The sequence below is a fragment of the Pseudomonas asplenii genome (assembly GCF_001293465.1).
In the GTDB taxonomy this organism is placed as follows: domain Bacteria; phylum Pseudomonadota; class Gammaproteobacteria; order Pseudomonadales; family Pseudomonadaceae; genus Aquipseudomonas; species Aquipseudomonas fuscovaginae_B.
The window spans coordinates 531,225-644,045 of sequence record NZ_JSYZ01000009.1 but is presented as its reverse complement, the minus strand read 5'-3'; the positions used below and the strand labels follow the sequence as shown (position 1 = coordinate 644,045).

Genomic DNA, 112,821 nt, shown 5'->3' with positions numbered 1-112,821 from the left:
TGGGTACCCTGGGGCGTGTAGTAGAAGGTCTGGCGATCGGCCGGGCTCCACTGTTCCAGGTAATGCACCTGCTCGGCCGGTATGTATGCCGGCAATTTCGGATTGGCGATGTAGTACAAGATCACCGCGAGGCCTAGGCCAATCAGCAGTATCAGAGCCAGTAACACACGGTAAAAAATGCGCAAGATAACGATCCTTGTCGAGGTGTGATGCTCTTATGCCTCAGCTGCTGCCTGGCATCAAGTGGCCGTGATGGCCGCCCGTACTGGCTCCCGCTGGCGGAGCGGCTGTTTCGTTGGACGTAAGCAGAATGTCAGCACTGTGTAAAATGCTTTGCGGACCTGAACTTATCGACTGTTTTCGGCTCTGATCCCGGTAGCCATTGGTCGCGGCCGCCTGATAAGCTCGCGACTTTATTCGAATGCCCCCTAGGCGCATGAACAAGGAAATAGCATGAAACAGCATCGGTTGGCGGCGGCGGTGGCCCTGGTTAGCCTGGTACTCGCGGGCTGCGATTCGCACTCCAGCGTAGAGCTGAAAACCCCGGCGCAAAAAGCCTCCTACGGTATTGGCCTGAACATGGGCAAGAGCCTGGCCCAGGAAGGCATGGATGATCTGGATTCCAAGGCCGTGGCCCAGGGCATCGAGGATGCCATCGGCAAGAAAGAGCAGAAGCTCAAGGACGAAGAACTGGTCGAGGCGTTCGCCGCGCTGCAGAAGCGTGCCGAAGAGCGCATGGCCAAGCTGAGCGAAGAGTCGGCAGCCGCCGGCAAGAAATTCCTCGAGGAAAACGGCAAGAAGCCTGGCATCGTGACCACCGCTTCCGGCCTGCAGTATGAAGTCGTCAAGAAAGCCGACGGTCCTCAGCCCAAGCCGACCGACGTCGTCACCGTCCACTACACCGGCAAGCTGATCAATGGCACCACCTTCGACAGTTCCGTGGATCGCGGCAGCCCGATCGACCTGCCGGTCAGCGGCGTGATTCCTGGTTGGGTCGAAGGCCTGCAACTGATGCACGTCGGCGAGAAGTACAAGCTGTACATTCCGGCTGATCTGGCTTACGGCGCGCAGAGCCCGAGCCCGGCGATTCCGGCCAACTCGGTTCTGGTGTTCGACCTGGAACTGCTGGCGATCAAGGATCCGACCAAGGCTGACGATGCGGAAGCTCCTGCCGCCAAGCCTGCCGGTAAGGCCGCCGAGAAAGCTGCGAAGTAATCCTCCGGTTTGCCCCGCGAAAACGCCCCGTTCTACGGGGCGTTTTCGTTTGTGCGGCATGATGGGTTGCAATAAACCGAACATATACTGCCGACAGCAGTCTTAACATTGAGCTAATTGGCGTAGTCGTAGACTGTCGCCAAGTCAATGAAATATTGGGGTTTTTTTAGTGAGTAAAAAACGCCCGATCTGACTCGGACCCTTGTGCGACGGGGCTTTCAGCCATGAAATGCCGCTCTGTTCACAAGGTTATCCACAATTTGTGTGGATAACCTTGTGCGCCTGATCGCTGGAGTGATGATGAAAACACCGTGGAATTTCGCTCGCTTCCTGCCCCTGGCCCAACGCCTCCTGGCGCGTGGACGCCTGCCCACTTTACTGTTCGCAGTGGCGAGCAAGAGTGCCCGGGAAGGCGGGCGGCTGGGCAAGCTCAAGGAGGACCTGAAGCTGTTGCAGGTCTTGTGCCTGGCCTACTGGCGCGGTGAATATCGCGCGGTCAGTGCCAAGTCGATGGTCATCGTGGTGGCGGGCCTGATGTATTTTCTCAGCCCGATCGACGCGATTCCGGATTTCATCCCGTTATTCGGCATGCTCGACGATATCGCGGTGCTGGCCTGGGTGATGAATGCCCTGGACCAGGAGTTGAATGCCTTCCGGGCCTGGCGCGAGCGCCAGGTGCCGGAACACCTGGTGGCGGTCGAACGCCTGCCGGAGACCCCGAAGCAGTTGCAGCTCGAACGCAACGACAAAAATTGACCTGAATCCCCTCGTTTGAAGATCACACACACGAGCGACTCTGGTGGCTGTTAATATTAAGCTACTAGGAAAGCGCTGACTCGCTATGTGTAATCGTCCTACGGGGTGTAGTAATGGATCTTCAAATAATTACACGTGACGGTGAACCGGAATATGCGGTTCTCCCCTGGGCTCAGTACCAAAGTTTGCTCAAGGCTGCCGGCTTGCGCAGCCAACAACCCCCTCCGACCTCTTCTGACACGCCTGTGGCGCCGGCCGCCGCCATGCCGGCGTTCGACCAGTTGCGCACCCTGCGCGAAGCCAAGGGGCTGGCGATCGAGGTGCTGGCACGGACCGTGGGCATCAGCCCATCATACCTGGGGTTGATCGAGAGTGGTGAGCGGGAGCCGGATGCCGCGATTCGCCGCAGCCTGGCCTGGGAATTGGGTGTCGCCGGATGGAGGGATGCATCGTGAGCGTGCGAATCAGTCGTCAGCATTGGGAGGGCCTGCTGGGGGAACTCGATCAGGCCCGTCGGCAGCGGCATCTGTTGACCTATCGGGCATTGCTCGAGCGTCTGCAACTGCCCAGCCCTGCCATGCAGACCCTGACGGCGGCGCTGGAGCACCTGGCAGCCCTGGATGCCAGGGCCGAGCAGCCGTTGCGCAGTTCATTGGTGATCAGCCAGGGCGCGAGCCGTCTGCCGCGTACCGGTTTTTTCGAATGCGTGGAGCGCCTGGGGCGCTTTTCCGGTCCGTCGGACGGCGTGGCGGCGGCTTCCTGGCACGCATCGGAAGTGGTGCGGGTGTTCGAGTACGACTATCCCGAGTCGGCCGAAGCCTGATCTCGTGGGGCCTGTTCGCGGACTTGCAGCTCAGGCGCTGTCTTCGAGCGAAGTGATCTCGGTGCTGTCGATGACGTGGATGCTGTGGCCCGGCACGTTCTTGGCGTGGTGCTTGGCCTGTGAGGCCAGCTCGGCCAACTGGCTGGCATCGAGCAGCCCGCAGGACTGCGGCTTCAGGTGCACCGCACCGATGGACAGGGACAGCAGGGCAAACTCCTGGCGCAGGCCCTGGCGGTTCGACGCGATGAAACAGCCGGCCTCCAGATGCTCGGCACGGTAGAAGCGCCGGCACTGGTTCTGGAAGTCATCGACCAGGTGATCCAGGCGTTTCTGCCAATCATCCGAACCCAGCACCAGCAGGAAATCATCACCGCCGATGTGGCCGACGAAGTCGCGGCTCGGGTCGACCCGCTCGTTCAGGCACTGCGCCAGGCATAGCAATACTTCGTCACCCCGGCCGTAGCCGTAGATATCGTTGAAGGGCTTGAAGCTGTCGATGTCGACATAGCAGATCAACGCTTCGCGTTGCTGTTGCAACAGACGGGCCAGGCACTGCTGGATCGGCACGTTGCCGGGCAGCAGGGTCAGCGGGTTGGCGTAGCGGGCCTGCTGGATCTTCAGTTCGGTGATCAGTTTCAGTACGTCGATCACCCGTCCAAGGCCCAGGTAGCGGCCATTGAGGGTGATGATGAAATCTTCCTCGATACGTTGCCGGGCACGGCTGGTCAGCAGTCGGCTGACCTGTTGCAGCGACTGGCTCGATTCCACGGCGAGGAAGTCATCGCTCATCAGCCGGCTGATGGGCTTGCGGGCGAACAGGTCGGTGGCGAACGGCTTGAGCAGCGCATCCGACAGCGAATGCCGATGGACGATGCCGCAGGGCCGGTGCTGTTCGTCCAGCACCGCCAGCGAATTGAGATTGGCCTGGCGCCGAAAGGCCTCCAGCACCGTCGCCGTGGCGGTGTCCTGGGTCACTGCCGGTTGTTCGATGAGCAGGGCGCTGAGGTCGCTGCCGTCCTCGCTCAGGACGATGGAGGTGTTTTCCACCTTGGGCAGCAGGGCGTGGGCATCCTGTGGCGGGTTTTCCTGGGGACGGCAGAGCAGGTAGCCCTGCACCAGGTCGACGCCCATTTCGGTCAGTACCGCCAGTTCTTCCGGCAATTCGATGCCTTCGGCGATCACCCGGGCCCGCGAGGCCTTGGCGATCTGCAGGATGGAGCCGACGAACTCGCGCTTGAGGCCGTCCTGGTGGATACCATCGATGAAGTGTCGGTCGATCTTGACGTAGTCCGGGCGCAATTCCGACCACAGGCGCAGGCTGGAATAGCCGGCCCCCAGATCATCCAGGGCGATCGAGAAACCCATGTCGCGGTAGTGGTGCAGCGCGTTCTGCAGCAGTTGGAAATCGTCGGTGGGGGTTTGCTCGGTCAGTTCGATGACCACGTTGCTGGGGTCGATGCCGAAGTCCTGCAGCCATTGCAGGGTTCGTCCCGGTGGGTGGCTTGGCTCCAGCAGGGATTCGGGGGATACGTTGAGAAACAGCTTGCCGGGCAGTTTCTGTTCGCTGAAACGGCGGCAGGCACTGAGCCGGCAGGCCATTTCCAGTTCGCTCAGGCGTCCGGCCTGACGGGCCACGGCGAACAGGCTGACGGGTGAGTGCAGCGGGCTGTTGGAGGGCCCGCGACTGAGCGCCTCATAGCCGACGATACGTCTCTCGGACAGTGAAATGATCGGTTGGAACAGGCTGTGCAGACCACTCTGAGCCAGGATTGAACTCAAGGCGTTCAGCTGTTCGGTCATGGTCATGGCAGTCTCTGTCGAAAGAAAAGGACCGGAGGCGGCTCCCGGCTCGGGAGACGTGTCCAGTCCTTTATTTCACGACAGAATGATGACTGTTTGATGACGCTCCGAAGAGCAATCACACTAAATTGCTATCACTCGTCAGTGCTTGGCCACCGCGGTATTCAGACGCAGGTAATCGAGCAGGATACGCCCGGTCTCGCTCAGGTAGGCGTCGTCTTCCGGCTTGGTTTTCTTGTCCGGGTCAGGCGGCAGGGCGTCGTCGTCCTCTTTCTTGAGTTCCTTGAGCGCGTCCTCGCCCTTGGCCTTGCGGCGGGCGTTTTCCATGGCCAGTTGCTTGGCATCGATATCGGCACGCTGGGCGCGACGCTCGGCCTCGTTCAGGCTCACGGTCTTTTCCTTCAGCAGCTTCTCGGCCAGGGCCAGCTTGTCGCGGATGAAGATGAACTCGGCATCCTTCGCCGCACGGGCCTCGTGGTCGGCCTTGAGCTGGGCCAGGAACGGCTTGAACGGGTCCACCGCCGGCTTGATCGAAGGACGGATGGTGTCCCACGGCATGGCTTCCGGCAGCGCGCTTTCGCCGATTTCCTTGGTGTCGATGATCGACGGGAAGTCCACGTCCGGCAGTACGCCCTGATGCTGGGTGCTCTGCCCGGAAACCCGGTAGAACTTGGCCAGGGTCAGTTTCAGTTCGCCATGGTTGAGCGGCTGGATGGTCTGCACGGTGCCCTTGCCGAAGGTCTGGCCACCGATGATCAGCGCGCGATGGTAGTCCTGCATGGCGCCGGCGAAGATCTCCGAGGCCGAGGCCGACAGGCGGTTGACCAGCAGCGCCATCGGACCCTTGTAGAACGCACCGGGGTTTTCGTCCTCGAGCACGTCGACCTTGCCGTCGGCGTTGCGCACCAGCACGGTCGGGCCCTTGTCGATGAACAGGCTGGTCAGCTCGGTGGCTTCCTGCAGGGAGCCGCCGCCGTTGTTGCGCAGGTCGATGACCACGCCGTCGACGCCTTCCTTCTGCAGCTCGCCCAGCAGTTTCTTCACGTCGCGGGTGGTGCTCTTGTAGTTCGGATCGCCAGCACGGAAGGCCTTGAAGTCCAGGTAGAAGGCCGGGATGTCGATCACCCCGAGCTTGTAGTCCTTGCCATCCTGCTTGAGGTGCAGGATCGACTTGCTTGCCGCCTGGTCTTCCAGTTTCACCGCCTCGCGGGTGATGGAGACGATCTTGCTGGTCTGGTCGTTCGGCGCGTTGCTTGCCGGAATGATTTCCAGGCGGACCACCGAGCCCTTCGGACCACGGATCAGCTTGACCACTTCGTCCAGGCGCCAGCCGACCACGTCGACCATTTCCTTGTCGCCCTGGGCGACACCGATGATCTTGTCGGACGGCGCGACCTGCTTGGTCTTGTCGGCCGGGCCAGACGGCACCAGGCGCACGACCTTGACCTGGTCGTTGTCGCTTTGCAGCACGGCGCCGATGCCCTCGAGGGACAGGCTCATGTTGATGTCGAAGTTTTCCGCGCTATCAGGAGACAGATAGTTGGTGTGCGGGTCGTAGGACATCGCGAAGGTGTTGATATAGGCCTGGAAGATATCCTCGGCCCGGGTCTGGTCCAGGCGGGCCAGCTGGTTCTTGTAGCGCTTGACCAGCAGTTCCTGGATCGCCTTGGGATCCTTGCCGGCGATCTTCAGGCGCAGCACCTCGTCCTTGACGCGCTTGCGCCACAGGTCGTCGAGTTCGGCGGTGCTCTTGAGCCACGGCGCGTCCTTGCGATCGATCAGCAGGGTCTCGTGGGTGGTGAAGTCGATCTTGTCGACGCCCTTGTTCAGCTCGGCGAGGGCGAAGTCCAGGCGGCCCTTGACCCGATCCAGGTAGCGCTTGTAGATGGTGAAGCCGGCATTGAGGTCGCCGCTCTTGAGGAAGTCGCCGAACTGGGTCTTCCACTTGTCGAATTCGGCGATGTCGCTGGCCAGGAAATAGCTGCGCGACGGGTCGAGCAACTTGATGTAGCTGTCGTAGATGATCACAGAGCGCGCGCTGTCCAGCGGCGGCTTGCTGTAGTGGTGGCGCTTGAGCAACTCGACGACGTTCAGGCTGGCGATCACCTCGTCACGGTCGGGCTGAAGATTGTCCCAGCTGTTGGCTGCGAACGTGTTGCCCGAGAACGCCGAAACGCCAAGGCCGATGAAAAGGGCAAGTGCAGTGCCGGGGAACAAATGCTTCATGCTGAGTCGACGCGGGGACAATTGATCACGCATATTAGGCCGTCTTTAAAGTCGCCGGTTCCGTGGGACTGAGTGCCAAAACCGCCATTGAGGGTTTCGCACGAGTCGCGGACCGGTCGCATAATGCAAGAAAGCCCGGTGCTACAGCTCCGGGCTCAGTCCAGACTCACTATGGAGGCACTGTGAAGGCATTGCAAGGCGTTGAAGGTCAAGTGGAGTGGCTGGAAGAGCCGAATCCGGGTTGTGATGTGGGGCAAGTGCGCATTCGCGTCGCTGCTGCGGGGCTCAACCGGGCCGATCTGTTGCAGAAGGCCGGGCTCTATCCGCCACCGCCGGGAGCCAGCCAGGCGCTGGGGCTGGAGTGCTCCGGAGTGATCGTCGAAGTGGGAGCCGGTTCCGCCTGGCAGGTCGGTGATCGGGTCTGTGCGCTGCTCGCCGGCGGCGGCATGGCCGAGGAAGTGGTGGTCGATGGCCGCCATGTGCTGCCGGTGCCGGAAGGCCTGAGCCTGGTCGAAGCGGCCGCGCTGCCTGAGGTCTACGCCACGGCATGGCTGAATCTGTTCCAGTTGGCGGGCCTCAAGCCCGGTGAAAAGGTGCTGTTGCATGCCGGTGCCAGTGGCGTCGGTTCGGCGGCGATCCAACTGTGCAAGGCCTTCGGCAACCCCTGCTGGGTCAGTGTCGGTTCGGCGGATCGACTGGCCTATTGCGAGTCGCTGGGTGCCCAGGGCGGGGCGATTCGTGGTGACGATATCGAAAGTCTGAACGACTTCGCCCCCTTCGACGTGATCCTCGACCCGGTGGGCGCGAACTACGCGGCGCTCAACGTGAAACTTTTGTCAGCTGACGGGCGGTGGGTGCTGATCGGCCTGATGGGCGGGCGGGAAACCCAGTTGGACCTGGCGAAGATCCTCGCCAAGCGTATCCAGTTGCTGGGTTCGACCCTGCGCAGTCGCGATGCGCAATTCAAGGCCGATCTGCTCGCGGACTTGAACCAGCACGTCTGGCCGCTGTTTGCCGACAAGCGCCTGAGCCCGCAACTGGCCAGGACGTTCCCGATCCGTGATGCCGAACTGGCGTTTGCCGAGCTGGCCGGCAACCAGGTGGCGGGCAAGCTGGTGCTGGTGATTGATGAAGCCCTGGTCTGATTGATTCTTCCGTGGGGGCGCAGCCTCTTCGCGGGCTTGGCCGCGAAGAGGCCGTCGCTGCGTGTCTCAGTGCCAGGCGTGAATCGGCCAGCCGGCCTTTTCCGCCTGTTCGCGCAACACCGGGTCCGGGTTCACCACGTGAGGGTGGTCGACCTTGAGTAGCAGCGGCAGGTCGTTGCGCGAATCGGAATAGAAACTCGCGCCTTCGAGGTTTTCCCCTTCGGCGTCGAGCCATTCCAGCAGGCGGGTGATCTTGCCCTCGCGATAGGTCAGGATGCCGGTGGTCTGGCCGCTGTAGACCCCATGCAACACTTCCAGCTCGATGCCCAGCACCTCGTCGATGCCCAGGCGTTCGGCGATCGGCCTGACCAGGTGGGTGCCCGAGGCGGAGATCACCAGGATCCGGTCACCGGCCGCACGGTGCTCGGCAATCGCCTTGCACGCATCGCTGTAGATCAGCGGCTCGATCACCTCCTCGACCCACGGTTCGACCAGGTGTTCGATTTCCTCCGGGGTCCGCCCGGCCATGGGCTCCAGGCTGAACAGCATGAACTCCTCCATGGCCAGTTCGCCCCGGCTGTAGGCGTCCATCAGTTCGTTGTTGCGGCGCATGAAGGACTCCGGGTCGACCCAGCCCAGGCGTCCCATCTGCTCGCTCCAGAGCGTCGCGCAGTCGCCGTGAATCAGGGTTTCATCCAGATCAAAAATTGCCAGGGCCATCAGTGCAGCTCTCTCTTCGGAAGGACATGCTTGAAACAGGACATCAGGCTACCTCACAAAGGGCCGCCGGATCGATGGACAGGGCCAGGCGTCGTCCATCGGGGTGCAGGTCGGCGGCCGAGCGGTTGAGCACGTCCACCAGCAGTTCGACACCGCGGGCCTCGACCCGGTAGCGGATGACGTTGCCCAGCAGACTGTGGCCACGGACCAGGGCATCCGGTTCGCCTTCGGTGTGCAGCTCGATGGCTTCCGGGCGGATCGCGATGCGGCTGCTGACCGGCCGTTGCAGCAGGCGGCTGGCGGCCTCGGCGTCGAGCAGGTTGTAGTTGCCGATGAAGCCGGCGGCGAACACGTCCACCGGCGCGGTGTAGAGCGATTCGGCGTCGCCGCTCTGGACGATGCGGCCCTGGTTCATCAGGAAGATACGGTCACTCATGGTCAGGGCTTCTTCCTGGTCGTGGGTGACGAAAATGGTGGTCAGGCCCAATTCGCGCTGGATCGCCCGGATCTGTTCGCGCAGGTGCTTGCGAATGCGCGCATCGAGGGCCGACAGCGGCTCGTCGAGCAGCAGCAGGCGCGGGCGTGTCACCAGCGAACGGGCCAGGGCCACGCGCTGGCACTGGCCGCCGGACAACTGGTGCGGGTAGCGGGTGGCGAAATCGTGCAGCTCGACCAGCTTGAGGGCTTCCATGACCCGCTTGTGGCTGTCGTCGGCGTTGACCTTCTGCATCTTCAGGCCGAAGGCGACGTTCTGCTCCACGGTCATGTTGGGAAACAGCGCGTAGCTCTGGAACACCATGCCGATCGCGCGTTTCTGCGGGCTCAGCGGGACGATGTCCTGGCCGTCGAGCAGGATCCTGCCGCTGTCCACCGGCGTCAGGCCGGCGATGCAGCGCAGCAGGGTGGACTTGCCGCAGCCGGAGGGACCGAGCAGGGTGATGAACTCGCCCTTGGCGATTTCGCAGTTGATATCGCTGAACACCGTGGTGCCGGCGTAGGTCTTTTTCAGGTTCTGGACGCTGATGAAGCTCATTGGCTCTTGTCCTTATTGAGGCGATTGGCAACCCACGTGAGTACCAAGACGAAGAGGAAATAGGAGATCACCAGCGCACTGGTGAAGTGACCGCTGCTGTTGCGCATGTTGTTCAGGTACACCTGCAGGGTCTCGTAGCGGGTGCCGACCAGGATGTTGGCGAACACGAACTCGCCGAACAGGAACGAGAACGACAGCAGCAACGCCACCATCAGGCCCTTGCGCAGGTTCGGCAGCACCACCAGGAATGCTGCCTGCCAGGTGCTGGCGCCGAGCAGATGGGCGGCGTCCATCAGGTCGCGCAGGTTGATCGCCTGCAGGTTGTTGGTGATCGCCCGGTACATGAATGGCAGGGCCACGGTGAAGTAGCAGCCGATCAGGATCCACGGCGTGCCGACCATGGCGAACGGCCCGGAGCCGTAAAGTTGCAGCAGACCCACCGAGGACACCACCGGCGGCACCGCGAAGGGCAGCAGGATCAGGATGTTCATCAGCGCGTCGAGGCGCGGGAAGTGGTAGTGCACCACGAACAGCAGCGGCAGGATCAGCACCACCGACAGCAGCAGTGCGCCGACGCAGACGATCAGCGATTGGCCGAACGCGCCGAGAAAGCGCGGGTCGCTCCACAACTGCAGGTACCACTTGAAGGTGAAACCGCTGGGCAGCACGGTCGCCGACCAACTGCTGGCGATGGAGTAGACGAAGGTGCCGGCCAGCGGCAGCAGCAGGATCAGGAACAGCAGGTAGACCACCACGCGGTGGTAGAGGCTGGCGGAGCCGGGTTCAACGCGCGACATGGTGGCTCCTTTTCAACAGCCATTGATGGATGACGGTGACGAAGGTCATCAGGCCGACCAGGATCACCGCCAGCGCGCTGGCCATGTTCGGGTCGAGGCTGATGTCGCCGGAGACCATCGCGGCGATACGGATCGGCAGCACGTTGAAGTTGCCGGTGGTCAGGGCGTAGACCGTGGCGTAGGCGCCCAGGGCGTTGGCCAGCAGGATCACGAAGGTGCCCAGCAGCGCCGGAGTCAGCACCGGCAGGCCGATGTGCCGCCAGAACTGCCAGCCCTCGGCGCCGAGCAGCGCGGCGGACTCGCGCCAGTCTTCGCGCAGGGCGTCGAAGGCCGGGTAGAGCAGCAGCACGCCCAGGGGGATCTGGAAGTAGGTGTAGAGGATGATCAGGCCGGTCTTGGAGTACAGGTTGAAGTCCTGGATGATCCCGGCCTGTTTCAGCAGGAGGGTGAGGGTGCCGTTGAAGCCCAGCAGGATGATGAAGGCGAAGGCCAGCGGCACGCCGGCGAAGTTGCTGGTCATGTTGGCGAAGGCGTTGACGAAGTCGCGCAGGCGCGAGTCGACACGGCGCAGCGAATAGGCGCCGAGCAGGGCGATGAGCATGCCGAACACGCTCGACCAGAAACTGATCTCCAGGCTGTACTGGATGGCCTGCAGGTAGAACTTCGAACCGAAGATCTTGTTGAAGTTGGCCAGCCCCCAGCCGTCGTCTTCCGATTGCAGGCTGTTGATCAGCACCCAGGCCAGCGGGGCGATCTCGAAGACGATGAAGAACAGGGCGAAAGGCGCCAGGCAGAGCAGGGCGAGCCATTTGCCACGGGTGATTGAATTCACTTCAACAGCTCCCGGCATACAGGTTTGTCGTGGTGCACGCCCAGCAGTGTGCAGATCGTGCCGCAGAGCTCGGTCTGCCGGGGTGCGGCATCGGGATTGAAACTGAAGGCGTCGCCGAGGACGAACAGCGGTACCTCGCGCTCTTCGGCCAGCAGGCCGTTGTGCGAGCGGTCGTTGTTCATGCCGTGGTCGGCGGTCACCAGCACCTGATAGCCGGCGTCGAGCCAGCCTTGCAGGTAGTCGGCCAGGATGATGTCGGCCGAGCGTGCGCTATTGCGGTACTGGGCGCTGTCCAGGCCATGCTTGTGGCCGGCATCGTCGATATTCATCGGATGCACCAGCAGGAAGTTCGGCGCGTGTTGCAGGCGCAGGCTTTCGGCGTCGGCGAACAGGTGCGAGTCGGGGTAGTGATCCATCCAGTAGAAATGCCCGTGCTGGATCGGCAGGCTTTCGTTGTGGGTGTGGCGATCGCGGGCGGCGACGAAGGGCGAGCGGTTGTACAGCTCGCTGACCCAGTGATAGGCCGCTGCCGCAGTGCGCAGGCCACCGTCGCGGGCGTAGTGGAACACGCTGCGCTGGTTGGACAGGCGCGTGACCTGGTTGTGCACGATGCCGCTTTCGATCGGGGCGACACCGGTGAGAATGCATTCGTAGAGCGGTCTGGAGAGCGACGGCAACTCGCATTCCAGTTTGTACAGCGCCGCGCGTCCTGCGCCTGCGTAAGCCTGGAGATGGCCCATGGCGTGCCGGGCGACCTCATGGTTCAGGCCATCGAGCACGACCAGGATGACGTTGTGCTGCATGAGTCGGGCCTCTAGTTTCAAGGAATCTGCAAACTTGTAGGAGCCTGGCTTGCCAGCGAAGGGGGCCTTGAGGGCGATAAAAGCTTCGCGGGCAAGCCCTGCTCCTACGCAGTTCAGTGGTGCTTGCTCGACAGTCAGCTATCGAGCCTTACTGCATGTTGATGATGACTTCTTCCTGCCACTTCTGCGGCAGTGCCTTGGACGTCTTCTCCCAGGCGTCGGCATCCTTGATCGGGGTGACGTGCTTGTACTGCTCGTTGGGCAGCAGCTTGGCCTTCACGTCTTCCGGCAGGGTCAGGTGCTCGGCGCGGATCGGCCGGGCATTGCCGCGGGCCAGGTTGGTCTGGCCGGCATCGCTGAAGATGTACTCACGCGCCAGCTTGGCGGCGTTCGGGTGCTTGGCGTACTTGTTGATGATGGTGGTGTAGCCGGAAATCACCGAACCATCGGAGGGGATCAGCACGATGTAGTCATCGGGGTTGGCCATCTTGGCCTTGTAGCTCAGGCCGTTGAAGTCCCAGACCACGCCGACTTCCACTTCGCCCTTCTCCATGGTGGCGATGGTCGGGTTGGCCAGCGACAGGCGACCCTGCTTGGCGATCTCGGCAAACATCAGCAGCGCCGGCTGGATGTTCTTCTCGTCGCCGCCGTTGGCCAGTGCCGCAGCGAGGACGCCGTTGGCGGCCTGGGCGGCGGTGCTCACGTCACCGATGGAGACCTTGTACTTGCCGGTCTTCAGGTCAGCCCAGCTCTTGGGGACTTCGGAGCCGTGCAGCAGCTTCTTGTTGACGATGAAGGCGATGGTACCGGTGTAGGCCAGCGCCCAGTTGCCGTCCTTGTCCTTGGCCCAGGCCGGAACCTGTTCCCAGGTGCTCGGCTTGTACGGCTGGGTCACGCCCTGCTTGGTCGCGATCGGACCGAAAGCCGCGCCGACGTCGCCGATATCGGCGCTGGCGTTGTCTTTCTCGGCGGCGAACTTGGCGATTTCCTGGGCCGAGCTCATGTCTGTGTCGATGTGCTTGAGGCCGTACTTGTCGCTCAGGTCCTTCCAGGTACCGGCCCAGTTGGCCCAGTCATCGGGCATGCCGACGCTGTTGACGGCGCCTTCTTTCTTGGCCGCGGCCTCCAGGGCCTGCAAATCGGTATCAGCGGCCATGGCGCTGGTGCACAGGGCGATGGTCGAACCTAACAGTGATGCCAGGAAAAGCTGTTTCATCCGAAGCTCCTTTGGGCGTTTTTCAACGCGAAGATCTTGATCGACAGTTTTTATATGCGTAGTGCGGCGGTTGGACGTTTGGTCTAGGTCAGCAATACCTGAGCCAATTTAAGCCTGCTGCATGACACTTTAATGTCGGCATCAGTCCTGCAAGGATTTTTCCTCGTAGCACCCGTGACCGCCGAGTTAAGCGTAGACTATTGATAAACTACTGATATTAAAGGGAATTTGTGTTGTGGGACGGTCGTTCCGCTGCACCGTTTCGTCGCTTTGTCACATATCAGTCATGTGCATTGCCTAGGCTGGGTGCTGCAACCGGAGACCGCGATGCCGCGCGGTTTTGCCCTGAAATAGTGCTGGACTAGTCCAAATAGGTAACGTTGATGCGCGAAGAGGCACCAAAGGCGGTGACAGCTATCGGTCTGGCGCTGCACGAGCAGATCGAGCATGGGCTGCTGCCCGGCGGAAGCAAACTGCCGGCCGAGCGCAAGCTCAGCGAGTTGTTCAGCACCACCCGGATCACCGTGCGCGAGGCCTTGTTGCAACTGGAAGCCCAGGGGCTGATCTACCGCGAGGAGCGTCGGGGCTGGTTCGTCTCGCCGCCGCGGCTGGCCTACAACCTGATGCAGCGCAGCCACTTCCATGCAATGGTCAGTGCCCAGGGGCGGGTACCTTCCACCCAGGTGCTGTCGGCACGGCTGCAGCCGGCTTCGGCGTCGGTATGCGAGTGGTTGCAATTGCCGGCGCTGTCGAGCGTGATCCAGATCTGCCGGGTGCGACGGATCGACGAGCGGCAGGTGCTGTATGTCGAGCACTACCTCAACCCGCAGTACTTCCCGGGCATTCTCGAGTTCGACCTGAACCAGTCGATCACCGAACTCTATGCCCGGCACTACGACCTGCACTACGGGCGGGTGCGCTTCGAGATCGTGCCGACCTCATTGCCGCTGGAGGCTGCCGCGGCATTGCGGGTGTCGTCCGGCAGCCCGGGGCTGCGGATTGCGCGGGTCAACTATGACCAGCACCAGCGCCTGATCGACTGCGACCTGGAGTTCTGGCGGCACGATGCGATCCACGTCGGGGTGGATGTGTTGTAGGAGCCGGGCTTGCCCGCGAATGCGTCCGAAATATCGCTAAAAGCTTCGCGGGCAAGCCCGGCTCCTACAGGGGGGAGAGGCAGGACGGTGGTGCTCAGGACTTGACTGGTTGCTCGGTTTGCACACCGCCACCGGCCGTCACCACCTGCACGCTCAGGCGTGGAGTCGCCAGGTCCAGGCCGGATTCGTCCATGGTCCGTTTCAGCGCCAGGTTGAACGCCCGCGAAACCTCCCATTGCTTGATCGGTGCGGTCTTGAAGCGGGCCCGCAGGACCGCGCTGCCGGACTCGAAGCTCTCTACGCCCTGGATCTCCAGCGGTGACCAGATGTTGCGCCGCTGCAACGGATCCGTGCGCATCTTCTGGCCGACATCGCGCATCAGCTTGATCGCATCGTCGATCGCCATGTTGTAGGGGATCGCCACGCGGAAGATCGCGTAGCCGAACTCCCGTGAGTAGTTCTTGATGCTCTTGATCTCGCTGAACGGAATGGTGTGGACGATGCCGTCGATGTCCCGCAGGCGCACCGTGCGGATGGTCAGGCCCTCGACGGTGCCGAGGTGACCGCCGACGTCGACGTAGTCGTCGATGGCCAGGGAGTCCTCGATGATGATGAACAGGCCGGTGATCAGGTCCGCCACCAGCGACTGCGCACCGAAACCGATGGCCAGACCGATCACACCGGCACCGGCCAGCAGGGGCGTGACGTTCATGCCCATGTTCGCCAGGGCGACGATCAGCGCGATGATGAAGATCGCCACGAACAGCACGTTGCGGATCAGCGGCATCATGGTCTGCGCCCGGGCGTTGGCCAGGCCCTTGCGCGAGCGGGTGAGGGCGTGGTGCACGGCGGTATCGGCGAGAATCCACACCAGCCAGGCGAAGATCAGCGTGCCGCCGAGGCCGAACAGCCGAACACTGACCTCGCGGCCCTCGCCCTCGGTGAAGCGGATCAGCGACATGCCCCAGACCCGCAGGCCGAGTTCGATGAAGAACAGCCAGACCGCCAGGTGCACCAGGGTGTAGCAGAAGCTCTTCAACCGTTCGGAGTACAGCGTATGGCGCCGGTGCCCGCGCTGGGGCTTGAGGGCATGGCGGCGCACCAGGCCGTTGATCACCATGCACAGCACCACCAGCACGGTACAGATCAGCGACTGGCGCAGGGCGGTACTGGTGTCGCCAGCGGAGAAGAAGGTCGCGAACAGCGAGATCGCCACCAGGATCAGCGCGGGAACGAACCAGAAGCTGCCGAGGATATCGATGGTGTCGCTCAGGGCGCGGCGGGTCAGCCGGCGGGACAGCGGCTGGTTGCGGATCAGGTGCGCGATGGGGCGACGGAAGCGCAGGATGAACAGGCCGGTGGAGAGCGCGGCCATCACGTTGACGAAGGTCGCGGCGGTATGGGCCAGGTGGCTGCCGAGGCTGGCGATCAGGCGCGGGTCGCTCAGGGCTTCGCCGAATGCGGCGAAACTGCCGATCAGCCACAGCGGCCGGAAAGCCCGGCGGCGCAGGATATGCAGGGCCTGATGGCGATGCGGGCCGTCGAGCAGGGAGAAGGCGATCACGCAGATCGCCGAGAAACAGGTACCGACCACCAGTGCATAGGCCAGCGCCATCGCCAGATCCTTGCCCAGGGACGAGGGCAGGGCGTAGGTCAGGTAGACGGTGATCAGCAGCGCGATCATCCACGGCCCGAGCTTGCGCAGGGCAAAGCGCAGCAGGTCGACGGTGCGTGGGTGCTGGGGCAGTTCCTCGGTGAGGCCGAAGCGCAGGCGCACCCGATGGCCGAGCCAGATCATCGCCCAGGCCAGGCAACTCCAGAGCAGCAGGATCAGGGCAAAGGCGGAGATGATCGGCAGCCATTCGCTGGCCGGAAGCATCAGCGCCATCATCTCCTGCCTGGCCTGGTCGAACTCCAGCGACCAGCGAGTGAGCGGGCTGTCATTGCCGGTGAACTGCTTTTCGAAGTCGGCCAGGGTGCTGCCGATCAGCCCCAGTACCCCCACTTCGGCGGCCGGCTGGGCCTTTTTCGTGCTGTCCCGGAGCTTTTTCAGGTCGCTCAGCAGCTTGCTGCGCTGCTGGTCGTTCTCCAGGTTCCTGATGACTTCGTCGAGCGACTGGGCCAGGGGCTCGGTCGGTTGTGGCTGGGTTTTCTCGGCGCTGCCCAGCAGGCTCGGCAGGCCGACAGCCTGGGCGGGAACCAGGGGCAGTAACGCCAGCAGGCAGATGAACAGTAAGGTGGGCAGAGCGGAAAGGCGGGCGAACACTAGGCAGTCAACCATACAGGTGCGGATCGACCGAGTGTACGCCAGCCTCGGGCGCCGCGCATTTATTCAGCCAGTTTGGCGAGGATCTTGTAGACCACGGTCCCGAGGATCAACAGCATGCCAAGCCACATCAGCACCGGGCCGGCCCGGTTTTCACGAAAGTTGAAGCCCACGGCCAGCAACAGCATGCCTCCCAGGATCGGGATGAGCATCGAGTGGAACTCGAACGGTGTGATCATGACGACGGCCTTGTCGAAGGGATACACCTTTAGTTTAGGTCGCTTTGGTGGAGATGCCTTGATGTGTATCAGGGGCGATCAGGTCAGGTGATGGTGCCTGATCCGGTAGGGACGGTGGGCATTGTCGGAGCCAACTGTCTTCAGCGTACTGCCGATAAGCGGCAGAACAGGCTTGCGCATGTGGGGCGCTGTTCATCGGGCTGGCGTGCGCCGGGAGCGGGCTTGTCAGCCAAGCCGGTCTGGCGTGCGCCAGAAGCTTCGCGGACAAGCCCTCCCACAGCCAGGTGTGTTCCCGCTGCTGCTCTTTCCTGCGAGAGCACAGGGCTCAGGGCAGTTCGGGGCTGGCGTAGAACGCGCTCAGGACCTTCACCAGGTGGGCCAGGTCATGGCTGCCCGCCAGTTCGCGGATCGAGTGCATGGCGAAGGTCGGCAGGCCGATATCCACGGTACGCACGCCCAGGTGGCTGGCGGTGATCGGGCCGATGGTCGAGCCGCAGCCCATGTCGCTGCGCACCACGAAGCTTTGTACCGGGACTTCCTCGGACATGCACAGGTGGCGGAAGAAACCGGCGGTTTCGCTGTTGGTGGCGTAGCGCTGGTTGTTGTTGACCTTGATCACCGGCCCGGCGTTAAGTTTCGGGCCATGGTTGGCGTCGTGCTTCTCGGCATAGTTGGGGTGTACGCCATGGGCGTTGTCCGCCGAGACCAGCAGCGATTTCTGGATCGTGCGCACATAGTCCTCGCCATCCGGCAGGAGGCGGCGCAGGGTCTGTTCGAGCATCGGGCCGTCGGCACCGCAGGCGGAGCAGGAGCCGACTTCCTCGTGGTCGTTGCAGACCAGGATGCAGGTTTCATCACTGTCGGCGCTGAGCAGCGCCTGCAAGCCAGCGTAGCAGGACAGCAGATTGTCCAGGCGGGCGCCGGCGATGAAGTCGCCGTTGAGACCGATCACGGCTGCGCTCTGGGTGTCGTAGAAGCTCAGCTCGTAATCGAGCACCACGTCGGCGCTGAGGTCGTGTTCACGGGCCAACTGGTCGGTGAGCACGGCGCGGAAGTCCACGCGCTCGTCGCCGGCGAACTGGGCCAGGATCGGAGGCAGCTCGTTCTGCGGGTTGATCGCCCAGCCCTGGTTGGCCTCACGGTTGAGGTGAATGGCCAGGTTGGGAATGGTCGCGATCGGCGCCTTGAAGTCGATCAGTTGGCTTTCGACCTTGCCGTCACGACGGAAGGTGACACGACCGGCCAGGGACAGGTCGCGGTCGAACCACGGCGCTAGCAGGGCGCCGCCGTAGACTTCGACACCCAGTTGCCAGAAGCCCTGGCGCTGCAGTTCGGGTTGCGGCTTGACCCGCAGGCACGGGCTGTCGGTATGGGCACCGACCATGCGGATACCCGATTGCAGCGGCGCGTTTTCGCCGAGCTTGATGGCGATGATGGAAGAGTCGTTGCGGGTGACGTAATAGCGACCACCGGCCGCGGTGTGCCAGGTTTCACGCTCATCGAGACGCTGATAACCCGCTGCCTCCAGGCGCTTGACCAGGCTGGCGGTGGCATGAAAGGGGGTGGGGGAGGCCTTGAGGAAGTCGATCAGGCCTTGGTTCAACTCTTCGCGCATAAGTGGCTCCAGACAGCAGTGTCGGGAGTTTACCGTATCTTTGTAGGAGCGTGGCTTGCCCGCGAAGCCTTTGGCGGCCTCAAGGACGCATTCGCCGGCAAGCCGGGCTCCTACAAGAGCGAGCTACACTCAGGAATCGATGTCGAGCGCAGGAGCCTTGCACGACGCGATTCAGAACGGCGCCGGGCACTCGAAGCGCAGGCGCTCGCCGCTTTGCGGGTGGGTGAAGCTCAGCATGCTGGCATGCAGGCACAGCCGTGGCCAGGCCGCCAGGGCCTGCGGGTGGGCATACAGGCCGTCACCGAGCAGCGGATGACCGATGGACAGCATGTGTACCCGCAACTGATGCGAGCGCCCGGTGATCGGCGTCAGTTCCACCCGGCACCAGTCGGCATGGCGCTCCAGCACTTTCCAGAAGGTCAGGGCATGCTTGCCAAACTCGTGATCGACCACATGCCGGGGCTTGGTCGGCGGGTCGTAGCGCAACGGCAGGTCGATGCTGCCGCTGTCCAGTTCCGGCTGGCCCCAGCAGAGCGCGGTGTAGGCTTTCTCGGTTTCCCGGTCATGGAACTGGCGCGACAGTTCGCGATGGGTATCGGGGTCGCGGGCCAGCAGGATGATGCCCGAGGTTTCCCAGTCCAGCCGGTGAACGATCAGGGCTTCCGGATAACCGTTTTCCTGCAGGCGGGTGATCAGGCAATCCTTGTTGTCATCGGCGCGGCCCGGGACGGAGAGCAGCAGGGTCGGCTTGTCCACCACCAGCACGGCGGCGTCCTGATGGATGATGCGGATATTCGACAGCGGCATTGAAACAGTCTCGTAACAAACGCCAACGGCGGCCCGATGCTGCTCACACCGCGCGCCTTGCAGGAGCCGGCTCCCACAACAGCGTTATGTGTGAACATCACCGGGCCGCCGTGGCGCCGGCCGGATCGATCAGCGATCAGGCAGGGTGATATTGAGTTCCAGGATCGAGCAACTGCCCTGGTTCTCCAGGGCGACGTGCACGTCATCGGACCCGATATTGACGTACTTGCGGATCACTTCGACCAGCTCCTGCTGCAGGGCGGGCAAGTAGTCCGGGGTGCTGCGTTGGCCGCGTTCGTGCGCCACAATGATCTGCAGACGCTCTTTCGCGACCGACGCGGTGCTTACTTTTTTGCTGGCACGAAAGAAGTCAAAAAGGTTCATTGCTTAGTTGCCTCCAAACAGGCGCTCGAAGAATCCCTTCTTCTGTGCATCGAGGAAACGATGCTCGACGGTCTTGCCCAGCAGGCGGTCAACCGCATCGCTGTAGGCCTGGCCAGCATCGCTCTGGTCGTCGAGGATGACCGGTACGCCCTGGTTGGATGCCTTGAGCACCGCCTGGGATTCGGGGATGACGCCCAGCAGGGTCACGGCCAGGATTTCCTTGACGTCCTCGACGCCAAGCATTTCGCCCTTGCTCACGCGCTCCGGGTTGTAGCGGGTCAGCAGCAGGTGTTCCTTGATCGGCTCGCCGCCCTGTTCGGCACGACGCGACTTGCTGGCCAGCAGGCCGAGCATGCGGTCGGAGTCACGGACCGAGGAGACTTCCGGGTTGGTCACGACGATCGCCTCGTCGGCGAAGTACATGGCCAGGTGGGCGCCGGTCTCGATGCCGGCCGGGGAGTCGCAGACCACGAACTCGAAGCTTTCCTTGAGTTCCATCAGGACCTTTTCCACGCCTTCCTTGGTCAGCGCATCCTTGTCACGGGTCTGGCTGGCTGCCAGCACGTACAGGTTTTCCAGGCGCTTGTCCTTGATCAGGGCCTGCTGCAGGTTGGCTTCGCCGTTCACGACGTTGACGAAGTCGTACACCACGCGGCGCTCGCAGCCCATGATCAGGTCGAGGTTACGCAGGCCGACGTCGAAGTCGACGATCACTGTCTTGTGGCCGCGCAGCGCGAGGCCGGTACCGATGGCGGCGCTGGTGGTGGTCTTACCCACACCACCCTTGCCGGATGTAACCACGAGAATCTTGGCCAAGGTGTTTCACCCCTAAGGAAAAAGGACTCTGTTTTAGCCCCTGAAGAACGTCGCTGAAAAACAACTGTAGTCGTATGGCTTGAGCCGGGAAGCGGCGAAATGTTTAAAGTACCGGCGGTAATTTTTACATTTCGTGTTTTCCTAAGCCCTTTAAGCCATTTTCGCTACGAAGAAGGCGACATTTCGGAAATGGCGGCAAGTATCCGTTAAAGACGGATGATGTTCAACACATCGCCGGACAAGCTGATCTGAACGCCCGACCCCCACAGCGGATCACGACGCAGATCCTCGGAAACCTTGTAGTGGCCGGCAATCGACACCAGTTCGGCGCTCAGTTGCTGGCAGAAAATTCGTGCCTTGGTGTCGCCCTTGACACCCGCCATTGCACGACCACGCATAGGTCCGTAAACATGGATGTTGCCATCGGCCATAAGTTCCGCGCCGGGGCTGACGGAAGAAACCACCACCAGGTCGCCGCCCTTGGCGTAGACCTGCTGGCCACCGCGCACCGGGGTGGTGATGATCCGGGTTGGCTGGATGGTCGGCTCCGGTGGTTTTTCCGGTACTTTCTTCACTTCGCCTTCGGTCGGATCGACCGGCCGCTCGCGGGCACCGGACGGCGGCAGCACGGGCAGGTCAATGGCGATCGCGGCGGCGATGTCTTCGATCCGGTTGGCGCGGATTGCCAGGGTCCGCAGGCCGTGCTGGCGGCAGACGCGCATCAGCCCGGGCAGGTCGATGGCACCCTGGTCGGCGGGAAGTTTGTCCAGGGCCAGCACCAGCGGGGTATTGCTGAAGAAGTTCGGCGCCTGGACGACCTTGGCTGCCAGTTGGCGGTCGAGGGCTTCGAGGTTGTTCTGCGCCAGTTCCAGCACCGTAATGGCGAGCATGCTGCCCTTCAGCTGGAACACGGGATCCTGGTCTAGCGGTTCGGTTTGGCTCATGGTCGGCATAACGTGGCTTGTCGCTAAAAGTGCCGAGACTTATAACGAGAACGCCCGCGCCCCGCAAGCCGCGCCGAACCGTTGTAGAATGCGCGACCCTGTGTCTGCCCGGAATCATTAATGGATCGCCCGCGTTTTCAAGCCGCTTTTCTTCATCCACGCTACTGGCTGCTCTGGTTGGGGCTGGGGCTGCTCTGGCTGATCGTCCAATTGCCCTACTGTGTCCTGTTGCGCATCGGCCGTGTGCTGGGGCTGGCCATGTACCGGGTGGCCGGCGAGCGCCGGCGCATCGCCGCGCGCAACCTGGAGCTGTGTTTCCCGGAAAAGGGCGCCGCCGAGCGCACCCGTCTGCTCAAGGAAAACTTCGCGTCCACCGGCATCGCCTTCTTTGAAATGGCCATGAGCTGGTGGTGGGCCAAGCCGCGCCTGGCGCGCCTGGCCCATGTCGAGGGCCTCGAGCATCTGCTGCAGGCCCAGCGCGAAGGCAAGGGCGTGATCCTCATGGCGCTGCATTTCACCACCCTGGAAATCGGTGCGGCTCTGCTCGGCCAGCAGCACACCATCGATGGCATGTATCGCGAGCACGGCAATGCGCTGTTCGACTTCATCCAGCGACGTGGGCGCGAGCGGCACAACCTCGATTCCCTGGCTGTGGAACGTGACGACGTGCGCGGCATGCTCAAGCTGCTGCGTTCCGGTCGGGCGATCTGGTACGCCCCCGACCAGGACTACGGGATCAAGCAGAGCATCTTCGTGCCGCTGTTCGGCATTCAGGCGGCGACCGTCACCGCGACCAGCAAATTCGCCCGCCTGGGCAAGGCGCTGGTGGTGCCGTTCACCCAGGAGCGCCTGGCCGACGGCAGCGGTTACCGGCTGGTGATCCATCCGCCGCTGGAGGATTTCCCGGCTGAGTCCGAGGAGGCCGATTGCCTGCGGATCAACCGCTGGGTCGAGGTTTCGCTGCGGGCCTGCCCCGAGCAGTACCTGTGGACGCACCGCCGGTTCAAGAGCCGGCCGGCGGGAGAACCACGACTCTACGACAAAAAGCGACGATAAACCGGAGCAGCCCCTTGCTGTCGGGGAAGGGCCTGGTGTATCAGGTAGCTAGCTGACTGACGGAGTGTCGCGATGAGTCCAACTGAACCGGTTACCGGCCTTATTCTCTCGGGAGGGGGCGCACGAGCCGCGTATCAGGTGGGGGTATTGGCGGCCATTGCCGAACTGCTGCCGCCGGGGGCGAGCAACCCGTTTCCGGTAATCGTCGGTACTTCGGCCGGAGCGATCAATGCGGTCAGTCTCGCCAGTGGGGCGATGAACTTCACCGCGGCCATCGAGCGTCTCAGCGCGTTCTGGCAGAACTTTCGCAGCCATCGGGTACTGCGCAGCGACTGGCCGGGTGTTATTCACCAGGCTGCGCGGTTTTTCGGTCACAGCCTGCTTGGCCTGGGCTCACAGGTGCCGGTGGCCCTGCTCAACAGTTCGCCGCTGCGCGATCTGCTCAACGAGAAAATCCATCTGCCGGGTATCGAGCAGGCCATCGAGCATCACCAATTGCGTGCGGTGGCGGTGACGGCCTTCGGCTACGAGTCGGGGCAGGCAGTGACCTTCTACCAGGGCAAGGGCGCCATCGATTCCTGGCTGCGTCACCGGCGCATCGGCGTGCCGACCGAGTTGACGGTCGATCATCTGCTGGCCAGCTCGGCCATTCCCTTGCTGTTCGCCCCGGTCAAGCTGGACCACGAGTATTTCGGCGACGGTGCGGTGCGCCAGTCGGCGCCGATCAGTCCGGCGCTGCACCTGGGCGCCAGCCGGGTACTGGTAGTCGGGGTCAGCGGCAATTCCCGTGGTCTCGACACCCGGGCCGCGGTGGAGCGTACCTACACCGGCCAGCAGCCGAGCCTGGCGCAGATCAGTGGGCACATGCTCAACAGCACCTTCATCGACAGCCTGGAAAGCGACATCGAGCTGTTGCAGCGCCTGAACCAGTTCAGCCGGATGCTGCCGCCTCACCAGCCGCGCAGCCTGGGGTTGGCACCGGTGGATGTGCTGGTGATCGCGCCCAGCCGGCCTCTGGACGAGATCGCCGCCCGTCACCGACATGAACTGCCACCGGCGCTGCGCACCTTCCTGCGTGGCCCGGGCGCGACCCGCACCAGTGGCGCCGGAGTGCTCAGCTATCTGTTGTTCGAGGCGGGTTACTGCAGCGAGCTGATCGAACTGGGCCGCCGTGACGCGTTGGCCAAGCGCGATGAGTTGTGCCATTTCCTCGGTTTGCCCCATGCGGTGATGTTGCAGACAGCCTCGGCCAGTTGACCCGATCGATGGCGGTTGATCTTCTGTCGTCGGCTCAGCCCAGCAGGTTGATCGCCAGGTAGCGGGCCACCGCCTCCTCGGTGCAGGCACCGATGGTTTCGTGTCCGGGCAGCGCCTCTGTCACCTTGTGGTGCGCCGTGCCCATGACCAGGCCCTTGCCGGCGATCGTGAGCATTTCCACGTCGTTCATGCCGTCACCGAAGGCGATGCAGCGGCTCAGGGGGATGTCCAGGAACTCGGCGAGTCGTTTCAGTGCATTGCCCTTGGACACCGTGCTGGCCATGAACTCCAGGCAGAAGGGTGATGAAAAGGTGCTGTGCACGGTGTTGCCGAGCAGGGTCTTGAGTCGCGTGTCGAGCGCCACCAGGGCCTCGTGGTCACGCCCCGGGTGGATAAAGAAGAGCTTCTCGACACCCTGCAATGGAAATTCCCTGGCCGCGAGAATGGTCGGCGCAAAATTATCCTGCAGGGTGAAGGTGGCGAGCAGTGCGCGATCGGCGTTGGTGATCCAGCGGGAGTCGCAGTAGGCGTTGATCATCAGGCCCGCGGTTCCCTGCGTGGCGTCGAGCAGGCTGCGCACCACGTCTTCGTCCAGGTACTCGCAGGCGACCAGGCTTTTGCAGGCGCTGGTGATGCAGGCACCGTTGGAGGTGATCAGGTGCACCGGCAGCGGGTAATCGTGCAGGATCGCTTCGACCTCGGGGCGGCTGCGCCCGGTGGCAATCACCACATGGCGACCGGACTCGACCAGTCGGTCGAGCACCGAGCGGGAATACTCACCGATCCGGTCGTTCGGAAGCAGCAGGGTACCGTCGAGGTCGGAGGCGATCAGGCTGTACATCTCTCAATCCTTATGGTTTGCGCTGCTTTTTGTGGGGGCCGGCTCCCCCACCATCCCCCATGGGTTCCCGGCCTACTCGGCGATCTGCAGCTTGCGTGCCTCGGTATAGACGTAGCGTACCTTCTCGTACTCGAACGGCGAGTTCAACTGGCCATAGCGGAAGCTGGTGGTATAGCGCTTGTCGATGGCGCGCAGGGCGTAGATCTCCGGATGGTTCTCGCTGGTCTCGGAGACGTTGAGGAAGTTGATCTGCGATTCCGCCGCGAAATCGAACACCAGGCCGCCGGTGTCACGCAGGTTCGAGGGACCGAAGAACGGCAGTACCAGGTAGGCACCGCCCGGCACTCCGTAGAAGCCCAGTGTCTGGCCGAAGTCCTCGGTCTGGCGCGGCAGGCCCATTTTGGTCGCCGGGTCCCACAGGCCGGCGATGCCGATGGTGGTGTTGAGCAGCAGGCGCCCGGTGGTTTCCAGCGAGCGCTTGCCCTTGAGCTGGAGCAGGCTGTTGAGCAGGTTGGGCACGTCTCCCAGGTTGCTGAAGAAGTTGCTCACGCCACTGCGTACGAAGCCCGGGGTGATGTAGCGGTAGCCGTCGACCACCGGCAGGAACACCCACTGGTCGAAGCGGTAGTTGAAGTGATAGACGCGACGGTTCCACGACTCCAGCGGGTCGTAGACGTTCAGCGCGTTGAGCGTCGAACGTTCGAATTCACGCTGGTCCAGCCCCGGGTTGAACTTGAGTTTTTTCAGCGGCTCGGTGAAACCGTCCGCATCGGGTACGACCGGGTCGTGGGCCTTGCTGTTGTCGGCCTGGGCGTAGCCGGCGCAGAGCAGGGCGGCGATAAGCATCAGATGTTTAGCCACGGAAGAACTCCAGCATGGCGTCGGCGTTGACGCGGTAATTGAGGTTGCCGCAGTGGCCGCCATGGGGATAGACGGTCAGGCGATTGCCGAAGGTGCTGCGCAGGAAGCCCAGGTCGCCAGGGCCGAGGATGACGTCGTCGGCGTTGTGCATCACGGCGATTTTCGGGCTGTCGTGCAGGTAATCCTTGAGGGCGTAGAGGCTGACCTGGTCGATCAGTTGCAGCAGGCTGCCGCCGTCGGTACGGGCGCGCCACATCGGAATCACCTGGTCGGTCAGGTAGCAGTCGAAGTCGCACTGCAGGGCGCGCTTGAGCATCGGCGTCAGGCTGGTGCCCTCGGTGATCGGGTACTTGGGCGGCGTGATCAGTCCGCGGCGGTTGATCAGGTCGGAGGTGAAGGCGATATCGGCCGCCGAGAAGCGGAAGGAGGTACCGATCAGCATCGCCATCTGCTCGTTGGTCAGGTGCTGTTTGGACTGCTGGAAGTCGTAGAGCAGGGCGTCGTTGAGGTCGATGTAGCCCTTCTGCTGGAAGTAGCGGGTCAGCTTGGCCAGCACCAGTTCATAGAAGGTGGTGCTGTTGTTGATGCCCTTGACCTCGGTCTGCACCAGCTTGTCGAGGTTGGTGATGGAGGTATAGAGGTTGACCGGTGGATTGAGCAGCAGCACCTTCTTGAAGTTGAAGCTGCGCCGGGTTTCATCCAGCTTGCTGACGAACGCCGCATCCAGCGCCCCCAGGCTGTAGCCGCTGAGGTAGTAGTCGGTGACCGGCAGTTTCGGGTTCTGCGCACGCACGGCCTGCATCACCCGGTACATGTCCTCGGCATCTTCCTTGGTGATGCCCGGGGTGGCGAAGCGCGAGGCGGCGCTCATGAAGTCGAAGCTGGTGGGCGACGACAGTTGCACCACGTGGTAGCCGGCCTTGTAGTAGAGCTTCTTCAGGTATTCGTTGAGGCTGCTGTCATAACGTGCGCCGGTGCCGGCGATCAGGAAGATCAGCGGTGCCGCGTGGTCCTGGCGGGCGACTCGATAGGTGAGCTTCTTCACCGCCCAGAAGTTGTCCGGGAGGATGAACTCGCGTTCCGGGCGCAGTTGCACGCTGTAGTCGGACTGGTCGATGTCATCGTCGTCGGGCAGCTCCGGGCGCAGGTCCGGCGGGGTGGTGGCGATGGTCGCTTCGAACGGGTTGGTCAACGGGTAGCCATAGCTGGCGGCGTCGACATCGACCGCCAGCGCGGACGCACTCAGAATGAGACCGCCGACAAAAGTGGCGAGACGCAGGGAGCGGAGCATGACTACATCCTTTAAAAGGCGATGCTGAATGGGAGTCGCAGGCTATGACCACTGGGGTACTGCCGAAGTGCCATGTCCGACGACGAAATAATGCAGTCGTGCGGCATTCATCCAGACAATAGCCCACAGACGATACACTTTGCCGCAGTTCGCTGACCAGTTAACCGTTGTTAAAGCTTGCAAGCAGCGCCTCGACGATTATGCTGGGCGCCGTTTTCGCCTATCGGAGCCGTTCATGTCCCGTCGTTTGCCGCTGATTCTGCTGCTTCTCGTTCTGCCGCTGTGGCTGGCTGCCAGTTATGGCGTGCGTTACGGGTTGATGGAGGATGGCCAGTGGGTCGGCATCTGTGTCGATGAGGCGCTGCGCTGGGAATGCCAGGCGCGATCGAACCTGGGTTGGCTGATTCACTTCAAGGTACTGGGCTGGACTGCCCTGGGGGCGGCGGCGCTGGCATTCGTGCTGCCGCGCCGGGTCGGTTGGGGGCTGGCGGTGCTGGCGCTGCTGGTCGGGTTTCCGGCGCTGGCGCTGTACAACACCAGCCTGGCGGTGTTTGCGGTGGTGATCGCTGGCCTGAGGCTGGTGCGGGCGGCCTAGGGGCTGGCTGCAACGGGGAGCCCGCAAGCCGGCTCCCACCGCTCAGCAGCGACTCATATGAAAGTCAGCGGCGAACACCCAGGCTGCGCCACAGCGCGGCGACCATCAGCACGCTGACCAGCGCCCAGCCCCAGGCCTGCGGGTTTTGCAGGCCTTCGCGATACAGCTGCGGCACGATACCGGCACCGATGATGAAGGCCAGCAGGGCGGTTTCTCCCCGGGGCGCGCGGACCGGGCGCATCAGGAACGCCAGTGCCGGTAGCAGCAGTGCCGCGCTCGGGAAGCTGCGATAGCGCGGGTCCAGCGCCAATTCCAGCATCATCACCGCCCCGGCGAAGCCGGTGCCGACCAGCAGCCAGCCGGCACGACGCTCCAACCAGGCGAAGACGCCCTGGCGCCAGCCCGCGCGCTCGCCCAGGGCCAAGGCCGCGTGGGCCAGTACCAGCAGGTTCAGGCCCACCAACAGGCCGGCCCAGAGCCATTCGCCAGTATCGCGGCTGGTCACTCGCGCCAGTTCGCCCCAGGCGCCGATGGAGCAGGCGGCCAGCGCTCCAAGCAGAGGCAGGAGCAGGGCATCACGACGACTGCGTACTCGCCCGCCGATCAGCAGGGTGGCGACGAACACCGCGGCACCGAATGCCAGCCATTGTGGCCAGTACGGCAGGTTCGACACCGGCCCTGCGAGTATGCCCTTGTCCTGGCGGTCGGCGTCGAACAGGCCCCAGTAGCCACCGACCGCGCCTTCGCTGCCGCGTTTCCACGGTTGGTCGAAGGCTTCGATCAGGTTGTAGTGCCAGCCGTTCTGTTCGGCCAGGTTGACGAAGCCGCGAATGAAGCGGGCTTCGTTGACCCGGCTCGGCAGGGCGGTCTCCCGCTGGCGGCCTTCACTCGGCCAGCCGGTTTCGCCGATCAGGATGTCCTTGGGCGCGAAACGGTTGCCGAAGGTCCGGCGGATCTGCGCCACATGGTCGATGGCCGCCTCGATCCCCGCCGGATCGTCCTCCCAGTACGGCAGCAGGTGGATGGTCAGGAAGTCCACCGCCGGTGCGACATCCGGATGGCTGAGCCAGAACTCCCAGACATCGGCATAGGTCACCGGCTGCTTCACATGGGCCTTGACCTTGTGGATCAGCCTCACCAGTTGCGCCGCGGTCACTTCCTTGCGCAGCAGGGTCTCGTTGCCGACGATCACCGCCGTGACCACGTCGGCATTGGCGTTGGCCGAGGCGATCAGCGCGTCGACTTCCTTCTCGGTGTCCACCGGGTTGCTGTTGACCCAGGCACCGATCATCATTTTCAGGCCATGCTTGCGCGCCAGTTCCGGCAGGGCTTCGAGGCCGGTCATGGAATAGGTGCGGATGCATTCGAAGCGGGTCGACAGCAGGGCCAGGTCGGCATCCATGCGCGCAAGGCGCGGCTTGAACGGCTGGTCGAACGGCGATTGGTCCTTGTCGAACGGCGTGTAGGACGCGCATTGCAGCTTGTGCGTCGGCGTCGCGGCATCCGGCAGGATCACCGGTTGGCCAAGGCCATACCAGAATCCGCAGAGGGCCAGGAGGCCCAGCAGGCAGGCAAACAGATAGGGCAATAGCGGAAAGCGGGCGGTGGCGGGCATGGTCGGGCTGTCTGGGGGCAAAGCCGCGCATATTACCCGGAAATACTCTGGCCTTGGGCTCGCGCAGTATTTTGTCATGCAAAGTCCGCAGCAACTGGATGAGGTGTATTCCCAACTGGGTGATTACTGGCTTTCTGATGTCGCTTCTCGCTGCCTTGAGGTCGCTGTCGGATCAGGTTGGTCGCCTGAGTGGGTTGATGATCGGAGTATCAGTACTCCGCTGATGATCGGATGGGTTTGGCCGTGAGGCGTGAAGGGGGCGCCGTGCACCATAACTACACGTTGATGCCGCCCGGCATCCGTCGGGCGCAGCACTTTCGGGGAAGTAACGATGAAAATGCGACGACTCTTAGGCGCAGGTGCCGCTCTGGTACTTGCCATCAGCTCCAACCTGGCCAGTGCCGAAACCAAGACCGTGACCATCGGTTACGTCGACGGCTGGTCCGATAGTGTTGCCACCACCAACGTGGCTGCCGAGGTGATCAAGCAGAAGCTGGGTTACGACGTGAAGCTGCAGGCTGTCGCCACCGGGATCATGTGGCAGGGGGTTGCCACCGGCAAGCTCGATGCGATGCTTTCCGCCTGGCTGCCGGTGACCCACGGTGAATACTGGGCCAAGAACAAGGACAAGGTGGTCGACTACGGTCCCAACTTCAAGGATGCCAAGATCGGTCTGATCGTGCCGGAGTACGTCAAGGCCAAGACCATCGGCGACCTGAAGACCGACGAGAGCTTCAAGAAGAAGATCGTCGGTATCGATGCCGGTTCCGGTGTGATGCTCAAGACCGAGCAGGCCATCAAGGACTACGCGCTCGATGGCTACAAGCTGCAGGCCAGTTCGGGTGCGGCGATGATTGCCGAACTGACCCGTGCCGAAGAGAAGAACGAATCGATTGCCGTCACTGGCTGGGTGCCGCACTGGATGTTCGCCAAGTGGAAACTGCGCTTCCTCGAAGACCCCAAGGGCGTGTATGGCGCGGCGGAGACCGTCAACAGCATCGGCAGCAAGGAACTGGAAAAGAAGGCGCCGGAAGTGGCGGCGTTCCTGAAGAACTTCCAGTGGGCCTCCAAGGACGAGATCGGCGAAGTCATGCTGGCGATCCAGGATGGCGCCAAGCCTGAAGCGGCGGCCAAGGATTGGGTGGCCAAGCACCCGGATCGCGTCAGCGAGTGGACCAAGTAATTCCCCGAAGGCTCTAAATCGCAGTATCCGAGGCCGCCTGGCGTTTTCGCCCGGCGGCCTTCGCGTTTCCGCTCGTTGAACATTTGCCGCGCACAGGCTGAAACCGCGCAACTGAACTAATGTCGTTCTAATACTAAGGTCGTCTGGTTTCGGCTCCAGAGCCGCCTAAAGTGAAAAATGTTTCATCTCATCTGTGCTGCGAGGATAAAAACAATGAACGACAGCATTTACCTCTCGATCCAGAACAGCCCGCGCTTCAAGGAGCTGGTCAGGAAAAGGGAGCGGTTCGCCTGGATTCTCTCGGCGATCATGCTTGGCCTGTATTCGGCTTTCATTCTTCTGATTGCGTATGGACCTCAGGTTCTGGGCGCCAAGCTCAGTCCGACGTCGTCGATCACCTGGGGCATACCCCTGGGTATCGGCCTGATCGTCTCGGCTTTCGTCCTGACCGCCATCTACGTGCGTCGCGCCAACGGCGAATTCGACGACCTGAACAATGAAGTCCTCAAGGAGGCCCAGCAATGATCCGGCGTCTATCCGCGGCCCTGGGCCTGATGGCCTTCGCCCCCGCCCTCTGGGCAGCCGATGCGCTGACGGGCGAAGTGCACAAGCAACCCCTCAATATCCCGGCGATCGTGATGTTCATCGCATTCGTCGGTGCCACCCTGTGTATCACCTACTGGGCGTCCAAGCGCAACAAGTCGGCGGCCGACTACTACGCGGCCGGCGGCAAGATCACCGGTTTCCAGAACGGCCTGGCGATCGCCGGCGACTACATGTCGGCAGCCTCGTTCCTGGGGATTTCCGCGCTGGTGTTCACCTCCGGCTACGATGGCCTGATCTACTCGATCGGCTTCCTGGTGGGCTGGCCGATCATTTTGTTCCTGATCGCCGAGCGTCTGCGCAACCTGGGCAAGTACACCTTTGCCGACGTGGCGTCCTACCGTCTCGGGCAAACCCAGATCCGCTCGCTGTCGGCCTGCGGTTCGCTGGTGGTGGTGGCGTTCTACCTGATCGCCCAGATGGTGGGTGCCGGCAAGCTGATCCAGCTCCTGTTCGGCCTGGACTACCATGTGGCGGTGATCCTGGTGGGCATCCTGATGTGCCTGTATGTGCTGTTCGGCGGCATGCTGGCGACCACCTGGGTACAGATCATCAAGGCCGTGCTGTTGCTGTCGGGCGCCTCGTTCATGGCGCTGATGGTGATGAAGCATGTCAATTTCGACTTCAACACGCTGTTCTCCGAGGCGGTCAAGGTTCACCCCAAGGGTGAGGCGATCATGAGCCCGGGCGGCCTGGTGAAAGACCCGATCTCGGCGTTCTCCCTGGGCCTGGCGCTGATGTTCGGTACCGCCGGCCTACCGCACATCCTGATGCGCTTCTTCACCGTGAGCGATGCCAAGGAAGCGCGCAAGAGCGTGCTGTACGCCACCGGCTTCATCGGCTATTTCTACATCCTGACCTTCATCATCGGTTTTGGCGCGATCCTGCTGGTCAGCACCAATCCGGCGTTCAAGGATGCGGCAGGGGCCTTGCTGGGCGGCAACAACATGGCGGCGGTGCACCTGGCCAACGCCGTGGGAGGCAGCGTGTTCCTCGGCTTCATCTCGGCGGTGGCCTTCGCGACGATTCTCGCGGTGGTGGCTGGCCTGACCCTGGCTGGCGCCTCGGCGGTGTCCCATGACCTGTACGCCAGCGTTTTCCGCAAGGGCAAGGCCAACGAGAAGGACGAGATCCGCGTCTCGAAGATCACCACTGTCGCGCTTGGCGTGCTGGCGATCGGCCTGGGCATCCTGTTCGAGAATCAGAACATCGCGTTCATGGTCGGCCTGGCGTTCTCCATTGCCGCCAGTTGCAACTTCCCGGTGCTGCTGCTTTCGATGTACTGGAAGAAGCTGACCACCCGCGGGGCGATGATCGGTGGCTGGATGGGGCTGATCAGTGCGGTCGGGCTGATGGTTCTTGGCCCAACCATCTGGGTGCAGATCCTGCATCATGAAAAGGCGATTTTCCCCTACGAGTATCCGGCGCTGTTCTCGATGATCATTGCCTTCATCGGGATCTGGTTCTTCTCCATCACCGACAAGTCGACCGCGGCTGAAAACGAGCGGGCGTTGTTCCTCCCGCAGTTCGTGCGTTCGCAGACCGGCCTGGGAGCGAGCGGGGCGGTTTCCCACTGAGGGGTTGTATAGGCTTCTATATATAAGTAGCGAACAAGCCAGTGCCCCGGTCGAGAGACCGGGGCATTTTTATTTTATTGGAGAGGGGCCGGGGAGGGCGCATTCGCGGGCAAGCCCTGCTCCTACAGGTTTCAGTCGTCCATGGATACTCGGATCGACACGATCCTTGTAGGAGCGGGGCTTGCCCGCGAAGAGGCTCGTCCAGGCAATACAGGCCAACCAGAGACGGCACAAATGAAAACGGCCTCTATCAAGAGGCCGTTTCCGGTGCAGCAAAAGGCGTTACGCGAGGCAAACCTTACTTGCGGTCTTCCAGTTTGGTGATGTCACGCGACTCGTAGCCGGTGTACAGCTGGCGTGGACGGCCGATCTTGTAAGGGCTGGAGAGCATTTCCTTCCAGTGGGAGATCCAGCCGACGGTCCGCGCCAGGGCGAAGATCACGGTGAACATGCTGGTTGGAATGCCGATCGCCTTGAGGATGATTCCCGAGTAGAAGTCGACGTTCGGATACAGCGAGCGCTCGATGAAGTACGGATCGGTCAGGGCGATCTCTTCCAGGCGCATGGCCAGTTCCAGCTGCGGATCGTTGGTGATGCCCAGTTCCTTCAACACTTCGTCGCAGGTCTGCTTCATCACGGTGGCGCGCGGGTCGCGGTTCTTGTAGACGCGGTGACCGAAGCCCATCAGCTTGAACGGGTCGTTCTTGTCCTTGGCCTTGGCGATGAACTTGTCGATGTTCGAGACATCGCCGATTTCATCGAGCATGGTCAGTACTGCTTCGTTCGCACCGCCGTGGGCAGGGCCCCACAGTGCGGCGATACCGGCGGCGATACAGGCGAACGGGTTGGCGCCCGAGGAACCGGCCAGGCGCACGGTGGAGGTCGAGGCGTTCTGCTCGTGGTCGGCGTGGAGGATGAAAATCCGGTCCATGGCCTTGGCGAGTACCGGGCTGATCGGTTTGATCTCGCACGGGGTGTTGAACATCATGTGCAGGAAGTTTTCCGCGTACGACAGGTCGTTGCGCGGGTACATCATGGGTTGGCCCATGGAGTACTTGTAGACCATCGCTGCCAGGGTCGGCATCTTGGCCACCAGGCGGACCGCCGAGATCTCGCGGTGCTGGGGGTTATTGATGTCCAGGGAGTCGTGGTAGAAGGCCGACAGGGCGCCGACCACGCCGCACATGACGGCCATCGGGTGGGCGTCGCGACGGAAGCCGTTGAAGAAGCTCTTCAACTGCTCGTGAACCATGGTGTGGTTCTTCACATTGCTGACGAACTTGGCTTTCTGCTCCGCGGTCGGCAGTTCGCCGTTGAGCAGCAGATAGCAGGTTTCCAGGTAGTCGGATTTCTCGGCCAGTTGCTCGATCGGGTAGCCACGATGCAACAAAATGCCGTTATCGCCGTCGATATAGGTGATCTTCGACTCGCAGGACGCGGTCGACATGAAGCCAGGGTCGAATGTGAACCGGCCCGTGGCCGTCAGGCCCCGCACGTCGATTACATCGGGACCAACGGTGCCGGTTAAAATGGGCAGCTCGACGGGGGCTGCGCCCTCGATGATCAACTGCGCTTTTTTGTCAGCCATGTGGCCTCCTATTTATGCTTGAAATCATCTGACAGGCCCCCCACGCAGGGCCCGCACCACTATAGTGAGATAAATTCGAAAGTCAATTTGCCAAAAGTCTTACGGCATAGGGCTTTGAACGGCGCTTTTCCTCGAAATTGACGGCTATTTACGCCTTTTATCCGGTTAACGCAATGCACCCTTAGGGGTAGTCCTTTGCGTTGTCATTAGTAGCCTAACTGTCTATACTCGGCGTCCGACCGCCATGGGCTTTTGGGCCCGATTTATTGGGGGTCGTCACTCCCTGGGTGGTGGGTACCTGACCAGTGCACTTGCCCAACAACTTTGCCCTGATTGTTAGGGGCTCTTCAGTGTGAAAAAAGCCGTGAAAAGCCAACGACCTGTAAACCTAGACCTAAGGACCATCAAACTCCCAGTCACTGCTTACACGTCCATCCTTCACCGTATCTCCGGTGTCATCCTCTTTGTCAGCCTGGCCATCATGCTCTACGCATTGGACAAGTCGCTGAGCTCCGAGGAAGGCTTCGGTCAGGTGAAAGCGTGTCTGACCAGTCCGCTAGCCAAGCTAGTGATTTGGGGCATCCTGTCCGCCTTGCTGTATCACCTGGTCGCCGGTGTGCGCCATCTGATCATGGACATGGGCATCGGTGAGACGCTGGAAGGCGGCAAGCTGGGCTCGAAAATCGTTATCGCCGTTTCCGTGGTGGTAATCGTTCTGGCAGGAGTTTGGATATGGTAACCAACGTCACGAACCTCTCGCGTTCGGGCCTCTATGACTGGATGGCACAGCGTGTGTCTGCGGTCGTTCTCGCGGCTTATTTTCTGTTTCTGATCGGATACATCGTCGTCAACCCAGGCCTGGGCTACGCCCAATGGCATGAGCTGTTCTCTCACGGCTGGATGCGCATCTTCAGCTTGCTGGCCCTGGTGGCCCTGGGCGCTCACGCCTGGGTCGGCATGTGGACCATCGCGACCGACTACCTGACGCCGATGGCGTTCGGCAAGTCCGCGACTGTAGTGCGTTTCCTTTTCCAGGTGGTATGCGGCGTGGCAATGTTCGCGTACTTCGTCTGGGGTGTGCAGATTCTCTGGGGTATCTGATTCATGGCTAACATTCCAACGATTTCTTTCGACGCCATCATCATCGGCGGCGGCGGCGCAGGCATGCGTGCCGCGCTGCAGCTGGCTCAGGGCGGTCACAAGACGGCCGTGATCACCAAGGTGTTCCCGACCCGTTCGCACACCGTATCCGCCCAGGGCGGTATCACTTGCGCCATCGCTTCGGCCGACCCGAACGACGACTGGCGCTGGCACATGTACGATACCGTCAAGGGTTCCGACTACATCGGTGACCAGGACGCTATCGAGTACATGTGTCAGGAAGGCCCGGCTGCGGTATTCGAGCTGGACCACATGGGCCTGCCGTTCTCGCGTACCGAGTCCGGCCGCATCTACCAGCGTCCGTTCGGTGGCCAGTCCAAGGACTTCGGCAAGGGCGGCCAGGCGGCACGTACCTGCGCGGCCTCCGACCGTACCGGTCACGCCCTGCTGCACACCCTGTACCAGGGTAACCTGAAAGCCGGTACCACCTTCCTGAACGAGTATTATGCCGTTGACCTGGTGAAGAACCAGGACGGCGCGTTCGTCGGTGTGATCGCCATCTGCATCGAGACCGGCGAAACCAGCTACATCCGTTCCAAGGCCACCGTTCTGGCCACCGGCGGTGCCGGTCGTATCTACGCCTCCACCACCAACGCCCTGATCAACACCGGTGACGGTGTCGGCATGGCCCTGCGTGCTGGCGTACCGGTGCAGGACATCGAAATGTGGCAGTTCCACCCGACCGGCATCGCCGGCGCCGGTGTGCTGGTCACCGAAGGTTGCCGCGGTGAAGGTGGTTACCTGATCAACAAGCACGGCGAGCGCTTCATGGAGCGTTATGCGCCGAACGCGAAGGACCTGGCTGGTCGCGACGTGGTTGCCCGCTCGATGGTGAAGGAAATTATCGCCGGCAACGGTTGCGGTCCGAACGGCGACCACGTGATGCTCAAGCTCGACCACCTCGGCGAGGAAGTGCTGCACAGCCGCCTGCCAGGCATCTGCGAGCTGTCCAAGACCTTCGCCCACGTCGACCCGGTCGTTGCCCCGGTGCCGGTCGTTCCAACCTGCCACTACATGATGGGCGGCGTTGCCACCAACATCCACGGTCAGGCCATCACCCAGAACGCCGACGGCGAAGACACCATCATCCCTGGCCTGTTCGCAGTGGGTGAAGTGGCTTGCGTATCGGTTCACGGTGCCAACCGCCTGGGCGGCAACTCGCTGCTCGACCTGGTGGTCTTCGGTCGCGCGGCTGGCCTGCACCTGGAGAAGGCGCTGACCGACGGCATCGAATACGACGACGCCACCGAAGCCGACATCAACGCGGCTCTGGCCCGTCTGTCCGCGCTGAACGCGCGTACCGAAGGCGAGGACGTGGCAACCCTGCGTCGCGAGCTGCAAAGCTGCATGCAGAACTACTTCGGTGTATTCCGTACCGGTGAATACATGCAGAAGGGTATCGCCCAGCTGGCCCAACTGCGCGAGCGTATCGCCAACGTCAAGATCAACGACAAGTCGCAGGCGTTCAACACCGCCCGTATCGAGGCGCTGGAACTGCAGAACCTGCTGGAAGTGGCCGAAGCCACCGCCATCGCTGCCGAAGTGCGCAAGGAGTCCCGCGGTGCCCACGCCCGTGAAGACTTCGAAGATCGCGATGACGAAAACTGGCTGTGCCACACCCTGTACTTCCCGGGTGAGAAACGCGTTGCCAAACGTGCTGTTAACTTCTCGCCAAAAACCGTACCGGCTTTCGAGCCTAAAGTCCGGACTTACTAAGGGTGGCCGCCATGTTGCAAGTCGAAGTTTATCGTTACAACCCTGACACCGACTCGGCTCCGAAAACCCAGGTATTCCAGGTCGATACCGGTGGCAAGGACCTGATGGTGCTGGACGTGCTGGCGCTGATCAAGGAACAGGACGAGGGCTTCTCCTACCGTCGTTCCTGCCGTGAAGGCGTTTGCGGTTCCGATGGCATGAACATCAACGGCAAGAATGGCCTGGCATGCATCACGCCGCTGTCTTCCGTGGTGAAGGGTAACAAGCTGGTCATTCGTCCACTGCCAGGTTTGCCGGTTATCCGTGACCTGGTGGTCGATATGAGCATCTTCTACAAGCAATACGAGAAGGTGAAGCCATTCCTGCAGAACGATACGCCGGCTCCGGCCATCGAGCGTCTGCAGTCGCCGGAAGAGCGTGACAAGCTGGACGGTCTGTACGAGTGCATCCTGTGCGCCTGCTGCTCGACCTCCTGCCCATCCTTCTGGTGGAACCCGGACAAGTTCCTGGGCCCGGCCGCCCTGCTGCAAGCCTACCGCTTCCTGGCAGACAGCCGCGACACCAAGACTTCCGAGCGTCTGGCTTCGCTCGATGATCCGTTCAGCGTATTCCGCTGCCGCGGCATCATGAACTGCGTCAACGTATGTCCCAAGGGCCTGAACCCGACTAAGGCCATTGGTCACATCCGTAACATGCTGCTGCAAAGCGGCGTGTGACTCAGCTGTTGTAACCGTAGGACCGCAACACCCGTAGAGGCTGTGGCGCAGGCTTGAACCGGCGCCGCAGTTTAACCAGAGCAACGGCTTACAAGGCTGTTGCTCTTATTTTGAAGAAATGAAGACCAGCAGGGGCATCCGGGCTGGTACCCGGACTATCAGCGTGATTCTGAGTGGCTTGTTTTGGTCGCTGTATTCCGACTGCTTCAAGCTTGCTTGGTGTATTCGCCGGTGGTGTCCCCTAACCGAGGGTGACCAAGCATGCAAGAAAGCGTGATGCAGCGCATGTGGGAAAGCGGCTATCTTTCAGGTGGTAACGCAGCCTATGTGGAAGAGCTTTATGAGCTCTACCTGCACGACCCTAACGCTGTGCCAGAAGAATGGCGCACCAAATTTCAGACGTTGCCTTCCGACGGCAACTCTGCCACTGATGTATCGCACTCGACGATCCGCGATCATTTCGTGCTGCTGGCGAAGAACCAGCGCCGCGCTCAACCGGTTTCCGCCGGCAGCGTGAGCAGTGAGCACGAGAAGAAGCAGGTTGAAGTGCTGCGATTGATCCAGGCATTCCGGATGCGTGGCCACCAGGCGTCCCAGCTCGATCCGCTGGGACTCTGGCAGCGTCCTGCACCTGCTGACCTGTCGATCAATCATTACGGCTTGACCAATGCCGATCTTGATACGACCTTCCGTGCCGGCGACCTGTTCATCGGCAAAGAGGAAGCGAGCCTACGCGAAATTCACGAAGCTTTGCAGCAGACATATTGCCGCACCATAGGCGCCGAGTTCACGCACATCGTCGACTCCGAGCAGCGCCAGTGGTTCCAGCAGCGTCTGGAAAGCGTTCGTGGCCGTCCGACCATCTCCCCCGACGTCAAGAGCCACCTGCTCGAGCGCGTCACCGCGGCTGAGGGTCTGGAGAAATACCTGGGCACCAAATACCCGGGCACCAAGCGTTTCGGTCTGGAAGGTGGCGAAAGCCTGATCCCGATGCTGGACGAGATGATCCAGCGTTCCGGTTCCTACGGCGCCAAGGAAATCGTCATCGGCATGGCCCACCGTGGCCGTCTGAACGTACTGGTCAACACCTTCGGCAAGAACCCGCGCGAGCTGTTCGACGAGTTCGAAGGCAAGAAGAAGGTCGAGCTGGGCTCCGGTGACGTGAAGTACCACCAGGGCTTCTCCTCCAACGTGATGACCACCGGCGGCGAAGTCCACTTGGCCATGGCGTTCAACCCGTCCCACCTGGAAATCGTTTCCCCGGTGGTCGAAGGGTCGGTTCGCGCCCGCCAGGACCGTCGCAACGACGCCAGCGGTGACAAGGTACTGCCGATTTCCATCCACGGTGACGCGGCGTTCGCCGGTCAGGGCGTGGTCATGGAAACCTTCCAGATGTCGCAGACCCGTGGCTTCAAGACGGGCGGCACGATCCATATCGTGATCAACAACCAGGTCGGTTTCACCATCAGCAACCCGCTGGACTCGCGTTCCACCGAGTACGCCACCGACGTCGCGAAGATGATCCAGGCGCCGATCCTCCATGTGAATGGTGACGATCCGGAAGCCGTGCTGTTTGTGACCCAGCTGGCTGTCGACTACCGCATGCAGTACAAGCGCGATGTGGTGATCGACCTGGTCTGCTACCGCCGTCGCGGCCACAACGAGGCCGACGAGCCAAGTGGCACCCAGCCGCTGATGTACCAGCAGATCACCAAGCAGCGCACCACCCGCGAGCTGTACGCCGAGCGCCTGGTCCAGGCCAAGGTGCTGGACGACGCACGCGTCCAGGCCAAGGTCGACGAGTACCGCAACGCGCTGGACAACGGCCTGCACGTGGTCAAGAGCCTGGTCAAGGAGCCGAACAAGGAGCTGTTCGTCGACTGGCGTCCATACCTGGGCCATGCCTGGACCGCGCGTCACGACACCCGCTTCGACCTCAAGACCCTGCAGGAACTGTCCGCCAAGCTGCTGGAAACGCCTGAAGGTTTCGTGGTTCAGCGCCAGGTCGCGAAAATCTACGAAGACCGCCAGAAGATGCAAGCCGGCGGCCTGCCGATCAACTGGGGCTACGCCGAAACCATGGCGTACGCGACCCTGCTGTTCGAAGGTCACCCGATCCGCATGACCGGCCAGGACATCGGCCGTGGCACGTTCTCGCACCGTCATGCCGTACTGCACAACCAGAAGGATGCGACTACCTACATCCCTCTGCAGAAGCTGTACGACAACCAGCCGCGTTTCGACCTGTACGACTCGTTCCTGTCGGAAGAGGCGGTACTGGCCTTCGAATACGGCTACTCGACCACCACGCCGAACGCGCTGGTGATCTGGGAAGCCCAGTTCGGCGACTTCGCCAACGGCGCCCAGGTGGTTATCGACCAGTTCATCACCAGTGGCGAGCACAAGTGGGGCCGTCTGTGCGGCCTGACCATGCTGCTGCCGCACGGTTATGAAGGCCAGGGTCCGGAGCACTCCTCGGCCCGTCTGGAACGCTACCTGCAACTGTGTGCCGAGCACAACGTCCAGGTTTGCGTGCCGACCACCCCGGCCCAGATCTACCACCTGCTGCGTCGTCAGGTCATCCGTCCGCTGCGCAAGCCGCTGATCGTGCTGACGCCGAAGTCGCTGCTGCGTCACAAACTGGCCATCTCCACGCTGGAAGATCTGGCGGAAGGTTCGTTCCAGACCGTTATCCCGGAAGTCGACGCCCTGGACCCGAAAAAGGTCGAGCGCATCGTGCTTTGCAGCGGCAAGGTCTACTACGACCTGCTGGAGAAACGCCGTGCCGAAGAGCGTGACGATATCGCCATCGTGCGTATCGAGCAGCTGTATCCGTTCCCCGAGGACGATCTGGCCGAAATCCTGGCGCCGTACACCAACCTCAAGCATGCGGTCTGGTGCCAGGAAGAGCCGATGAACCAGGGCGCCTGGTACAGCAGCCAGCACCACTTCCGCCGTATTCTCAGCGCACACAACAAGGCGCTCGTACTCGAGTACGCCGGCCGTGACGCGTCTGCTGCACCGGCATGTGGTTATGCATCGATGCACGCCGAGCAGCAGGAAAAACTGCTGCAAGATGCCTTTACTGTTTAACGCCTCGCGCACCTGAAACCGAATTTAAGGAACCACAGATAATGGCTATCGAGATCAAAGCCCCCCAATTTCCGGAATCGGTTGCCGATGGCACCGTTGCCACCTGGCACAAGAAGCCGGGCGAAGCGGTCAAGCGCGACGACCTGATCGTCGACATCGAAACCGACAAGGTCGTACTGGAAGTCCTGGCTGAGGCCGACGGCGTTCTGGGCAGCATCATCGCCAACGAAGGCGACACCGTGCTGTCCGCGCAGGTACTGGGTACCATCGAGGAAGGTGGTGTAGCCGCCGCTCCTGCTGCTGCCGCTCCAGCCGCTGCCCAGGCCGCTGCGCCTGCCGCCGCTGACGGCGAAGACGACCCGATCGCTGCACCGGCTGCCCGCAAGCTGGCTGAAGAGAACGGCATCAACATCGCTTCCGTTGCCGGTACCGGCAAGGGTGGTCGCGTGACCAAGGAAGACGTGGTGGCTGCTGTCGCCGCGAAGAAGGCCGCTCCTGCCGCCGCTCCAGCCAAGGCTGCCGCTCCGGCTGCCACCGCGCCTGTATTCGCCGCCGGCGATCGTACCGAGAAGCGCGTACCGATGACTCGCGTACGTGCCACCGTGGCCAAGCGCCTGGTCGAAGCACAGTCGAACATGGCGATGCTGACCACCTTCAACGAAGTGAACATGAAGCCAATCATGGACCTGCGTTCGAAGTACAAGGAACTGTTCGAGAAGACCCACAACGGCGTGCGCCTGGGCTTCATGTCGTTCTTCGTCAAGGCTGCTACCGAAGCGCTGAAACGCTTCCCGGCGGTCAACGCCTCGATCGACGGTGGCGACATCGTCTACCACGGCTACTCCGATATCGGTGTGGCGGTGTCCAGCGACCGTGGCCTGGTGGTACCGGTACTGCGTAACGCCGAGCTGATGAGCCTGGCCGAAATCGAGAATGGCATCGCCACCTTCGGCAAGAAGGCACGTGACGGCAAGCTGTCCATCGACGAAATGACCGGCGGTACCTTCACCATCACCAACGGTGGTACATTCGGTTCCCTGCTGTCGACGCCGATCGTCAACCCGCCACAAGCGGCCATCCTGGGCATGCACAACATCAATGAGCGCCCGATGGCGGTCAAGGGTGAGGTCGTCATCCTGCCGATGATGTACCTGGCACTGTCCTACGATCACCGCCTGATCGATGGCAAGGAAGCCGTGTCCTTCCTGGTCACCATCAAGAACCTGCTGGAAGACCCGGCTCGCCTGCTGCTGGATATCTGATTTCAGCCGACGCGGGCGCAGGTATCGGCCCCGCCCGCGTGCGAATATCAGCTCCATCCCACGACGGTTCCCAAAAGGAACCGTCCGGTTTGATTCGATAAGGAATGACACATGACTCAGAAATTCGACGTGGTAGTGATCGGTGCGGGTCCTGGCGGCTACGTGGCTGCGATCAAGGCTGCGCAACTTGGCCTCAAGACTGCCTGCATCGAGAAGTACCAGGACAAAGAGGGCAAGCTGGCCCTCGGCGGTACTTGCCTGAACGTTGGCTGCATTCCTTCCAAGGCGCTGCTGGACAGCTCCTGGAAGTACCACGAAGCCAAGGACTACTTCGGCGTCCATGGCATCACCACCAGTGACGTGAAAATCGACGTCCCTGCGATGGTCGGTCGCAAGGCCAACATCGTCAAGAACCTGACCAGCGGTGTTGCCACCCTGTTCAAGGCCAATGGCGTGACTTCGATCCAGGGCCACGGCAAGCTGCTGGCTGGCAAGAAAGTCGAAGTGACCGGTCCCGATGGCGTCGTCCAGGTGCTGGAAGCCGAGAACGTGATCCTGGCTCCAGGCTCGCGTCCGATCGACATCCCGCCTGCTCCGGTTGACCAGAAGGTGATCGTCGATTCGACCGGCGCCCTGGAATTCCAGGCCGTGCCAAAGCGTCTGGGCGTGATCGGTGCTGGCGTGATCGGTCTGGAACTGGGTTCCGTGTGGGCCCGCCTGGGTGCCCAGGTGACCGTTCTGGAAGCCCTGGACACCTTCCTGGTGGCTGCTGACACCGCCGTTTCCAAGGAAGCCCTGAAAACCCTGACCAAACAGGGTCTGGACATCAAGCTGGGCGCTCGCGTCACCGGTTCGAAGGTCAACGGCGAAGAAGTCGAAGTGACCTACACCGACGCCAACGGCGAACAGAAGATCGTTTTCGACAAGCTGATCGTGGCCGTTGGTCGTCGTCCGGTGACCACCGACCTGCTGGCGGCCGACAGCGGCGTGACCATCGACGAGCGCGGTTTCATCTTCGTAGATGACCATTGCGCTACCAGCGTACCGGGCGTCTACGCCATCGGTGACGTGGTTCGCGGCATGATGCTGGCGCACAAGGCTTCGGAAGAGGGCATCATGGTGGTTGAGCGCATCAAGGGCCACAAGGCCCAGATGAACTACGACCTGATCCCGTCGGTCATCTACACCCACCCGGAAATCGCATGGGTCGGTAAAACCGAACAGGCCTTGAAAGCTGAAGGCGTTGAAGTTAACGTCGGCACCTTCCCGTTCGCCGCCAGTGGCCGTGCCATGGCAGCCAACGATACCGGCGGTTTCGTCAAGGTCATCGCCGATGCCAAGACCGACCGCGTACTGGGCGTCCACGTGATCGGCCCAAGCGCCGCCGAGCTGGTTCAGCAAGGTGCGATCGGTATGGAATTCGGTACCAGCGCCGAAGATCTGGGCATGATGGTCTTCTCCCATCCGACCCTGTCCGAAGCGTTGCACGAAGCGGCGTTGGCAGTGAATGGCGGTGCCATCCACATCGCCAACAAGAAAAAACGCTAAGGACATAATAAGAAACCACGGCGGATCGCCCGTCGCGAGCCTTGTGCGCAAGACTCACCGCGGAACATCCGCTGGACGCAGTCTTGCGTCGTTGCACCGGGCAACCGGAAGACGATGCAAGCAGCAGTCACAGGTGGTGCGGCCCTGGTCACCAGAGCAGCACCGAATGCGCAGTACCTAAACGAAGACGGTAAAAAGCATGAATCTTCACGAGTATCAGGGTAAGCAGCTGTTCGCTGAATACGGCCTGCCAGTATCCAAAGGCTACGCGGTAGACACCCCGGAAGAAGCAGCAGAAGCTTGCGACAAGATCGGTGGTTCCGAGTGGGTAGTCAAAGCCCAGGTCCACGCCGGTGGTCGCGGTAAAGCGGGCGGCGTCAAGCTGGTTCGCAGCAAAGAAGACGCCAAAGCCTTCGCACAGCAGTGGCTGGGCAAGCGTCTGGTGACCTATCAGACTGACGCCAATGGTCAGCCGGTCACCAAGATCCTGGTTGAATCGTGCACTGATATCGCTAAAGAGCTGTACCTGGGCGCTGTCGTTGACCGTTCGAGCCGTCGCATCGTGTTCATGGCTTCCACCGAAGGTGGCGTGGACATCGAGAAAATCGCTCACGACACCCCTGAGAAAATCCTCAAGGCCACTATCGATCCACTGGTTGGCGCCCAGCCATTCCAGGGTCGCGAGCTGGCATTCCAGCTGGGTCTGGAAGGCAAGCAGGTTGCTCAGTTCGCCAAGATCTTCGTTGGTCTGGCCAAACTGTTCCAGGACCACGACCTGGCCCTGCTGGAGGTCAACCCGCTGGTGATCAAGGCCGACGGCGACCTGCACTGCCTCGATGCCAAGATCAACATCGACGCCAACGCCATGTACCGTCAGCCTAAGCTGAAGACCTTCCACGATCCGTCCCAGGACGATCCGCGCGAAGCCCACGCTGGCAAGTTCGAACTGAACTACGTCGCGCTGGAAGGCAACATCGGCTGCATGGTCAACGGTGCCGGCCTGGCCATGGGTACCATGGACATCGTCAACCTGCACGGCGGCAAGCCAGCCAACTTCCTCGACGTGGGCGGTGGTGCTACCAAGGAGCGCGTAACCGAAGCGTTCAAGATCATCCTGTCCGACACCAACGTCGCTGCAGTACTGGTCAACATCTTCGGCGGCATCGTTCGCTGCGACATGATCGCCGAAGGCATCATCGGCGCCGTGAAAGAAGTCGGCGTGAAAATCCCGGTTGTTGTGCGCCTTGAAGGCAACAACGCTGAACTGGGCGCCAAAGTACTGGCAGAAAGCGGTCTGAACATCATCGCTGCTACCAGCCTGACCGACGCTGCTCAACAAGTTGTCAAAGCTGCGGAGGGCAAATAATGAGCGTCCTGATCAACAAAGACACCAAGGTTATCTGCCAGGGTATCACCGGTTCGCAGGGTAGCTTCCACACCCAGCAAGCCATCGAATACGGCACCCAGATGGTCGGTGGCGTAACTCCGGGCAAAGGCGGCACCGAGCACCTGGGCCTGCCAGTGTTCAACACCGTGAAAGACGCTGTAGCTGCCACTGGCGCCACCGCCAGCGTGATCTACGTTCCAGCACCTTTCTGCAAGGACTCGATCCTGGAAGCTGCCTTCGGCGGCATCAAGCTGATCGTCTGCATCACCGAAGGCATTCCTACCCTGGACATGCTGGATGCCAAGGTCAAGTGCGACGAGCTGGGTGTTACCCTGATCGGCCCTAACTGCCCAGGCGTCATCACTCCGGGCGAGTGCAAGATCGGCATCATGCCAGGTCACATCCACTTGCCAGGCAAGGTCGGTATCGTTTCCCGTTCCGGTACCCTGACCTATGAAGCCGTGAAGCAGACCACCGACGCCGGTTTCGGCCAGTCGACCTGCGTCGGTATCGGTGGTGACCCGATCCCTGGTTCGAACTTCATCGACATCCTGAAACTGTTCCAGGAAGACCCGAAGACCGAGGCGATCGTGATGATCGGCGAGATCGGCGGTTCGGCTGAAGAAGAAGCGGCTGCCTACATCAAGGCCAACGTGACCAAGCCGGTCGTTTCCTACATCGCTGGTGTGACTGCTCCTCCGGGCAAGCGCATGGGCCATGCGGGTGCAATCATCTCCGGCGGCAAAGGCACTGCAGACGAGAAATTCGCTGCTCTGCAAGACGCAGGCGTGAAAACCGTGCGTTCGCTGGCCGACATCGGCAAGGCCCTGGCCGAGCTGACCGGTTGGGAAGTGAAGAAGTAAGCTTCGGCTGACTTCCCGCTTCAGGCAAAGGCCACCTTCGGGTGGCCTTTGTGCTTTCTGTCCTCCAGCTTGCAGGCATGGCTTGAGGGCCATTCGCGGACAAGCCCGCTCCTGCAGGGCGGTGGAGAGGGGGGAGTTCTTGCGGTTTCATATGAAATCGCGACAGCGAAGTGTCGCTTATCGGACAAATCGCCCTCAAACAGTGCGTTTTTTGTGCGAATTCGGTACTCTGGCAGCCATTTTGCGTTTGCGCCCCAAAAGGGTAGCTGCGCGCTAAACGGGTCAACCCCATACGGGTCGACAGCATTTCCCTAACCTGACGGGAAATCCCTCTCTAAATTCCGATTCAGCAGTGTGGTATTTCCTTAAATGAAAGTGTTGAAAGGTCAGGACATCCTGGCACTTGGCTTTATGACGTTTGCGCTGTTCGTCGGCGCCGGCAACATCATCTTTCCGCCTATCGTCGGTTTGCAGTCCGGGCCCAATGTCTGGATGGCGGCGCTGGGTTTCCTGATCACCGCGGTCGGCCTGCCGGTCATCACCGTAGTCGCCCTGGCCAAGGTCGGCGGTGCCATGGACGACCTGAGCAGCCCGATCGGCAAGATCGCGGGCGGCCTGCTGGCAGCGGTCTGTTACCTGGCGGTCGGCCCGCTGTTCGCCACGCCACGTACCGCGACCGTGTCCTTCGAAGTGGGCCTGGCGCCGCTGACCGGCGAGAGCCCACTGGCGCTGTTCCTCTACAGCTCGGCCTACTTCCTGCTGGTGTTCTTCATCTCGCTGTATCCGGGACGTCTGCTGGACACCGTCGGACGCTTCCTCGCACCGCTGAAGATCATTGCCCTGGCAATCCTCGGTATCGCCGCGTTCGCCCTGCCGGCCGGTGACATCGGCAGCGCCACGCCCGAGTACGTCGCTGCGCCGTTCTCCCAGGGCTTCATCAATGGCTACCTGACCATGGATACGCTCGGGGCGCTGGTGTTCGGTATCGTCATCGTCAACGCGATCCGCTCGCGGGGCGTCGAGTCGCCACGGCTGATCACCCGCTATGCGGTGATCGCCGGCCTGATCGCCGGTGTGGGGCTGGCGCTGGTGTATGTCAGCCTGTTTCGCCTGGGGTCGGGCAGCCATGAAGTGGCGGCTGGCGCCACCAATGGTGCGGCGGTGCTGCATGCCTACGTTCAGCATACCTTCGGCTCGCTGGGCAGCGGTTTCCTCGCGGTGTTGATCTCTCTGGCGTGCCTGGTGACCGCCGTTGGCCTGACCTGCGCCTGCGCCGAGTACTTCAGCCGGGTCCTGCCGCTGTCCTACAAGGCCCTGGTGATCATCCTGGCGGCGTTTTCGCTGCTGGTGTCGAACCTCGGTCTGACCAAGCTGATCGCCTTCTCGATTCCGGTGCTGACGGCGATCTACCCGCCATGCATCGCGCTGGTGGCGTTGAGCTTCTGCAAGGAGTTCTGGCACTCGCAAGGTCGTATCGTGGGGCCGGTGATGCTGGTCTCGCTGCTGTTTGGCATGATAGACGCCCTCAAGGGCGCGGGTCTGGCCGATTGGTTGCCTTCGCAACTGTCCCACCTGCCGTTGAGCGAGCAGGGTCTGGCCTGGCTGGTGCCGTCGGTGGTCATGCTGGTGGTGGCTGTGGTCATCGACCGGATGCTGGGCAAGCCGAGCGAGGCGCTGGCCTGATATGAGGTTTTTTATCCGCCCGTCATGAGCGGGTTGTGGATGAAATGAAAGCCCCGTGTCGGATACGACATGGGGCTTTTGGTTTGGGCGTATTGGATATGTACAGCTACCCGGTTATCCGCAGGGGCAAATGATCCACCGGGCACCCAACTCACTCGTTCTGCATTTATCCACTGTTTCCCGGCAATTCCAAAACGGCCAGGTTATTGGCAGGGCAAAAAATAAAGCCCGCACAAGGCGGGCCTTACTTATGCAACTTGAGTTCTTTCGTGGAAAGAAGGAACTTCAGTCACTCAGGAGCCGGTGGCTTCCTTGGCGCTTTCCTCGGCTGCAGCCTTGTTCGATTCAGCCTGAGCTTTGGCAGCTTCGGCGTTTTCCTTGGCGGCCTCGTTCACTTTATCCTGAGCTTCGTTCATTTTTTGCTGAGCTTGCTCGGCGTGTTGGTTTGCGTCTTGAGCTTTGTCCTCGGATTTCTTATCGCAGGCAGCGAGACCCAGAGAAGCGGTCAGCATCAAGGCAATAGCTAAAGTCTTACGCATGGGGGTGTTGCTCCTTTGTGGAAATAGTGACTACTGGCCTTTTGAACGCCCGCCGATGGCTTAAGTTCCTTTATTTCCAAAGATATATAAGTGCTTGAGGCACGGAACTTTTTCCAATGCCCAGAGTTTGTCGCTGCAGGTACCCCGATGAGGATTGTCGTCCATGAGCCAAACCGCCGTTTTTGAGCGCGCCACACGCTTTCTCAGTGCCCTCCGGCATTGCCAGGTTCTCGGGCTGCGGCTGCACAGCGTCGACGATCGCGGGCTGACCCTGATCCTGCCCTACAGCGCGGGAATCGTCGGTGATCCGCAGACCGGCGTGATCCACGGCGGCGCCCTGAGTTCGCTGATGGATACCGCCTGTGGCATGGCCACACTGTGCGTGCTGCCGGAGTTCGAGGTCTGTCCGACTCTCGACCTGCGCATCGACTACATGCACCCGGCCGAGCCCGGCCAGGATGTCCATGGCTACGCCGAATGCTATCGGGTGACCCGTGACATCATCTTTGCCCGGGGGCATGCCTATCAGGGCGATCCGGCCAACCCCATTGCCCATGTGGTCGGTACCTTCATGCGCATGGGCAAGGGCCTCAAGGGCAGTCGCAGTTTTGGCAGTTCGATCAGTGGGGATTCGGCATGAGCCAGGATTTCAAGGAGCAACTCCAGCAGGCCCATCAGCAGGGTGACTACGGCCAACTGCTGCAACGGATTCCCTATGCCGGGCTGATCGGCATCGAGTGCTCGCGCCTGGGTGACGAGTTGCTGTTCCGCCTGCCGGCCAGCAAGGACAATATCGGCAACCCCCTGTTGCCGGCGATTCATGGCGGGGTCATTGCCGGGTTCATGGAGCTGGCGGCGGCGTTGCATCTGCTGGTGTTCACCGGCTCGCCGGGAGTGCCCAAGGTCATCGATTTCTCCGTCGACTACCTGCGGGCCGGGCAGTTTCGCGATACCTATGCCAAGTGCCAGGTCTGCCGCCAGGGGCGGCGGGTGGCGAACGTTGCCGTTACCGCCTGGCAGAGCACCGAGGCCGAACCGATCGCCACCGCCCGTGCTCACTTCAAGATCGAGGAAGCGTTACCGGGCTCTTGAAATCCCCGTGGCAGTCCCCAACTTTGATGACAACCCGCCGCCAACGCCTGCATGGGCGGCCATTGCCATCCAATTGGAGTTTGATGACCATGAGTGTGGAAACTCAAAAGGAAACCCTGGGCTTCCAGACCGAGGTGAAGCAACTGCTGCACCTCATGATCCATTCGTTGTATTCGAACAAGGAGATCTTCCTGCGCGAATTGATCTCCAACGCCTCCGACGCCGTCGACAAATTGCGTTTCGAAGCCCTGTCCAAGCCCGAGTTGCTGGAAGGTGGCGCCGAACTGAAAATCCGTGTGAGCTTCGACAAGGACGCCAAGACCGTCACCCTCGAAGACAACGGTATCGGCATGAGCCGTGACGATGTGATCACCCACCTGGGGACCATCGCCAAATCCGGCACTGCCGATTTCATGAAAAACCTCTCCGGCGACCAGAAGAAGGACTCGCACCTGATCGGTCAGTTCGGCGTGGGCTTCTACTCGGCCTTCATCGTCGCCGAGCAGGTCGAAGTCTTCAGCCGCCGTGCAGGCCTTGCGGCCAGTGAAGGTGTGCACTGGTCGTCGAAGGGCGAGGGCGAGTTCGAAGTCGCCACTATCGACAAGGCCGACCGTGGTACCCGTATCGTCCTGCACCTGAAGTCCGGTGAGGAAGAGTTCGCCGACGGCTGGCGCCTGCGCAACATCATCAAGAAGTACTCCGACCACATCGCCCTGCCGATCGAACTGCCGAAGGAAGTCGCGGCCGCCGAAGGCGAAGAGAAGCCGGCGCAGGAGTGGGAAACCGTCAACCGCGCCAGCGCCCTGTGGACCCGTCCGCGTACCGAGGTCAAGGACGAGGAGTACCAGGAGTTCTACAAGCACATCGCCCATGACTATGAGAACCCGCTGAGCTGGAGCCACAACAAGGTCGAAGGCAAGCTGGAATACAACTCGCTGCTCTACGTGCCGGCCCGTGCGCCGTTCGACCTGTACCAGCGTGAAGCGCCGAAGGGCCTCAAACTCTACGTGCAGCGCGTATTCGTCATGGACCAGGCCGAATCCTTCCTGCCGCTGTACCTGCGTTTCATCAAGGGTGTGGTCGATTCCAATGACCTGTCCCTGAACGTTTCGCGGGAAATCCTGCAGAAAGACCCGATCATCGATTCGATGAAGTCGGCACTGACCAAGCGTGTTCTCGACATGCTGGAAAAACTGGCGAAGAACGAGCCTGAGCAGTACAAGGGCTTCTGGAAGAACTTCGGCCAGGTCATGAAGGAAGGTCCGGCCGAAGACTTCGCCAACAAGGAAAAAATTGCCGGCCTGCTGCGTTTCGCCTCGACTCACGGCGACGACGGCGAGCAGGTGGTGTCGCTGGCCGAGTACCTGGCGCGTGCCAAGGAAGGTCAGGACAAGATCTACTACCTCACCGGCGAAACCTACGCTCAGGTCAAGAACAGCCCGCACCTGGAAGTCTTCCGCAAGAAAGGCATCGAAGTGCTGCTGCTGACCGACCGCATCGACGAGTGGCTGATGAGCTACCTCAACGAATTCGATGGCAAGAGCTTCGTCGACGTCGCCCGTGGCGACCTGGACCTGGGCAACCTGGACTCGGAAGAGGACAAGAAGGCTGCCGAGGAAGTTGCCAAGAGCAAGGAAGGCCTGGTGGAGCGCCTCAAGACCGCCTTGGGCGACGCCGTTAGCGAAGTGCGGGTTTCCCATCGCCTGACCGATTCGCCGGCTATCCTGGCGATCGGCGAGCAGGACCTGGGTCTGCAGATGCGCCAGATCCTCGAGGCCAGCGGGCAGAAGGTGCCGGATTCCAAGCCGATCTTCGAATTCAACCCGAGCCATCCGCTGATCGAGAAGCTCGACGCCGAGCCGGATGAAGACCGTTTTGGCGACCTCTCGCACATCCTGCTCGACCAGGCGGCCCTGGCGGCCGGCGACAGCCTGAAGGACCCGGCGGCCTACGTGCGCCGACTGAACAAGCTGCTGGTTGAGCTGTCGGTCTGATAACGCTGTAGAAAAACCCGCTTCGGCGGGTTTTTCATTTTTGGGATGTCCTTACGGAGTATGTAATGAGCCAAATCACTGTCAGTTCCGTGGTCTATCAGGTCGATGGCCAGTCCTATGAAGGTCGCCTGGCCTTCGATGCCAGCCACAAGGGCGCGCGTGCGGGCCTGCTGATGGCGCCGAACTGGATGGGCGTCAGCGCCGGCGCGGAAAAGATCGCCCAGTCGGTGGCGGCCAAGGGTTATGTGGTGTTGGTCGCCGACCTCTACGGCCAGTCGGTACGTCCGCAGAACGGCGATGAAGCCGGTGCGGCGATGATGCCACTGAAGAACGATCGGGCCGAGCTGCGCAAGCGCATGCAGGCCGCGTTCGAAGCGCTGCAGGGGCAGGTGCTGGCGCCGGTCGACAGCTCGAAGCTGGCCACCTTCGGTTTCTGCTTCGGCGGCTGCTGCTCGCTGGAACTGGCCCGTACCGGTGCGCCGCTGAAGGCCGCCGTCTCCTTCCACGGTACGCTGGACACGCCCAACCCGGCGGATGCCCACAACATCAGGGGCTCGGTGCTGGTGCTGCATGGTGCGTCCGATCCGCTGGTGCCGCGCGAGCAACTGCCGGCCTTCGAAGAGGAAATGAATGCCGCCGGGGTCGACTGGCAACTGCTCAGCTACGGCGGCGCGGTGCATTCGTTCACCGATCCGCATGCCAATGTGCCGGGCAAGATGATGTATGACGCGAAGACCGCCAGCCGGTCCTTCACCGCTATGCACAATCTGCTTGAGGAAGTATTCGCCGGCTGAGGCCTGCGTCGCGTCTGAGGGCCCTATCGCCCGCCGGACGGTCCCACAGGCCTTTCGGCGCCCGCAAGGCACCTGCCTGGCGCGGCCATGGTGGGAGCCGGCTTGCTGGCGATAGCGGTCTTGAGAGCACCCGTGGCCTAAGCTCGTACGGGAAGCTCGATCCGCCCGATTTCCCCTGGCACTTTCGGCCAGTCGCCGGCCGCCCAGCGCGCACGGGCCTGGTCGATCAGCGCCGGGTCGCTGGCGACGAAGTTCCAATTCATCCTTCTCGGCCCATCCAGCGGTGCGCCACCGATCAGTACCAGATGCACCTCGCCCTCGGCTGCCAGCGTCGGGCTTGTGCCCCTGGGCAGCACTACCAGGCTGAGAGGCTCGAGGCATTCGCCATCGAGCTCCACGTCACCTTCGAGCACATACAGCGCCCGTTCCTCATGCTCATCGGGCACCAGCAGAGTGGTCGCCGACTCCATCTTTACCTCGGCATAGACCGTGGGCGACAAAACCGGTACCGGCGACGTCAGGCAGAAGCCGCTGCCGGCGATCAGTCGGATTTTCACCCCCAGATTCTCGCTGGTCGGCAGGCTGGCGGCCGGATGATGGCTGTAGTGGCCAGCTCCCTGTTCATGCTCCCTGGGCGAAGCCAGCCAGACCTGCAGGCCATGCAGCACAGAGCCACTGGCGGTCAGCTCGGCCGGGGTACGCTCGACATGGGCAATGGCGCTGCCGGCAGTCATCCAGCTCACTTCGCCGGGGCCGACCCGCTGGTCGGAACCCAGGCTGTCCTTGTGCTGCAACTGGCCTTCGAACAGATAGGTCAGGGTCGACAGACCGATATGCGGGTGCTGCCGGATGTCCATGCCGCTGCCCGGTGGGTAGCGGGTCTCCAGCATGTGATCGAAAAACACGAAGGGGCCGACACTGCGGCACTGGGCCGAGGGCAGGGGACGCAGGATCGGTTGACCTTCGACATCCTCGGCACGGGGACGAATCACCAACGGTGTACTCATGGGGGTTCCAGGCTGGGCGGGTAATGCGCAAAGCATAACCCGCTTTTGCGGTGTTGCCCCTACTGGCTGAAGGCCCCTTCGGCCAGCAGGGTCTCGATGCTGACGTCGGTACTGGTCATCAGTTTGTGAATCGGGCAGCGGTCGGCGACCTTGTGCAACTCCTCGCGCTGGGCGTCGCTCAACACGCCCTTGAGGGTCAGCTTGACCTGCAGGCCATACTTGCCTTTCTGCTCCTGGCTGCTGTCACGCTTGACCTCGACGGTGACGCCGGTCAGCGGGATGCCTTTCTTCTGTGCATACAGCTTGAGCGTCAGTGCCTTGCAGGTACCCAGTGCCGTGTCGAAGTAGTCGTGGGGTTCCGGTGCGGAGCCTTCGCCGCCCACGCTTTTGGGCACATCGGTGAACAACTGGTGATCATCGATCTGCACACTATGGCGAAAACCTTCGCTGGATTCGGTGTTGATGGTGATGGTCATGATGAACCTCCTGGAGACAGTGGTGGGAAAACCCTTCGAACCTTAATAGAGCACGGCGTTGTGACGGTGTTCAGCTTATTTCGTGGCCGGAACCATCCTGGCACAGGCATCGGGCTTCTCAGGGGGGGGGATATCACTGTTTCGTCCAAGGCAAAACTGCTGATTGCCACCAGGGTTGAACGTCAGGCGGGCTGCATGGCGTGATCAGGGGCTGAAGACATGGACCACAGGGGTTGTGCCGGGCATCCGTGAGGAGGCTGCAACTGGCAAAAAAAACGCCCCGAACCAGTCGGGGCGTTTTTCAGATCGCGATCAGGCCGGGCTTACTTGCCCTGCCAGCGCTTCAGGACCAGGGTGGCGTTGGTGCCGCCGAAGCCGAAGCTGTTGCTCATCACGTTGTTCAGCTTGACGTCTTCGCGAGTCTTGGTCAGTACCGGCAGGTCGGCGACTTCCGGATCCAGCTCTTCGATGTTGGCGGAACCGGCAATGAAGTTGCCTTCCATCATCAGCAGGCAGTAGATCGCCTCGTGTACGCCGGCAGCGCCCAGGGAGTGGCCGGACAGGCTCTTGGTCGAGCTGATCAGCGGTGCCTTGTCGCCGAAGACTTCACGCACGCCCTTCATTTCCGCGACGTCGCCGACCGGAGTCGAGGTGCCGTGGGTGTTCAGGTAGTCGATCGGGCCGTCAACGGTGGACATCGCCATCTGCATGCAGCGCACAGCGCCTTCGCCGCTTGGTGCAACCATGTCGTAGCCGTCGGAGGTCGCGCCGTAGCCGACGATTTCGGCGTAGATCTTCGCGCCGCGGGCCAGGGCGTGTTCCAGTTCCTCGACCACCACCATGCCGCCACCGCCGGCGATGACGAAACCGTCACGCTTGGCATCGTAGGCACGGGAAGCTTTCTCCGGCGTGTCGTTGTACTGGGTGGACAGGGCGCCCATGGCGTCGAACAGGAACGACTGGCTCCAGTGCTCTTCTTCACCGCCACCGGCGAAGACGATGTCCTGCTTGCCCATCTGGATCTGCTCCATGGCGGTACCGATGCAGTGGGCACTGGTGGCGCAGGCGGAGGAGATCGAGTAGTTCAGGCCCTTGATCTTGAAGGGCGTGGCCAGGCACGCGGAAACGGTGCTGCCCATGGTGCGGGTCACGCGGTACGGACCGACACGCTTGACGCCTTTTTCACGCAGGGTATCCAGCGCTTCCATCTGGTTCAGGGTCGACGCGCCGCCGGAACCGGCGATCAGGCCGGTACGCGGGTTGGAGACCTGCTCTTCGCTCAGGCCGGAGTCGGCGATCGCGTCCTTCATGGCCAGGTAGGCGTAGGCCGCCGCATGGCCGACGAAGCGATAGATCTTGCGGTCGATCAGTTCTTCGAGGTTGAGGTCGATGGAGCCGGAAACCTGGCTACGCAGACCCATTTCGGCATATTCCGGGTTGTAGCGGATGCCAGGGCGGCTTGCACGCAGGTTAGCGGAGACGGTCTCTTTGTCATTGCCCAGGCAAGAAACGATGCCCAGACCAGTGATAACGACGCGGCGCATGCGGATAACCCTTAGAAATTGTCAGTGGAGGTGAACACGCCGACCCGTAGGCCTTCGGCAGTGTAGATTTCGCGTCCGTCGACACTGACCGAACCGTCGGCGATGGCCATGTTCAGCTTGCCTTTGAGGACGCGCTTGATATGAATGTTGTAGGTGATCTTCTTGGCGGTCGGCAGTACCTGGCCGAAGAATTTCACTTCGCCCGAACCCAGGGCGCGGCCACGGCCTGGCAGGCCCTGCCAGCCGAGGAAGAAACCGACCAGTTGCCACATGGCGTCGAGGCCCAGGCAGCCCGGCATCACCGGATCGCCTTCGAAGTGGCAGGCGAAGAACCACAGGTCCGGAGTGATATCCAGCTCGGCGACCAATTCACCCTTGCCGTACTTGCCACCCTCTTCGCCGATATGGGTGATGCGATCCACCATCAGCATGTTCGGGGCGGGCAGTTGCGCGTTACCTGGGCCGAACAGCTCACCGCGACTGCAGCGCAGCAGTTCTTCCCGGGTAAAGGCGTTTTGTTTGGTCATGCGAGCTCCTCAATAGTTCCATGCGGCAGGGTGGGGTGTAGCTTCCCGGCCGATCGAAGCCCTCATGCCTCGAATCGACAGCCTACTCATAGACTATTGCGTTGTAGTGAAAGTCACAGCACAGGGGACATGAATGTACACTTGTGCACTGAAATTTTAAATCAAGCCGCTCTCACGGCTCGTTCGGGTGCCTAAGACTGCCGCACTTTCGCCTTTCACGCCAGTCGCACGTCGTATTCAGGGCACCCAGCGCTGCAGAATCTGCTGCAGATCGGTGCGTTTGAAGGGCTTGGCCAGATAATCGTTCATCCCCGCCTGCAGGCACTGTTCGCGGTCGCCCTGCAGGGCATTCGCGGTCAGGGCGATGATCGGCAATCGGGCGGCGTCGTGGAGCTGGCGGATCTGCCGGGTGGCCTCGTAGCCGTCGACGAGCGGTAGCCGGCAGTCCATCAGAATGGCGGCGAAACTGCCGTTCCTGACCTTCTCGACCGCCTCGACACCGTCATGGGCCAGGCTGACCTCGAAGCCCAGGCTGCGCAACATGGCTTCGATCACCGTCTGGTTTACCGGGTTGTCCTCGACCAGCATCACCTTGCGTCCTTCGCCGTGCCCGGCCAGCAACTGTGGCAGGTTTTCCGGTTCGGCCACGCGGTGCAGGGCCAGCGGGATTTCCAGGGTGAACACCGAGCCCTGGCCCTCTTCGCTGCGCGCGTGCAGGGTGCCACCCATGCGTTCGGCCAGGGTCCGGGCGATCGGCAGGCCCAGGCCGGTGCCGCCATAGCGCCGGGAAATCGAACTGTCGGCCTGCTGGAAGGCGTCGAACATCAGTTCCAGGCGTTCGGCGGAAATGCCGATGCCGCTGTCGCGTACCGTGCAACTGAACCAGATCACCTCGTCATCCAGGCTCTGCCAGGCCGGTTCGATGCTGACGCTGCCGTGCTCGGTGAATTTCAGCGCATTGCCCACCAGGTTGACCAGGATCTGCCGGATCCGTGTCGGGTCGCCCTTGACCTGCAGCCGCTCCAGGCCCGGCGGGAACTGCAGGTTCAACTGCAGGCCGCGTTGCACGGCGCTGTGCTGGAAGGCCTGGACGCAACTGCTGATCAGTTCGCCGAGGCCGAACGGGATGTGTTCCAGCTCCAGTGCCGAACGCTCGATCCGCGAGAAGTCGAGAATGTCGTTGATGACCTTGAGCAGGTGCTCGGTGGATTCCGAAGCCAGCGCCGCATATTCGGCCTGTTCCTCGCTCATGTCCGTGGTTTCGAGCAGTTGCAGCATGCCCAGCACGCCGTTCATCGGTGTGCGCAGTTCATGGCTCATCATCGCCAGGAAGTCGGACTTGGCGTTGTTCGCCCGTTCCGCTTCCTCGCGGGTCTGGATCAACTGGGCAATGGCCTGGTGCTGTTCGCGGCTGGCCTGTTCGAGGCCGCTGGCGAGGTTGTTGATATGGCGTGCCAGATCACCCAGTTCGGTGTCATCCGGCACTGGCAGCGGGGTCTTGTAGTCGCCCTGCTGGATGGCCTTGACCGCATGGCCCATGGCGCTGATCGGTTGCGACAGATTGGCCGCCAGGCGGCGGGCCAGCAGGAAGGTGAAGAGCAGGGCGAACAGCGCGAGGATCCCCGCCTTGAGCAGGATTTCCTGCTGGCGCTGGTTGAAGGCGCCGTTGGACATGCCGACGATCACGCGGCCGAGATAGTCCTCGCCGGTCACGGTCGGATTGGCGTAGGTACCCTGCAGGAAATCGCTGTCGAGCTTGATCCGCTGCAGGCGCACCGGTGCCTGGAAAATCTCGACCTGCTGGGAGCGGCTATGGCTTTCGGCCGGTTGCTCGACATACACCAGGATATTGTTGCTGCGGTCCTGCACTTCGAGGAAACGCACGTGCGGGGTGGTCAGGCTGGCCTTCATCAGGGTTTCGAGGACGTCATTGTTACCGGATATGACGCCGTACTCGGTCGCCGGGGCCAGTTGGTTGGCGATCAGCTGACCGGTGTGGTTGAGTTCCTGGCGCAGGTCCTGAATCCGTACGAAGGTAAAGAAACTGATCAGCAGCAGGGTCAGCAACAGCGCCGGGCCGAGGCTGATCATCTGGGTACGGGCGTTGATGCCCCAGTGCCGGCGAAGATTCATGGGTGGGGTTCTCCTTCGGCCAGCCGGGTGGCGACGGACGCTTCGTCGATCACCTCGAGGCTCAGCGAGCGGGCAACCTGTGGATTGCTCAGTACCTTGAACCGTGGTGGATAGAGTGCGCGCGGCCAACTGGAGGGCGGCTTGTCGAGCAGGCTGTCGAGGATCGCCAGCCAGTCGTTCTGGTCGCTGTAGCTGCTGGCCAGGCTGCCGGCCCTGACGAAGCCGGCGTTCGGCCCGATCAGCGCCAGTTGCCGGGCATAGCTGCTGAGCAGCAGGTTTTTCGCGGTCTTGGGGTTGTACAGTGTCGGATCGTCGATCCCCAGCAGCACATCGCTGTTGCGCAACAGGTTCTGCAGCGGGCGGCTGTCGGCGGTGTTGTCCCAGCGCTCGGCGACGATCTCCAGGTCCAGTGGCCGGGCAGCCTGGCGCAGTTCGCCGAGCAGGAACTCGCTGTCCGCGTCGTACAGCACGCCGACCCGGCGCGCCTGTGGCAGCACGGCGCGGATCAGGTGCAACTGCCGCCAGGGCGGTGGGTCGCTCCAGAGCAGGCTGAGCTGGCTCGGCTGTTGCTCGCCCAGGCGCTGGCGCGCTTGCAGGCGGCTGATGCGCAGCACCAGGGTCTGTGGGCCCTGGTGGTCGGCCAGGCGCCAGTCGAGGCTGGGCGGGTCGAGCAGGATCAGCCGCGTGCCGGCTGGCAGCTTGCTCGGGGCCGGCAGTTGGCCGAAAGGCACGAAGCGCACCTGGTCCTCGGGGCGCTGCTGCGCCAGGGCGCTGGCGAAACCCTGCACGCCGGGGCTGTCCTCGACGCCGGTGAGCAGCACGTCGGCAGCCCGCGCCTGGGGCAGTGGGTGGCAAACCAGTAGGGCCAGCAGGCACGCGGCCAGCTTTGGCAGCCAACTCGTGCAGCCCCGTGTCATCCGTGACTCGCTCATGCTCAGAATTCCAGCTCGGCGCTGAAGTAGAGAACCTGGCGCTGGTCATAGTTGTTGTCGGGCCAGGTGAGGGGCTGGTTGTCCAGACGCTGCTGCATCACCCCGGCCAGTTCCAGGCTGGCCCTGTGCAAGGGAATGCGCTTGGCGACACGCAGGTCGACCCGCTCGAAACGATACCGGTTGATCGCATCGTCGCCATAGTAGAACAGCGAGCTTGACCAGCCCTTGCCCCAGTCGCGCATCCAGCCGGCCGAGCCGCTGTTGCGTGCGGTGAACTGGGCATCGGCAGGGTTGCTGGCCTGCACATCGACATAGGCGTAGGTCAGGCGCAGCCGGTCGGCGCTGCCCAGGCGCCAGTCGAGTTGGGTTTCGCTGCCGGTGAAGCGTGCGTTGTTGGCATTGCTGGCGATGAACTGGTTGTTGCGCAGGGGCGTACTGACCATCGAGGTGATTTCGTCGTAGAACAGCTTCACGTCGAGGTTCAGCCCGATATCCGCGAAGAAACCGTTGTAGCCCAGCTCCCGCGAGCGCATCAGCTCCTTGTCGAGGTTGCCCGGGCCGCGGGTCCTGACGAAATACTGGCCGCTGTTCTGGCCGTAGGTCGGTGAGTCCAGGTTGGTCACCCGGTAGCTCCAGTTGACGTTGTTCTCGAACATGTCCGGCGAGCGGATGGCTTCCGAATACACCGCGCGCAGGCCATGGCGCGGGTTGATCAGGTAGTTGACGGCAAAGCGCGGGGTCAGCGAGTCGCCAGTCAGTTGTGTGTATTCGTACATGGCGCCGCCCTGGAGCAGCCAGTGTTCGCTGGCCCGCCACTCGAGCTGGCCGAACAGGCGCCAGGTGTTGTCGTCGAGGGTGCCGTTGAAATAGGTTTCGGAATCTGCCCGGTCATAACGATAGTTCATGCCGCTGACCAGGCGCAGGCTGTCCGACAGGCTCAGGGTGTCCTGCAATTCGAGGTCGTAGCGGGTCTCGCGGGTGCTCTGGTCGATATCGCCGCAGACCGACTGATTGGCGCCCTGGTTGAACCACTGGTCCAGTACCTGGTTGGCCAGGGCCTGTTCACTGGCGCTGCCGGGCGGTGGGCTGCCGACCGAGTAGCTGGTCATGTGGCGCGCCAGGTTTTCCGCGTAGTTGGGGTTGAGCTGCCACAACTGGGTCAATTGCGGGCTGAACGACACCTTGGCATCACAGGCGCGCCAGATCTGCTGGCGGTCCCAGTGCTGGGCCGAACCCTGTACGTACAGGCTGTGCTGCGGGCTGAGGTCGAGGTTCCAGCGCAGGGAACCGGCGTAGTCCTTGGCCACCACGTCGGAGTTGTTGCCGGCCTCCTGGATATCGGGAAACACCGCCTTGTAGGTGTAGGGCCGCTGGTTGGTGCCTTCCTTCGCATTCAACTGCCAGTCGATGCTCTGGCTGTCGTTGAGCATCTGGCTGACCGACAGGTTGAAGCGGTTCAGGCGTCGGCTGTCGCGGTAGTCGGCACCGATGCGATCGCTGTCGAAACCGTCGTCCTGCTGGCCGGACATCGACAGGCGCAGGTCACCGGTGTCCCAGCCCACGCCTTGGCTGGCATACCAGTCATTGATGCCGCGCCCGCCACGGGTGACCTTGAGCCGCGAACCGTGGGTACTGCCGGGCGACTTGGTCAGGATGTTGACCACCGCCATCAGCGCATTGGCGCCATAGCTGACGGTGTTCGGCCCCCTGAAGACCTCGATGCGCTCGATATCCTCCATGGCCACCGGAATGTCGCTCCAGTCCACGGTCGCCAGGCCTGCGCGATACACCGAGCGGCCGTCGATCAGGACCTGCATGCGCCGGGCATTGCTGGCATCGGTGCCGTGGTAGTTGATCGCCGCCTGGTTGCCGTTGGTGTAGCCGACCATCATGCCCGGCACCAGGCGCAGCAGTTCGGCGATATCGCGGGCACCGCTGGCCTTGATCAGTTCGTTGTCGATCACCGTCATGCTGCCGGGGACCGACGCCGGGGATTGTTTCAGCCGCGTGGCGGTCAAAACCTCGGGCAGCGGCTGGTTTTCCAGGAACAGGTCGTCGGCCAGCACGGGAGTGCTGAACAGCAGCGCCAGAAGGACGGAGGAACGGTGAAAGGGTGGGCCTGAAGACACGGATCAACCTTGATCGCAGGTAATAGCCGCCCATGTTAACCGAGCTGGACGGGTTTGCCATGGCACAGAGCCTGCATTCCGTCTGCGAAAGCGGAAAAATCCTCGCGTCAGAGCGTCGCGTGCCGAATGCGTTTGGGACTGGCTGCCGCCCGGTGGCTCCGTATAATGCGGCCATCGCCATTGGTAAAAACGGATTGCATATGACTGAACAGCACCCTATCGCGGTCCTGGGGGGAGGGAGCTTCGGAACCGCCGTGGCCAATCTGCTGGCCGAGAACGGTCACCGGGTGCGCCAATGGATGCGCGACCCGGAACAGGCCGAGGCCATTCGTGTCAATCGCGAGAATCCGCGCTACCTCAAGGGCATCAGGATCCACCCGGGGGTCGAACCGGTGACCGACCTGGCCGCGACGCTCGACGGTTGCGAGCTGTTCTTCGTCGCGTTGCCATCCAGTGCCCTGCGCAGCGTGCTGGCCGAGCATGCCGAGCGTCTGCGCGACAAGCTGCTGGTCAGCCTGACCAAGGGCATCGAGCCGCAGACCTTCAAGCTGATGAGCGAAATTCTTGCGGATATTGCCCCGCAGGCGCGGATCGGTGTGTTGTCCGGGCCGAACCTGGCCCGTGAAGTGGCCGAGCATGCCCTGACCGCCACCGTGGTCGCCAGCGAGGACGAAGCACTCTGCAGCCGGGTCCAGGCGGCCCTGCACGGCAGCACCTTCCGTGTCTACGCCAGTGCCGACCGCTTTGGTGTCGAGCTGGGCGGTGCGCTGAAGAACGTCTACGCGATCATCGCCGGCATGGCGGTGGCGCTGGGCATGGGCGAGAACACCAAGAGCATGCTGATCACCCGGGCCCTGGCGGAGATGACCCGGTTCGCCGTGAGTCAGGGGGCCAACCCGATGACCTTCCTCGGCCTGGCCGGCGTCGGCGACCTGATCGTGACCTGTTCCTCGCCCAAGAGTCGCAACTACCAGGTCGGTTTCGCCCTCGGCCAGGGCCTGAGCCTGGAGGAGGCGGTCAACCGCCTGGGCGAGGTGGCCGAAGGGGTCAACACCCTCAAGGTGCTCAAGGCCAAGGCCCAGGAACTGAACGTCTACATGCCGCTGGTGGCCGGCCTGCATGCCATCCTGTTCGAGGGCCGCACGCTTGAGCAGGTGATCGCCCTGCTGATGCGCGGCGAGCCGAAGACCGACGTCGATTTCATTTCCACCAGCGGTTTCAACTGAGTCCACGCAACAGGAGCAAGACATGAACGAAGCCAAATATGAACCCATCGTGCTGCGGGTGCTGTGGATGCTGGTGTTCCTGCTGGTCTGGCAGGTCGCGCAGTTCCTCCTCGGCGCGGTGGTGCTGATCCAGCTGGCCTATCGGCTGTTCTACGGCGCGCCGAGTGGCAACCTGATGAACTTCGGCGACAGCCTCAGCCAGTTCCTCGCCCAGATCGGCCGTTTCGGCACCTTTCACAGCGACCAGAAACCCTGGCCGTTCGCCGATTGGCCGGCCCCACGCGCGCCGGAAGGCGAGGCCCCGCACAGCGTGCCGCCCGCAGCGCATCCGGTGCGTGACGAGGAACCCAGGCTGTGAAGCTCTGGGTGCTGCGCCATGGGCAGGCCGAGCCCCAGGTGAGCAGTGACGCCGAGCGCAACCTGACTGTCCACGGGCGCCAGGAGGTGTTGCGCAGTGCCGCGCACCTGATCGGCCAGCCGCTGGCGGCGATCTACGCCAGCCCCTATGTGCGCGCCCAGCAGACCGCGCAACTGGTGCGCGACGTGCTGGGTTTCGAGCCGCCGATCATCACCGTGCCCTGGCTGACCCCCGACAATCATCCGGCCCGCGTGCTGGAGCAGCTCGATACGGCGGACAACCTGTTGCTGGTCAGTCACCAGCCCCTGGTCGGCAGCCTGATCAGCCTGCTCGAGGCCGGCCACCTGCGCAGCCCGCAACCGATGAATACCGCCAGCCTGGCGGAACTGGAAGGGGACTGGCCGCTGGCCGGGGCCATGACGCTCAACGGCGTTCGTCACGTCTGAACGCCTTCACGGAGTCAGCACGGCCCCGTTCAGCTCGCTGCGGGTCTGTCTCAGGGTCACCGCGTTGACCTTCGCGCCCTTGAAGCTGCACTGCTCGAAATAGCCCGAGAGCATGGCGTGGCGCAGGTCGCAATGTTCGAAGTTGTTGCCCTTGAACCCGCTCGACAGCATGGCGCCCTTGAGGTTGGCCGCCATGAAGTTCGCCTCGTGGTACTGGCCGAAGAAGCGCACGCCGGCCAGGTCGCCGCCACTCAGGTCGGCACCGGTCATGTTGACGTTGGTCACCTGCAGGGTGCGCAATACCTGGCAGATCGCATGCTTGTTCCATTCCTTGAACGGCTGGCGAATGTCGATATCGTCGAGCAGCCGTCCCGTGGCGCTGCCGTCGAGGTTGGCCGCGATGTTCAGGGCGCAGTTCTTCAGGGCCTTGGTCAGCGGCGGAGACAGCGTGGTCGACACCCGCAGGTCGAACAGCTTCTTCTGCACGTGCAGCGACACCCGGCCGCCACCCTCCAGCGGGACACCGTCCCAACTGCTCAGGATGTTGGGAAAGCGCAGGCTGCTGGCCACCATCAGCTCGAGCAAGCCGCCAAGGGGGTAGGCGCGCAGGGTCGGGCTGGCGCCGAGAAAGGCCCGCGCCGAGTCCAGCGAATCCTTGAGCCCCAACAGGGTCATGTCCCTTTCGATCCTTGACGGCTCCGACGCCGGGGATGGTCCGGGCCAGGGCTGCCTGTAGCGCTCCGTCCCGGTCGCGGGCGGGGGCTGGCCTGCTGGCGTGCGGCGGCCGCGCAAGGGAATGAAGCTTCGCAAGAGATTGCCTATCGTCGACATGAACGCCTCGTAAAGGGCTGGGAAACCGGGAATTCGACCCGAGCCCGAGCCACCCGGCTATCAGATTCCACCCCCGTTTCGCATCGTCCGGCCCCCTGGCATGAAGGGCTGGGGTTGCAGCGGCGACTCGCCCGTGAAATAGTCTGCCAAGCAAGTGCTTGGTTGGTTTTCTCCGGAATAAAAACAAAAGGGAGGGAGTCTCATGTCTGCCGCTTTTCGTTTGCCGCTGGAAGTCTTCTACGAGCGCGAAGCTCGCCATCCCCGGCAGCCATACCTGGTCCAGCCGGTCGGCGGTGGCGAGGTCCAGACGCTGAGCTGGTCCGAGGTCGGCCACCAGGCCCGCTGTGCGGCCCACTGGCTGCGGTCCCGGGAACTGCCAGCCGGCAGTCATGTGGCGATCATTTCGAAGAACTGTGCCCACTGGATCATTGCCGACCTGGCGATCTGGATGGCCGGGCATGTCTCGGTACCGCTGTATCCCAACCTGACCGCGGACTCCGTCGCCCAGGTGCTCGAACACGCCGAGGTCGCGCTGGCGTTCATCGGCAAACTCGACGACTGGCCAGGCATGTCGGCCGGGGTCAGGCCCGGCCTGCCGACCATCAGCCTGCCGCTGTGTCCGCCGGGGGCGTTCGACTTCCGCTGGAGCGACCTGCAGGCCTGCCCGCCGATCCAGGACGATCCGCGACCCGCCGCGCAGCGACTGGCGACGGTGATCTACACCTCCGGTACCACCGGTCAGCCCAAGGGCGTGATGCACAGCTTCGCGACGCTGTCATTTGCTGCCAACAACGCCGTCGGCCTGTTCGGCCTGGGGGAGGGCGACCGGGTGCTGTCCTACCTGCCACTGTGCCATGTGGCCGAGCGGATGTTCGTCGAGCTGGCGTCGATCTTCACCGGGCAGACGATATTTTTCGCCGAAAGCCTGGAAACCTTCCTGGTCGACCTGCGACGTGCGCGGCCTACGGCGATGTTTGGCGTGCCGCGGATCTGGAGCAAGTTCCAGATGGGCGTCTACGAAAAGGTCGCCCCGGCGCGCCTGGATTTCCTGTTGCGCCTGCCGCTGCTCGGGCGGCGGATCGGGCACAAGGTGCTGGCCGGGCTGGGGCTCGATGCCCTGCGCATTGCGCTGTCCGGTGCGGCACCGGTACCCCGTGAGCTGTTGCACTGGTATCGGCGCCTGGGGCTTGAGGTGCTCGAAGTCTATGGCATGACCGAGAACAGCGGTTACTCGCATATCTGCCGGGTGGGCCGGCATCTGCCGGGATGGATCGGCGAGGCGTGCCCGGGCGTCGAGGTGCGTATCGACGAGCAGGGCGAGGTGCTGGTACGCAGCGGGGCGACCATGCTCGGCTACTACAAGGAACCGCAGAAAACCGCCGAGGTCCTCACCGCCGACGGTTTTCTGCGTACTGGCGACAAGGGCGAGCAGGATGCCGGTGGCAACCTGCGCCTGACCGGACGGCTCAAGGAGATCTTCAAGACCAGCAAGGGCAAATATGTCGCGCCGGCGCCGATCGAGAACCGCCTGGCGGCCAATGCCTGGCTCGAGCAGGTCTGCGTGGTCGGCGATGGCCTGCCGGCGCCGCTGGGGCTCTGCGTGCTCTCGGCCAGCGCCGCCCAGGCGTCGCGGGCGAACCTGCAGGCGGGGCTCGCGGCCCTGCTGGAGGAGGTCAACCAGACCCTCGACAAGCATCAGCGCTTGCGCGCGCTGGTGGTGGTGAAAGATAGTTGGGCGGTTGAAAACGGTTTTCTCACGCCCACGCTGAAGATCCGGCGGCCGGTAATCGAGCAACGCTACGGCCCGCGTTTCCAGGTCTGGAGCGAGCACGGGCAACCGGTACTGTGGCAGGAATGACAAACAAGAACAGAGGGATTGCAAGATGGCCTTGTGGCGCACCGTTCCAGATATCGACCAACTCAACGCCTCGGCGAAGAACACCATCAGCGAAGTGCTGGACATTCGCTTCGAGTCCTTCGACGACCAGTCGCTGACCGCCAGCATGGTGGTCGACCACCGCACTCACCAGCCATTCGGCCTGCTGCATGGCGGTGCCTCGGTGGTGTTGGCCGAGACCGTCGGTTCGATGGCCAGCTACCTGTGCGTCGATACCAGCCAGTACTACTGCGTGGGCCTGGAAATCAACGCCAACCACCTGCGTGGCGTGCGCAGCGGGCGCGTGACGGCGGTGGCGAAAGCGATCCACATCGGCCGCAGTACCCACGTCTGGGACATTCGCCTGAGCAGCGACGACGGCAAGACCAACTGCGTCTCGCGCCTGACCATGGCCGTGGTGCCTTTGGGCCAGACCCCGCCGAGCCGCTGAGCGGCGCCATAGGCTTGACCGGACTGTCATCATTCCTGGCAGTTACGGTCATTGCTGGCGGCGGGCGTCCTGTCGACAATGAACGCCTGTTTTTCATGAAATGGTTCCGGTATGTCGCAGCACGTGTTCTTCGCCCACGCCAACGGTTTTCCCTCGGGCACCTACGGCAAGCTGTTCGCCGCCCTGGCGCCGGAGTATGAGGTTGCCCATCTGCAACAGCATGCCCACGACCCGCGTTTCCCGGTGGACGACAACTGGCGCAACCTGGTCGACGAACTGATCCACCACCTCGAACGGCAGCCCGGCCCGGTCTGGGGCGTCGGTCACTCCCTCGGTGGCGTGCTGCACCTGCATGCGGCGCTGCGGCGGCCGCAACTGTACAAGGGGCTGGTGATGCTCGACTCGCCGGTGCTGACCCGCACCGACCAGTGGGTGATCCGCGCGGCCAAGCGTTTCGGCTTCATCGACCGACTGACCCCGGCCGGGCGCACCCTGGGCCGGCGCGAGGAGTTCAGCGACCTGGAAACGGCTCGCCAGTACTTCGCCGGCAAGACCCTGTTTCGCGGGTTCGACCCGGACTGTTTCGACGCCTACCTGCAACATGGCCTGCGTGCCGAGAACGGTCGCCTGCGGTTGAGCTTCGACCCGGACACCGAAATCCGCATCTATCGCGGCGTGCCCCACACCAGCCCGGGCCTGGCCCGGCATCTGCAGGTGCCGTTGGCAGTGGTCCGCGGCCGTTCGAGTCGCGTGGTGATGCGCCATCACACCCGCACCGTGGGGCGCCTGCCCCAGGGCGAATCCCTGAGCATGCCGGGAGGCCACATGTTTCCGCTGGAACGCCCGCAAGACACCGCGCAACTGCTCAAGGACATCTTCGCCCGCTGGCAGCGGCGTGCCGGCGAAGGTCGGCAGCCATGAGCACGGCGGTCGAGGAAGTGCGCCTGAGCCTGCCGCATATCGAGTTGGCGGCCCATCTGTTCGGCCCTGAAGACGGGCTGCCGGTGATCGCCCTGCACGGCTGGCTGGACAACGCCAACAGCTTCGCCCGCCTGGCGCCGAAGCTGAAGGGGCTGCGCATCGTCGCTCTCGACATGGCCGGTCACGGGCACTCCGGGCATCGCCCGATCGGTGCCGGTTATGCGCTCTGGGACTATGTGCATGACGTGTTGCAGGTGGCCGAGCAACTGGTTTGGCAGCGTTTCGCCCTGCTCGGGCATTCCCTCGGCGCGATTGTCTCGGTGGTGCTGGCCGGCGCCTTGCCGGAGCGGGTTTCGCACCTGGCGCTGATCGACGGTGTGATCCCGCCGACCGCCAATGGCGAAAGCGCGGCCGAGCGCCTGGGCATGGCCCTGCAGGCGCAGTTGCGGCTGCAGGACAAGCGCAAGTCGGTGCACCCGAGCCTGGACCAGGCCGTCGAGGCACGGATGAAGGGGCTGGTGGCGGTCAGTCGCGAGGCTGCCGAGCTGCTGGCCCAGCGTGGCCTGATGCCGGTTCCGGGAGGCTACACCTGGCGCAGCGACAGCCGTCTGACCCTGCCCTCGCCCCTGCGCCTGACCGAGGAGCAGGCCATGGCCTTCGTGCGCCGGGTGGCGTGCCCGGCGCAACTGGTGGTGGCCGCGGACGGCATGCTGGCCCAGCACCGCAGCCTGCTGGAGCAGCTACCCTTCAAGCAACAGGTGCTGCCCGGCGGTCATCACCTGCACCTGAACGACGAGGCCGGGGCGGCCCTTGTTGCAGACTGTTTCAATCGCTTCTTCGCCATGCCTTGACTTGCGCCCGGCAACTGTCGAGGCTTGGCGGGTTGAAAGGGAGACAACCATGCCAGACCTCGCTAACGCCGCGACTTCGTGTCGTCCCGTCCCGGCATCCGTGCCCCATGTTCAGGCGCTGCCGATCCGATGAAGTTATCCACAACCCTGGCCGGGGCGCTCGGCCTGGCCTGTTTCAGTGGCGTGCTGCTGGCCGCCGACGTACCGGGCAGTCATGACCTGCCGCTGGTGCCGCGCCTGGCCGACGCGCAAATCGTCGACTACCGGGCCCCGACGGAGCTGGAGCGCATTTATCCACAGGGCTCGATCCGCAAGATCAGCAACCGGTTGCGCAGCGAGGGCCAGGTCAATGCCCGCGGGCAGATGACCTCGGTGACCTACGAGCTGCCGCCGGAACACTCGGCCAACGAGGCCTTTACCGCGGCGCGCGAGGCCTTGCAGAAAGAGGGCGCGCAGTTGCTGTTCTGGTGCCAGGCCCGCGATTGCGGCGAGAACAGCCTGTGGGCCAACGAGGTCTTCGGCAACCCGCTGCTGTCCGGGGCCGATGATCAGCAAGCCTATCTGCTGTTGCGCCTGGCGGCGCCCCAGGATGATTCGCTGATGGTCCTGTACAGCATCACCCGCGGCAATCGGCGGGCCTACCTGCATGTCGAGCAGTTTGCCGCGAACGCGCCGCTGGGCGAGTTGCTGCCGACCTCGGCGACCCTGGCGCGCGAGTTGCGCGACACCGGCAAGCTCGACCTGCCGAAGTTGCCCGCTGAGCCGCAGGCCATCTGGATCACCCTGATATCACGGGGCCTTAACCTCGACACCACCTCCCGCATCAGCCTCTCGGGCAGCTCCGCCGAAGCCTGGCGCCAGGCGCTGGTGGCCGCTGGCGTCAGGGCGTCGCGGCTGGAACTGGGCGACAGCAGGACCGCCGGCCTGCACCTGGAGCTGTTGCGATAGTCGCGGCAGGGGCGAACGCACGCTTGTGGGTTCGCCTAAGCTTTCCTTTCTGACCTCTTTGTGGAATCCCCATGCTCAATAATGATCGGCTGTTGGTGCAGATACTGCTCCTGGTGCTGTTTGGGGCCAGCCTGTGGGTGATGGCGCCGTTCTGGTCGGCGCTGTTCTGGGGCGCGGTGCTGGCCTTTGCCAGTTGGCCGCTGATGCTGTTGCTGACGCGCCTGCTGGGTGGGCGTGAGTCGTTGGCCGCCGGCCTGCTGACCCTCGGTTGGACGGTGCTGGTGGCCGCGCCGCTGGTGTGGCTGGGGCTCAACCTGGCGGACCATGTGCGTGATGCGGTGAGCTTCGTCAAGGACGTGCAGGTCGATGGTCTGCCCGAGGCGCCGGCCTGGCTGGCGGGAGTGCCGATCGTCGGCGAGCGCCTGGTGGGCTTCTGGAACACCGTCGACCAGCAAGGAGCGGCCTTGATGGTGGCGGTCAAGCCCTACCTGGGGCAGGTCGGCAACTGGCTGCTGGCGCGCAGCGCGCAGATCGGTGGCGGGATTCTCGAACTGACCCTGAGCATCCTCTTCGTGTTCTTTTTCTATCGGGATGGCCCGCGGCTGGCGGCGTTCGTGCTCAGCCTGCTGGAACGGCTGATCGGCGAGCGGGCCGGCTACTACCAGGAACTGGTGGCCGGCACCGTGCAGCGGGTGGTCAACGGGGTGATCGGCACGGCGGCCGCCCAGGCCGTGCTGGCGCTGATCGGTTTCCTGATCGCCGGAGTGCCCGGCGCGCTGGTGCTGGGGCTGGCCACCTTCCTGCTCAGCCTGATTCCCATGGGGCCGCCACTGATATGGATTCCGGCCACGGGCTGGCTGGTATGGAAGGGCGAGTACGGCATGGCGGTGTTCCTGGGCATCTGGGGCACGTTCATCGTCAGTGGCGTGGACAACGTGCTCAAGCCGTACCTGATCAGCCGTGGTGGCAACCTGCCGTTGGTGGTGGTGTTGCTGGGCGTCTTCGGCGGGTTGATCAGCTTCGGTTTCATCGGCCTGTTCATCGGACCGACCCTGCTGGCGGTGGCCTACAGCCTGTTGCTGGACTGGAGTGCGAGCCAGGGGCGGCGCGAAGAGAAGACCTGACATTCATGGCTGGGGGCTTCCGGGGTTGCCCGAGCCTCACGGGCCTCTTCGCGGGCAAGCCTCGCTCCTGCAGAGCTTGTGTCGCACACCTGTTCTGTGCACGACTGAAACTCTGTAGGAGCGAGGCTTGCCCGCGAAGGCGGCGGTGAGATAGGCGCGGCACTTTCAGGCACCCCCGCATCTCCCATTACCGCAGGATCAGGCCGCTGCCGCAGTGCTGCTGGTCGCCGTCACGGTATTACGGTTCTGATACTGGGTGTTGAGGTTGACCAGCAACCGGCTGAGGGCCTCGGTGATATTGTCCTGGGCCGTCTGGGTGGTGGTGCGGGTGCCGCTGGCGTCGGCCAGGACCTGGAGCAGCATGGCGCTGGCCGTGTTGCTGGTACTGGCCGTTGTGACGGCGCTGCTGGCGGTGTTGGTCGCACAGCTGTCGGTGGTGCCCTGCAGCGCGCTGGCCAGTTCAGCCTGGCTGATGCTGCCATCGCCATCGGTGTCCAACTGGCTGAACAGCTGGCTGCTCGACAGTTGCGCCGGCGGCGGAGGCGGGGCGAAGGCTGCGGCCAGTTCGTCGACGCTGAGGCTGCCGCTCGAATCCTTGTCCAGGGAGGAGAGCAGCGAAGAACTGTCGGCGTTGATGCCGGTATTGGTCAGGCCGGTATTCAGTTCGTCGTTGCTGACGGTACCGTCGTCATTGGTGTCGAGGGCTTTGAGCAGGGCATCGGCCAGCCTGGTGTCAGGTGCGCGATCGCCATGTTCCGGGCGCTTGAGTGCGGCCAGTTCGTCAACGCTGATACCGCCGCTGCCGTCGCTGTCGAGTGAGGTGAAATTCTGGCTCAGGTCAGTGAGCAGCTTGTTGTCGCCATCCTTCGACAGGGCGCTGTTCAGTTCGTCCTGGCTGATGGAACCGTCGCCGTTGGTATCGAGCTTGGCGAGCAGTTGCTTCTGGAATTGTTGCTGGCGTTGCGTGGCCGTCGTCGTGCTGTTGTAGCCGACGTAGCTCAGTAGACTGCTGACGCTACCGATCATGGTGCTCACTCCCTAAGTGTTGGCAAGGCCGGTGGCGGTGCACCGGCTCATGCAGGCTCCCAAGGACAGGTATCGAGGGTATGTGGGCTTTGTACCGGTGGGTACACAGAGCGATCAGGCGCGGGGCAGGGTGACCACGGCGGTCAGGCCGCCACCGGCGGTTTCCTCGAGGATCAAGTCACCGCCCAGGCGTTGCGCGGCTTCCCGGGCGATGGTCATGCCCAAGCCGACGCCACCGGAGTTGCGGTTGCGCGAACCTTCCAGGCGATAGAACGGTTCGAACACCGCTTCGCGCTTGTCGGCGGCGATGCCGGGGCCGTGATCGATGACCCGGATGATCAACTGCCGCCGGCTGTCCTCCAGGGTGATCAGGGCGTCGCCGGCGTAGCGCAGGGCATTGTCCATCAGGTTGTTCAGGCAGGAGCGCAAGGCCATCGGCTGCACCAGCAGTGGCGCGCAATGACCGCTGGCTCGGACCTGGGCGCCCTGGTCCTGGGCGTTCTCGCACAGGGACTCGACCAGGGCCTGCACGTCCATCCACTGCATGGCTTCGCTGGTGCGTTGTTCGTGCAGGTAGCTGAGGGTGGCGTCGAGCATGCCGATCATGTCGTTCAGGTCCTGGCGCATCTGCGCCTGCAGCTTCACGTCATCGATCTGCTCCAGGCGCAGCTTGAGGCGTGACAGTGGCGTGCGCAGGTCGTGGGACACCGCACCGAGCATGCGGCCACGCTGCTGCACCTGCTCACGGATACGCTGTTGCATCAGGTTGAAGGTGGCGGCGGCCTGCCGGGCTTCCTGCGGGCCGGTTTCATCCAGTGGCGGGCTGTTGAGGTCTTCGCTCAGGCGCTCGGCCGCCTCGCTCAGACGCTGGATCGGCCGTGAAAGCAGCTTGGCACCGTACCAGGCGGCAATCACCAGGGCCACGAGTTGAAAAGTCAAAGGCACCAGCGGGCCGCCAAACCACGGGCGCGGCGGGTGACGAAAATGCGATGGCGGCGGCCCGAGGCGCGGATCGAAGTTCTGCGCCATGTCCATTGGGGGCGGCGGCGGTGGCGGGCCGCCACCGTAATGATGGAACCAGAGGAAGGCCAGCAGGTGGGCCAGGACGATGGCCAGCAGCAACACGCCGAACAGGCGGCCGAACAGCGTGTTGAAGCGGGGGCGCATCAACCGATGTCTCGCGCGTCGAACAGGTAGCCTTCACCGCGTACGGTCTTGATCAGTTGGGGCGATTTCGGATCGTCGCCGAGCTTCTGCCGCAGCCGCGAGACCAGCAGGTCGATACTGCGGTCGAAGGCTTCGATCGAGCGACCCCGGGCGGCGTCGAGCAACTGCTCGCGACTCAGCACCCGCCGCGGACGTTCGATGAACACCCACAGCAGGCGGAACTCGGCATTGGACAGCGGCACCACCAGGCCATCGTCGGCGATCAGCTGGCGCAGCACGCTGTTCAGGCGCCAGTTGTCGAAACGGATATTGGCCCGCTGTTCGGTACGGTCGTCGCGCACGCGGCGCAGGATGGTCTGGATGCGCGCCACCAGTTCCCGCGGCTCGAACGGCTTGGCCATGTAGTCGTCGGCGCCCAGTTCCAGGCCGATGATGCGGTCGGTGGGTTCGCAGCGGGCGGTCAGCATCAGGATCGGGATGTCCGATTCGGAGCGTAGCCAGCGGCACAGCGACAGGCCGTCCTCGCCAGGCAGCATCAGGTCCAGGACCACCACATCGAAGGTTTCCAGTTGCATGGCCTGGCGCATCGCCGCGCCGTCGGTCACGCCGACCGCCTGGATACTGAAGCGGGCGAGATAGTCGATCAGCAGTTCACGGATCGGAATATCGTCGTCGACGATCAGCGCGCGGACATTCCAGCGCTTGTCATCGCCCGGCGATAGCGGTTTGTTGACATCGGCCAGAGAGGCGGGAGTGTTCTGCATGCGTGTGATTATCTGCCGGTAAAGCCGCGAAACGCCAAGCGCTGCGCGAGGTTGTTGCACGTCGGGAGTGCCCGGCCCGCAGGCGGGGTATCCATTTCAAGTGTAGCTGCGGCAGGAAGCTACAGGCGCCGCATGTTGACTGGTTGTCGGTTATGTAACGAGTTCGACACAAATCGGTGGGCACCCAAACCCCCTGCCGGCATCGGCGCCAGGTCAGCGGCCCGGGGATTCTAGGGCGTAACGCCTGTGTAAATTGACTCTTTACGCCTTCTTTACGTATCGACCCGGGCGTCGCTCTCGTTCCTTTACGGGCTTCCTTCCGACAATGCCTCCACACGCGGCGATCGCCGTATCACGGAGAAATCCCATGGGCATTCTGGACGGAGTGTCACTGCTGCTGGCGGTGGCGCTGTTCATCTATCTACTGGTTGCGCTGTTGCGCGCGGATCGGAACTAGGAGCGGCGGTTATGCATGGTTACGACTATTGGCTGATCCTGGCATTCCTGGCGCTGGTACTGCTGCCGGCGCCCGCACTGGGGCGGTTCTACTACAACGTCATGGAAGGCCGGCGCACCTGGCTGACTCCGCTTCTGGGGCCGGTGGAGCGGGTCTGCTATCGGCTGTCCGGGGTGGATGAAAAGACCGAGCAGAGCTGGCAGAAATACACCCTGGCGGTACTGGCCTTCAACTTCGCCGGTTTCGTGCTGCTGTTCGCCATCCTGCAACTGCAGCAGTACCTGCCGCTCAACCCGCAGAATCTGCCGGGCCAGGAGTGGACGCTGGCGTTCAACACCGCGGTCAGTTTCATGACCAACACCAACTGGCAGAACTACAGCGGCGAGGCCTCCCTCAGCTACCTGAGCCAGATGGTCGGCCTGACCGTGCAGAACTTCGTCAGCGCCGCCACCGGCCTGGCCGTGCTGGTCGCGCTGTGCCGCGGCATCGCCCGGCGCTCGGCGTCGACCCTGGGCAACTTCTGGGTCGACATGACCCGCGCCACCCTCTACGGCCTGTTGCCGCTGTGCCTGCTGCTGGCGCTGTTCCTGGTCTGGCAGGGCGTGCCGCAGACCTTCGCCCACTACGTCAATGCCGTGACCCTGCAGGGCGCCGACCAGGTGATTCCGCTCGGCCCGGCCGCCAGCCAGATCGCCATCAAGCAGTTGGGCACCAACGGCGGTGGCTTCTTCGGCGTCAACTCGGCGCACCCGTTCGAGAACCCGACGGCCTGGAGCGACCTGTTCGAACTGGCGGCGATCATCCTGATTCCGGCAGCGCTGGTGTTCACCTTCGGGCACTACGTCAAGGACCTGCGCCAGAGCCGCGCGATCCTGGGCTGCATGCTGGCCCTGCTGCTGATCGGCGGTGCGGTCTCGCTGTATGCCGAGTACCAGCCGAACCCGACGCTGAACAATCCGGTGGTGGAACAGACCGCGCCGCTGGAAGGCAAGGAGACCCGCTTCGGCACCACCGGCAGCGTGCTCTGGGCCGTGACCACCACCGCCGCCTCCAACGGTTCGGTCAACGCCATGCATGACAGCCTCAACCCGCTGAGCGGCATGGTCGCGCTGGTCAACATGATGGTCGGCGAAGTGATCTTCGGCGGCGTCGGCGCGGGGCTCTACGGCATGTTGCTGAACGTGCTGATCGCAGTGTTCCTCGCCGGCCTGATGATCGGCCGGACCCCGGAATACCTGGGCAAGAAACTCCAGGCTCGGGAGGTGCAACTGCTGGTGGTGACTCTGCTGGTGATGCCGGTCGGCACCCTGGTGCTGGGGGCGATCGCCGCCAGTCTGCCCGGCCCGGCCGGAGCGGTCAGCAACCCCGGCGCCCACGGTTTCAGCCAGCTGCTGTACGCCTACACCTCGGCCAGTGCCAACAACGGTTCGGCGTTCGGTGGTTTCAGCGGCAACACCGCGTTCCACAACCTGATGCTGGGCCTGAGCATGCTGCTCGGCCGCTTCGGCTACATCCTGCCGGTACTGGCCCTGGCCGGCAGCCTGGCGATGAAGAAAACCGTACCGGTCGGCCAGAACAGTTTCCCGACCCACGGCCCGCTGTTCGTCACCCTGCTGACCGTGACCATCCTGCTGGTCGGTGGCCTGACGTTCCTGCCGACCCTGGCCCTGGGACCGATCGCGGATCACCTGAGCCTGGCTGTGACCGGATTGAAGAATTGAGGACCTGATGATGAACATGCCGCTTCCCGCAACAAAACCGGCTGTCGTCGAACAGCCCAGGACCACCGTCGCCGACCTGTGGCGGCCGGCGCTGGTGCAAGCCTTCGTCAAGCTCGATCCGCGCCAGTTGCAGCGGGCGCCGGTGATGCTGGTGGTGGAGCTGACGGCGGTGCTGACCACCGTCCTCTGCCTGGTCCCCAACAGCGCCGTACCGACCTTCGTCGCGGTGCAGATCGCCATCTGGCTGTGGTTCACCGTGCTCTTCGCCAACTTCGCCGAGGCCCTGGCCGAAGGCCGTGGCAAGGCCCGCGCCGACAGCCTCAAGGCCGGCAGCGAGGGCTTGAGCGCCCGGCGGCGCAAGGCCGACAACAGCTTCCAGGTGGTGCCCGCCAGCAGCCTGCGCAAGGGCGATGTGGTTCGGGTCGAAGCCGGCGAAATGATTCCCGGCGACGGCGAGGTGATCGAAGGTATCGCCGCGGTCAACGAGGCGGCGATCACCGGTGAGTCGGCGCCGGTGATCCGCGAGTCCGGCGGCGACCGTTCGGCGGTGACCGGCAACACTCGGCTGGTCTCCGACTGGTTGCTGGTGCGCATCACCAGCAACCCCGGCGAGTCGACCCTGGACCGCATGATCGCCCTGGTGGAAGGCGCCAAGCGGCAGAAGACGCCCAACGAAGTCGCGCTGGACATCCTGCTGATCGGCCTGACCCTGATCTTCCTGCTGGTAGTGGTGACCCTGCAGCCGTTCGCCCACTTCGCCGGTGGCAGCCTGCCGCTGGTGTTCCTGGTGGCGCTGCTGGTGACGCTGATCCCGACCACCATCGGCGGCCTGCTGTCGGCTATCGGTATCGCCGGGATGGATCGCCTGGTTCGCCTGAACGTGATCGCCAAATCCGGCCGTGCGGTGGAGGCCGCCGGCGATGTGCACGTGCTGCTGCTGGACAAGACCGGCACCATCACCTTCGGTAACCGCCGCTGCTCGGCGATCCACCCGGCGCCCGGCGTGCCGGTTCGTGAACTGGCCGAGGGGGCCCTGCTGGCATCGCTGGCCGACGAGACCGCCGAAGGCAAGTCCATCGTCGAATACCTGCGTGACCTTTATCCACAGACGGAGCCGGCGGCTGCCGAGCTGACCGCGGTACCGTTCAGTGCCGAGACCCGGCTGTCGGGTGTCGACCATCAGGGCCGGGTGTATCGCAAGGGCGCGGTGGATTCGCTGCTGGCGTTCCTCGGCCAGAAGCGCGCCGACCTGCAGCCGGCGCTGTCCCGGGAGATCGACCGGATCGCCCAGAGTGGTGGCACGCCCCTGCTGGTCTGCGCCGAAGGCAAGCTGCTGGGGGCCATTCACCTCAAGGACGTGGTCAAGCCAGGCATCCGCGAGCGTTTTGCCGAACTGCGCAAGCTGGGTATCCGCACCGTCATGGTCACCGGCGACAACCCGCTGACGGCGGCGGCGATCGCTGCCGAGGCCGGCGTCGACGACGTGCTGGCCGAGGCCACGCCGGAGAAGAAACTGGCGCGGATCCGCCTTGAGCAGAACGATGGGCGCCTGGTCGCGATGTGTGGCGACGGTGCCAACGATGCCCCGGCGCTGGCCCAGGCCGACGTCGGCATGGCGATGAACGATGGTACCCAGGCGGCGCGGGAAGCGGCGAACATGGTCGACCTCGACAGCGATCCGACCAAGCTGCTGGATGTGGTGCAGATCGGCAAGGAATTGCTGGTGACCCGTGGTGCGCTGACCACTTTCTCGATCGCCAACGACGTGGCCAAGTACTTCGCGATCCTGCCGGCGCTGTTCGCGGCGATCTATCCACAGCTCGGGGTGCTCAACATCATGCAGTTGGCCAGTCCGCAGAGCGCGATCCTGTCGGCCATCGTCTTCAACGCCCTGATCATCGTCGTGCTGATCCCGCTGGCGCTGCGTGGCGTGCGGGTCCAGGCGGCGAGTGCCGCGCACCTGTTGCGGCGCAACCTGCTGATCTATGGCCTGGGCGGAATCCTGGTGCCGTTCGTGGGCATCAAGGCCATCGACCTGCTGTTGACCGCGCTGCACCTGGTGTAGCCCATGCAGCCCGCTCCATTGTGGGAGCGGGCTTGCCCACGCATCAGCACACCGGACCCATCACCGCATCACCCGAATCGAGGAACTGAACATGTCTAGCGTATGGCGCCCAGCCCTGAGCCTGTTGGCCCTGATGACCCTGATCACCGGCATCGCCTACCCCCTGGTGGTCACCGGCGTGGCCCAGGCCGTTTTCCCCGACCAGGCCAACGGCAGCCTGCTGGTCGATGCCGACGGCAAGGTCCGCGGCTCGTCGTTGATCGCCCAGGATTTCACCGGCGATGCCTGGTTTCACCCACGGCCGTCGGCCGGGGCCTTTGCCACGGTATCCAGTGGCGCGAGCAACCTGTCGCCGAGCAACCCGGCACTGGCGACACGGATTTTCGACGATGCGGCCAAGCAGGTCGTGCCCGGCCAGGGGCCGGTGCCGCTGGCGTTGCTGACCACTTCCGGCAGCGGCCTCGATCCGCACTTGCCACCGGCTGCGGTTCGCTATCAACTGGCACGGGTGGCGCAGGCGCGCAACCTGCCGGCGGCGACCGTGGAAAAACTGCTGGAAGCGCATATCGAGCAGCCGCTGATTGGCCCGCCGGTGGTCAATGTGCTTGCATTGAATGCGGCGCTGGCCGATATCTCGAAGTAAGCATGCTCCCAGGTAAAAGTGCGGTGATTCCTCTAGGAGCGTGGCTTGCCCGCGAACAGGCCCTCAAGGCCTGCTCAAATCCATGAAATCCCCGCATCGGGGCCAGTTCTATCAGTGGGAACCCAGTACATGAGTGATTCAGGCCGCGCCGACGCGCTGCTCGCCGAACTGCCCCGGACCGGTCGTGGCCGGCTCAAGGTGTTTCTCGGTGCCGCCCCGGGCGTGGGCAAGACCTATGCGATGCTGCAGGCGGCCCACACGCAACTGCGCCAGGGCGTGAAAGTACTGGCCGGCGTAGTGGAGACCCATGGTCGGGCGGAGACCGAGGCGCTGCTCTCGGGGTTGCCGCAACTGCCCCTGGTGCGTTCCGAGTACCGTGGCGTGCGGCTTGAGGAAATGGACCTCGACGGCCTGCTCAGGGCCCGGCCGAAACTGGTGCTGGTCGATGAGCTGGCCCACAGTAATGCACCCGGCAGCCGCCATCTGAAACGCTGGCAGGATGTTCAGGAACTGCTGGCCGCCGGCATCGACGTGTTCACCACGGTCAACGTCCAGCACCTGGAAAGCCTCAACGACCAGGTACGCGGTATCACCGGCGTGCAGGTGCGCGAGACCCTGCCCGACTGGGTCCTGCAGGAGGCCGACGAACTGCTGCTGATCGACCTGCCGCCACGGGAACTGCTCGAGCGCCTGCGCGACGGCAAGGTCTACGTGCCGGAACAGGCGCGGGCGGCGATCGATGCATTCTTCACCCAGACCAACCTCACCGCCCTGCGCGAATTGGCGATGCAGACCGCTGCCGCGCAGGTCGACAATGACCTGGCTCTTGGCTACCGCTCCCTCGGCCAGGATGCGCCGGCGATTCGCGGGCGCCTGCTGGTGGGCGTGGATGGCGATGCCCAGGCCGAGCGCCTGGTGCGCCATGCCAGCCGGGTGGCCCAGCGTCGGCACCTGCCCTGGAGCCTGGTCCATGTGGACAACGGCAGCAGCCGTGACGAACAGTCGCGACTGCGCCTGCAGAGCGCCCAGCAACTGGCCGAGCGACTGGGCGGCGAAGTGGTGCTGCTGCGGGCCGGCGAGGTGGCCAAGACCCTGATCCAGCACGCCGCCGAGCGCCGTGCCAGCCTGGTGCTGGTCGGCCAGTCGCGCCAACGCCTGCGTCGCCGGTTGTTCGGTGGCGGGCTGGCCGCGCGGCTGTTGCGCAATGCCCGCGGGCTGGAAATCAACGTCCTCGACAGCCAGGAGGAGCCACGCCAGCCCCGTGCCCGTGAACCCCATGCGGTCGTCTGGACCGACTACCTGCTGGCACTGCTGGCGACAGTATTGGCCAGCGCCCTGGCCTGGGGCGTGGCCAGTGTCCTGCCGTTGCCGAACATCTCCCTGGTGTTTCTGGCCGCGGTGCTGCTGGTGGCGGTGCGCAGCAGCCTGGGTCCGGCCCTGGCCTGTGCGGTGCTGTCATTCCTGACCTATGACTTCCTGTTCATCCCGCCGAGCTTTTCCTTCGAGATCCAGCGCGAAGAGGATGTGCTGACGCTGCTGTTCTTCCTGATGATGGCGGCGCTGACCGGCAACCTGGCCGCTCGCCAGCGCCGGCAGTTGCAGGCCCTGCGCGATACCCAGGAGGAAACCAGCGAACTGCTCGACCTGTCGCGCAAGCTGACCGCCGCCACCGACCGCCAGGCGGTGATCAGTGCGGCTTCGCAGCACCTCAGCGGTTGGGAAGAGCTGGAGCTGTGCCTGCTCAACCGTGACGGCCAGGGTGGCTGGAAGATCGAGAGCGGTGGCGCATTGAGCTTTTCCGAGGCCGAGCGCGCCGCCGCCGATTGGGCCTGGCAGCACGACCAGCCGGCCGGGATGGGCACCGGTACCTTGCCGTTCGGGCGCTGGTGGTGGTGGCCGTTGTCGGTGGAGGACGGCCCGCTGGCGCTGCTCGGCGTGCGTCCCCGCGAGGGCCAGTCATTGACCGGCCAGCGCCGTCGCCTGTTGACCGCGCTGAGCCAGCCATTGGCCCAGGCCCTGGCGCGGGCACGCTTGGCCGACGATCTGGAGGCGGCGCGCCTGCATGGGGAAACCGAGCAATTGCGCAGCGCCTTGCTGGCCTCGGTGTCCCATGACCTGCGCACGCCCCTGACCTCGATGCGTGGCAGCATCGACAGCCTGCTGGCCCTGGGCGAGGCGATCCCGCTGGCCGACCGCGTGGAGTTGCTGGAGGGCACCCGCGACGAGGCCGAGCGGCTTGACCGCTATATCCAGAACCTGCTGGATATGACCCGCCTGGGCCACGGCGCGCTGAAACTGGCGCGGGACTGGGTGGCGCCGGCGGATATCGTCGGCAGCGCGCTGAACCGGCTGCGAGCGGTACTGGCACCGTTGCAGGTCGGCACCCAGGTACCGGATGAACTGCCCTTGCTCTACGTGCATGCGGCGTTGATCGAGCAGGCCCTGGTCAACGTCATGGAAAACGCCGCGCGCTTTTCCCCTGCCCATGGCCGTCTGCAGATCCGCGCCGGCACCGCCGAGGGTGAACTGTTCTTCGCGGTCAGCGACGAGGGCCCGGGGATTCCCGAAGAAGAGCGCAGCAAGATCTTCGACATGTTCTACACCGCTGCCCGCGGCGATCGCGGCGGGCAGGGCACGGGGCTGGGGCTGGCGATCTGCCAGGGCATGGTCGGTGCCCATGGCGGGCATATCGCCGTGGCGGAGGGCATCGACGGGCAGGGTACCTGTATCACCCTGTTCCTGCCCCTGCAGGAGCAACCGGGATTTGAAAGTGAAGCCTGATATGCTTCGGCCACTTCTCAGTCAGATGCCGCAATCATGAGCCAGATATCGACCATCCTGGTCATCGACGATGAACCGCAGATTCGCAAGTTCCTGCGTATCAGCCTGGCGTCCCAGGGGTACAAGGTACTGGAGGCGGGTACCGGCACCGAGGGCCTGGCCCAGGCGGCGCTGAACAAGCCCGACCTGCTGGTGCTCGACCTCGGCTTGCCGGACATGGACGGCCAGCAGGTGCTGCGCGAGTTTCGCGAGTGGTCCGCGGCGCCGGTGCTGGTGCTGTCGGTGCGCGCCAGCGAGGCGCAGAAGGTCCAGGCCCTCGACGGTGGTGCCAACGACTATGTGACCAAGCCCTTCGGCATCCAGGAGTTCCTGGCGCGGATCCGTGCGCTGTTGCGCCAGGTACCGGCGGGCGAGGTCCAGGAGGCGGCCTTGAAGTTCGGCCCGCTGACCGTCGACCTGGCGTATCGCCGGGTGTCGCTGGATGGGGCGGAAGTGGCGTTGACGCGCAAGGAGTATGCGGTGCTGGCCCAGCTGGCACGGCATCCCGGGCGCGTCATCACCCAGCAGCAACTGCTCAAGGACATCTGGGGCCCCACCCACACCGAGGACAGCCACTACCTGCGGATCGTGGTCGGGCACCTGCGCCAGAAACTGGCGGACGACCCGACACGGCCACGTTTCATCGTCACCGAGGCCGGCGTCGGCTATCGCCTGCTCGATAACCAGGCCTGAGACACGATCCATCCACTACTGTGGACGCTGTGCGTGGTCCCTCGGTCTCAGCGCCGTTCCTCCTCGTAGCGATCCAGCGTATCGCGGGCGATCTCGCGGCCCAGGGCAATCAGCTCCGGCGCCTTGTAGAACTCGAAGAACCGGCACACGCGCTTGGGCACGTTGATCAGGATATCCGGCGGGTAGCCGGCGATCTTGTACTGCGCCAGCGACGTCTGCATCACTTCGAAACTCTGGTTGATCAGGTCCAGCAAGGACGCCGGGCCGACGTTGTCGACGATGAACGAACCCGTCGCCGACTTCGGCGCAGCAGCGACCTCGGGGGCCGCTGCCGGTTGCTGGGCCTCGGGATCGGCGGGGTCGAGCCAGGCATTGCTGAGGTCCGCCGAATCCGCGGCGAGGGTCTGCTGTTCCAGGCGCAGCAATTGCTCGGCCTGCTTGCGCCGGAACGGCAGGCGCGAGCCCATGGAACTGAGCAGGGCGTTGAAGCGGCTCTTGAAGGCCGGCGGACGCTGGATCACCGGCAACTGATACTGCTTCTGATTGGTGGCGTTGAGGTTGACGGCGATGATCAGGTCGCAGTGGCTGGAGACCACCGGCACGATCGGCAACGGGTTGAGCAGGCCGCCATCGACCAGCATGCGGTTGCCCTGCATGACCGGCGTGAACAGGCTCGGGATGGCCGCCGAGGCGCGCATGGCCTGGTGCAGGCAACCTTCCTGGAACCAGATTTCCTGCTGGTTGGTCAGGTCGGCGGCGACCGCCGTATAGGGGATGCGCAGGTCTTCGATATCGATTTCACCGACGATCTTGCGGATCTGGCCGAAGACCTTTTCGCCGCGGATCGCCCCCAGCCGGAAACTGACGTCGACCAGGCGCAGGACGTCGAGATAGTCCAGGCTCTCGATCCAGTTGCGGTACTCGTCGAGCTTGCCGGCGGCGTAGATTCCGCCGACCACCGCGCCCATCGAGCAACCGGCGATACAGGCGATCTCATAGCCGCGCCGTTCGATCTCCTCGATCACCCCGATATGCGCGTACCCCCGGGCCCCACCCGAGCCCAGTACCAATGCGACACGTTTTTTCATCATGCACTCCTTCCGGCCGGTGACTCACAATGCACCCAAGGCGGGCTGAGGTACAATCGCCGAGCTGTTCGAAAGGCCGGATGGCTTGCGTTCATGTGGATTGGCTAAGCTTGTGGAACGGGGCAAGGCACTTTTTGCCTGGCGCACCGTCATAAGCTGCACGACTGTTTTTTCTCTGAGGTGTCATCGATGAAAGCCTGGATCTGTGTGCCATTGATTGCATTGGCGTTGGCTGGTTGCGCGGGCAAGACCGCCTATCGCGAAACCTGTGGTACCCAGCTGGATGCCGCCTGGCGTGAACTGGACCTGGCCAAGGCCGAAGGCTTTGCCGGAACCGTGAGCTATTCCAAGGCGCTCTCGTTGCTGACCGGGGCCAAGACCCAGCAGCAGTTCGAGGCCTATGAGGGCTGCTCGGCCAAGGCCGAGAAAGCGCGTTTCTACATCCGCGAGTCGCGCGCCGGTCGTTGAACCCCGTGGCGAGGCGGGATGCCTGATCTTGCAGGAGCGCTTCTCCCTGGGAAAGCTGAAGGACTACTTCCCGTGGCAGTCGGATGTATTCGCGAAGAACGATAACGAGGTCTTGCTGAAAGACGCGTCGCCTCTTCGCGGATAAATCCGGCTACGACGGGGTTCCTGCGATAATATCTCCGGCGTTTCCCTCGTTTGGATGTCTGCCTATGCGCAGTAAGCTGGAAGCCTGCCTGCAGGCCGTCAACCAGGTGGTATTGGGCAAGGATGCGCAGGTCCGCCTGGCCCTGACCTGTCTTCTGGCCGACGGCCATCTGCTGATCGAGGATCTGCCCGGCATGGGCAAGACCACGCTCAGTCATACCCTGGCCAAGGTCCTTGGCCTGAGTTTTCAACGTATCCAGTTCACTTCCGACCTGCTGCCCAGCGATATTCTCGGCACCTCGGTGTTCGACAGGGATAGCGGCGCTTTCGTCTTCCATCCCGGGCCGATCTTCGCCGAGCTGGTGCTGGCCGATGAAATCAATCGCGCCACGCCCAAGAGCCAGAGCGCCCTGCTCGAAGCCATGGAGGAAGGCCAGGTGACCATCGAGGGCGCCACCCGGCCGTTGCCATCGCCGTTTTTCGTCATCGCCACGCAGAACCCCACCAGCCAGGGCGGCACCTTTGCCTTGCCCGAGTCGCAGCTCGATCGTTTCCTGATGCGCGTGTCCCTCGGTTATCCGGCCCGGGCGGCGGAAAAGGCGCTGTTGCAGGGCACCTCACGGCGGGACCTGTTGCCGCGGCTGCAACCGATCCTCAGCCATGGCGAACTGGCCGTGTTGCAGCAGGAGGTCAAGCAGGTCCGCGCCAGCGATGCGTTGGTGGACTATGTGCTGCGCCTGGTCGGTGCGACCCGCAGTGAAGCGCAATTCGCCTGGGGCCTGTCGCCGCGGGCGAGCCTGGCGATCCTTGCCGCCGCCCGGGCCTGGGCGTTGCTGGCCGGGCGGGACTATGTGATTCCGGAAGACGTGCAGGCGGTGTTGCCGGCGGTGATCGGCCATCGCCTGCGCGAGCGTGCCGACCCGGCCGGGCTGGGTGGTGGCGCCTTGGTGCAGTGGCTGTTGCGCGAGGTGCCGGCGCTTTGATGACCCGGCTGCGCACGGCGTGGCGGGCCTGGCTGGCCCGGCGCCTGCCGCCGTCGGCGCGGGTGGAGCTGACCCAGCGACGGATCTTCATCCTGCCCAACCGTACCGGTGGGGTGTTTGCTGCCTTGCTGCTGCTGATCCTGCTGGTGGCGATCAATTATCAGAACAGCCTCGCCTATGGCTTGTGCTTCCTGCTGTTGTCGCTGTTCGTCGTGGCGATCCTGCATACCTATCGCAACCTGCGGGGGCTGGTGCTGAGCGCCGGGGTCGGGCCGGCGGTGTTCGTCGGTGAGCAGGCGCGTTTCGTGGTCCGCCTGGAAAGCGCCGGCAAGAGCCACCAGGCGGTCCACCTCGGCTGGTCGGCCCGGGCGACCCAGGCGACCGATGTCCCGCCGGCGGGTTTCAGCGAGCTGGAACTGACCCGGCCGACCGTGGCGCGCGGCTGGCTGGCAGCCCCGCGGATCGGTGTGCGCAGCAGCTTCCCCCTGGGTATCCTGCGTGCCTGGAGCTGGGTCGACCTGGGGCAGCGGGTGCTGGTTTATCCACAGCCGCTGGAAGGTGAGCTGCCGGCCCTGGCCAGCCTGCCGGAGGATGAGCGGGAGGAGGGCGCGCGGGCCCACGGGCACGGCGTCGATGACTACCAGGGGCTCAAGCCCTACCAGCCCGGCGACTCCTGGCGTCGCTTGCACTGGAAGGCCTACTCCCGTGGACAAGGGCTGCTGATCAAGGATTTCGCCCGCCTCGAGGGTCGGGAACATTGCCTGGATTTCCTCGCCCTGGGCGGCGATGTCGAGCAGCGCCTGTCGCGTCTGTGCTATTGGGTGCTGGAGTTGACCCGTCGCCAGCAGCCATTCGCCTTGCAGTTGCCCGGTCGACGCCTGGCCACCGACAGCGGTGCGGCCCATTGCGAGGCGTGCCTGCGCGCCCTGGCGCTGTTCGGGCAAGAGGCATGAGTCACGTGACGACGATTTCCCGGGCCAGCCTGGTCTGGCTGTTGGTGGCCCAGGCCCTGGTCATGGTGCCGTTCTGGTTCCACGTGCCGTTGTGGATGGTCGCCTTCTGGCTCGGTTGCAGCTTCTGGCGTATCCAGGTGTATCGCATGCGCGCGGCCTTTCCCGGGCGGCTGCTGGAACTGCTGTTGCTGCTGTTCACCGTCGCCGGAATCTGGCTTTCGCGCAGCAGCCTGATCGGCCTGGACGCCGGCGCGGTGCTGCTGGTGGCGATGTTCATCCTCAAGCTGGTGGAAACCCGCACCCACCGCGATGCGCTGGTGCTGATATTTCTCGGCCTGTTCTGCGTGGCGGTGGCCTATCTGTTCGAGGACAGCCTGCCGTGGGCGGCCTACAGCCTGCTGCCGATCGGGGCCCTGCTGGCGGCCCTGATCGGCTTGCAGCAGGGACCCGGCACCCGGCCGGCGGCGACCTTGAAACTGGCCGCGACCCTGTTGGCGCAGGCCGTGCCGCTGATGCTGCTGTTGTTCCTGTTCTTCCCGCGGATCGCACCGCTATGGTCGTTGCCGTTGCCGAGCGACAAGGGCCTGAGCGGGCTGTCCGAAAACATGTCGCCGGCCGATGTCGCCGAACTCGGGCGCTCCGCCGACCTGGCGTTTCGTGCCAGTTTCGACGGCCCGCTGCCGCCGCGACGGGCGTTGTACTGGCGTGCCTTGACCCTGGAGCAGTTCGACGGCCGCCGCTGGAGCCAGTCGCCGGGCATCGCCTCGAGCCCGGCGCCGAAATGGCAGACCAGCGGTGAGCCCTGGCGCTACAGCATCCTCCTGCAACCGAGCGGCAAGCCCTGGCTGCCGACGCTGGATGTCGCCAGCAGTGATCTGGGCGATGTGCGCCAACTGGCGGACTATCGCCTGCAACGTCAGCGCCCGGTGCAACAGGCGCTGCTGTACCGGGCCAGTTCCTGGCCGCAGGTGTCACGCGACCCGCAGCTCGACGAACGGGCCCGCCGTCGCGCCCTGCAACTGCCGGCCCAGGGCGACCCGCGAACCCGCCAATGGGCGACCGAACTGCGGCGCACCTATCCACAGCCCGACGCGCTGGTGGCGGCGCTGCTCGGGCATTTTCACGACGAACCCTATCACTACACCCTCAGGCCGCCGACCCTGGGGCCCAACAGTATCGACGGCTTCCTGTTCGACAGCCGCCAGGGCTTCTGCGCGCACTTCGCCGGCGCCATGACCTATGTGCTGCGCGCGGCGGGCATTCCGGCGCGGGTGGTGGCCGGCTATCAGGGAGGCGAGTTGAATCCGGCCGGCCACTTTCTGACCGTGCGCCAGTACGACGCCCATGCCTGGGTCGAGTACTGGCAGGCCGGGCAGGGCTGGCGCAGTGTCGACCCGACCTACGCGGTGGCGCCGCAGCGCATCGACCAGGGCCTGGAGCAGGCCCTGGCGGCCGATGAGGGCGCGCCGGGGGCCTTGGCGTTCTCGCCGTTGCGGTACCGTCAGTTGAGCTGGCTCAACGAGTTGCGCCTGGGCTGGGATAACCTCAATTACGCCTGGCAACGCTGGGTCCTGGGCTATCAGGGCGAGCAGCAGTTGCAGATACTCGGGCGCTGGTTCGGCGACCTGGCCGGGGTGATGCTGCCGATCGGCCTGGTGCTGATCCTGGCATTGCTGTCGTTATGGCTGCTGCGCCCCTGGCAGGCGAAGGCCGATCCGCAACTGCGCGCGTTCATGACCTTTGAACGACTGCTGCGCCGCCGTGGCCTGGTCCGTGAGCCGGGCGAGGGACCACTGGCATTCGTCGAGCGCGCCGCCGCACAGTTGCCGCTGCAGGCGCCGGACATCCGTCGCTTTGGCGAGTTGTTCGTCAGCCAGCGCTATGCTGAAGAAACCCCGTCGATGGATGTATTGCAACAGGCGTTGCAGGCATTACGTCGCAGTCTTTGAAGTTCGATTTGGGAGGAAATGTCGATGTCGGCCCTGGTGGATCGTTTGGTGGCTCAGGTGTTGAACCTGCACGTGCGGTTGTTGGCCTGTCATGCGCGGGTCGATGCGCTGACCGATGACGAGGGCCTGCATGACCTGCGCATCGCCGTGCGCCGCCTGCGCAGCCTGCTGCGGCCATTGCGCGGATTGCCGGGTGTCGAGCAACTGGAGCAGGCGGCAGCCGAAGTGGGGCGCTCGACCACGCCGATCCGCGACCGCGAGGTGCTGGCGGCCTATCTGCACCGCCAGGGCCAGCATGCCGCGGCCACGCGGCGCACCGCGCAACTGTCCCAGGACTACTGGGCCGTGGCGCGCAGCAATGAACTGCGGCACCTGCTCGATGTACTCGATGCCTTCCCGCGTTTCCTCCGTGCCGCGGAGCGTCAGGGCCTGCTCAAGGGCTTGCGCAAGCGCATCGAGAAGCGCCTGGCCAAGCAGTGGCAGGCCCTGGACGAGGCCTTGCACGCACCGGGGCACGACCGCCATCGCCTGCGTCTGCTGATCAAGCGGGTGCGTTACGCCGCCGAAGCCTACCCGGAACTGGACCGGCTGCCGGCACCGGCATTGCGGCGGCTCAAGGGGGCCCAGGAAGCTCTGGGCGACTGGCATGACTGCTGGCAATGGTTGCTCCAGGCCCAGACCCAGGAGGACCTGCAACCCTGCGTCAAGGGTTGGCGCCATACCATGGCTCGCGCCGAAGGCAAGTCGGACCGGATGCTGGAGAAACTGAGCAGCAGCTGTTTCCCCTGAGATGACGACCTGTATGGCGGGTCATTTGGCTGGAATGGACGCTTTACCTCGCGAAGAGGCTGGTTAAGATTCACTTCCATGATGCAAGTAGGGTGGCCTGTGTGGTTCATTCGCTTGCTCAATTTCGGTCCAGGGCTGCGTTGCCATTCTCGCCGTAGCGTGACTGCGAGGGGTCATGGCGTCTTGCCAGGCAACCCCCAGGGCTCGAATTTGGGTAGGCGAACCAATCTTGTGGGCCACTGGCTTGCAGCGGGTTTCAGGGAATTCTTGTCCAGCCGAGGTGTGCATGCGCTTTTCCGATTTGCTCGAAGGGGTTCGTCGCGACCCCCAGGCTCTTGTCATTCCGGTCGAATGGGGCCAGGGGCGCGCCTCGTTCGGCGGCCTGGTGGTCGCGCTCCAGTACGAAGCCATGCGCGCCCGGGTGCCGGCTGATCGCCCTGTACGTTCGCTGGCGGTGACCTTTGTCGGTCCGGTCGAGCCAGGGGTGCCGGTCAGTTTCGAGGTCGAGGTGCTGCGCGAAGGCAAGGCGGTCAGCCAGGTGCTCGGGCGGGCGCTGCAGAACGGTCAGGTGGTGACTCTGGTGCAGGGCAGCTTCGGTGCCTCCCGGGAGTCGGCGGTGGCGATGGCGGCCGAGCCGGCGCCGGACATGAAGCACTGGGACCAGTGCCAGGAACTGCCGTACGTCAAGGGCGTGACGCCGGAGTTCATGCAGCACCTGGCGATGCGCTGGGCGGTTGGCGGCTTTCCGTTCACCGGCAACACTTCGCGGGAGATGGGCGGCTGGGTGCGCCTGCGTGGTGATGTCGAGCAGGAGCCACTGAACGAGGCGCACCTGCTGGCCCTGGTGGATGCCTGGCCGCCGGCGCTGTTGCCGCACCTGAAGAAGCTGGCGGCGGGCAGTACCCTGACCTGGACCATCGAGTTCGTGCAACCGCTGCTGGAGCTCGACACCCTGGACTGGTGCAAGTACCTGGCGGTGATCGAGCATGCCCGCGATGGCTACGGGCATGTGGCGGCAGCGCTGTGGAGCCCGGATGACCGGCTGATCGCTCTTAGCCGACAGACCGTCACGGTATTCGGCTGACTGGCGCTGTGTGTGGGAGCCGAGGTACTTATTTTGGGATAGGAATCCCCCCAAGGGTTGGATGGGTGTCCAACTTCTTGGGGGCAGTCCGGGACCGTGTGCTCCTACAGGAGGGGTGTGCTTTCGGCGTCCGGTTACTAGGCTTCGAGCGTCTGCCGCTTGCGCTGCACTGCGCTGGCGGCGACCAGGCCGATCACGCCGATGGCGACGTTGGTCAGGTCCTGGGTGAACACTCCGCTGGCCAGCAGCAGGAAGGCCAGGGCAAACAGGATCACCGAGAGCAGCTGCAGGCCTTCGCGGGTGCCATCGTTCGAGTGTTGCGGCGCAACGCGCCATTGCCAGGCGGGAAGGTTGGGATGACGTTTGCCCATGGTTGTGCCCCTTGGTTCGTGGATTCGATGGACCAAGAATAAGCCGGGCAAACGTCGGCGACGAATCAACTGTTGCTATCGCACCTATAGCTTGAGCTGGCCAATGGCCCTGTTCAGTTCACCGGCCAGGGTCGCCAGTTCATTGCTGGTGCTGGCCGAGTCCACGGTCTGTTGCACGGTGTTTTCGGTGACATCCCGGATGCTCACCACGGCCCGGTTCATCTCCTCGGCGACCTGACTCTGCTGCTCGGCGGCCACGGCGATCTGGGTATTGCTCTCGCGCATCTGCGCGACCGCGCCGGTGATTTCGGCCAGGGCGGCCCCGGCCTCCTGGGCCTGCTGTACGCAGTCGTCGGCCTTGAACGAGCTTTCCTGCATGAAATCCACGGCATCGCGGGTGCCGGACTGCAGGGCCGAGACCATGGTGGTGATTTCATCGGTGGAGGTCTGCACACGCTTGGCCAGGTTGCGCACCTCGTCGGCGACCACCGCGAAACCCCGGCCCATTTCACCGGCCCGGGCGGCTTCGATCGCCGCGTTCAGGGCGAGCAGGTTGGTCTGCTCGGCGATGCTGTGGATCACACTGACCACGCCGTTGATCTTCTGGCTGTCCTCGGCCAGGCGCTGGATCATCTCGGCGGTCTGCTGTACGCCGCTGGACAGGCCGGCGATCGACTGCTGGACACGGCTGACCACTTCCTGGCCGCTGCCGGCCAGGGTGTCGGCGGTTTTCGACAGGTCGCGGGTGGCGCCGGCATGCTGGGCGATGTGATAGACCGTCGCGGTCATCTCGTTGATGGCAGTGGCGGCCTGGTCGGTTTCGCTCTGCTGGCCGAGCATGCCGTGCTGCACATCGTTCATGCTCGAGGCCAGGCGCGCCGCGCCGACATCCAACTGCGCGGCGGTGCGGGCGACGGTGCCGACCACGCGCTGGTAGCCGGCCTGCATGGCGTTGAAGGCGCTGGCCATCTGGCCGACTTCATCCTTGCACGCCAGCGGCACGCGGGCGGACAGGTCGCCGGTCTTTTCCACGTGCAGCATCACGTCCTTGAGGGTGTTGAGCTGGCTGAGCAGGAAACGGATCAGCAACTGCGAGGCGCAGAGCATCGCCAGCATCAGGATGAACACGGCCACGGCGTATTGGGTGAAGCGCTCGCCGAACACCTGCGCCAGGCTCGGCGCGTAGGCGAGTACGGCCACCCGCTGGGTGCCATGGCTGACCACTTCGGCACCGAGCAAAGGGTTGTCGCCGAACAGCGGCATGTAGTCGTATCCGACCCAGCCCTGGGCGTCGCTCAGGCGTGGCAGCATCTGGCCGTTGAGGCTGGGCGTCTGGCCGCTCTGGAACACCAGCAACTGGTCGTTCTGCGGCAGGGGCTGGCCGGCGGGCCAGCTGGCCAGCAGCCGCGCCTCGGCCTGGGCGGCGGCGCGCGCGGCGTCGGTGCGGGCCTGCTGCTCCAACTGTACCGCGTACAGCACCAGCAACAGGGTGGTGACGAAGGCCACTGCGTTGACGGCCCAGAATTTGTATTTCAGCGAGATATTGCTAAGCCAGGCACCCATGGAAGGTCTTCTCTGATTGAGCGGAAACAGTATTGGCAAGGTGCCATCATTGTGTCCCGCGCAAAGTGAAGACGTGTTGATATGGGTCAAGCAATCGGCGGCAGGCCAAAGAACGCCCGGGCGCAGGCGCTGCTGTGGGCGGCCAGGTCGGCCTCGGTTTCGCCGCGGTGCAGGGCCACTTCACGCAGGACTTCGGTGAGGAATGCCGGTTCGTTGCGTCCGTTCTTCGGCTTGGGCCGCAGGCTGCGGGGCAGCAGGTAGGGCGCATCGCTCTCCAGCATCAGACGGCCACGGGGAATTTCCCGTACCAGCGGGTGCAGGTGGGTGCCGCGGCGTTCGTCGCAGATCCAGCCGGTGATGCCGATGTGCAGGTCCAGGTCCAGATAGCTGAACAGCGCCCGCTGTTCGCCGGTGAAGCAGTGCACCACGGCGGCCGGCAGGCGGTCGCGGTAGTCGCGCAGGATCTGCAGCAGGCGCGGGTTGGCATCGCGTTCGTGGAGGAACACCGGCAGTTGCAGTTCCACCGCCAGGGCCAGGTGTTCCTCGAGGACTTTTTCCTGTTGTGGGCGTGGCGAGAAATCGCGGTTGAAATCCAGCCCGCATTCACCGACCGCGCAGACGTTGGCTTCCCTGAGCAGGGTTTTCAGACGAGCGGCACTGTCGGCATTCCAGTCGCTGGCGGAGTGGGGGTGGATACCGGCCGTGGCGAACAGCTGGCGACGGCTCTCATCCAGCGTCCGGCATAGCTCCAGGGCCTGCTCGCTGCCCTCGATGCTGGTGCCGGTGACGACCAGTTGGCAGACCCCGGCGGCCTGTGCGCGGTCGAGTATTTCCCGGTGTTTTCCGGAAAAAGCCGAGTTGGTCAGGTTGACGCCGATATCGATGAGTTGCATGGTTCGTCCTCAGGCCGCAGGCCACAAAGCATATCAGAGCTGTAGATTTATAATAAAAACCAAGAACTACAACGAGTTATGACTGTCTTTTAAGGCCGCAAGCGAGCAGTGCCAGCCTTCAGGCCGCTGCCGTACCCGTCTTGCGCACCTTGATTCGCGTTCACAGAGACGCTCGGTTCCAACGACCCGTACCAGGCCATGGGGCTTGCGGCGGGACAGTATTCTTTGCGGAGAACGGATGAAGCGACCCTCGCTGTTGCTCCTGCTGTGCCTGTTCCTGCTGCCGTTGCCGGCGGTAGCGCGGCTGGCTGGGCCATTGGAAATCGGCCATCCGGGCAAGGTCCGCGACCTGGCGGAGATCCGCGGCAGCCGTGTCCTGCGGGTGCTGGTCAACCAGAGTCGCAACAGCTCGGGAGAAATCCAGGGCGAGGCGATCGGGGTCGAGTACCACCGGCTGCGGGCCTTTGAGCAGTACCTGAACGGGCATGCCCGGGACAATCAGGAAATCACCCTCAAGCTCATCCCCAAGGCCAAGGACCAGTTGCTCGGCGCACTGCAGCGGGGTGAAGGCGACCTGGTCGCGCCGGGCGAACTGCTCGAGGCGCAAGCCGGGCATGCGGTCAGCGCCAGCGAGCCGATCGGCAACCCGGTGCCGCTGCTGCTGGTGGGGCTCAAGGGGGAAAAGCGCATTACCCGGGTCGAACAGCTTTCCGGACGCACGCTGACCCTAGCCACCGGCAGCGCCGCCGCCGATGCGGTGAACCAGATCAACCAGAAGCTGGCCTTGCACAAGCTGGCGCCGGTGAAGGTCGAGTGGGTCGACCCGAGCCTGGCGGTGGAGGACGTGCTGGAAATGGTCCAGGGCGGGATCTTTCACCTGACCGTCGTCGAGCAGCCGATTGCCGAGCGCTGGGCCAGGATCATGCCCAAGCTGCGCTTCGACCGGCAGGTGCTGGTCGGCGAGCCGGGACAGATGCGCTGGTTCGTGCGGCGTGACGCGTCGATGTTGCTGGCCAGCATCGATCGTTTTTTCAAGACCTACAAATCGCCCTCCGACCAGGATGCGGCCTTCCTGCGCATCTATCGGCGCCTGTACCAGGTGCATTACCCGCTGGCCCGCGATGACCGGCAGAAGCTGGAGAAGCTGCGTCCGGTGCTGCAGCGGCATGCCCAGGCCCAGGGTATCGACTGGCTGAACCTGGCGGCGCTGGCGTTCAAGGAGTCGGCGCTGGACCCCAACGCCCGTGGCGCGAGCGGTGCCACCGGGTTGTTGCAGATCACCCCGTCGGCGGCCCAGCGGGTCGGGGTGGGCAATATCCAGAATGTCGATAACAACGTGCAGGCCGCGGCCCGCTACCTGGCGATGATCCGCCGCAAGTTCTTCGCCAGCCCCAAGCTCAACGAACGCGAACGCATGGCCTTTGTCCTGGCCGCCTACAACATGGGCCCCGAGCGGGTCCAGGGCATGCGCACCGAGGCGCGGCGGCGCGGCCTGAATCCCAACCAGTGGTTTTTCCAGGTTGAACGGGTGGCGATGGAGCAGGTAGGAATGGCTCCGGTCAACTATGTTAATAGTGTGAACAAGTATTACCTGGCGTTCGATCGGGAGCGCGGTTCCCTGGAAAGGGATTCTCTGGAACACAACGGAAGGAAGATTGTCTCACGGAAATGATCGAATAGTTCGATTGTTATGTCAGGTTTTTTGCGCTTTTTTCATTTTAAAAACTGATTAGTATGGCGCCCATCAACTCGACATTTGAATTAAGGATTCAACCATGAGCACTCTGACCCAACGCGTTCTGAACACCCGTGCCGGCTACGGCCTCACCGTCCTGCGGATTCTGGTGGGCATCATCTTCGCCGCCCACGGCGCGCAAAAACTCTTCGGCCTGTTCGGTGGCTATGGCCTGGCGGGTACCGCACAGTGGATGGAAAGCATCGGCCTGGCACCGGGCCACCTGATGGCGCTGCTGGCTGGCGGCACCGAGTTCTTCGGCGGCCTGGCGCTGATCATCGGCCTGCTGGCACGTCCTGCGGCGTTGGGCCTGACCTTCACCCTGGTGGTGGCGATCCTCTCGGTGCACATCCACAACGGCCTGTTCATGAGCAACAACGGCTACGAGTTCGCCCTGGCGCTACTGGGTGGCACCCTCGCCGTGCTGATCGAAGGCGCCGGCAAGGCCTCGGTCGATGGCATCATCAACCGCTGATATCCCCCGATGATCACCAAAGGCCCGCACTTGCGGGCCTTTTTCGTTGTCATGCTTTTACGGGACACCGTCCGGCGCGATTCTTGACAGTGCCCCCCGCGCTTCTCTAGGATGCTTGGCATGCGCCGATTTAAACAGCTACTTGCGGGGCGCCAGGGGAGTCCACAGCACTCCGCCAGAGGCCTGGTCCAGGCTTCGAAATACCGCTAAAGCGCTGGTTCGGTGTTGCCTCACACCTGCCCGGCAGATCGTTGAGGCGGAGACACGCACGTTGAACAATCCACGCCCTGTTGTACGTCTGGTGCCGATCACGGCCAACCTTCCCGAACGCAACCCGAAAATTCTCCTGTGCGGCCAGAATCAGCCGACGCTGCTGCGTTGCCTGGACGGCTGGCCGCGTCGCAAGGGACGGGCTTCGGCGTTCCTGATCCAGTTTGCCGAAGATGGCGATTCGCTGGAGCGCTTTGCCAGCGACAGTTTCGACATGGCGGTGATCCAGTCGCCGAGTGCGGAGCGGGCCGAGGCGGTGATTCGGCAGTTGACGCGGGTGGCGCGGCAGGGGCTGATCACCCGGCGGTGAGTCTTTAAGGGATTTGGGTGAGGCCCTTCGCGGATGTATCCGCGAAGTGGGCACCGCGAATCAGGGATAGTCGATCGCCGTGATGTACACCAGTTGCTCGCCCGTCGGGGTCATCACCCGAACCTCGGCATCCAGCGTCTTGCCGATCAGGGCACGGGCCAGGGGTGAGTCGATGCTGATCAGGTTCAGCTTCAGGTCCAGTTCGTCCGGGCCGACGATGCGGTAGCGCGACTCCTTGCCCTCCTCGTTCTCGATGGTGACCCAGGCGCCGAAATAGACCTTGTTCGGATCGCTTGGGCGTTCGCCGACCACCTTGAGGTTTTCCAGGCGCTTGGTCAGGAAGCGCACGCGGCTGTCGATCTCGCGCAGCATTTTCTTGCCATAGGTGTATTCGGCGTTTTCCGAACGATCGCCCTGGGCGGCCGCCTCGCTGACCGCTTGCGTGACCTGCGGCCGGCGCACGTGCCACAGTTCATGCAGTTCGGCGCGCATGCGGGCCTCGCCCTCGGGGGTGATCAGGGCGGTGCCGGCGGTGCGGGGAGGGCGATAACGGCTCATCGTCATTCCATTGGACAAACAGGGCGCGAGTCTATCAGCCCTCGCGCAGCACTGTCAGCGGGCTGGCATTCAGCGCCCGACGGGTGCCGAAGACGCCGGCACCGCCGATCATCAGGGCGCCGATCAGCGGCAGCAGCAACAGCCAGGGATGCGGGTGCCAGGGCAGGTCGAAGGCGAACCGGTACAGCACCAGGCTCACCAGTTCCGCGCCGAGCGCGGCGAGCAGGCCACTGGCGGCACCGAGCAGGCCGAATTCGATTCTCCGCGCCTTGACCAGCAACCGCCGTTGCGCACCCAGCGCCCGCACCAGGGCCCCCTGGCGAATGCGTTCGTCCAGGGTTGCCTGCAGGCCGGAGAACAGCACCGCCATGCCCGCCGCCAGGACGAACAGCAGTACGTATTCCACCGCGATGGTGACCTGCGCGAGGATGCTGCGCAGCTGTTCGAGCAGGGCCTCGACCTGCAGGATGGTCGCCGCCGGGAAGGCCCGGGACAGCTCGACGATGTCCTTGTCGTGACCGGGCGCCAGATAGAAGCTGGTCAGGTAGGTGGCCGGCAGGTCCTGCAAGGTGCCGGGCTGGAAGATCATGAAGAAGTTCGGCTGGAAGTTGTCCCAGTTGATGCTGCGCAGGCTGCTGACGCGCGCCTCCCGCTGGCTGCCACCGACGCTGAACACCAGGTGGTCGCCCAGCTTGATCTTCAGGCTGGTGGCCACCTTGGCCTCCACCGACACCTCGGGAATGTCGCTGCCGGGCAGGTTCGACCACCAGTTGCCGGCAGTCAGGCTATTGCCCGCCGGCAGGTCGGCGGCCCAGGTCAGGCTGAGGTCGCGCTGGATCGCCCGGTCGCCGGCGGTGTCCTTGCTGACGATGTCCTGCACCGGCTCGCCGTTGATGCTGATCAGGCGCCCCGGCACCACCGGGTAGATCGGTGCCGACTGCGCCGACAGCCTGATCAGGTGGTCGCGGAAACCGTCCTTGTCCGCGGGCAGGATGTTCAGCGCGAAGTAGTTCGGTGCGTTCTTCGGCAACTGGTTCTGCCAGGTGTCCAGCAGTTCGCCGCGCAGCAGCGCGATCAGGGCCATGGACAGCAGGATCAGGCCGAAGGCCAGGGATTGCCCGGCGGCGGCCAGTGGATGGCGCAGCAACTGGCCCAGACCCAGGCGCCAGGGCAGTGAGGCCTGGGCCAGCAGCCGGCGCAGGCTCTGCAAGCCGAGCAGCATCAGGCCGCCGAGCAACAGGGCGGCGATCACGCCGCCACCGAGCAGGGCGAAGGTCAGTACCAGGTCCAGGCTCAGGCGCCACATGATCAGGCCGAGGGCCAGCAGCGCGGTGCCATAGACCATCCAGGTGCTGGCGGGAATCGGCAGCAGGTCGCGGCGCAGTACCCGCAGCGGTGGCACCCGGCCCAGCGCCGCCAGCGGCGGCAGGGCGAAGCCGGCCAGGGCCACCAGGCCGGTACCGATGCCGGCCAGTGCCGGTGTCAGGCCGCCGGGTGGCACATCGGCGGGCAGCAGGTTGTGCAGCAACTGGAACAGGCCCAGTTGGGCCAGCCAGCCGAGCAGGGCGCCGCTGATGCTGGCGAGCAGGCCGAGGATCGCCAGTTGCAGGCTGAACAGGGTCATGGTTTCCCGGCGCGACAGCCCCAGGCAGCGTAACAGCGCACTGGCATCGAAGCGGCGGGCGGCGAAACGGCTGGCGCTGAGCGCCACCGCCACGCCGGACAGCAGCACCGCGACCAGGCTCGCCATGTTCAGGTAGCGCTCGGCCTTGCCCAGGGCGCCGCCGATCTGCTGGTTGCCGTCGCGGGCGTCGAGCAGCCGCTGGTTGGCCGCCAGCCCCGGCTTGAGCAGGTCGCGATAGGTCGCCAGGGCGCTGGCCGGACCCCGCCAGAGCTCGCGGAAATTGACCCGGCTGCCGGGTTGCACGACACCGGTGGCTTCCAGGTCCGCCAGGTTGATCAGCACCCGCGGGGTCAGGCTGTAGAAATTGGCGGCACGGTCCGGTTCGTAGGTGAGCACCCGGGCGATACGGACGGTCTTCATGCCGACGTCGATGCTGTCGCCGATCTTCAGATTCAGGGCGGTCATCAGTCGCGCCTCGACCCAGGCTTCACCAGGGGTTGGGCCGCCGCCGGCGGTTTCGGCGCCGAAGGGCTCGGCGGCGCTCCTGAGCTCGCCACGCAGGGGGTAGTGCTCGTCCGCCGCCTTGATGCTCGAGAGCTGGATGCCATTGTCGGTGGCGATCACGCTGGAGAACTCGACCACCCGGGCATGCTCGAGACCGAGCTCGCGGCCACTCTGGACCTGCTCCGGACGAGCCTTGGAGGTACCGTCGAGCACCAGGTCGGCGGCGAGGAATTCGGTGGCACGCAGCATCATCGCGCCGTTCAGGCGGGCACCGAAATAACCGATCGCGGTACTGGCCGCCACGGCGACCAGCAGGGCGAAAAACAGCACCCGCAACTCGCCGGCGCGGGCATCGCGCTGCAGTTGGCGGGTGGCGAGACTGAACAGGCGCAACAGCGGCAGGCGTGCCATCAAGGCTCCAGGGGCGCGACCAGCTGGCCGGCATCAAGGCGGATCAGGCGCCGGCAGCGATGTGCCAGGCGTTCGTCATGGGTCACCAGCACCAGGGTGGTGCCGCGCTCCTTGTTCAGTTCGAACAGCAGGTCGCTGATGCGTTCGCCGGTGTGGCTGTCGAGGTTGCCGGTGGGCTCGTCGGCGAACAGGACGTCCGGCTCGGCGGCAAAGGCCCGGGCGATGGCCACCCGCTGCTGTTCGCCGCCGGACAACTGCCGTGGCGAGTGGGTCAGCCGCTTGCCCAGGCCGACCCGTTCCAGCAGGCCGCGGGCGCGTTCCCGGGCGTCGCTGCGGCCGTCCAGCTCCAGTGGCAGCATGACGTTTTCCAGGGCATTGAGGCTGTCGAGCAGTTGGAAACTCTGGAACACGAAGCCGACATGCTCGGCGCGGATACGCGCGCGCTGATCTTCGTCGAGGCTGCTCAGGGCGCGTCCGGCCAGGGTCACTTCGCCACCGCTGGGCAGGTCGAGGCCGGCCAGCAGGCCGAGCAGGGTGGATTTGCCGGAGCCGGACGCGCCGACGATGGCCAGGCTGTCACCCTTGTTCAGGTGCAGGGAAAGAGGGTGCAGGATGGTCAGTTCGCCTTCCGTGCTGGAAACCACTTTGCTAAGGTTCTGCGCGGTGAGAATGCTTTCGCCCATGGAGAATCCGATGCGAGTTTGGTTTTTGAGTGCCGGCCTGGCGCTGATGTGCATGGCTCAGAATGCGGCGGCGGGCACGGTCCTGATCGTTGGCGATAGTATCAGCGCGGCTTTCGGCCTGGATACCCGTGTCGGCTGGGTCGCCCTGCTGGAAAAGCGGCTCAGGGACGAGGGTTTCAAGGACAAGGTGGTCAATGCCTCCATCAGCGGCGACACCAGTGCAGGCGGCCAGGCGCGGCTGCCGGCGCTGCTTGCGCAGCACAAGCCGGAGCTGGTGATCATCGAGTTGGGTGGCAACGATGGCCTGCGTGGGCAGCTTCCTACGCAATTGAAACAAAATCTTGCATCGATGATCGACAACTCCCGGGCCAGCGGGGCCAAGGTGCTGTTGCTCGGCATGCAGTTGCCACCCAATTACGGTGCCCGCTACACCCAGGCGTTCGCCGAGGTCTACCCGGCCCTGGCCGAAGAGAAAAACGTCGCGCTGGTGCCGTTTTTTCTCGAGGGCGTGGGCGGCCATCCGGAGCTGATGCAGGCCGACGGGATCCACCCGGGGCCCGCTGGTCAGGACAAGTTGCTCAATAACGTCTGGCCGACCCTGAAACCGCTGCTTTGAGCTTTTTTACCGGCGGTTTTTCGGCTAATGTGGCGCCCCCCTGTCAGGAGCCCCCGATGCAGCGTCCCGCCTGGTCCCTATTTGCCTACCAACTGATCGAGCCCGACGAGCAGCTGGATCTGTTCGCCTGCCAGGAAGTGCGGGTGCATCTGGTCACGCGTCAGCTGGAACTGGGTGGCTCCGCCGATCGCACGCTCTGTGGCAGCCTGCTGCCGGCGCAGCCGCGCTGGTCGGGGGTGGACAAGTCGATTTTCCGCGACCAGCGCCTGTGCCCGTTCTGCCGGGCGATTCTCGAGTCCCAGAAACGCGGTACGCCACCGATCTGGCCGGAATTGCGTTTCGAACTGTAAAACCTGCCTGTCTGCCAGCTGAAGCGCCGCCAATGTCCTGCCGGGCGGCTGGCGGCAGGTGTACAATCGAACTTTATTTCTCCGATGATCATGCGAAGGATTTCCCGGATGCTGTCGCGCTTTCCTGCCGTCACCCGTTGCCTGTCCATTGCCGCCCTGTGTGCGGCGGGTCCCGTTTCCGCGCTGGAATTGCCGTTGCCGCCGCCGGGCGAGGATATCGTCGGCCAGGTCCAGGTGATCAAGGCCAAGTATGAAGATACCTTTGCCGACCTCGGTACCACCTACGACCTGGGCTACTCGGAGATGGTCGCGGCCAACCCGGGGGTCGACGCCTGGTTGCCGGGTGCGGGTACCGATATCGTCCTGCCGACCCGCTTCATCCTGCCGCCGGGGCCCCGTGAAGGCATCGTGATCAACCTGGCCGAATATCGCCTGTACTACTTCCCCAAGGGACGCAACGTGGTCTACACCTTCCCGCTGGGTATCGGGCGTGAAGGCTGGGGCTCGCCGATCGCCCACACTACCATCACCGCCAAGACACCGAACCCGACCTGGACGCCGCCGGCCTCGATCAAGGCCGAACATGCCGCCAACGGCGATCCGCTGCCCAACGTGGTGCCGGCCGGTCCGGACAATCCGCTGGGCCCGTTCAAGTTCACCCTGGGCACGCCGGGCTACCTGATTCACGGTTCGAACATGAAGTTCGGTATCGGTACCCGTACCAGTCACGGCTGCTTCCGCATGTTCAACAACAACGTGCTGGAGATGGCCGGCATGGTGCCGGTCGGCACCTCGGTGCGGATCATCAACGAGGCCTACAAGTTCGGTGTCAGTGGCGGCAAGGTCTACCTGGAGGCGCACACGCCGCTGGACGACAATGGCAACCCGTCGGTGGTCGACAAGCACACCGCGGTGATCAACGCCCTGCTCAAGCGTGACGACCTGGCGAAGAACCTGCGGGTGAACTGGGACCAGGTGCGCGACGTGGTCGCGGCCGAAGATGGTCTGCCGACCGAAATCGCTGTGCCGGGCGCGGCGCCGGTGGTCTCGAGCGCACCGATCGACCTTCAGCAGTAACGGCTTCGAACGACCCGCCTGGGGCCTTGCGCGCCAGGCGGGTTTTTCATGCCCGCCCATAAAGCGGGCGGGCATAAAAAAGCCGACCCAAGGATGGATCGGCTTGATAACAGCCCCGAAGGACTATTACTTGCGGCTTGCTTTTTCCAGCATGCGCAGAGCGCGCTCGTTCGCTTCGTCAGCAGTCTGTTGTGCTTTTTGAGCAGCAGCCAGAGCTTCATCAGCTTTGCGGTAGGCTTCGTCAGCACGAGCCTGAGCACGAGCAGCTGCGTCTTCGGTAGCAGTCAGACGAGCTTCGGTTTCTTTCGATGCGCTGCTGCAACCGGTAGCCAGTACAGCGGCCAGGGCCAGAGCCGAGAATTTCAGAACGTTGTTCATCGTGTTCCCCTTCAAGGACTTTCTATTAATGACCATAACCCCAGAGTGAGGAAATAGCCGGCGTACATACTACCCATTACTTGTAGTAAGTAAACTGACGTAACGCAAGAAGCAAAAAAAATTCTTGGTACAGAATGTTTTTCAGCTAACTTTGCCTGGCACTGTATAAAAAACATACAGTGGTAAAGCCCGTTCCGAGCGCTTTATGCGATCTTCAGTCGGCCCGTCATGCAACAGGTGGCAAGTGTCCGGTTGTATCCAGGCCTCGTTCTGACCGCAACGGGTAACTCTTGTTCCCTACCGTCCACGTGGCGGGGAGTATCTTTTGCTAGTTGGAAAGTGACTTTAACCGGGAGTGTGCGTCATACAACATGACATTCCGGCAATTTTCAGCCCATGTTCAGCTTCTCGCCCGCCAGGGAGTGTTGGCCCGTGCCATGATCCGAACGGTGCCGGGCGACGTGACGAGCGTGTCTTGAGCATTTTTGCCAAGGGTGCCTACTATTTGATACGTGCTCGTTTTTTTCAGGGAGCGGTCGGCTGTTCTCGTTGTCCAAACAGGCACGGGGTGGCGTAGAGGTTCCTTCGCCGGAAAAACATCGGTAAGGTAGGGTCGAATACCAAGACCCGCGAGGAGTAGTGATGAGCGAGGCGTTGTCCATCCACCATGACCAGGCTGGTCATCAGTTCGAGACCAATGTGGACGGTCATCGTGCCTACCTGACCTATATGGACCTGGGTAAGCAGACCCTGGATATCTACCGCACCTTCGTGCCCAACGCGTTGCGTGGCCGAGGCATTGCAGCGGCGCTGACCGAGCAGGCGCTGGAGTACGCTGAACGCATGGGGTACACCGTCATCCCTTCCTGCTCCTATGTGGAACGCTACATGGAACGGCATCAGCGGCACGCCGCTAAGACCTGATCCCATCGAACAGACATGAAAACGCCGGGCATTGCCCGGCGTCTTTGTTTCTGCGCAATCGCTGTGCGATCAGCCGCGGGCCCGCTTGGGCAGTACGTCCTTGAGCTTGGCGTGCATGCTGCGCAAGGTCTTCTCGGTGCTGTCCCAGTCGATGCAGGCGTCGGTGATCGACACGCCGTACTGCAGGTCGGCGAGGTCCTTCGGAATTGCCTGGCAGCCCCAGTTCAGGTGGCTTTCGACCATCAGGCCGATGATCGACTGGTTGCCTTCGAGGATCTGGTTGGCGACGTTCTCCATTACCAGCGGTTGCAGCGCCGGGTCCTTGTTGGAGTTGGCGTGGCTGCAATCGACCATGATGTTGTTCTTGATCCCGGCCTTGCTCAACGCCTGCTCGCAGAGCGCAACGCTCACCGAGTCATAGTTGGGCTTGCCGTTGCCGCCGCGCAGCACCACGTGACCGTAGGCGTTGCCCTTGGTGGTGACGATCGACACGCCGCCTTCCTGGTTGATGCCGAGGAAGCGGTGCGGCTTGGAGACCGACTGCAGGGCGTTGATCGCCACGGTCAGGCCGCCATCGGTACCGTTCTTGAAGCCGACCGCCGAGGACAGGCCGGAAGCCATTTCGCGGTGGGTCTGGGATTCGGTGGTACGGGCACCGATGGCCGACCAGCTGATCAGGTCCTGCAGGTACTGCGGCGAGATCGGGTCGAGCGCTTCGGTGGCGGTGGGCAGGCCCATTTCGGCCAGGTCCAGCAGCAGTTGGCGACCGATGTGCAGGCCATCCTGGATCTTGAACGAGTCATCCAGGTACGGGTCGTTGATCAGGCCTTTCCAGCCGACCGTGGTCCGCGGCTTCTCGAAGTACACGCGCATCACCAGGTACAGGCTGTCGGAGACTTCGGCAGCGAGCACCTTGAGGCGTTCGGCATATTCGTGGGCAGCCTTGATGTCGTGGATCGAGCAGGGCCCGATGACGACGAACAGGCGATGGTCCTTGCCATCGAGAATGTTGCGAATCACCTCGCGGCCCCGGGTCACGGTGCGCAGGGCAGCCTCGCTCAGGGGAATGTCACGCTTGAGCTGATCAGGCGTGATCAGCGTCTCGTTGGAGGCGACGTTAAGGTCGTTGATCGGTAAATCAGCCATCGTGTTACTCGTCAGGTCACGGGTGCCGTCGCCAGCCCCGCGCGGCGGAGCACAGCGATATGAGCGTGTCGGGGAGCCGAACCTTAGCGCGTTAGGCCGTAACCGGGCAATGGGCAAAGGCCGGATTAATCGAGCAGGGCCCGGGTAAAGGGTCGTTCGAGGCTGGCATGGGAGAAATCGCCGGCATGCCGTTGCACCCATTCGCGGGCAATCGCCTCGATGCTCTGCGGCCCGGCGTCGAGTTGCTGGCGGGCGCGCCGGTAGCGTTCGATCTGGCAGATCTGCTCGCCCATGCGCGCGCCGAACAGGGTCTGCTCGTCGACGAAGGCGATGCCCACCAGAAATACATGCTTGCGTTTCAGGCACCAGGCCACGTAGCCGGAGTAACATGCGCTGTCGCCCAGGCTCGGGATACGCATCTCCAGGGCCGAGCCATGCCGCCAGGCCCGTGGCGAGTGGCAGGCGATGCCGCCGAGGCTGAGGCAGTGCAGGCGGTGCCTCGAGATGCACGAGTGTTCGAGCAAGGTCAGTTTCACTGGAACGTCTACGGGATGAGGTAGAAAGCGCACCATGACAAACGACTCCGTGTGCCGGTCACCGGAAAAACCTTTCCCCAGTATAGTGAAGGGGGTCGAGTTGTCCGATTTTGATGCGGACCGCCAACTGCTCGACCTGCCGGGGGTTTCATTGCTGATCTTCACCAGTGCCGGTTGCGCGTCCTGCCGTTTCGCCCGCCAGGCACTGCCGGGGCTGGGGTTGCCGGTCGACCGCCTGTGCTGGATCGATGCCGGTGACAATGGCGGCTTGGTCCAGCGCTACGAGGTCTTTCACCTGCCGGCGCTGTTCGTGGTCCGGGACGGTCGGTTCCAGGGGGCACTGCGTGCTCCCCTGGCCCTGCGTGAGCTGAGCGAGGGACTGCGGCAGGCCCTGGGGCGTGTCCCCGAGGAGTTGCCATGAACCAGGCAGCGTCGCCGGGCATCGGTGGTTTCTACGGGGGCATGCTGGCACCTGCCGGCTGCGAAATGCCCAGGACGCAGACACTGCTCCAGACCTTGAGGTTTCTCGAATCACGACAGCTTTGCATAAAGGAGCAGCCATGACAGTTTCAACGAACAGGCCGCGTATCGGCATCATCGGTACCGGGGCGATCGGCGGGTTCTACGGGGTGATGCTGGCGCGTGCCGGTTTCGACGTGCACTTTCTACTGCGCAGCGAGTTTTCCGCCGTGGCTGAAAACGGGTTGCGGATCGACAGTGCTGTCCACGGCCAGCTACACCTGAACCCGGTGCAGGCCTATGCTTCGGCCGAAGACCTGCCGCCCTGCGACTGGCTGCTGGTGGGGGCCAAGGCCACCGCCAATGCCGAACTCGCTCCGCTGATCGCCAAGGTCGCAGCGCCCGGCGCCCGGGTGCTGTTGTTGCAGAATGGCCTGGGTGTCGAGGAACAGTTGCGTCCGTTGCTGCCCGACTCGCTGCACCTGCTCGGTGGGCTGTGCTTCATCTGCGTGCATCGCACCGGTCCGGGGGCGGTGGTGCATCAGGCGCTGGGCTCGGTGAACCTCGGTTATCACAGTGGCCCGTTGTTCGATGACGAGGGCGCCCGCCAGGCGCTGGTCGAGGAGGGCGCCGCGCTGTTCCGCCTGGCCGGTATCGAATCCCGGGCCATGGCCAACCTGGAGCAGGCGCGCTGGCAGAAGCTGGTATGGAACGTGCCGTACAACGGCCTGTCGGTGCTGCTGCGGGCCAGCACCACGCCGCTGATGAGCGATGCCAGCAGCCGCGAACTGGTGCAGGCACTCATGGCGGAGGTGGTGCAGGGCGCGCAGGCCTGTGGGCATGTCTTGCCGGCCGGCTACGCCGAGCACCTGTTCAAGGTCACGGAAAAGATGCCGGACTATTGGCCAAGCATGTACCACGACTTTATCCACAGGCGCGCGCTGGAACTGGAGGCGATCTACGTCCGTCCGCTGGCTGCCGCCCTTGAGGCCGGTTGTGACTTGCCGAAGATCCGCGCCCTGTATCAGGCTCTGGATTTCATCGACGTGCACAACCGCTGAGACCATCGGGAGAACATCATGGCAAACAGCCTTGGCGGCAAGTTGGTACTGGCGATTTCCTCGCGGGCGCTGTTCGACCTCAGTGAAAGCCATCAGGTCTATCTGAGCCAGGGGGTGGAGGCCTATCGCAAGTATCAGATCGAACACGAGGAGGAGATTCTCGAGCCGGGTGAGGCGTTTCCCCTGGTGCAGAAGCTTCTGAGCCTCAATGCCAGCCTGGGGCGTTCGCGGGTCGAAGTGGTGCTGGTGTCGCGCAACAGTGCCGACACCGGCCTGCGGGTGTTCAACTCGATCCAGCATTACGGCCTGGATATTTCCCGAGCGGCGTTTGCCGGCGGACGTACTCCCTATCCCTATCTGGCGGCTTTTGGCTGTCATCTGTTTCTGTCGACCCACGCTGAAGACGTGCGCAGCGCCCTGGAGGCCGGATTTGCCGCGGCGACCATCCTGGCCGGTGGTGCCCGCCGGGCGGCCAGCGCCGAGTTGCGCATCGCCTTCGACGGCGATGCGGTGCTGTTTTCCGATGAGTCGGAGCGGATCTACCAGCTCGGCGGGCTGGCGGCCTTCCAGGCCGCCGAGCGCCAGTCGGCCCGCGAGCCGCTGCGTGGCGGGCCTTTCAAGGGCTTCCTGGCGGCGCTCAACCTGCTGCAGCGCGAGTTCGCCGACGAGGCCTGTCCGATCCGCACCGCGTTGGTCACCGCCCGCTCGGCGCCAGCCCACGAACGGGTGATCCGCACCTTGCGCGAATGGGACATTCGCCTCGACGAGTCGCTGTTCCTCGGTGGCCTGGACAAGTCGGCGTTCCTCGAGGCCTTTGCCGCGGATGTGTTTTTCGACGACCAGACCGGGCACTGCGAAAGAGCCCGCGAAGTGGTCGCCACCGGCCATGTTCCCCACGGCATCAGCAACGAACCCCAGGCTACGGATTAGCCCGACCAGCAGGGCGCCGAACTGTCCGGTGCGCTGCTAAGCTCAATCCATCTCCGCCATTCTGGCAATCGAGGAGGTCCCATGATTCGTTCGATGCTGTATGCCACCGACCTCGGCCTGTATGCGCCTTACGTCATGCAGCATGCGCTGGGTCTGGCTCGAACGTTCAAGGCCGACTTGCATGTGGTGCACGCGGTCGAACCCATGGGGTTGTTTGCGGAGTCGGTGTTGCAGAGCTATCTGGACGAGCAGGCATTGAACGAATTGCACAGCCAGGGTCTTAACACCGTGATGGCCAATATCGAGCAACGGGTATTGGACAGCTTTCGCGAGGAGTTGGGGGAAGGGCAGCAGGACCTGGCGATGATCCAGTCGGTCCAGGTGCTCCAGGGGGATCCTTCGCAGGTCATTCTCACCCACGCGCAACGGCTGGCAGTCGATCTGTTGATTGTCGGAAGTCACAGCCATGGCACCGGTGCGCAGGCACACTTGGGCCGCACCGCAGCGCGGGTCCTGCAGTTGTCGCGGGTGCCGGTGTACCTCGTGCCGCTGTTGCAGCGCCGTCGGCATGACGACAACTGAGGCGAAATTCGGCGGATCGATAAAAAGTTCTAGATTTATTCTTCAAACCTTTCATATAGTTATATATCGCCGCTGCTGCCTGTGGCGTCTACCTGCTTTGAGGGATACATATGAAGCTCCAACAACTGCGCTACATCTGGGAAGTGGCGCACCACGACCTCAACGTTTCCGCGACGGCGCAAAGTCTCTACACCTCACAGCCAGGTATCAGCAAGCAGATCCGCCTGCTCGAAGACGAGCTGGGCGTGGAAGTCTTTGCACGCAGTGGCAAGCACCTGACCCGCGTCACCCCGGCCGGCGAGCGCATCATCAACACCGCCGGCGAGATCCTGCGCAAGGTCGAAAGCATCAAGCAGATCGCCCAGGAGTTCTCCAACGAAAAGAAAGGCACCCTGTCGATCGCCACCACCCACACCCAGGCGCGTTATGCCCTGCCGCCGGTGATCAGCAACTTCATCAAGCAGTACCCGGATGTCGCGCTGCACATGCACCAGGGCTCGCCGATGCAGATCGCCGAGATGGCCGCCGACGGTACCGTCGATTTCGCCATTGCCACCGAGGCGCTGGAGCTGTTCGGTGACCTGGTGATGATGCCCTGCTATCGCTGGAACCGTTGTGTGGTGGTGCCTCAGGGGCACCCGCTGACCAAGCTGCCGAAGCTGACCCTGGAAACCCTGGCCGAGTACCCGATCGTCACCTACGTATTCGGTTTCACCGGACGCTCCAAGCTGGACGAAGCCTTCAGCCATCGCGGCCTGACGCCGAAAGTGGTGTTCACCGCCGCCGACGCCGACGTGATCAAGACCTATGTCCGCCTGGGCCTGGGGGTGGGGATCGTGGCGAAGATGGCAGTCGATACGGTGCTCGACAAGGATCTGGTGGTACTCGACGCCAGCGAGCTGTTCGAGTCCAGCATCACCAAGATCGGCTTCCGCCGCGGGACCTTCCTGCGTGGTTTCATGTGCGACTTCATCGAGAAGTTCGCGCCGCACCTGACCCGCGAAGTGATGGCCAAGGCCATCCAGTGCCACAACAAGCAGGAACTGGAAGAGCTGTTCGAGGGTGTCGAACTGCCGGTGCACTGATCACTGCTTGCCATGCGAGCGGACGCGGAACGTGCTTTGGCGGCATTCCCAGGCAGCGCATGGGAATGATCCGCGCCGGCTGACCTTCTCGATAGCAAGCATGAAAAAGCCCCGACTGGTTCGGGGCTTTTTCATGGCAAACGTTCAGGCTCAGTGATCGATCGTTCCCACGCTCCGCGCGGGAATGCCGCCCATGGCGCTCCGCGTCCGGGGGTCAGCCTTTGCTGATCAGGTTGCCGGCGTGCAGGCCGCACTCCTTCTGCGTGGCCTCCTCCCACCACCAGCGGCCCTCGCGCTCGTGCTGGTTCGGCAGTACCGGGCGGGTGCAGGGTTCGCAGCCGATACTGATGAAGCCGCGTTCATGCAGGCTGTTGTAGGGCAGCTCGAGCATGCGGATGTAACCCCAGACTTCTTCGCTGGTCATCTGCGCCAGCGGATTGAACTTGTACAGGGTACGTTCCGGGGTCGAGAAGGCGCTGTCGATTTCCAGCACCGCCACCTGGCTGCGGGTTCCAGGGCTCTGGTCGCGACGCTGGCCGGTGGCCCAGGCGTTCACGCCGGACAGCTTGCGCCGCAGCGGCTCGATCTTGCGGATGCCGCAGCATTCGCCATGACCGTCCTTGTAGAAGCTGAACAGGCCCTTTTCCTTGACGAAGGGCTCAAGCCGGGTGTGATCCGGCGAAATCAGCTCGATATCGATCTTGTAGAACTCGCGAACCTGGTCGATGAACCGATAGGTTTCCGGGTGCAGACGGCCGGTATCGAGGCTGAACACCTTGACGTTCTTGTTCAGCTTCCAGGCCATGTCCACCAGGACCACGTCCTCGGCGCCGCTGAAGGATATCCACAGGTCGTCGCCAAACTGGGAGAAGGCCAGCTTGAGAATGTCCTGGGGGGATTTTGTGGCGTATGTCGCGGCGAGTTCGGCGACGTCGAACGGTTGACTCATCAGGCGGTTCCTACAGTCGTTGGCGCTTTGCGCTCATATAGGGGGCAATAGTAACAAAATCCGGCCTGTGGGAGATTCCAGGCTGGTGGGCAAGCCGGCTCCAGCGCGCGTGATGGCATCTAGAGTGTCTGCAAGGTATCGAGCAGAACTTTCACCTTGGTAATGGATTCCTGGTATTCGGCCTGCCAGTCGGAGTCGGCGACGATCCCTCCGCCGCCCCAGCAACTGATCTGGCCGTCCTTGACCAGCAGGCTGCGGATGGCAATCGAGCTGTCCATCTCGCCGCGTACGTCCAGGTACAGCAGTGAGCCGCAGTACAGCGCGCGGCGCGTCGGTTCGAGTTCGTCGATGATCTGCATGGCGCGGATCTTCGGTGCGCCAGTGATCGAGCCGCCCGGGAAGCTGCCGGCGATCAGGTCGAGGGCGTCGCGGCCGGCGGCCAGTTCGCCGGTCACGCTGCTGACCAGGTGATGCACGTTCGGGTAGCTCTCCAGGCTGAACAGCTCCGGCACCCGCACGCTGCCGATCCGACAGGTACGGCCGAGGTCGTTGCGCAGCAGGTCGACGATCATCAGGTTTTCCGCACGGTCCTTGGTGCTGGCCAGCAACTGCGCGGCGTTGGCTGCGTCTTCGGCGGCATCCCGGCCCCGTGGGCGGGTGCCCTTGATCGGCCGAGTCTCCACCTGGCCGGCGCTGACCCGGATGAAGCGCTCCGGCGACAGGCTCAGCACCGCGCCGTTGTCCGGCAGGCTCTGGAAACCGGAGAACGGTGTCGGACAGGCGGCCCGCAAGGCCAGGTAGGCCGCCCACGGGTCACCCTGGCAGCTCGCACGGAAACGCTGGGCGAAGTTGACCTGGTAGCAGTCGCCGGCCTGGATGTACTGCTGGATACGCTCGAAGGCCTGGCGATAGGACTCGGCGTCGAGATCGGCGGCCATCGGTGCGTTCAGCCGGAAGCTGGCGGTCTCGGTGGGCGCTGGCTGGCTGAACAGTTGCACCAGGCGCTCGCGCTCCTCCTCTGCGACGGTGGGGTGGAATACCAGCTGGCTGGTGGCCTGCTGGTGATCGCTGATCAGTGCCCAGGCGTACAGGCCGAAGCGCGCGTCGGGCAGTTGCAGATCGTTCCGGGCCTGGCTGGGCAGGGCTTCCAGGTGGCGGCCGAAGTCGTAGCTCAGGTAGCCGATCAGGCCGCCGGCGAATGGCAGCTCGACGGTGGCGGGCAACTCGGCTCGTCCCAGGCGTGCCAGCGTGCCGCGCAGGCGCACGAGGAAATCCTCGCCCCGTTCATCCGGCAGCACGCTCAACTGCTCCAGTGGCCAGGCGCTGAGCAGGTCATAGCGCCCGCGCTCGGCGGCCGGCCGGCCGCTGTCGAGCAGCACCGCGCCGGGGGCGTGGCGAATGGCCGCGAAATAACCGGCGGGGTCGGGGGAATAGGGTAGCGGGTATACGGAGCAGGTCTGCATGCGGGGCGAATCAGCCTTGAGGGCGGGGAGGGCGATTGTAGTCTCCTGTAGGAAATGCTCCTAGAGGGATGTGGTGATGGTTATATCCATGAGCCGGAATTCAGGGTGTGCGTGGGTAGGGCGTTATTGATGCTGTGCCGGTGGGGGTCGGATTTATCTGAGCCCTGTAGGAGCGCGGCTTGCCCGCGAAAGCGTCCTTGAGACCGCCAAAAGCTTCGCGGCGGTTCGGCGCCCCGACAAGCCACGCTCCTACAGGGCAAATCTGCTCCTGCTCGTCAGACATTCCTTGGGGCCACATGGCCGAACAGCTGCTGTACGAAGCGTACCCGCTCCTCCGCGGTTTCGCTGAGGCCGGCCACTGCCAGTTCTTCCAGGTGGGCTTCCACCGCCTGGGCCCGGGTGGTCAGGCCGCAGTCGTTGGCGATCTGGATGTTCAGCCCGGGGCGGGCGTTGAGTTCGAGAATCAGCGGACCCTTGTCCTGGTCCAGGACCATGTCCACGCCGATATAACCCAGGCCGCACAATTCGTAGCAGCCGGCGGCCAGCTTCATGAAACCGTCCCAGTTGGGCAGTTGCACACCGTCCACCGCATTGGTGGTATCGGGGTGCTTGCGGATGATGTTGTTCAGCCAGGTGCCGCGCAGGGTCAGGCCGGTCGCCAGGTCGACACCGACACCGATGGCGCCCTGGTGCAGGTTGGCCTTGCCGCTGGACTGGCGGGTCGGCAGGCGCAGCATGGCCATCACCGGATAGCCCATCAGCACGATGATGCGGATGTCCGGCACGCCTTCGTAACTGATGCTTTTGAAGATCTGGTCGGGGGTCACCCGGTATTCGATCAGGGCACGGTCGCGGTGGCCACCCAGGGAGTACAGCCCGGTGAGGATGCTGGACACCTGGTGCTCGATTTCCTCATGGCTGATGATCCGCCCGGAAATGGTCCGGTAACGTCCCTCGAAGCGATCGGCGATCACCAGGATGCCATCGCCGCCGGCACCCTGGGCCGGCTTGATGACGAAATCGCTGCGCCCACCGATGATCTCGCCGAGCTTGTCGATGTCCTTTTCGGTGGAGATCACCCCGTACATTTCCGGCACGTGAATGCCGGCGGCGATCGCCCGTTCCTTGGTGATGATCTTGTCATCGACGATCGGATACAGGCTGCGCTTGTTGTACTTGAGCACATAGTCGGCGTTACGCCGGTTGATCCCCATGATGCCCTTGGCTTCCAGGGCCTTCCAGGTTTTCCACAGGCCGAACATCAGGCGTCTTCCTTGAGAAAGGCCTTGAAGCGCACCAGTTCGGTCAGGCGGTAGCCGCGATAGCGCCCCATGGCCAGCATGAAGCCCACCAGGATCAGCAGGACCGCCGGGAAGGTGAAGACGAAGTACACCAGCTCCGGCACGCTCATGATCAGGTGCGCCAGCGAGGCGGCGAACAGGGTACCGATCGCGACCTTCATCGCATGGCCGCCGCCGCGCTCTTCCCAGGTGATGGACAGGCGCTCGATGGTCATGGTCAGGATCACCATCGGGAACAGCGCCACCGACAGGCCGCGCTCCAGGCCGAGCTTGTGGCTGAGCAGGCTGATGGCGGCGATCAGCACCACGACGAAGGTCAGTACCACCGACAGCCGCGGCAGCATCTGCAGCTTCAGGTGTTCCAGGTAGGAGCGCAGTGACAGGCCGAGGGCGGTGATGATGGTGAACAGCACGATACCGAAGCCCAACTGCGTCTCGCGAAACGCCAGGGCGATCAGCACCGGGGTGAAGGTGCCGAGGGTCTGCAGGCCGATCAGGTTGCGCAGGATCAGGATCACCAGCACGCCGATCGGGATCATCACCATGATCATGAAGGTCTGCTGGGTCTGCAGCGGCAGGCCGTAGAGCGAGTATTCGAGGAAGTTGGCGTCGGAATTCTCGTCGGTCAGCTTGGCCAGGCGGATGGCGTTCATCTCGCTGTTGTTCAGGCTGAAGTTGACGCTGGCCTTCTTGCCGCCCTCGACGGTGATCAGGTTGTCGTCGCCGGTCCACCAGACCAGGCGGTCCTCGGGCAGGCCCTGTTCGCCGGTATCCGGGTTGAAGTACAGCCAGTCGTTGCCGTTGAAGCTGCGCAGCCAGAGTTCCGGGGTCTGCGGCTGGTCGGCCACCAGGCGGATGGTGTGGACCTTCTCCAGCGGCACGTGGGCGATCGACAGCAGCAACTCGATGATCTGCGCCTTGTGCGGGGTCGACGGATCGCCGGCCAGCAGCAGCTTGACGTTGTCGTCATTGAGATTGTTGACGCGCTTGATGGTTTCGCTGATGAAGGTCTCGACATCGGCCGAATGTTGACGGATCGGCGCCATCAGTGCTTCGGCGGCGATTTTTTCCGGGCCCTCGATGGCCATGCTGTCACGGAAGGTCGGGCCCTTGACCTTGGGTTTTTCGCCGGTGTAGCGCTTGGTCAGCACCAGGCGGTAGTAGAGCGTCTGCTTGCCGCTGACCCGGCGGGCCGACCAGGTGACCTTGCGGTTGCCATCGGTGCGGTTGACGCTGACCCCGTAATTGTTGGAGATGAAACTCTCGTTGAGGCTCACGTAGTCGCGGCTCAGCGGCGGCACGAACATCTGGATCTTCACCGGGTCCTTGCTGGCGGCGACGAACTCGACCTTGGCGTCGATGTTCCACAGGTCGTCGGTGGCATCTTCGGTGACCGGAATCCCCAGCACGAAAATCTGATAGGCCGTGACCGAAATCCCCAGTACCACCAGGACAGCGATCAGGACTTTCAGATGGAGGGTAAGAGAACGCATGCGAATTACTCGGCGGTTAGAGCGTCGGCGGTGCAGGCGGGTTTGCCGGCAGCGTATTTAAGGCTGGGGTCTACCAGCGCATCGAAGCGCTTGAGCGCCTCGGAGCCAATCAGAAGCGGGTATTGGAAAGCGCTTCGGTCGGTCAAGTTCACTTCAATGGTGCGCAAGGCGCTGCCCATGCAGACATTCAGGGTGATCACCGGGCGGGCAGTATAGGCCTTGTCCTCATCCGGGTCGTAGTCGCCGGAGCGGCGCTTGATCTTGCTGACCCGGGCCAGCGGCTGTTCGATGGGGTGCGAGTGGGCGGTGTCGATGGCCAGGTAGAAGCGTACCCAGCTCTCGCCGTTGCGTTTGAAGCGTTTGATGTCACGGGCGCTGAGGGAGGCGGTCTTGGCGCCGGTATCGAGCTTGGCCGCGACTTCCAGGTCGATACCGCCCAGGGTCGCGTACTCGTTCAGCCCGTACACGGTCTTTTCGGCCGCGCTGCCGAGGCCCGGCAGGCAGAGAAGGAACAAAAGCAGTAGAGGGTAGGGCTTGAGTCTCATAAGTCCTGGCGCGTATTCAAGGTGACTGGCAATACCGCGCAAGCTTCCTCGTGCGTCTGTCGGATGAAGATGACAGGCATGGCATC

At 63.4% G+C, this 112,821-nt stretch carries 107 protein-coding genes (1 of these 107 cut by a window edge); 59 read left to right on the top strand and 48 right to left on the bottom strand.

The features are described from left to right. A protein-coding gene (locus PF66_RS14730) for a di-heme-cytochrome C peroxidase (RefSeq protein WP_054057199.1) crosses the window boundary here: on the bottom strand, positions 1-185 show its 5' portion. The gene continues 1,624 nt to the left of window position 1, outside the view; only the first 185 of its 1,809 coding nucleotides appear in the window; the start codon lies at positions 183-185; its stop codon lies off the left edge, out of view. 268 nt (positions 186-453) lie between these two features. On the opposite strand from PF66_RS14730, the gene PF66_RS14725 reads away from it, so the two are divergent. The 4 genes from PF66_RS14725 (at position 454) to PF66_RS14710 (ending at position 2,794) form a co-directional block, all read left to right on the top strand. Further along, positions 454-1,215: an FKBP-type peptidyl-prolyl cis-trans isomerase gene (locus PF66_RS14725; protein ID WP_054057198.1), complete on the top strand. Its 762-nt coding sequence runs from the start codon at positions 454-456 to the stop codon at positions 1,213-1,215. 300 nt (positions 1,216-1,515) lie between these two features. After that, complete coding sequence (locus PF66_RS14720) at positions 1,516-1,971, top strand: YkvA family protein (protein WP_054057197.1); 456 nt, start codon at positions 1,516-1,518, stop codon at positions 1,969-1,971. 113 nt (positions 1,972-2,084) lie between these two features. Then, on the top strand, positions 2,085-2,426 hold the full coding sequence (locus tag PF66_RS14715) for a helix-turn-helix domain-containing protein (RefSeq protein ID WP_054057196.1): 342 nt from the start codon (positions 2,085-2,087) through the stop codon (positions 2,424-2,426). Then, on the top strand, positions 2,423-2,794 hold the full coding sequence (locus PF66_RS14710; RefSeq protein ID WP_054057195.1) for a hypothetical protein: 372 nt from the start codon (positions 2,423-2,425) through the stop codon (positions 2,792-2,794). The genes PF66_RS14715 and PF66_RS14710 overlap by 4 nt, the downstream gene beginning before the upstream one ends. 30 nt (positions 2,795-2,824) lie before the next feature. On the opposite strand, the gene PF66_RS14705 is transcribed toward PF66_RS14710, so the two are convergent. Next, entirely contained in the window at positions 2,825-4,600 is a 1,776-nt protein-coding gene (locus PF66_RS14705) for a bifunctional diguanylate cyclase/phosphodiesterase (RefSeq protein WP_054063075.1), read from the bottom strand. Positions 4,601-4,735: 135 nt separating this feature from the next. Continuing rightward, the gene (locus tag PF66_RS14700) at positions 4,736-6,820 is read right to left on the bottom strand and encodes a carboxy terminal-processing peptidase (protein ID WP_192842663.1); all 2,085 of its coding nucleotides are present in this window, start codon (positions 6,818-6,820) and stop codon (positions 4,736-4,738) included. Positions 6,821-7,002: 182 nt separating this feature from the next. Between PF66_RS14700 and PF66_RS14695 the strand changes: the two genes are divergently transcribed. Continuing rightward, complete coding sequence (locus PF66_RS14695) at positions 7,003-7,965, top strand: zinc-binding dehydrogenase (protein ID WP_054057192.1); 963 nt, start codon at positions 7,003-7,005, stop codon at positions 7,963-7,965. 66 nt (positions 7,966-8,031) lie between these two features. Here the strand turns inward: PF66_RS14695 and PF66_RS14690 are convergent, their stop codons facing one another. From PF66_RS14690 to PF66_RS14665, 6 genes are all read right to left on the bottom strand, one after another. Further along, complete coding sequence (locus tag PF66_RS14690) at positions 8,032-8,685, bottom strand: HAD family hydrolase (RefSeq protein WP_054057191.1); 654 nt, start codon at positions 8,683-8,685, stop codon at positions 8,032-8,034. 43 nt (positions 8,686-8,728) lie between these two features. Continuing rightward, positions 8,729-9,718 (bottom strand): ABC transporter ATP-binding protein, encoded by a 990-nt coding sequence (locus PF66_RS14685; RefSeq protein ID WP_054057190.1) that lies wholly within the window; start codon positions 9,716-9,718, stop codon positions 8,729-8,731. Further along, positions 9,715-10,515 carry an ABC transporter permease gene (locus PF66_RS14680; protein ID WP_054057189.1) on the bottom strand — a complete coding sequence of 267 codons (801 nt, stop codon included), beginning with the start codon at positions 10,513-10,515 and terminating at the stop codon, positions 9,715-9,717. Before PF66_RS14680 ends, PF66_RS14685 begins: the two co-directional genes overlap by 4 nt. Beyond that, a complete protein-coding gene (locus PF66_RS14675; protein ID WP_162491340.1) occupies positions 10,502-11,365 on the bottom strand; it encodes an ABC transporter permease in 864 nt (287 codons plus the stop codon). Before PF66_RS14675 ends, PF66_RS14680 begins: the two co-directional genes overlap by 14 nt. Beyond that, the gene (locus tag PF66_RS14670; RefSeq protein WP_054063073.1) at positions 11,344-12,150 is read right to left on the bottom strand and encodes an alkaline phosphatase family protein; all 807 of its coding nucleotides are present in this window, start codon (positions 12,148-12,150) and stop codon (positions 11,344-11,346) included. The genes PF66_RS14675 and PF66_RS14670 overlap by 22 nt, the downstream gene beginning before the upstream one ends. A gap of 148 nt (positions 12,151-12,298) precedes the next feature. After that, positions 12,299-13,366, bottom strand: a complete 1,068-nt coding sequence (locus PF66_RS14665; RefSeq protein WP_054057186.1) for an ABC transporter substrate-binding protein — start codon at positions 13,364-13,366, stop codon at positions 12,299-12,301. Positions 13,367-13,749: 383 nt separating this feature from the next. Between PF66_RS14665 and PF66_RS14660 the strand changes: the two genes are divergently transcribed. Beyond that, complete coding sequence (locus PF66_RS14660) at positions 13,750-14,463, top strand: UTRA domain-containing protein (RefSeq protein ID WP_054063072.1); 714 nt, start codon at positions 13,750-13,752, stop codon at positions 14,461-14,463. Between the two features lie 94 nt (positions 14,464-14,557). On the opposite strand, the gene PF66_RS14655 is transcribed toward PF66_RS14660, so the two are convergent. From PF66_RS14655 to minC, 7 genes are all read right to left on the bottom strand, one after another. Further along, positions 14,558-16,729 carry a mechanosensitive ion channel family protein gene (locus PF66_RS14655; RefSeq protein WP_054057184.1) on the bottom strand — a complete coding sequence of 724 codons (2,172 nt, stop codon included), beginning with the start codon at positions 16,727-16,729 and terminating at the stop codon, positions 14,558-14,560. A gap of 62 nt (positions 16,730-16,791) precedes the next feature. Then, positions 16,792-16,968 carry a hypothetical protein gene (locus tag PF66_RS33195; RefSeq protein WP_192842661.1) on the bottom strand — a complete coding sequence of 59 codons (177 nt, stop codon included), beginning with the start codon at positions 16,966-16,968 and terminating at the stop codon, positions 16,792-16,794. A 325-nt stretch (positions 16,969-17,293) separates the two neighbouring features. After that, positions 17,294-18,583, bottom strand: a complete 1,290-nt coding sequence (locus tag PF66_RS14645; RefSeq protein ID WP_054057182.1) for a M18 family aminopeptidase — start codon at positions 18,581-18,583, stop codon at positions 17,294-17,296. Positions 18,584-18,754: 171 nt separating this feature from the next. Beyond that, on the bottom strand, positions 18,755-19,390 hold the full coding sequence (locus PF66_RS14640; protein WP_010449126.1) for an RluA family pseudouridine synthase: 636 nt from the start codon (positions 19,388-19,390) through the stop codon (positions 18,755-18,757). A gap of 129 nt (positions 19,391-19,519) precedes the next feature. Next, positions 19,520-19,774 carry a cell division topological specificity factor MinE gene (gene minE / locus PF66_RS14635; RefSeq protein WP_010449114.1) on the bottom strand — a complete coding sequence of 85 codons (255 nt, stop codon included), beginning with the start codon at positions 19,772-19,774 and terminating at the stop codon, positions 19,520-19,522. A 3-nt stretch (positions 19,775-19,777) separates the two neighbouring features. Continuing rightward, entirely contained in the window at positions 19,778-20,590 is an 813-nt protein-coding gene (gene minD, locus PF66_RS14630) for a septum site-determining protein MinD (RefSeq protein WP_017904738.1), read from the bottom strand. 206 nt (positions 20,591-20,796) lie between these two features. Then, positions 20,797-21,534 carry a septum site-determining protein MinC gene (gene minC, locus PF66_RS14625; protein ID WP_054057210.1) on the bottom strand — a complete coding sequence of 246 codons (738 nt, stop codon included), beginning with the start codon at positions 21,532-21,534 and terminating at the stop codon, positions 20,797-20,799. A 120-nt stretch (positions 21,535-21,654) separates the two neighbouring features. Here minC and PF66_RS14620 point away from each other — a divergent pair, with 120 nt between their 5' ends. Together PF66_RS14620 and PF66_RS14615 are read left to right on the top strand one after the other, a co-directional pair. After that, positions 21,655-22,590 carry a lipid A biosynthesis lauroyl acyltransferase gene (locus PF66_RS14620; protein ID WP_054057181.1) on the top strand — a complete coding sequence of 312 codons (936 nt, stop codon included), beginning with the start codon at positions 21,655-21,657 and terminating at the stop codon, positions 22,588-22,590. Between the two features lie 72 nt (positions 22,591-22,662). Continuing rightward, positions 22,663-23,847: a patatin-like phospholipase family protein gene (locus tag PF66_RS14615; RefSeq protein WP_054057180.1), complete on the top strand. Its 1,185-nt coding sequence runs from the start codon at positions 22,663-22,665 to the stop codon at positions 23,845-23,847. A 34-nt stretch (positions 23,848-23,881) separates the two neighbouring features. Here the strand turns inward: PF66_RS14615 and PF66_RS14610 are convergent, their stop codons facing one another. From PF66_RS14610 to PF66_RS14600, 3 genes are all read right to left on the bottom strand, one after another. Beyond that, positions 23,882-24,688 carry a Cof-type HAD-IIB family hydrolase gene (locus PF66_RS14610; protein ID WP_054063071.1) on the bottom strand — a complete coding sequence of 269 codons (807 nt, stop codon included), beginning with the start codon at positions 24,686-24,688 and terminating at the stop codon, positions 23,882-23,884. 72 nt (positions 24,689-24,760) lie between these two features. Beyond that, a complete protein-coding gene (locus PF66_RS14605) occupies positions 24,761-25,549 on the bottom strand; it encodes an MlaA family lipoprotein (RefSeq protein WP_026145286.1) in 789 nt (262 codons plus the stop codon). Then, positions 25,542-26,840, bottom strand: coding sequence for a serine/threonine protein kinase (locus PF66_RS14600; RefSeq protein WP_054057177.1), 1,299 nt, complete (start codon positions 26,838-26,840; stop codon positions 25,542-25,544). Before PF66_RS14600 ends, PF66_RS14605 begins: the two co-directional genes overlap by 8 nt. A gap of 235 nt (positions 26,841-27,075) precedes the next feature. On the opposite strand from PF66_RS14600, the gene PF66_RS14595 reads away from it, so the two are divergent. Next, a complete protein-coding gene (locus tag PF66_RS14595) occupies positions 27,076-27,435 on the top strand; it encodes a hypothetical protein (RefSeq protein ID WP_054057176.1) in 360 nt (119 codons plus the stop codon). 64 nt (positions 27,436-27,499) lie between these two features. On the opposite strand, the gene PF66_RS14590 is transcribed toward PF66_RS14595, so the two are convergent. Next, positions 27,500-29,050 (bottom strand): beta (1-6) glucans synthase, encoded by a 1,551-nt coding sequence (locus tag PF66_RS14590; RefSeq protein WP_054063070.1) that lies wholly within the window; start codon positions 29,048-29,050, stop codon positions 27,500-27,502. A gap of 331 nt (positions 29,051-29,381) precedes the next feature. On the opposite strand from PF66_RS14590, the gene PF66_RS14585 reads away from it, so the two are divergent. The 3 genes from PF66_RS14585 to PF66_RS14575 all read left to right on the top strand — a co-directional run bounded on the left by PF66_RS14585 (position 29,382) and on the right by PF66_RS14575 (position 32,413). Then, entirely contained in the window at positions 29,382-30,233 is an 852-nt protein-coding gene (locus PF66_RS14585; RefSeq protein WP_054057173.1) for a glycine betaine ABC transporter substrate-binding protein, read from the top strand. Positions 30,234-30,446: 213 nt separating this feature from the next. Next, positions 30,447-30,758 (top strand): DUF485 domain-containing protein, encoded by a 312-nt coding sequence (locus tag PF66_RS14580; RefSeq protein WP_017904749.1) that lies wholly within the window; start codon positions 30,447-30,449, stop codon positions 30,756-30,758. Continuing rightward, complete coding sequence (locus tag PF66_RS14575) at positions 30,755-32,413, top strand: cation acetate symporter (protein WP_054057172.1); 1,659 nt, start codon at positions 30,755-30,757, stop codon at positions 32,411-32,413. The genes PF66_RS14580 and PF66_RS14575 overlap by 4 nt, the downstream gene beginning before the upstream one ends. Positions 32,414-32,711: 298 nt before the next feature. Here PF66_RS14575 and gltA read toward each other — a convergent pair whose 3' ends face one another. Continuing rightward, complete coding sequence (gene gltA / locus PF66_RS14570; protein ID WP_054057171.1) at positions 32,712-34,001, bottom strand: citrate synthase; 1,290 nt, start codon at positions 33,999-34,001, stop codon at positions 32,712-32,714. A 352-nt stretch (positions 34,002-34,353) separates the two neighbouring features. Between gltA and sdhC the strand changes: the two genes are divergently transcribed. The 10 genes from sdhC (at position 34,354) to brnQ (ending at position 47,430) form a co-directional block, all read left to right on the top strand. Then, a complete protein-coding gene (sdhC, locus tag PF66_RS14565; protein WP_177057650.1) occupies positions 34,354-34,740 on the top strand; it encodes a succinate dehydrogenase, cytochrome b556 subunit in 387 nt (128 codons plus the stop codon). Further along, on the top strand, positions 34,734-35,102 hold the full coding sequence (sdhD, locus tag PF66_RS14560; RefSeq protein WP_054057170.1) for a succinate dehydrogenase, hydrophobic membrane anchor protein: 369 nt from the start codon (positions 34,734-34,736) through the stop codon (positions 35,100-35,102). Before sdhC ends, sdhD begins: the two co-directional genes overlap by 7 nt. Positions 35,103-35,105: 3 nt before the next feature. Continuing rightward, positions 35,106-36,878: a succinate dehydrogenase flavoprotein subunit gene (gene sdhA / locus PF66_RS14555; protein WP_054057169.1), complete on the top strand. Its 1,773-nt coding sequence runs from the start codon at positions 35,106-35,108 to the stop codon at positions 36,876-36,878. Between the two features lie 11 nt (positions 36,879-36,889). After that, positions 36,890-37,594, top strand: coding sequence for a succinate dehydrogenase iron-sulfur subunit (locus PF66_RS14550; RefSeq protein WP_017902728.1), 705 nt, complete (start codon positions 36,890-36,892; stop codon positions 37,592-37,594). Between the two features lie 261 nt (positions 37,595-37,855). Continuing rightward, on the top strand, positions 37,856-40,687 hold the full coding sequence (locus PF66_RS14545; protein WP_054057168.1) for a 2-oxoglutarate dehydrogenase E1 component: 2,832 nt from the start codon (positions 37,856-37,858) through the stop codon (positions 40,685-40,687). Positions 40,688-40,728: 41 nt separating this feature from the next. Next, positions 40,729-41,949: a 2-oxoglutarate dehydrogenase complex dihydrolipoyllysine-residue succinyltransferase gene (gene odhB, locus PF66_RS14540; RefSeq protein ID WP_054057167.1), complete on the top strand. Its 1,221-nt coding sequence runs from the start codon at positions 40,729-40,731 to the stop codon at positions 41,947-41,949. 111 nt (positions 41,950-42,060) lie between these two features. After that, complete coding sequence (gene lpdA, locus PF66_RS14535) at positions 42,061-43,497, top strand: dihydrolipoyl dehydrogenase (RefSeq protein WP_054063069.1); 1,437 nt, start codon at positions 42,061-42,063, stop codon at positions 43,495-43,497. A gap of 199 nt (positions 43,498-43,696) precedes the next feature. Further along, positions 43,697-44,863, top strand: a complete 1,167-nt coding sequence (sucC, locus tag PF66_RS14530) for an ADP-forming succinate--CoA ligase subunit beta (RefSeq protein ID WP_010449065.1) — start codon at positions 43,697-43,699, stop codon at positions 44,861-44,863. Next, a complete protein-coding gene (gene sucD, locus PF66_RS14525) occupies positions 44,863-45,747 on the top strand; it encodes a succinate--CoA ligase subunit alpha (RefSeq protein ID WP_017902724.1) in 885 nt (294 codons plus the stop codon). Before sucC ends, sucD begins: the two co-directional genes overlap by 1 nt. A gap of 369 nt (positions 45,748-46,116) precedes the next feature. Further along, the gene (gene brnQ / locus PF66_RS14520; protein ID WP_054057165.1) at positions 46,117-47,430 is read left to right on the top strand and encodes a branched-chain amino acid transport system II carrier protein; all 1,314 of its coding nucleotides are present in this window, start codon (positions 46,117-46,119) and stop codon (positions 47,428-47,430) included. 293 nt (positions 47,431-47,723) lie between these two features. Here brnQ and PF66_RS14515 read toward each other — a convergent pair whose 3' ends face one another. Continuing rightward, the gene (locus PF66_RS14515; RefSeq protein ID WP_017902722.1) at positions 47,724-47,969 is read right to left on the bottom strand and encodes a hypothetical protein; all 246 of its coding nucleotides are present in this window, start codon (positions 47,967-47,969) and stop codon (positions 47,724-47,726) included. 163 nt (positions 47,970-48,132) lie between these two features. Between PF66_RS14515 and PF66_RS14510 the strand changes: the two genes are divergently transcribed. The 4 genes from PF66_RS14510 to PF66_RS14495 all read left to right on the top strand — a co-directional run bounded on the left by PF66_RS14510 (position 48,133) and on the right by PF66_RS14495 (position 51,849). Further along, the gene (locus tag PF66_RS14510; protein WP_054057164.1) at positions 48,133-48,609 is read left to right on the top strand and encodes a PaaI family thioesterase; all 477 of its coding nucleotides are present in this window, start codon (positions 48,133-48,135) and stop codon (positions 48,607-48,609) included. Beyond that, positions 48,606-49,061, top strand: coding sequence for a PaaI family thioesterase (locus tag PF66_RS14505; protein WP_054057163.1), 456 nt, complete (start codon positions 48,606-48,608; stop codon positions 49,059-49,061). Before PF66_RS14510 ends, PF66_RS14505 begins: the two co-directional genes overlap by 4 nt. Before the next feature lie 89 nt (positions 49,062-49,150). Beyond that, positions 49,151-51,055 carry a molecular chaperone HtpG gene (gene htpG, locus PF66_RS14500; protein ID WP_054057209.1) on the top strand — a complete coding sequence of 635 codons (1,905 nt, stop codon included), beginning with the start codon at positions 49,151-49,153 and terminating at the stop codon, positions 51,053-51,055. Between the two features lie 65 nt (positions 51,056-51,120). After that, positions 51,121-51,849, top strand: a complete 729-nt coding sequence (locus PF66_RS14495; RefSeq protein ID WP_054063068.1) for a dienelactone hydrolase family protein — start codon at positions 51,121-51,123, stop codon at positions 51,847-51,849. Between the two features lie 137 nt (positions 51,850-51,986). Here the strand turns inward: PF66_RS14495 and PF66_RS14490 are convergent, their stop codons facing one another. From PF66_RS14490 to PF66_RS14460, 7 genes are all read right to left on the bottom strand, one after another. Beyond that, entirely contained in the window at positions 51,987-52,856 is an 870-nt protein-coding gene (locus PF66_RS14490) for a pirin family protein (protein ID WP_054063067.1), read from the bottom strand. Between the two features lie 59 nt (positions 52,857-52,915). After that, positions 52,916-53,332, bottom strand: a complete 417-nt coding sequence (locus tag PF66_RS14485; protein ID WP_054057160.1) for an OsmC family protein — start codon at positions 53,330-53,332, stop codon at positions 52,916-52,918. Between the two features lie 323 nt (positions 53,333-53,655). Further along, on the bottom strand, positions 53,656-54,876 hold the full coding sequence (fabB, locus tag PF66_RS14480) for a beta-ketoacyl-ACP synthase I (RefSeq protein ID WP_054057159.1): 1,221 nt from the start codon (positions 54,874-54,876) through the stop codon (positions 53,656-53,658). Between the two features lie 11 nt (positions 54,877-54,887). Then, positions 54,888-55,403: a 3-hydroxyacyl-[acyl-carrier-protein] dehydratase FabA gene (gene fabA / locus PF66_RS14475; RefSeq protein WP_017902714.1), complete on the bottom strand. Its 516-nt coding sequence runs from the start codon at positions 55,401-55,403 to the stop codon at positions 54,888-54,890. A 237-nt stretch (positions 55,404-55,640) separates the two neighbouring features. Next, positions 55,641-57,536 carry an ATP-binding protein gene (locus PF66_RS14470; protein ID WP_054057158.1) on the bottom strand — a complete coding sequence of 632 codons (1,896 nt, stop codon included), beginning with the start codon at positions 57,534-57,536 and terminating at the stop codon, positions 55,641-55,643. Further along, the gene (locus tag PF66_RS14465; RefSeq protein ID WP_054063131.1) at positions 57,533-58,453 is read right to left on the bottom strand and encodes an ABC transporter substrate-binding protein; all 921 of its coding nucleotides are present in this window, start codon (positions 58,451-58,453) and stop codon (positions 57,533-57,535) included. The genes PF66_RS14470 and PF66_RS14465 overlap by 4 nt, the downstream gene beginning before the upstream one ends. Before the next feature lie 17 nt (positions 58,454-58,470). Then, the gene (locus PF66_RS14460) at positions 58,471-60,597 is read right to left on the bottom strand and encodes a TonB-dependent receptor plug domain-containing protein (protein WP_192842696.1); all 2,127 of its coding nucleotides are present in this window, start codon (positions 60,595-60,597) and stop codon (positions 58,471-58,473) included. 200 nt (positions 60,598-60,797) lie between these two features. On the opposite strand from PF66_RS14460, the gene PF66_RS14455 reads away from it, so the two are divergent. Genes PF66_RS14455 through sixA form a run of 3 tightly spaced genes read left to right on the top strand, consistent with a single transcriptional unit; the run spans position 60,798 to position 62,627 of the window. Continuing rightward, positions 60,798-61,823 (top strand): NAD(P)H-dependent glycerol-3-phosphate dehydrogenase, encoded by a 1,026-nt coding sequence (locus PF66_RS14455; protein ID WP_054058176.1) that lies wholly within the window; start codon positions 60,798-60,800, stop codon positions 61,821-61,823. Positions 61,824-61,845: 22 nt separating this feature from the next. Further along, the gene (locus PF66_RS14450; RefSeq protein ID WP_054063066.1) at positions 61,846-62,181 is read left to right on the top strand and encodes a DUF4389 domain-containing protein; all 336 of its coding nucleotides are present in this window, start codon (positions 61,846-61,848) and stop codon (positions 62,179-62,181) included. After that, on the top strand, positions 62,178-62,627 hold the full coding sequence (sixA, locus tag PF66_RS14445) for a phosphohistidine phosphatase SixA (protein WP_054063065.1): 450 nt from the start codon (positions 62,178-62,180) through the stop codon (positions 62,625-62,627). Before PF66_RS14450 ends, sixA begins: the two co-directional genes overlap by 4 nt. Positions 62,628-62,633: 6 nt before the next feature. On the opposite strand, the gene PF66_RS14440 is transcribed toward sixA, so the two are convergent. Then, the gene (locus PF66_RS14440) at positions 62,634-63,302 is read right to left on the bottom strand and encodes a pentapeptide repeat-containing protein (protein WP_054058179.1); all 669 of its coding nucleotides are present in this window, start codon (positions 63,300-63,302) and stop codon (positions 62,634-62,636) included. Positions 63,303-63,660: 358 nt separating this feature from the next. Between PF66_RS14440 and PF66_RS14435 the strand changes: the two genes are divergently transcribed. From PF66_RS14435 to PF66_RS14410, 6 genes are all read left to right on the top strand, one after another. Continuing rightward, the gene (locus PF66_RS14435; RefSeq protein ID WP_054063064.1) at positions 63,661-65,316 is read left to right on the top strand and encodes an AMP-binding protein; all 1,656 of its coding nucleotides are present in this window, start codon (positions 63,661-63,663) and stop codon (positions 65,314-65,316) included. 25 nt (positions 65,317-65,341) lie between these two features. Further along, positions 65,342-65,785: a hotdog fold thioesterase gene (locus PF66_RS14430; protein WP_054058181.1), complete on the top strand. Its 444-nt coding sequence runs from the start codon at positions 65,342-65,344 to the stop codon at positions 65,783-65,785. Between the two features lie 111 nt (positions 65,786-65,896). Then, complete coding sequence (locus PF66_RS14425; protein WP_054058182.1) at positions 65,897-66,706, top strand: alpha/beta fold hydrolase; 810 nt, start codon at positions 65,897-65,899, stop codon at positions 66,704-66,706. Further along, positions 66,703-67,557, top strand: a complete 855-nt coding sequence (locus PF66_RS14420; RefSeq protein ID WP_054063063.1) for an alpha/beta fold hydrolase — start codon at positions 66,703-66,705, stop codon at positions 67,555-67,557. Before PF66_RS14425 ends, PF66_RS14420 begins: the two co-directional genes overlap by 4 nt. Before the next feature lie 129 nt (positions 67,558-67,686). Then, complete coding sequence (locus PF66_RS14415) at positions 67,687-68,505, top strand: DUF4892 domain-containing protein (protein WP_054063062.1); 819 nt, start codon at positions 67,687-67,689, stop codon at positions 68,503-68,505. Positions 68,506-68,576: 71 nt separating this feature from the next. Further along, positions 68,577-69,629: an AI-2E family transporter gene (locus tag PF66_RS14410; protein WP_054058185.1), complete on the top strand. Its 1,053-nt coding sequence runs from the start codon at positions 68,577-68,579 to the stop codon at positions 69,627-69,629. A 198-nt stretch (positions 69,630-69,827) separates the two neighbouring features. On the opposite strand, the gene xopAW is transcribed toward PF66_RS14410, so the two are convergent. The 3 genes from xopAW to PF66_RS14395 all read right to left on the bottom strand — a co-directional run bounded on the left by xopAW (position 69,828) and on the right by PF66_RS14395 (position 72,586). Continuing rightward, entirely contained in the window at positions 69,828-70,655 is an 828-nt protein-coding gene (gene xopAW, locus PF66_RS14405) for a XopAW family type III secretion system calcium-binding effector (RefSeq protein ID WP_054063061.1), read from the bottom strand. A gap of 114 nt (positions 70,656-70,769) precedes the next feature. Continuing rightward, positions 70,770-71,822, bottom strand: coding sequence for a sensor histidine kinase (locus PF66_RS14400; RefSeq protein WP_054058187.1), 1,053 nt, complete (start codon positions 71,820-71,822; stop codon positions 70,770-70,772). Then, entirely contained in the window at positions 71,822-72,586 is a 765-nt protein-coding gene (locus tag PF66_RS14395; protein ID WP_054058188.1) for a response regulator, read from the bottom strand. The genes PF66_RS14400 and PF66_RS14395 overlap by 1 nt, the downstream gene beginning before the upstream one ends. A 367-nt stretch (positions 72,587-72,953) precedes the next feature. Here PF66_RS14395 and kdpF point away from each other — a divergent pair, with 367 nt between their 5' ends. From kdpF to PF66_RS14370, 6 genes are all read left to right on the top strand, one after another. After that, positions 72,954-73,043 (top strand): K(+)-transporting ATPase subunit F, encoded by a 90-nt coding sequence (gene kdpF / locus PF66_RS32060; RefSeq protein ID WP_081005946.1) that lies wholly within the window; start codon positions 72,954-72,956, stop codon positions 73,041-73,043. Positions 73,044-73,054: 11 nt separating this feature from the next. Beyond that, a complete protein-coding gene (kdpA, locus tag PF66_RS14390; protein ID WP_054058189.1) occupies positions 73,055-74,764 on the top strand; it encodes a potassium-transporting ATPase subunit KdpA in 1,710 nt (569 codons plus the stop codon). A gap of 10 nt (positions 74,765-74,774) precedes the next feature. Then, positions 74,775-76,829, top strand: coding sequence for a potassium-transporting ATPase subunit KdpB (kdpB, locus tag PF66_RS14385; protein ID WP_054058203.1), 2,055 nt, complete (start codon positions 74,775-74,777; stop codon positions 76,827-76,829). A 91-nt stretch (positions 76,830-76,920) separates the two neighbouring features. Further along, positions 76,921-77,472 (top strand): potassium-transporting ATPase subunit KdpC, encoded by a 552-nt coding sequence (gene kdpC / locus PF66_RS14380; RefSeq protein WP_054063060.1) that lies wholly within the window; start codon positions 76,921-76,923, stop codon positions 77,470-77,472. A gap of 129 nt (positions 77,473-77,601) precedes the next feature. Further along, positions 77,602-80,253, top strand: a complete 2,652-nt coding sequence (locus PF66_RS14375) for a sensor histidine kinase (protein ID WP_054063059.1) — start codon at positions 77,602-77,604, stop codon at positions 80,251-80,253. A 36-nt stretch (positions 80,254-80,289) separates the two neighbouring features. Continuing rightward, positions 80,290-80,985: a response regulator gene (locus tag PF66_RS14370; RefSeq protein WP_054063058.1), complete on the top strand. Its 696-nt coding sequence runs from the start codon at positions 80,290-80,292 to the stop codon at positions 80,983-80,985. Positions 80,986-81,032: 47 nt separating this feature from the next. Here PF66_RS14370 and PF66_RS14365 read toward each other — a convergent pair whose 3' ends face one another. Then, entirely contained in the window at positions 81,033-82,073 is a 1,041-nt protein-coding gene (locus PF66_RS14365) for a patatin-like phospholipase family protein (protein WP_054063057.1), read from the bottom strand. 189 nt (positions 82,074-82,262) lie between these two features. On the opposite strand from PF66_RS14365, the gene PF66_RS14360 reads away from it, so the two are divergent. The 6 genes from PF66_RS14360 to PF66_RS14335 all read left to right on the top strand — a co-directional run bounded on the left by PF66_RS14360 (position 82,263) and on the right by PF66_RS14335 (position 88,443). Then, on the top strand, positions 82,263-82,541 hold the full coding sequence (locus PF66_RS14360) for a hypothetical protein (RefSeq protein WP_017902690.1): 279 nt from the start codon (positions 82,263-82,265) through the stop codon (positions 82,539-82,541). A 209-nt stretch (positions 82,542-82,750) separates the two neighbouring features. Then, positions 82,751-83,668, top strand: a complete 918-nt coding sequence (locus tag PF66_RS14355; protein ID WP_054063056.1) for an AAA family ATPase — start codon at positions 82,751-82,753, stop codon at positions 83,666-83,668. Further along, on the top strand, positions 83,638-84,621 hold the full coding sequence (locus tag PF66_RS14350; RefSeq protein ID WP_193394206.1) for a DUF58 domain-containing protein: 984 nt from the start codon (positions 83,638-83,640) through the stop codon (positions 84,619-84,621). Before PF66_RS14355 ends, PF66_RS14350 begins: the two co-directional genes overlap by 31 nt. Beyond that, complete coding sequence (locus PF66_RS14345; protein ID WP_054063054.1) at positions 84,618-86,570, top strand: transglutaminase TgpA family protein; 1,953 nt, start codon at positions 84,618-84,620, stop codon at positions 86,568-86,570. Before PF66_RS14350 ends, PF66_RS14345 begins: the two co-directional genes overlap by 4 nt. Positions 86,571-86,594: 24 nt before the next feature. Then, positions 86,595-87,359 carry a CHAD domain-containing protein gene (locus tag PF66_RS14340; RefSeq protein ID WP_054063053.1) on the top strand — a complete coding sequence of 255 codons (765 nt, stop codon included), beginning with the start codon at positions 86,595-86,597 and terminating at the stop codon, positions 87,357-87,359. A 286-nt stretch (positions 87,360-87,645) separates the two neighbouring features. Beyond that, complete coding sequence (locus PF66_RS14335) at positions 87,646-88,443, top strand: acyl-CoA thioesterase (RefSeq protein ID WP_054063052.1); 798 nt, start codon at positions 87,646-87,648, stop codon at positions 88,441-88,443. A 137-nt stretch (positions 88,444-88,580) separates the two neighbouring features. Here PF66_RS14335 and PF66_RS14330 read toward each other — a convergent pair whose 3' ends face one another. The 3 genes from PF66_RS14330 to PF66_RS14320 form a co-directional block, all read right to left on the bottom strand. Beyond that, entirely contained in the window at positions 88,581-88,814 is a 234-nt protein-coding gene (locus PF66_RS14330; RefSeq protein ID WP_054061531.1) for a hypothetical protein, read from the bottom strand. A gap of 84 nt (positions 88,815-88,898) precedes the next feature. Then, complete coding sequence (locus PF66_RS14325; RefSeq protein WP_054063051.1) at positions 88,899-90,377, bottom strand: methyl-accepting chemotaxis protein; 1,479 nt, start codon at positions 90,375-90,377, stop codon at positions 88,899-88,901. A gap of 86 nt (positions 90,378-90,463) precedes the next feature. Next, positions 90,464-91,270 carry a TatD family hydrolase gene (locus PF66_RS14320; protein WP_054063050.1) on the bottom strand — a complete coding sequence of 269 codons (807 nt, stop codon included), beginning with the start codon at positions 91,268-91,270 and terminating at the stop codon, positions 90,464-90,466. Between the two features lie 238 nt (positions 91,271-91,508). Between PF66_RS14320 and PF66_RS14315 the strand changes: the two genes are divergently transcribed. The 3 genes from PF66_RS14315 (at position 91,509) to PF66_RS14305 (ending at position 94,060) form a co-directional block, all read left to right on the top strand. Further along, positions 91,509-92,942 carry a transglycosylase SLT domain-containing protein gene (locus tag PF66_RS14315; RefSeq protein ID WP_054063049.1) on the top strand — a complete coding sequence of 478 codons (1,434 nt, stop codon included), beginning with the start codon at positions 91,509-91,511 and terminating at the stop codon, positions 92,940-92,942. 103 nt (positions 92,943-93,045) lie between these two features. Further along, positions 93,046-93,480, top strand: a complete 435-nt coding sequence (locus tag PF66_RS14310) for a DoxX family protein (protein WP_054060668.1) — start codon at positions 93,046-93,048, stop codon at positions 93,478-93,480. A gap of 271 nt (positions 93,481-93,751) precedes the next feature. Further along, positions 93,752-94,060 carry a hypothetical protein gene (locus PF66_RS14305; RefSeq protein WP_054060667.1) on the top strand — a complete coding sequence of 103 codons (309 nt, stop codon included), beginning with the start codon at positions 93,752-93,754 and terminating at the stop codon, positions 94,058-94,060. A 60-nt stretch (positions 94,061-94,120) separates the two neighbouring features. Here PF66_RS14305 and greB read toward each other — a convergent pair whose 3' ends face one another. Genes greB through PF66_RS14290 form a run of 3 tightly spaced genes read right to left on the bottom strand, consistent with a single transcriptional unit; the run spans position 94,121 to position 97,840 of the window. Next, complete coding sequence (gene greB, locus PF66_RS14300; protein ID WP_054060666.1) at positions 94,121-94,618, bottom strand: transcription elongation factor GreB; 498 nt, start codon at positions 94,616-94,618, stop codon at positions 94,121-94,123. A 34-nt stretch (positions 94,619-94,652) separates the two neighbouring features. Next, positions 94,653-97,157, bottom strand: a complete 2,505-nt coding sequence (locus tag PF66_RS14295) for an ABC transporter permease (protein WP_054063048.1) — start codon at positions 97,155-97,157, stop codon at positions 94,653-94,655. Next, entirely contained in the window at positions 97,157-97,840 is a 684-nt protein-coding gene (locus PF66_RS14290) for an ABC transporter ATP-binding protein (protein ID WP_054063047.1), read from the bottom strand. Before PF66_RS14290 ends, PF66_RS14295 begins: the two co-directional genes overlap by 1 nt. 10 nt (positions 97,841-97,850) lie before the next feature. Here PF66_RS14290 and PF66_RS14285 point away from each other — a divergent pair, with 10 nt between their 5' ends. The 3 genes from PF66_RS14285 to PF66_RS14275 all read left to right on the top strand — a co-directional run bounded on the left by PF66_RS14285 (position 97,851) and on the right by PF66_RS14275 (position 99,883). After that, complete coding sequence (locus PF66_RS14285) at positions 97,851-98,456, top strand: arylesterase (protein WP_054060743.1); 606 nt, start codon at positions 97,851-97,853, stop codon at positions 98,454-98,456. Positions 98,457-98,512: 56 nt separating this feature from the next. Continuing rightward, on the top strand, positions 98,513-98,806 hold the full coding sequence (locus PF66_RS14280) for a hypothetical protein (protein ID WP_054060742.1): 294 nt from the start codon (positions 98,513-98,515) through the stop codon (positions 98,804-98,806). Positions 98,807-98,914: 108 nt separating this feature from the next. Further along, a complete protein-coding gene (locus tag PF66_RS14275; protein ID WP_054060741.1) occupies positions 98,915-99,883 on the top strand; it encodes a L,D-transpeptidase family protein in 969 nt (322 codons plus the stop codon). 126 nt (positions 99,884-100,009) lie between these two features. Here the strand turns inward: PF66_RS14275 and oprI are convergent, their stop codons facing one another. Continuing rightward, complete coding sequence (oprI, locus tag PF66_RS32055) at positions 100,010-100,261, bottom strand: outer membrane lipoprotei OprI (protein ID WP_011335311.1); 252 nt, start codon at positions 100,259-100,261, stop codon at positions 100,010-100,012. Between the two features lie 642 nt (positions 100,262-100,903). Here oprI and PF66_RS14265 point away from each other — a divergent pair. Further along, positions 100,904-101,185, top strand: a complete 282-nt coding sequence (locus PF66_RS14265) for a GNAT family N-acetyltransferase (RefSeq protein ID WP_010448985.1) — start codon at positions 100,904-100,906, stop codon at positions 101,183-101,185. A 69-nt stretch (positions 101,186-101,254) separates the two neighbouring features. Here PF66_RS14265 and PF66_RS14260 read toward each other — a convergent pair whose 3' ends face one another. Together PF66_RS14260 and PF66_RS14255 are read right to left on the bottom strand one after the other, a co-directional pair. Further along, positions 101,255-102,331, bottom strand: a complete 1,077-nt coding sequence (locus tag PF66_RS14260) for a 3-deoxy-7-phosphoheptulonate synthase (protein ID WP_054060740.1) — start codon at positions 102,329-102,331, stop codon at positions 101,255-101,257. 125 nt (positions 102,332-102,456) lie between these two features. After that, on the bottom strand, positions 102,457-102,903 hold the full coding sequence (locus PF66_RS14255) for a PilZ domain-containing protein (RefSeq protein WP_054060739.1): 447 nt from the start codon (positions 102,901-102,903) through the stop codon (positions 102,457-102,459). On the opposite strand from PF66_RS14255, the gene PF66_RS14250 reads away from it, so the two are divergent. The 5 genes from PF66_RS14250 to cysB all read left to right on the top strand — a co-directional run bounded on the left by PF66_RS14250 (position 102,902) and on the right by cysB (position 106,984). Then, on the top strand, positions 102,902-103,288 hold the full coding sequence (locus PF66_RS14250; protein WP_054060738.1) for a thioredoxin family protein: 387 nt from the start codon (positions 102,902-102,904) through the stop codon (positions 103,286-103,288). The two genes, PF66_RS14255 and PF66_RS14250, sit on opposite strands and share 2 nt — an antisense overlap. 139 nt (positions 103,289-103,427) lie before the next feature. Beyond that, positions 103,428-104,387, top strand: coding sequence for a putative 2-dehydropantoate 2-reductase (locus PF66_RS14245; protein WP_054060737.1), 960 nt, complete (start codon positions 103,428-103,430; stop codon positions 104,385-104,387). 18 nt (positions 104,388-104,405) lie between these two features. After that, positions 104,406-105,317, top strand: coding sequence for a 5'-nucleotidase (locus tag PF66_RS14240; protein ID WP_054063046.1), 912 nt, complete (start codon positions 104,406-104,408; stop codon positions 105,315-105,317). Positions 105,318-105,398: 81 nt separating this feature from the next. Next, positions 105,399-105,899 carry a universal stress protein gene (locus PF66_RS14235; protein WP_054063045.1) on the top strand — a complete coding sequence of 167 codons (501 nt, stop codon included), beginning with the start codon at positions 105,399-105,401 and terminating at the stop codon, positions 105,897-105,899. Between the two features lie 110 nt (positions 105,900-106,009). Then, positions 106,010-106,984: an HTH-type transcriptional regulator CysB gene (gene cysB, locus PF66_RS14230; protein ID WP_054056775.1), complete on the top strand. Its 975-nt coding sequence runs from the start codon at positions 106,010-106,012 to the stop codon at positions 106,982-106,984. 214 nt (positions 106,985-107,198) lie between these two features. Here the strand turns inward: cysB and PF66_RS14225 are convergent, their stop codons facing one another. From PF66_RS14225 to PF66_RS14205, 5 genes are all read right to left on the bottom strand, one after another. Continuing rightward, the gene (locus PF66_RS14225; RefSeq protein WP_054056774.1) at positions 107,199-107,933 is read right to left on the bottom strand and encodes a phosphoadenylyl-sulfate reductase; all 735 of its coding nucleotides are present in this window, start codon (positions 107,931-107,933) and stop codon (positions 107,199-107,201) included. Between the two features lie 119 nt (positions 107,934-108,052). After that, positions 108,053-109,396, bottom strand: coding sequence for an aminodeoxychorismate synthase component I (pabB, locus tag PF66_RS14220; RefSeq protein ID WP_054056773.1), 1,344 nt, complete (start codon positions 109,394-109,396; stop codon positions 108,053-108,055). Between the two features lie 275 nt (positions 109,397-109,671). Continuing rightward, complete coding sequence (locus PF66_RS14215; RefSeq protein WP_054056772.1) at positions 109,672-110,658, bottom strand: alpha-L-glutamate ligase-like protein; 987 nt, start codon at positions 110,656-110,658, stop codon at positions 109,672-109,674. Next, positions 110,658-112,190: an inactive transglutaminase family protein gene (locus tag PF66_RS14210; RefSeq protein ID WP_054063044.1), complete on the bottom strand. Its 1,533-nt coding sequence runs from the start codon at positions 112,188-112,190 to the stop codon at positions 110,658-110,660. The genes PF66_RS14215 and PF66_RS14210 overlap by 1 nt, the downstream gene beginning before the upstream one ends. Positions 112,191-112,195: 5 nt before the next feature. Further along, positions 112,196-112,735 (bottom strand): ATP-dependent zinc protease family protein, encoded by a 540-nt coding sequence (locus tag PF66_RS14205; RefSeq protein WP_054056770.1) that lies wholly within the window; start codon positions 112,733-112,735, stop codon positions 112,196-112,198. Positions 112,736-112,821: the final 86 nt, after the last annotated feature.

Coding starts and splice junctions, on each gene's coding strand:
- PF66_RS14725 (WP_054057198.1), top strand. CDS start 454: ATGAAACAGCATCGGTTGGCGGCGGCGGTGGCCCTGGTTAGCCTGGTA.
- PF66_RS14720 (WP_054057197.1), top strand. CDS start 1,516: ATGAAAACACCGTGGAATTTCGCTCGCTTCCTGCCCCTGGCCCAACGC.
- PF66_RS14715 (WP_054057196.1), top strand. CDS start 2,085: ATGGATCTTCAAATAATTACACGTGACGGTGAACCGGAATATGCGGTT.
- PF66_RS14705 (WP_054063075.1), bottom strand. CDS start 4,600: ATGACCATGACCGAACAGCTGAACGCCTTGAGTTCAATCCTGGCTCAG.
- PF66_RS14700 (WP_192842663.1), bottom strand. CDS start 6,820: ATGAAGCATTTGTTCCCCGGCACTGCACTTGCCCTTTTCATCGGCCTT.
- PF66_RS14690 (WP_054057191.1), bottom strand. CDS start 8,685: ATGGCCCTGGCAATTTTTGATCTGGATGAAACCCTGATTCACGGCGAC.
- PF66_RS14685 (WP_054057190.1), bottom strand. CDS start 9,718: ATGAGCTTCATCAGCGTCCAGAACCTGAAAAAGACCTACGCCGGCACC.
- PF66_RS14680 (WP_054057189.1), bottom strand. CDS start 10,515: ATGTCGCGCGTTGAACCCGGCTCCGCCAGCCTCTACCACCGCGTGGTG.
- PF66_RS14675 (WP_162491340.1), bottom strand. CDS start 11,365: ATGCCGGGAGCTGTTGAAGTGAATTCAATCACCCGTGGCAAATGGCTC.
- PF66_RS14670 (WP_054063073.1), bottom strand. CDS start 12,150: ATGCAGCACAACGTCATCCTGGTCGTGCTCGATGGCCTGAACCATGAG.
- PF66_RS14665 (WP_054057186.1), bottom strand. CDS start 13,366: ATGAAACAGCTTTTCCTGGCATCACTGTTAGGTTCGACCATCGCCCTG.
- PF66_RS14660 (WP_054063072.1), top strand. CDS start 13,750: ATGCGCGAAGAGGCACCAAAGGCGGTGACAGCTATCGGTCTGGCGCTG.
- PF66_RS33195 (WP_192842661.1), bottom strand. CDS start 16,968: ATGATCACACCGTTCGAGTTCCACTCGATGCTCATCCCGATCCTGGGA.
- PF66_RS14645 (WP_054057182.1), bottom strand. CDS start 18,583: ATGCGCGAAGAGTTGAACCAAGGCCTGATCGACTTCCTCAAGGCCTCC.
- PF66_RS14640 (WP_010449126.1), bottom strand. CDS start 19,390: ATGCCGCTGTCGAATATCCGCATCATCCATCAGGACGCCGCCGTGCTG.
- minE (WP_010449114.1), bottom strand. CDS start 19,774: ATGAACCTTTTTGACTTCTTTCGTGCCAGCAAAAAAGTAAGCACCGCG.
- minC (WP_054057210.1), bottom strand. CDS start 21,534: ATGAGCCAAACCGAACCGCTAGACCAGGATCCCGTGTTCCAGCTGAAG.
- PF66_RS14620 (WP_054057181.1), top strand. CDS start 21,655: ATGGATCGCCCGCGTTTTCAAGCCGCTTTTCTTCATCCACGCTACTGG.
- PF66_RS14615 (WP_054057180.1), top strand. CDS start 22,663: ATGAGTCCAACTGAACCGGTTACCGGCCTTATTCTCTCGGGAGGGGGC.
- PF66_RS14610 (WP_054063071.1), bottom strand. CDS start 24,688: ATGTACAGCCTGATCGCCTCCGACCTCGACGGTACCCTGCTGCTTCCG.
- PF66_RS14600 (WP_054057177.1), bottom strand. CDS start 26,840: ATGCTCCGCTCCCTGCGTCTCGCCACTTTTGTCGGCGGTCTCATTCTG.
- PF66_RS14595 (WP_054057176.1), top strand. CDS start 27,076: ATGTCCCGTCGTTTGCCGCTGATTCTGCTGCTTCTCGTTCTGCCGCTG.
- PF66_RS14590 (WP_054063070.1), bottom strand. CDS start 29,050: ATGCCCGCCACCGCCCGCTTTCCGCTATTGCCCTATCTGTTTGCCTGC.
- PF66_RS14585 (WP_054057173.1), top strand. CDS start 29,382: ATGAAAATGCGACGACTCTTAGGCGCAGGTGCCGCTCTGGTACTTGCC.
- PF66_RS14580 (WP_017904749.1), top strand. CDS start 30,447: ATGAACGACAGCATTTACCTCTCGATCCAGAACAGCCCGCGCTTCAAG.
- PF66_RS14575 (WP_054057172.1), top strand. CDS start 30,755: ATGATCCGGCGTCTATCCGCGGCCCTGGGCCTGATGGCCTTCGCCCCC.
- gltA (WP_054057171.1), bottom strand. CDS start 34,001: ATGGCTGACAAAAAAGCGCAGTTGATCATCGAGGGCGCAGCCCCCGTC.
- sdhD (WP_054057170.1), top strand. CDS start 34,734: ATGGTAACCAACGTCACGAACCTCTCGCGTTCGGGCCTCTATGACTGG.
- sdhA (WP_054057169.1), top strand. CDS start 35,106: ATGGCTAACATTCCAACGATTTCTTTCGACGCCATCATCATCGGCGGC.
- PF66_RS14550 (WP_017902728.1), top strand. CDS start 36,890: ATGTTGCAAGTCGAAGTTTATCGTTACAACCCTGACACCGACTCGGCT.
- PF66_RS14545 (WP_054057168.1), top strand. CDS start 37,856: ATGCAAGAAAGCGTGATGCAGCGCATGTGGGAAAGCGGCTATCTTTCA.
- odhB (WP_054057167.1), top strand. CDS start 40,729: ATGGCTATCGAGATCAAAGCCCCCCAATTTCCGGAATCGGTTGCCGAT.
- lpdA (WP_054063069.1), top strand. CDS start 42,061: ATGACTCAGAAATTCGACGTGGTAGTGATCGGTGCGGGTCCTGGCGGC.
- sucC (WP_010449065.1), top strand. CDS start 43,697: ATGAATCTTCACGAGTATCAGGGTAAGCAGCTGTTCGCTGAATACGGC.
- sucD (WP_017902724.1), top strand. CDS start 44,863: ATGAGCGTCCTGATCAACAAAGACACCAAGGTTATCTGCCAGGGTATC.
- brnQ (WP_054057165.1), top strand. CDS start 46,117: ATGAAAGTGTTGAAAGGTCAGGACATCCTGGCACTTGGCTTTATGACG.
- PF66_RS14515 (WP_017902722.1), bottom strand. CDS start 47,969: ATGCGTAAGACTTTAGCTATTGCCTTGATGCTGACCGCTTCTCTGGGT.
- PF66_RS14510 (WP_054057164.1), top strand. CDS start 48,133: ATGAGCCAAACCGCCGTTTTTGAGCGCGCCACACGCTTTCTCAGTGCC.
- PF66_RS14505 (WP_054057163.1), top strand. CDS start 48,606: ATGAGCCAGGATTTCAAGGAGCAACTCCAGCAGGCCCATCAGCAGGGT.
- htpG (WP_054057209.1), top strand. CDS start 49,151: ATGAGTGTGGAAACTCAAAAGGAAACCCTGGGCTTCCAGACCGAGGTG.
- PF66_RS14495 (WP_054063068.1), top strand. CDS start 51,121: ATGAGCCAAATCACTGTCAGTTCCGTGGTCTATCAGGTCGATGGCCAG.
- PF66_RS14490 (WP_054063067.1), bottom strand. CDS start 52,856: ATGAGTACACCGTTGGTGATTCGTCCCCGTGCCGAGGATGTCGAAGGT.
- PF66_RS14485 (WP_054057160.1), bottom strand. CDS start 53,332: ATGACCATCACCATCAACACCGAATCCAGCGAAGGTTTTCGCCATAGT.
- fabB (WP_054057159.1), bottom strand. CDS start 54,876: ATGCGCCGCGTCGTTATCACTGGTCTGGGCATCGTTTCTTGCCTGGGC.
- fabA (WP_017902714.1), bottom strand. CDS start 55,403: ATGACCAAACAAAACGCCTTTACCCGGGAAGAACTGCTGCGCTGCAGT.
- PF66_RS14470 (WP_054057158.1), bottom strand. CDS start 57,536: ATGAATCTTCGCCGGCACTGGGGCATCAACGCCCGTACCCAGATGATC.
- PF66_RS14465 (WP_054063131.1), bottom strand. CDS start 58,453: ATGACACGGGGCTGCACGAGTTGGCTGCCAAAGCTGGCCGCGTGCCTG.
- PF66_RS14455 (WP_054058176.1), top strand. CDS start 60,798: ATGACTGAACAGCACCCTATCGCGGTCCTGGGGGGAGGGAGCTTCGGA.
- PF66_RS14450 (WP_054063066.1), top strand. CDS start 61,846: ATGAACGAAGCCAAATATGAACCCATCGTGCTGCGGGTGCTGTGGATG.
- PF66_RS14440 (WP_054058179.1), bottom strand. CDS start 63,302: ATGACCCTGTTGGGGCTCAAGGATTCGCTGGACTCGGCGCGGGCCTTT.
- PF66_RS14435 (WP_054063064.1), top strand. CDS start 63,661: ATGTCTGCCGCTTTTCGTTTGCCGCTGGAAGTCTTCTACGAGCGCGAA.
- PF66_RS14430 (WP_054058181.1), top strand. CDS start 65,342: ATGGCCTTGTGGCGCACCGTTCCAGATATCGACCAACTCAACGCCTCG.
- PF66_RS14425 (WP_054058182.1), top strand. CDS start 65,897: ATGTCGCAGCACGTGTTCTTCGCCCACGCCAACGGTTTTCCCTCGGGC.
- PF66_RS14420 (WP_054063063.1), top strand. CDS start 66,703: ATGAGCACGGCGGTCGAGGAAGTGCGCCTGAGCCTGCCGCATATCGAG.
- PF66_RS14415 (WP_054063062.1), top strand. CDS start 67,687: ATGAAGTTATCCACAACCCTGGCCGGGGCGCTCGGCCTGGCCTGTTTC.
- PF66_RS14410 (WP_054058185.1), top strand. CDS start 68,577: ATGCTCAATAATGATCGGCTGTTGGTGCAGATACTGCTCCTGGTGCTG.
- xopAW (WP_054063061.1), bottom strand. CDS start 70,655: ATGATCGGTAGCGTCAGCAGTCTACTGAGCTACGTCGGCTACAACAGC.
- PF66_RS14400 (WP_054058187.1), bottom strand. CDS start 71,822: ATGCGCCCCCGCTTCAACACGCTGTTCGGCCGCCTGTTCGGCGTGTTG.
- PF66_RS14395 (WP_054058188.1), bottom strand. CDS start 72,586: ATGCAGAACACTCCCGCCTCTCTGGCCGATGTCAACAAACCGCTATCG.
- kdpF (WP_081005946.1), top strand. CDS start 72,954: ATGGGCATTCTGGACGGAGTGTCACTGCTGCTGGCGGTGGCGCTGTTC.
- kdpA (WP_054058189.1), top strand. CDS start 73,055: ATGCATGGTTACGACTATTGGCTGATCCTGGCATTCCTGGCGCTGGTA.
- kdpB (WP_054058203.1), top strand. CDS start 74,775: ATGAACATGCCGCTTCCCGCAACAAAACCGGCTGTCGTCGAACAGCCC.
- kdpC (WP_054063060.1), top strand. CDS start 76,921: ATGTCTAGCGTATGGCGCCCAGCCCTGAGCCTGTTGGCCCTGATGACC.
- PF66_RS14375 (WP_054063059.1), top strand. CDS start 77,602: ATGAGTGATTCAGGCCGCGCCGACGCGCTGCTCGCCGAACTGCCCCGG.
- PF66_RS14370 (WP_054063058.1), top strand. CDS start 80,290: ATGAGCCAGATATCGACCATCCTGGTCATCGACGATGAACCGCAGATT.
- PF66_RS14365 (WP_054063057.1), bottom strand. CDS start 82,073: ATGAAAAAACGTGTCGCATTGGTACTGGGCTCGGGTGGGGCCCGGGGG.
- PF66_RS14360 (WP_017902690.1), top strand. CDS start 82,263: ATGAAAGCCTGGATCTGTGTGCCATTGATTGCATTGGCGTTGGCTGGT.
- PF66_RS14355 (WP_054063056.1), top strand. CDS start 82,751: ATGCGCAGTAAGCTGGAAGCCTGCCTGCAGGCCGTCAACCAGGTGGTA.
- PF66_RS14345 (WP_054063054.1), top strand. CDS start 84,618: ATGAGTCACGTGACGACGATTTCCCGGGCCAGCCTGGTCTGGCTGTTG.
- PF66_RS14340 (WP_054063053.1), top strand. CDS start 86,595: ATGTCGGCCCTGGTGGATCGTTTGGTGGCTCAGGTGTTGAACCTGCAC.
- PF66_RS14335 (WP_054063052.1), top strand. CDS start 87,646: ATGCGCTTTTCCGATTTGCTCGAAGGGGTTCGTCGCGACCCCCAGGCT.
- PF66_RS14330 (WP_054061531.1), bottom strand. CDS start 88,814: ATGGGCAAACGTCATCCCAACCTTCCCGCCTGGCAATGGCGCGTTGCG.
- PF66_RS14325 (WP_054063051.1), bottom strand. CDS start 90,377: ATGGGTGCCTGGCTTAGCAATATCTCGCTGAAATACAAATTCTGGGCC.
- PF66_RS14320 (WP_054063050.1), bottom strand. CDS start 91,270: ATGCAACTCATCGATATCGGCGTCAACCTGACCAACTCGGCTTTTTCC.
- PF66_RS14315 (WP_054063049.1), top strand. CDS start 91,509: ATGAAGCGACCCTCGCTGTTGCTCCTGCTGTGCCTGTTCCTGCTGCCG.
- PF66_RS14310 (WP_054060668.1), top strand. CDS start 93,046: ATGAGCACTCTGACCCAACGCGTTCTGAACACCCGTGCCGGCTACGGC.
- greB (WP_054060666.1), bottom strand. CDS start 94,618: ATGAGCCGTTATCGCCCTCCCCGCACCGCCGGCACCGCCCTGATCACC.
- PF66_RS14295 (WP_054063048.1), bottom strand. CDS start 97,157: ATGGCACGCCTGCCGCTGTTGCGCCTGTTCAGTCTCGCCACCCGCCAA.
- PF66_RS14290 (WP_054063047.1), bottom strand. CDS start 97,840: ATGGGCGAAAGCATTCTCACCGCGCAGAACCTTAGCAAAGTGGTTTCC.
- PF66_RS14285 (WP_054060743.1), top strand. CDS start 97,851: ATGCGAGTTTGGTTTTTGAGTGCCGGCCTGGCGCTGATGTGCATGGCT.
- PF66_RS14280 (WP_054060742.1), top strand. CDS start 98,513: ATGCAGCGTCCCGCCTGGTCCCTATTTGCCTACCAACTGATCGAGCCC.
- PF66_RS14275 (WP_054060741.1), top strand. CDS start 98,915: ATGCTGTCGCGCTTTCCTGCCGTCACCCGTTGCCTGTCCATTGCCGCC.
- oprI (WP_011335311.1), bottom strand. CDS start 100,261: ATGAACAACGTTCTGAAATTCTCGGCTCTGGCCCTGGCCGCTGTACTG.
- PF66_RS14265 (WP_010448985.1), top strand. CDS start 100,904: ATGAGCGAGGCGTTGTCCATCCACCATGACCAGGCTGGTCATCAGTTC.
- PF66_RS14260 (WP_054060740.1), bottom strand. CDS start 102,331: ATGGCTGATTTACCGATCAACGACCTTAACGTCGCCTCCAACGAGACG.
- PF66_RS14250 (WP_054060738.1), top strand. CDS start 102,902: ATGACAAACGACTCCGTGTGCCGGTCACCGGAAAAACCTTTCCCCAGT.
- PF66_RS14255 (WP_054060739.1), bottom strand. CDS start 102,903: ATGGTGCGCTTTCTACCTCATCCCGTAGACGTTCCAGTGAAACTGACC.
- PF66_RS14245 (WP_054060737.1), top strand. CDS start 103,428: ATGACAGTTTCAACGAACAGGCCGCGTATCGGCATCATCGGTACCGGG.
- PF66_RS14240 (WP_054063046.1), top strand. CDS start 104,406: ATGGCAAACAGCCTTGGCGGCAAGTTGGTACTGGCGATTTCCTCGCGG.
- PF66_RS14235 (WP_054063045.1), top strand. CDS start 105,399: ATGATTCGTTCGATGCTGTATGCCACCGACCTCGGCCTGTATGCGCCT.
- cysB (WP_054056775.1), top strand. CDS start 106,010: ATGAAGCTCCAACAACTGCGCTACATCTGGGAAGTGGCGCACCACGAC.
- PF66_RS14225 (WP_054056774.1), bottom strand. CDS start 107,933: ATGAGTCAACCGTTCGACGTCGCCGAACTCGCCGCGACATACGCCACA.
- pabB (WP_054056773.1), bottom strand. CDS start 109,396: ATGCAGACCTGCTCCGTATACCCGCTACCCTATTCCCCCGACCCCGCC.
- PF66_RS14215 (WP_054056772.1), bottom strand. CDS start 110,658: ATGTTCGGCCTGTGGAAAACCTGGAAGGCCCTGGAAGCCAAGGGCATC.
- PF66_RS14210 (WP_054063044.1), bottom strand. CDS start 112,190: ATGCGTTCTCTTACCCTCCATCTGAAAGTCCTGATCGCTGTCCTGGTG.
- PF66_RS14205 (WP_054056770.1), bottom strand. CDS start 112,735: ATGAGACTCAAGCCCTACCCTCTACTGCTTTTGTTCCTTCTCTGCCTG.